At 58.2% G+C, this 115,343-nt stretch carries 101 protein-coding genes (2 of these 101 cut by a window edge); 55 read left to right on the top strand and 46 right to left on the bottom strand.

Features of this window, described 5'->3' with window-relative positions; genetic code table 11:
• The 4 genes from ACQK2Q_RS10485 to ACQK2Q_RS10500 all read right to left on the bottom strand — a co-directional run.
• Positions 1–723, bottom strand: partial view of a DUF1800 domain-containing protein gene (locus tag ACQK2Q_RS10485; protein WP_425409690.1) — the 5' end (the start) only. It extends 1,002 nt beyond the left edge of the window; only the first 723 of its 1,725 coding nucleotides appear in the window; its start codon is at positions 721–723; its stop codon lies beyond the left edge, outside the window.
• A 261-nt stretch (positions 724–984) separates the two neighbouring features.
• The gene (locus tag ACQK2Q_RS10490) at positions 985–2,334 is read right to left on the bottom strand and encodes an HlyD family type I secretion periplasmic adaptor subunit (protein WP_425409691.1); all 1,350 of its coding nucleotides are present in this window, start codon (positions 2,332–2,334) and stop codon (positions 985–987) included.
• Positions 2,335–2,370: 36 nt separating this feature from the next.
• Complete coding sequence (locus tag ACQK2Q_RS10495; protein ID WP_425409692.1) at positions 2,371–4,362, bottom strand: peptidase domain-containing ABC transporter; 1,992 nt, start codon at positions 4,360–4,362, stop codon at positions 2,371–2,373.
• 200 nt (positions 4,363–4,562) lie between these two features.
• Positions 4,563–6,200 (bottom strand): ABC transporter transmembrane domain-containing protein, encoded by a 1,638-nt coding sequence (locus tag ACQK2Q_RS10500; RefSeq protein WP_425409693.1) that lies wholly within the window; start codon positions 6,198–6,200, stop codon positions 4,563–4,565.
• A 247-nt stretch (positions 6,201–6,447) separates the two neighbouring features.
• On the opposite strand from ACQK2Q_RS10500, the gene ACQK2Q_RS10505 reads away from it, so the two are divergent.
• Entirely contained in the window at positions 6,448–14,529 is an 8,082-nt protein-coding gene (locus ACQK2Q_RS10505) for a cadherin domain-containing protein (RefSeq protein WP_425409694.1), read from the top strand.
• 17 nt (positions 14,530–14,546) lie between these two features.
• Here the strand turns inward: ACQK2Q_RS10505 and ACQK2Q_RS10510 are convergent, their stop codons facing one another.
• A complete protein-coding gene (locus tag ACQK2Q_RS10510; RefSeq protein WP_425409695.1) occupies positions 14,547–16,019 on the bottom strand; it encodes a TolC family protein in 1,473 nt (490 codons plus the stop codon).
• A gap of 161 nt (positions 16,020–16,180) precedes the next feature.
• On the opposite strand from ACQK2Q_RS10510, the gene ACQK2Q_RS10515 reads away from it, so the two are divergent.
• Together ACQK2Q_RS10515 and ACQK2Q_RS10520 are read left to right on the top strand one after the other, a co-directional pair.
• On the top strand, positions 16,181–17,668 hold the full coding sequence (locus ACQK2Q_RS10515) for an amidohydrolase family protein (RefSeq protein ID WP_425409696.1): 1,488 nt from the start codon (positions 16,181–16,183) through the stop codon (positions 17,666–17,668).
• Positions 17,669–17,761: 93 nt separating this feature from the next.
• Positions 17,762–18,601, top strand: coding sequence for an ATPase (locus tag ACQK2Q_RS10520; protein WP_425409697.1), 840 nt, complete (start codon positions 17,762–17,764; stop codon positions 18,599–18,601).
• Here ACQK2Q_RS10520 and ACQK2Q_RS10525 read toward each other — a convergent pair.
• The 3 genes from ACQK2Q_RS10525 to ACQK2Q_RS10535 form a co-directional block, all read right to left on the bottom strand.
• Entirely contained in the window at positions 18,580–19,500 is a 921-nt protein-coding gene (locus tag ACQK2Q_RS10525) for a sulfotransferase domain-containing protein (protein WP_425409698.1), read from the bottom strand. The two genes, ACQK2Q_RS10520 and ACQK2Q_RS10525, sit on opposite strands and share 22 nt — an antisense overlap.
• Positions 19,501–20,051: 551 nt before the next feature.
• Complete coding sequence (locus tag ACQK2Q_RS10530) at positions 20,052–20,669, bottom strand: hypothetical protein (protein ID WP_425409699.1); 618 nt, start codon at positions 20,667–20,669, stop codon at positions 20,052–20,054.
• Between the two features lie 10 nt (positions 20,670–20,679).
• The gene (locus ACQK2Q_RS10535; RefSeq protein ID WP_425409700.1) at positions 20,680–22,221 is read right to left on the bottom strand and encodes a UbiD family decarboxylase; all 1,542 of its coding nucleotides are present in this window, start codon (positions 22,219–22,221) and stop codon (positions 20,680–20,682) included.
• A gap of 287 nt (positions 22,222–22,508) precedes the next feature.
• Between ACQK2Q_RS10535 and ACQK2Q_RS10540 the strand changes: the two genes are divergently transcribed.
• The 4 genes from ACQK2Q_RS10540 to ACQK2Q_RS10555 all read left to right on the top strand — a co-directional run bounded on the left by ACQK2Q_RS10540 (position 22,509) and on the right by ACQK2Q_RS10555 (position 25,208).
• On the top strand, positions 22,509–22,778 hold the full coding sequence (locus tag ACQK2Q_RS10540; protein ID WP_425409701.1) for a PGPGW domain-containing protein: 270 nt from the start codon (positions 22,509–22,511) through the stop codon (positions 22,776–22,778).
• A gap of 71 nt (positions 22,779–22,849) precedes the next feature.
• Positions 22,850–23,857, top strand: a complete 1,008-nt coding sequence (locus tag ACQK2Q_RS10545) for an amidohydrolase family protein (protein WP_425409702.1) — start codon at positions 22,850–22,852, stop codon at positions 23,855–23,857.
• 168 nt (positions 23,858–24,025) lie between these two features.
• On the top strand, positions 24,026–24,535 hold the full coding sequence (locus tag ACQK2Q_RS10550) for a c-type cytochrome (RefSeq protein WP_425409703.1): 510 nt from the start codon (positions 24,026–24,028) through the stop codon (positions 24,533–24,535).
• Positions 24,528–25,208, top strand: a complete 681-nt coding sequence (locus tag ACQK2Q_RS10555; protein ID WP_425409704.1) for a cytochrome b/b6 domain-containing protein — start codon at positions 24,528–24,530, stop codon at positions 25,206–25,208. Before ACQK2Q_RS10550 ends, ACQK2Q_RS10555 begins: the two co-directional genes overlap by 8 nt.
• On the opposite strand, the gene ACQK2Q_RS10560 is transcribed toward ACQK2Q_RS10555, so the two are convergent.
• The gene (locus ACQK2Q_RS10560) at positions 25,205–25,984 is read right to left on the bottom strand and encodes an enoyl-CoA hydratase (RefSeq protein WP_425409705.1); all 780 of its coding nucleotides are present in this window, start codon (positions 25,982–25,984) and stop codon (positions 25,205–25,207) included. The genes ACQK2Q_RS10555 and ACQK2Q_RS10560 overlap by 4 nt on opposite strands.
• An 87-nt stretch (positions 25,985–26,071) precedes the next feature.
• Between ACQK2Q_RS10560 and ACQK2Q_RS10565 the strand changes: the two genes are divergently transcribed.
• Entirely contained in the window at positions 26,072–26,785 is a 714-nt protein-coding gene (locus tag ACQK2Q_RS10565) for a type 1 glutamine amidotransferase (RefSeq protein ID WP_425411147.1), read from the top strand.
• A 3-nt stretch (positions 26,786–26,788) separates the two neighbouring features.
• Entirely contained in the window at positions 26,789–27,433 is a 645-nt protein-coding gene (locus ACQK2Q_RS10570) for a glutathione S-transferase family protein (RefSeq protein WP_425409706.1), read from the top strand.
• A 10-nt stretch (positions 27,434–27,443) separates the two neighbouring features.
• On the opposite strand, the gene ACQK2Q_RS10575 is transcribed toward ACQK2Q_RS10570, so the two are convergent.
• The gene (locus ACQK2Q_RS10575) at positions 27,444–28,241 is read right to left on the bottom strand and encodes a PEP-CTERM sorting domain-containing protein (RefSeq protein WP_425409707.1); all 798 of its coding nucleotides are present in this window, start codon (positions 28,239–28,241) and stop codon (positions 27,444–27,446) included.
• Between the two features lie 229 nt (positions 28,242–28,470).
• Between ACQK2Q_RS10575 and ACQK2Q_RS10580 the strand changes: the two genes are divergently transcribed.
• From ACQK2Q_RS10580 to ACQK2Q_RS10590, 3 genes are read left to right on the top strand one after another with little or no spacing between them, the layout of a single operon-like run.
• Positions 28,471–29,814: a TldD/PmbA family protein gene (locus tag ACQK2Q_RS10580; RefSeq protein ID WP_425409708.1), complete on the top strand. Its 1,344-nt coding sequence runs from the start codon at positions 28,471–28,473 to the stop codon at positions 29,812–29,814.
• Positions 29,815–29,837: 23 nt separating this feature from the next.
• Complete coding sequence (locus ACQK2Q_RS10585; protein WP_425409709.1) at positions 29,838–30,071, top strand: DUF4170 domain-containing protein; 234 nt, start codon at positions 29,838–29,840, stop codon at positions 30,069–30,071.
• 7 nt (positions 30,072–30,078) lie between these two features.
• The gene (locus tag ACQK2Q_RS10590) at positions 30,079–30,777 is read left to right on the top strand and encodes a fused DSP-PTPase phosphatase/NAD kinase-like protein (RefSeq protein ID WP_425409710.1); all 699 of its coding nucleotides are present in this window, start codon (positions 30,079–30,081) and stop codon (positions 30,775–30,777) included.
• Between the two features lie 83 nt (positions 30,778–30,860).
• On the opposite strand, the gene ACQK2Q_RS10595 is transcribed toward ACQK2Q_RS10590, so the two are convergent.
• The gene (locus ACQK2Q_RS10595; protein WP_425409711.1) at positions 30,861–32,648 is read right to left on the bottom strand and encodes an ABC transporter ATP-binding protein; all 1,788 of its coding nucleotides are present in this window, start codon (positions 32,646–32,648) and stop codon (positions 30,861–30,863) included.
• A gap of 196 nt (positions 32,649–32,844) precedes the next feature.
• On the opposite strand from ACQK2Q_RS10595, the gene ACQK2Q_RS10600 reads away from it, so the two are divergent.
• From ACQK2Q_RS10600 to ACQK2Q_RS10615, 4 genes are read left to right on the top strand one after another with little or no spacing between them, the layout of a single operon-like run.
• Positions 32,845–33,522 carry a lysophospholipid acyltransferase family protein gene (locus ACQK2Q_RS10600; RefSeq protein WP_425409712.1) on the top strand — a complete coding sequence of 226 codons (678 nt, stop codon included), beginning with the start codon at positions 32,845–32,847 and terminating at the stop codon, positions 33,520–33,522.
• Positions 33,523–33,528: 6 nt separating this feature from the next.
• A complete protein-coding gene (locus ACQK2Q_RS10605; RefSeq protein WP_425409713.1) occupies positions 33,529–34,848 on the top strand; it encodes a 3-deoxy-D-manno-octulosonic acid transferase in 1,320 nt (439 codons plus the stop codon).
• Positions 34,848–35,843 (top strand): tetraacyldisaccharide 4'-kinase, encoded by a 996-nt coding sequence (gene lpxK, locus ACQK2Q_RS10610; RefSeq protein ID WP_425409714.1) that lies wholly within the window; start codon positions 34,848–34,850, stop codon positions 35,841–35,843. Before ACQK2Q_RS10605 ends, lpxK begins: the two co-directional genes overlap by 1 nt.
• Complete coding sequence (locus tag ACQK2Q_RS10615; protein WP_425409715.1) at positions 35,836–36,783, top strand: lysophospholipid acyltransferase family protein; 948 nt, start codon at positions 35,836–35,838, stop codon at positions 36,781–36,783. The genes lpxK and ACQK2Q_RS10615 overlap by 8 nt, the downstream gene beginning before the upstream one ends.
• A 4-nt stretch (positions 36,784–36,787) precedes the next feature.
• Here the strand turns inward: ACQK2Q_RS10615 and ACQK2Q_RS10620 are convergent, their stop codons facing one another.
• From ACQK2Q_RS10620 to xseA, 6 genes are all read right to left on the bottom strand, one after another.
• A complete protein-coding gene (locus ACQK2Q_RS10620) occupies positions 36,788–37,105 on the bottom strand; it encodes a Kazal-type serine protease inhibitor family protein (protein WP_425409716.1) in 318 nt (105 codons plus the stop codon).
• A complete protein-coding gene (gene bfr / locus ACQK2Q_RS10625) occupies positions 37,105–37,584 on the bottom strand; it encodes a bacterioferritin (RefSeq protein ID WP_425409717.1) in 480 nt (159 codons plus the stop codon). The genes ACQK2Q_RS10620 and bfr overlap by 1 nt, the downstream gene beginning before the upstream one ends.
• A gap of 158 nt (positions 37,585–37,742) precedes the next feature.
• Positions 37,743–37,931: a (2Fe-2S)-binding protein gene (locus ACQK2Q_RS10630; RefSeq protein ID WP_425409718.1), complete on the bottom strand. Its 189-nt coding sequence runs from the start codon at positions 37,929–37,931 to the stop codon at positions 37,743–37,745.
• Positions 37,932–38,028: 97 nt separating this feature from the next.
• The gene (locus ACQK2Q_RS10635; protein WP_425409719.1) at positions 38,029–39,036 is read right to left on the bottom strand and encodes a M23 family metallopeptidase; all 1,008 of its coding nucleotides are present in this window, start codon (positions 39,034–39,036) and stop codon (positions 38,029–38,031) included.
• 6 nt (positions 39,037–39,042) lie between these two features.
• Positions 39,043–39,303, bottom strand: coding sequence for a DUF2093 domain-containing protein (locus ACQK2Q_RS10640; protein ID WP_425409720.1), 261 nt, complete (start codon positions 39,301–39,303; stop codon positions 39,043–39,045).
• Positions 39,304–39,340: 37 nt separating this feature from the next.
• On the bottom strand, positions 39,341–40,795 hold the full coding sequence (gene xseA, locus ACQK2Q_RS10645) for an exodeoxyribonuclease VII large subunit (RefSeq protein WP_425409721.1): 1,455 nt from the start codon (positions 40,793–40,795) through the stop codon (positions 39,341–39,343).
• A 214-nt stretch (positions 40,796–41,009) separates the two neighbouring features.
• Between xseA and ACQK2Q_RS10650 the strand changes: the two genes are divergently transcribed.
• Positions 41,010–42,803, top strand: coding sequence for a tetratricopeptide repeat protein (locus ACQK2Q_RS10650; RefSeq protein WP_425409722.1), 1,794 nt, complete (start codon positions 41,010–41,012; stop codon positions 42,801–42,803).
• A 125-nt stretch (positions 42,804–42,928) separates the two neighbouring features.
• On the opposite strand, the gene ACQK2Q_RS10655 is transcribed toward ACQK2Q_RS10650, so the two are convergent.
• A complete protein-coding gene (locus ACQK2Q_RS10655) occupies positions 42,929–43,138 on the bottom strand; it encodes a hypothetical protein (RefSeq protein ID WP_425409723.1) in 210 nt (69 codons plus the stop codon).
• A gap of 83 nt (positions 43,139–43,221) precedes the next feature.
• Complete coding sequence (locus tag ACQK2Q_RS10660) at positions 43,222–44,646, bottom strand: hypothetical protein (protein WP_425409724.1); 1,425 nt, start codon at positions 44,644–44,646, stop codon at positions 43,222–43,224.
• 68 nt (positions 44,647–44,714) lie between these two features.
• Here ACQK2Q_RS10660 and purD point away from each other — a divergent pair, with 68 nt between their 5' ends.
• Genes purD through ACQK2Q_RS10680 form a run of 4 tightly spaced genes read left to right on the top strand, consistent with a single transcriptional unit; the run spans position 44,715 to position 48,233 of the window.
• Positions 44,715–45,989: a phosphoribosylamine--glycine ligase gene (gene purD, locus ACQK2Q_RS10665; protein WP_425409725.1), complete on the top strand. Its 1,275-nt coding sequence runs from the start codon at positions 44,715–44,717 to the stop codon at positions 45,987–45,989.
• Entirely contained in the window at positions 45,986–46,876 is an 891-nt protein-coding gene (locus tag ACQK2Q_RS10670) for an alpha/beta fold hydrolase (protein WP_425409726.1), read from the top strand. Before purD ends, ACQK2Q_RS10670 begins: the two co-directional genes overlap by 4 nt.
• A complete protein-coding gene (locus ACQK2Q_RS10675; RefSeq protein ID WP_425409727.1) occupies positions 46,873–47,151 on the top strand; it encodes a TMEM165/GDT1 family protein in 279 nt (92 codons plus the stop codon). Before ACQK2Q_RS10670 ends, ACQK2Q_RS10675 begins: the two co-directional genes overlap by 4 nt.
• A gap of 14 nt (positions 47,152–47,165) precedes the next feature.
• Positions 47,166–48,233, top strand: a complete 1,068-nt coding sequence (locus ACQK2Q_RS10680) for a phosphotransferase family protein (protein WP_425409728.1) — start codon at positions 47,166–47,168, stop codon at positions 48,231–48,233.
• 153 nt (positions 48,234–48,386) lie between these two features.
• Here the strand turns inward: ACQK2Q_RS10680 and ACQK2Q_RS10685 are convergent, their stop codons facing one another.
• Positions 48,387–49,688, bottom strand: coding sequence for a lipopolysaccharide biosynthesis protein (locus ACQK2Q_RS10685; protein WP_425409729.1), 1,302 nt, complete (start codon positions 49,686–49,688; stop codon positions 48,387–48,389).
• Positions 49,689–49,865: 177 nt separating this feature from the next.
• Here ACQK2Q_RS10685 and ACQK2Q_RS10690 point away from each other — a divergent pair, with 177 nt between their 5' ends.
• Positions 49,866–50,933 carry a phosphoribosylglycinamide synthetase gene (locus ACQK2Q_RS10690; RefSeq protein ID WP_425409730.1) on the top strand — a complete coding sequence of 356 codons (1,068 nt, stop codon included), beginning with the start codon at positions 49,866–49,868 and terminating at the stop codon, positions 50,931–50,933.
• The gene (locus ACQK2Q_RS10695; protein WP_425409731.1) at positions 50,923–51,744 is read left to right on the top strand and encodes a nucleotidyltransferase family protein; all 822 of its coding nucleotides are present in this window, start codon (positions 50,923–50,925) and stop codon (positions 51,742–51,744) included. The genes ACQK2Q_RS10690 and ACQK2Q_RS10695 overlap by 11 nt, the downstream gene beginning before the upstream one ends.
• A 119-nt stretch (positions 51,745–51,863) precedes the next feature.
• Here ACQK2Q_RS10695 and ACQK2Q_RS10700 read toward each other — a convergent pair whose 3' ends face one another.
• Positions 51,864–52,568: a hypothetical protein gene (locus tag ACQK2Q_RS10700; protein WP_425409732.1), complete on the bottom strand. Its 705-nt coding sequence runs from the start codon at positions 52,566–52,568 to the stop codon at positions 51,864–51,866.
• Between the two features lie 360 nt (positions 52,569–52,928).
• Between ACQK2Q_RS10700 and ACQK2Q_RS10705 the strand changes: the two genes are divergently transcribed.
• Positions 52,929–54,626: an amidohydrolase gene (locus tag ACQK2Q_RS10705; protein ID WP_425409733.1), complete on the top strand. Its 1,698-nt coding sequence runs from the start codon at positions 52,929–52,931 to the stop codon at positions 54,624–54,626.
• 258 nt (positions 54,627–54,884) lie between these two features.
• Here the strand turns inward: ACQK2Q_RS10705 and ACQK2Q_RS10710 are convergent, their stop codons facing one another.
• Positions 54,885–55,304, bottom strand: a complete 420-nt coding sequence (locus ACQK2Q_RS10710) for a VOC family protein (RefSeq protein WP_425409734.1) — start codon at positions 55,302–55,304, stop codon at positions 54,885–54,887.
• Positions 55,305–55,440: 136 nt separating this feature from the next.
• On the opposite strand from ACQK2Q_RS10710, the gene ACQK2Q_RS10715 reads away from it, so the two are divergent.
• Positions 55,441–55,896, top strand: coding sequence for a TIGR01244 family sulfur transferase (locus tag ACQK2Q_RS10715; protein WP_425409735.1), 456 nt, complete (start codon positions 55,441–55,443; stop codon positions 55,894–55,896).
• A 3-nt stretch (positions 55,897–55,899) separates the two neighbouring features.
• The gene (locus tag ACQK2Q_RS10720; protein ID WP_425409736.1) at positions 55,900–56,289 is read left to right on the top strand and encodes a hypothetical protein; all 390 of its coding nucleotides are present in this window, start codon (positions 55,900–55,902) and stop codon (positions 56,287–56,289) included.
• A gap of 142 nt (positions 56,290–56,431) precedes the next feature.
• Here ACQK2Q_RS10720 and ACQK2Q_RS10725 read toward each other — a convergent pair whose 3' ends face one another.
• Positions 56,432–56,785, bottom strand: coding sequence for a hypothetical protein (locus tag ACQK2Q_RS10725; RefSeq protein ID WP_425409737.1), 354 nt, complete (start codon positions 56,783–56,785; stop codon positions 56,432–56,434).
• Between the two features lie 134 nt (positions 56,786–56,919).
• Between ACQK2Q_RS10725 and ACQK2Q_RS10730 the strand changes: the two genes are divergently transcribed.
• The gene (locus ACQK2Q_RS10730; protein WP_425409738.1) at positions 56,920–57,855 is read left to right on the top strand and encodes a hypothetical protein; all 936 of its coding nucleotides are present in this window, start codon (positions 56,920–56,922) and stop codon (positions 57,853–57,855) included.
• Between the two features lie 15 nt (positions 57,856–57,870).
• Positions 57,871–58,779 (top strand): MBL fold metallo-hydrolase, encoded by a 909-nt coding sequence (locus tag ACQK2Q_RS10735; protein WP_425409739.1) that lies wholly within the window; start codon positions 57,871–57,873, stop codon positions 58,777–58,779.
• Positions 58,780–58,792: 13 nt separating this feature from the next.
• On the opposite strand, the gene ACQK2Q_RS10740 is transcribed toward ACQK2Q_RS10735, so the two are convergent.
• Both ACQK2Q_RS10740 and ACQK2Q_RS10745 read right to left on the bottom strand, forming a co-directional pair.
• Positions 58,793–59,131 (bottom strand): hypothetical protein, encoded by a 339-nt coding sequence (locus ACQK2Q_RS10740; RefSeq protein ID WP_425409740.1) that lies wholly within the window; start codon positions 59,129–59,131, stop codon positions 58,793–58,795.
• 159 nt (positions 59,132–59,290) lie between these two features.
• On the bottom strand, positions 59,291–59,809 hold the full coding sequence (locus ACQK2Q_RS10745) for a TerB family tellurite resistance protein (RefSeq protein WP_425409741.1): 519 nt from the start codon (positions 59,807–59,809) through the stop codon (positions 59,291–59,293).
• A gap of 77 nt (positions 59,810–59,886) precedes the next feature.
• On the opposite strand from ACQK2Q_RS10745, the gene ACQK2Q_RS10750 reads away from it, so the two are divergent.
• Positions 59,887–60,396, top strand: coding sequence for a GNAT family N-acetyltransferase (locus ACQK2Q_RS10750; protein WP_425409742.1), 510 nt, complete (start codon positions 59,887–59,889; stop codon positions 60,394–60,396).
• A gap of 1 nt (position 60,397) precedes the next feature.
• On the opposite strand, the gene pdxH is transcribed toward ACQK2Q_RS10750, so the two are convergent.
• Positions 60,398–61,054 carry a pyridoxamine 5'-phosphate oxidase gene (gene pdxH / locus ACQK2Q_RS10755; RefSeq protein WP_425409743.1) on the bottom strand — a complete coding sequence of 219 codons (657 nt, stop codon included), beginning with the start codon at positions 61,052–61,054 and terminating at the stop codon, positions 60,398–60,400.
• Between the two features lie 126 nt (positions 61,055–61,180).
• Between pdxH and aroC the strand changes: the two genes are divergently transcribed.
• The gene (aroC, locus tag ACQK2Q_RS10760; protein ID WP_425409744.1) at positions 61,181–62,305 is read left to right on the top strand and encodes a chorismate synthase; all 1,125 of its coding nucleotides are present in this window, start codon (positions 61,181–61,183) and stop codon (positions 62,303–62,305) included.
• 119 nt (positions 62,306–62,424) lie between these two features.
• On the opposite strand, the gene ACQK2Q_RS10765 is transcribed toward aroC, so the two are convergent.
• Entirely contained in the window at positions 62,425–63,669 is a 1,245-nt protein-coding gene (locus ACQK2Q_RS10765) for an acetamidase/formamidase family protein (RefSeq protein WP_425409745.1), read from the bottom strand.
• Positions 63,670–63,882: 213 nt separating this feature from the next.
• Between ACQK2Q_RS10765 and ACQK2Q_RS10770 the strand changes: the two genes are divergently transcribed.
• The gene (locus ACQK2Q_RS10770) at positions 63,883–64,860 is read left to right on the top strand and encodes an alpha/beta fold hydrolase (protein WP_425409746.1); all 978 of its coding nucleotides are present in this window, start codon (positions 63,883–63,885) and stop codon (positions 64,858–64,860) included.
• Here ACQK2Q_RS10770 and ACQK2Q_RS10775 read toward each other — a convergent pair.
• The 3 genes from ACQK2Q_RS10775 to ACQK2Q_RS10785 are packed head-to-tail and all read right to left on the bottom strand — an operon-like array spanning position 64,835 to position 68,029.
• The gene (locus ACQK2Q_RS10775) at positions 64,835–65,908 is read right to left on the bottom strand and encodes a class I SAM-dependent methyltransferase (protein WP_425409747.1); all 1,074 of its coding nucleotides are present in this window, start codon (positions 65,906–65,908) and stop codon (positions 64,835–64,837) included. The genes ACQK2Q_RS10770 and ACQK2Q_RS10775 overlap by 26 nt on opposite strands.
• Before the next feature lie 23 nt (positions 65,909–65,931).
• The gene (locus tag ACQK2Q_RS10780) at positions 65,932–67,191 is read right to left on the bottom strand and encodes a class I SAM-dependent RNA methyltransferase (protein WP_425409748.1); all 1,260 of its coding nucleotides are present in this window, start codon (positions 67,189–67,191) and stop codon (positions 65,932–65,934) included.
• A gap of 34 nt (positions 67,192–67,225) precedes the next feature.
• The gene (locus ACQK2Q_RS10785; protein ID WP_425409749.1) at positions 67,226–68,029 is read right to left on the bottom strand and encodes a TlyA family RNA methyltransferase; all 804 of its coding nucleotides are present in this window, start codon (positions 68,027–68,029) and stop codon (positions 67,226–67,228) included.
• Between the two features lie 97 nt (positions 68,030–68,126).
• On the opposite strand from ACQK2Q_RS10785, the gene ACQK2Q_RS10790 reads away from it, so the two are divergent.
• Positions 68,127–68,699: a type 1 glutamine amidotransferase domain-containing protein gene (locus ACQK2Q_RS10790; RefSeq protein WP_425409750.1), complete on the top strand. Its 573-nt coding sequence runs from the start codon at positions 68,127–68,129 to the stop codon at positions 68,697–68,699.
• 79 nt (positions 68,700–68,778) lie between these two features.
• Here ACQK2Q_RS10790 and ACQK2Q_RS10795 read toward each other — a convergent pair whose 3' ends face one another.
• Positions 68,779–69,249, bottom strand: a complete 471-nt coding sequence (locus ACQK2Q_RS10795; protein ID WP_425409751.1) for a methyltransferase family protein — start codon at positions 69,247–69,249, stop codon at positions 68,779–68,781.
• A gap of 12 nt (positions 69,250–69,261) precedes the next feature.
• A complete protein-coding gene (gene dxs / locus ACQK2Q_RS10800; protein ID WP_425409752.1) occupies positions 69,262–71,175 on the bottom strand; it encodes a 1-deoxy-D-xylulose-5-phosphate synthase in 1,914 nt (637 codons plus the stop codon).
• 239 nt (positions 71,176–71,414) lie between these two features.
• Here dxs and ACQK2Q_RS10805 point away from each other — a divergent pair, with 239 nt between their 5' ends.
• Positions 71,415–72,614, top strand: a complete 1,200-nt coding sequence (locus ACQK2Q_RS10805) for a TonB family protein (protein ID WP_425409753.1) — start codon at positions 71,415–71,417, stop codon at positions 72,612–72,614.
• A gap of 21 nt (positions 72,615–72,635) precedes the next feature.
• Here ACQK2Q_RS10805 and ACQK2Q_RS10810 read toward each other — a convergent pair whose 3' ends face one another.
• Positions 72,636–72,881, bottom strand: a complete 246-nt coding sequence (locus tag ACQK2Q_RS10810) for an exodeoxyribonuclease VII small subunit (protein WP_425409754.1) — start codon at positions 72,879–72,881, stop codon at positions 72,636–72,638.
• A gap of 90 nt (positions 72,882–72,971) precedes the next feature.
• Between ACQK2Q_RS10810 and ACQK2Q_RS10815 the strand changes: the two genes are divergently transcribed.
• Positions 72,972–74,150 (top strand): NAD(P)/FAD-dependent oxidoreductase, encoded by a 1,179-nt coding sequence (locus ACQK2Q_RS10815; RefSeq protein WP_425409755.1) that lies wholly within the window; start codon positions 72,972–72,974, stop codon positions 74,148–74,150.
• Between the two features lie 66 nt (positions 74,151–74,216).
• Here ACQK2Q_RS10815 and ACQK2Q_RS10820 read toward each other — a convergent pair whose 3' ends face one another.
• From ACQK2Q_RS10820 to ACQK2Q_RS10840, 5 genes are read right to left on the bottom strand one after another with little or no spacing between them, the layout of a single operon-like run.
• Entirely contained in the window at positions 74,217–74,831 is a 615-nt protein-coding gene (locus tag ACQK2Q_RS10820) for a histidine phosphatase family protein (RefSeq protein WP_425409756.1), read from the bottom strand.
• Between the two features lie 40 nt (positions 74,832–74,871).
• Positions 74,872–75,801 carry a histone deacetylase family protein gene (locus tag ACQK2Q_RS10825; protein ID WP_425409757.1) on the bottom strand — a complete coding sequence of 310 codons (930 nt, stop codon included), beginning with the start codon at positions 75,799–75,801 and terminating at the stop codon, positions 74,872–74,874.
• Between the two features lie 43 nt (positions 75,802–75,844).
• Positions 75,845–76,138, bottom strand: a complete 294-nt coding sequence (locus tag ACQK2Q_RS10830) for an acylphosphatase (RefSeq protein ID WP_425409758.1) — start codon at positions 76,136–76,138, stop codon at positions 75,845–75,847.
• Positions 76,135–76,845 carry an extensin family protein gene (locus ACQK2Q_RS10835; RefSeq protein ID WP_425409759.1) on the bottom strand — a complete coding sequence of 237 codons (711 nt, stop codon included), beginning with the start codon at positions 76,843–76,845 and terminating at the stop codon, positions 76,135–76,137. The genes ACQK2Q_RS10830 and ACQK2Q_RS10835 overlap by 4 nt, the downstream gene beginning before the upstream one ends.
• Positions 76,846–76,877: 32 nt before the next feature.
• Positions 76,878–77,762, bottom strand: coding sequence for an SDR family oxidoreductase (locus tag ACQK2Q_RS10840; RefSeq protein ID WP_425409760.1), 885 nt, complete (start codon positions 77,760–77,762; stop codon positions 76,878–76,880).
• Between the two features lie 14 nt (positions 77,763–77,776).
• On the opposite strand from ACQK2Q_RS10840, the gene ACQK2Q_RS10845 reads away from it, so the two are divergent.
• Positions 77,777–78,166, top strand: a complete 390-nt coding sequence (locus ACQK2Q_RS10845; RefSeq protein WP_425409761.1) for a hypothetical protein — start codon at positions 77,777–77,779, stop codon at positions 78,164–78,166.
• A gap of 34 nt (positions 78,167–78,200) precedes the next feature.
• On the opposite strand, the gene ACQK2Q_RS10850 is transcribed toward ACQK2Q_RS10845, so the two are convergent.
• A complete protein-coding gene (locus ACQK2Q_RS10850; protein WP_425409762.1) occupies positions 78,201–79,139 on the bottom strand; it encodes a metallophosphoesterase in 939 nt (312 codons plus the stop codon).
• 63 nt (positions 79,140–79,202) lie between these two features.
• Positions 79,203–80,396: a dipeptidase gene (locus ACQK2Q_RS10855; RefSeq protein WP_425409763.1), complete on the bottom strand. Its 1,194-nt coding sequence runs from the start codon at positions 80,394–80,396 to the stop codon at positions 79,203–79,205.
• Positions 80,397–80,648: 252 nt separating this feature from the next.
• On the opposite strand from ACQK2Q_RS10855, the gene ACQK2Q_RS10860 reads away from it, so the two are divergent.
• From ACQK2Q_RS10860 to ACQK2Q_RS10870, 3 genes are read left to right on the top strand one after another with little or no spacing between them, the layout of a single operon-like run.
• Positions 80,649–82,019: an efflux RND transporter periplasmic adaptor subunit gene (locus ACQK2Q_RS10860; RefSeq protein WP_425409764.1), complete on the top strand. Its 1,371-nt coding sequence runs from the start codon at positions 80,649–80,651 to the stop codon at positions 82,017–82,019.
• Positions 82,019–83,947: a MacB family efflux pump subunit gene (locus tag ACQK2Q_RS10865; protein ID WP_425409765.1), complete on the top strand. Its 1,929-nt coding sequence runs from the start codon at positions 82,019–82,021 to the stop codon at positions 83,945–83,947. Before ACQK2Q_RS10860 ends, ACQK2Q_RS10865 begins: the two co-directional genes overlap by 1 nt.
• 5 nt (positions 83,948–83,952) lie before the next feature.
• Entirely contained in the window at positions 83,953–85,320 is a 1,368-nt protein-coding gene (locus ACQK2Q_RS10870; protein ID WP_425409766.1) for an efflux transporter outer membrane subunit, read from the top strand.
• A 3-nt stretch (positions 85,321–85,323) separates the two neighbouring features.
• Here the strand turns inward: ACQK2Q_RS10870 and ACQK2Q_RS10875 are convergent, their stop codons facing one another.
• Both ACQK2Q_RS10875 and ACQK2Q_RS10880 read right to left on the bottom strand, forming a co-directional pair.
• A complete protein-coding gene (locus tag ACQK2Q_RS10875; protein WP_425409767.1) occupies positions 85,324–86,523 on the bottom strand; it encodes an MFS transporter in 1,200 nt (399 codons plus the stop codon).
• 73 nt (positions 86,524–86,596) lie between these two features.
• Positions 86,597–87,061 carry an Lrp/AsnC family transcriptional regulator gene (locus ACQK2Q_RS10880; RefSeq protein ID WP_425409768.1) on the bottom strand — a complete coding sequence of 155 codons (465 nt, stop codon included), beginning with the start codon at positions 87,059–87,061 and terminating at the stop codon, positions 86,597–86,599.
• Between the two features lie 159 nt (positions 87,062–87,220).
• Between ACQK2Q_RS10880 and ACQK2Q_RS10885 the strand changes: the two genes are divergently transcribed.
• The 3 genes from ACQK2Q_RS10885 to ACQK2Q_RS10895 are packed head-to-tail and all read left to right on the top strand — an operon-like array spanning position 87,221 to position 91,780.
• On the top strand, positions 87,221–89,326 hold the full coding sequence (locus tag ACQK2Q_RS10885) for an alpha-ketoacid dehydrogenase subunit alpha/beta (RefSeq protein ID WP_425409769.1): 2,106 nt from the start codon (positions 87,221–87,223) through the stop codon (positions 89,324–89,326).
• A 15-nt stretch (positions 89,327–89,341) separates the two neighbouring features.
• Entirely contained in the window at positions 89,342–90,577 is a 1,236-nt protein-coding gene (locus ACQK2Q_RS10890; protein ID WP_425409770.1) for a dihydrolipoamide acetyltransferase family protein, read from the top strand.
• Positions 90,578–91,780: an aromatic amino acid transaminase gene (locus ACQK2Q_RS10895; protein ID WP_425409771.1), complete on the top strand. Its 1,203-nt coding sequence runs from the start codon at positions 90,578–90,580 to the stop codon at positions 91,778–91,780.
• Here ACQK2Q_RS10895 and ACQK2Q_RS10900 read toward each other — a convergent pair.
• On the bottom strand, positions 91,777–93,834 hold the full coding sequence (locus tag ACQK2Q_RS10900; RefSeq protein WP_425409772.1) for a 3-hydroxyacyl-CoA dehydrogenase NAD-binding domain-containing protein: 2,058 nt from the start codon (positions 93,832–93,834) through the stop codon (positions 91,777–91,779). The genes ACQK2Q_RS10895 and ACQK2Q_RS10900 overlap by 4 nt on opposite strands.
• Before the next feature lie 221 nt (positions 93,835–94,055).
• On the opposite strand from ACQK2Q_RS10900, the gene deoA reads away from it, so the two are divergent.
• The 9 genes from deoA to ACQK2Q_RS10945 all read left to right on the top strand — a co-directional run bounded on the left by deoA (position 94,056) and on the right by ACQK2Q_RS10945 (position 104,141).
• Positions 94,056–95,372, top strand: a complete 1,317-nt coding sequence (gene deoA / locus ACQK2Q_RS10905) for a thymidine phosphorylase (protein ID WP_425409773.1) — start codon at positions 94,056–94,058, stop codon at positions 95,370–95,372.
• 15 nt (positions 95,373–95,387) lie between these two features.
• A complete protein-coding gene (gene cdd, locus ACQK2Q_RS10910; RefSeq protein ID WP_425409774.1) occupies positions 95,388–95,789 on the top strand; it encodes a cytidine deaminase in 402 nt (133 codons plus the stop codon).
• Positions 95,790–95,975: 186 nt separating this feature from the next.
• Positions 95,976–97,196 carry a phosphopentomutase gene (locus tag ACQK2Q_RS10915; protein ID WP_425409775.1) on the top strand — a complete coding sequence of 407 codons (1,221 nt, stop codon included), beginning with the start codon at positions 95,976–95,978 and terminating at the stop codon, positions 97,194–97,196.
• Positions 97,197–97,233: 37 nt separating this feature from the next.
• Positions 97,234–98,232 carry a deoxyribose-phosphate aldolase gene (deoC, locus tag ACQK2Q_RS10920; RefSeq protein WP_425411148.1) on the top strand — a complete coding sequence of 333 codons (999 nt, stop codon included), beginning with the start codon at positions 97,234–97,236 and terminating at the stop codon, positions 98,230–98,232.
• Positions 98,233–98,235: 3 nt separating this feature from the next.
• The gene (locus ACQK2Q_RS10925) at positions 98,236–100,626 is read left to right on the top strand and encodes an aldehyde dehydrogenase family protein (protein WP_425409776.1); all 2,391 of its coding nucleotides are present in this window, start codon (positions 98,236–98,238) and stop codon (positions 100,624–100,626) included.
• 13 nt (positions 100,627–100,639) lie between these two features.
• Complete coding sequence (locus tag ACQK2Q_RS10930) at positions 100,640–100,999, top strand: hypothetical protein (RefSeq protein WP_425409777.1); 360 nt, start codon at positions 100,640–100,642, stop codon at positions 100,997–100,999.
• Positions 101,000–101,006: 7 nt separating this feature from the next.
• Positions 101,007–102,317 (top strand): guanine deaminase, encoded by a 1,311-nt coding sequence (gene guaD / locus ACQK2Q_RS10935; RefSeq protein WP_425411149.1) that lies wholly within the window; start codon positions 101,007–101,009, stop codon positions 102,315–102,317.
• Positions 102,314–103,312: an adenosine deaminase gene (add, locus tag ACQK2Q_RS10940; protein WP_425409778.1), complete on the top strand. Its 999-nt coding sequence runs from the start codon at positions 102,314–102,316 to the stop codon at positions 103,310–103,312. The genes guaD and add overlap by 4 nt, the downstream gene beginning before the upstream one ends.
• Positions 103,313–103,322: 10 nt before the next feature.
• On the top strand, positions 103,323–104,141 hold the full coding sequence (locus ACQK2Q_RS10945) for a purine-nucleoside phosphorylase (protein ID WP_425409779.1): 819 nt from the start codon (positions 103,323–103,325) through the stop codon (positions 104,139–104,141).
• Between the two features lie 294 nt (positions 104,142–104,435).
• Here ACQK2Q_RS10945 and ACQK2Q_RS10950 read toward each other — a convergent pair whose 3' ends face one another.
• On the bottom strand, positions 104,436–105,011 hold the full coding sequence (locus ACQK2Q_RS10950; protein ID WP_425409780.1) for a YqaA family protein: 576 nt from the start codon (positions 105,009–105,011) through the stop codon (positions 104,436–104,438).
• A gap of 103 nt (positions 105,012–105,114) precedes the next feature.
• The gene (locus tag ACQK2Q_RS10955; RefSeq protein WP_425409781.1) at positions 105,115–107,856 is read right to left on the bottom strand and encodes an ATP-binding protein; all 2,742 of its coding nucleotides are present in this window, start codon (positions 107,854–107,856) and stop codon (positions 105,115–105,117) included.
• A gap of 154 nt (positions 107,857–108,010) precedes the next feature.
• Here ACQK2Q_RS10955 and ACQK2Q_RS10960 point away from each other — a divergent pair, with 154 nt between their 5' ends.
• From ACQK2Q_RS10960 to ACQK2Q_RS10980, 5 genes are all read left to right on the top strand, one after another.
• On the top strand, positions 108,011–108,394 hold the full coding sequence (locus ACQK2Q_RS10960; protein ID WP_425409782.1) for a response regulator: 384 nt from the start codon (positions 108,011–108,013) through the stop codon (positions 108,392–108,394).
• A gap of 5 nt (positions 108,395–108,399) precedes the next feature.
• Positions 108,400–109,983 carry a sensor histidine kinase gene (locus tag ACQK2Q_RS10965; RefSeq protein ID WP_425409783.1) on the top strand — a complete coding sequence of 528 codons (1,584 nt, stop codon included), beginning with the start codon at positions 108,400–108,402 and terminating at the stop codon, positions 109,981–109,983.
• A gap of 126 nt (positions 109,984–110,109) precedes the next feature.
• Positions 110,110–111,012: a response regulator gene (locus tag ACQK2Q_RS10970; protein WP_425409784.1), complete on the top strand. Its 903-nt coding sequence runs from the start codon at positions 110,110–110,112 to the stop codon at positions 111,010–111,012.
• Between the two features lie 120 nt (positions 111,013–111,132).
• Complete coding sequence (locus tag ACQK2Q_RS10975) at positions 111,133–114,144, top strand: PAS domain-containing protein (protein WP_425409785.1); 3,012 nt, start codon at positions 111,133–111,135, stop codon at positions 114,142–114,144.
• A gap of 163 nt (positions 114,145–114,307) precedes the next feature.
• Complete coding sequence (locus ACQK2Q_RS10980; RefSeq protein ID WP_425409786.1) at positions 114,308–115,093, top strand: cobalamin-binding protein; 786 nt, start codon at positions 114,308–114,310, stop codon at positions 115,091–115,093.
• Positions 115,094–115,128: 35 nt separating this feature from the next.
• On the opposite strand, the gene ACQK2Q_RS10985 is transcribed toward ACQK2Q_RS10980, so the two are convergent.
• On the bottom strand, positions 115,129–115,343 hold the 3' end of the coding sequence (locus ACQK2Q_RS10985) for a hypothetical protein (RefSeq protein WP_425409787.1). 448 nt of this gene lie beyond the right edge of the window; the window shows 215 of its 663 coding nt (coding positions 449–663); its start codon lies off the right edge, out of view; it ends in the stop codon at positions 115,129–115,131.

Here is a 115,343-nt window from a genome sequence, read left to right on the forward strand (position 1 = left end):
TTCGATTGGCTCGCCTCCGCTGAGCCGCAACTCACCATTCCCGTTAAGTTCCAGCGTTCCAATCGTGAACAGTTGCATCACCTCACGCGCATAATTTTCATCCGGCACAACTTCCCGCGCAGTGTCCGCTTTCTGGTTTTGCAGATAGGTCAGCCAGATAGCCATAGCAGGGCTGTAGGTAATATTTTCGAGCGTTTGCCGGAAATTTCCGAACGCGCCGGCAGACATCATATCCATGTAATTGGCCATGGCCACAGGACGCTCCGCCAGCGCGCCGTCGCTATAGGAGGCGACAAGAATTTGAGAAAGCGCAAAACCGACGCGCTGGCGGAGCTGGTCGTCGCCAGAGATGGCGCGCGTCCAGAAAGTTTCGCTGAGTTCATTGCGGCCCGCTTCAGCCCCTGAAGCTTCTACAAGCAGCACGCTTTGCAGCAATGACTCTTGCGGCTTTGTGAACTCTTCGGTGAACCATTGCGCATAGCCAATATTCCGCAAACGCTCGATTTCTCGTGTTGTCGCGCCAAAAGTCGCCTGATTGAGAAAGCGCGACGCGTCCGCCGCTGTGATGGAAGATGACGCCGATTGCGGCGGAGGCGTATTCGCAGGTGGCTGAGAGGCGGGATCGCCGCTATCACCGGAGCCGGAGCACGCCGCAATGCTAAAAAATAGAATAATTGCAATTGAAGCGCCAAAACAGCGCTTTCCCGTATCGCTAGTCGCCATGCACCCAACTCCCGAACCGCACAGCCTTTTTAAGGGCGCGCGATAAAGGCGCGTGAAAATCAACGACGCAATTTATTTAAACCTATTCTTATCGGGCGGCAGCCGCCTGATTGCACAGGTATTTTGAAAATGGATTTTTCGTCACGTTCATTTGATTGTACGATCATCGGTTTTCATTTGATGCCCGTACAACTCAAATCTAATTTGAATCCAGTTACGCTAAACCTACCAAAAGCAGCGTTGCAGCTATTCGGCGCATTATCAGCGTTCCGTGAACGCTTGATCGAGCGAACGAGACACAGGCTTTAATATATACTGCATCATGGTTCTTGTTTGCGTGACGATTTCAGCCTGAACTTGCATGCCCGGTGTCAATTGACGCTTCGCATTGCCGGTTCCGATTTCCTGCTGCGGCAGTGATACATAAGCAATATAATAAGAATCGCCGGTACGTTCGTCGGTAAACGTATCTGCAGAAACGTGCGCGACACGGCCCTCAATTTTTCCATAGCGGTTTGGATCGAAAGTCGTCACGCTCACATCCGTTTCCAGTCCGACGGCAATGTGGCCGATGTCTTTTGGATTTACGCGCACTTCCGCCATGAGTTCCGCGCCCGTCGGTGTGATTTCAGCAACTACGCCCCCGGGTCGTACAACATCGCCACGACCGTTAACGAGTACATCGTTTACGACGCCGGCAATCGGGGCTCGTACGGTGAGGCGCTGCGACCGGTCTTTGAGCGATGCGATAGGTTCCGCCAGTTCAGCCAATTCGGCGATGACCGCTGAGCGTTCTTCGGCAATCCTGTTTTTATATTCCGCCTCCCCGCCTTCACGATCCGCGCGCGCGGCGGAAAGCGAACGTTTCGCCTGTTCGAGCCGTGACTTGGCGCCTGCCGCTGTTGCGCGCGCCGAGGCGACTGCCGCTTTTGCCTGCAGATAAGACTGCTTCGAGGTAAAACCCTGATCTATCAATTCTTCCTGTATCGCTAATTGCTCCTGCGAAAGCTTCAAAAGATCCTGCTCGGCGTCAAGTTCCGCCTCTGCTTTCTCGACTTCGGATTTTGCCGATGCCTCGCGCTCGCTAAACGTGGCCATCACCGCGCGGTGTTGCTCTACGGCAGCGGCGTAAACGGTGATTTGTTCAGCTACAATTTTCGGCCAGTCGTCAATATATGCTTTGAAATCCGGGTCGCGGCCTTGCGCCTGCGCGTCCAGCCTTTCCGAACGCAGTTGCAGATTAGCGCGACGCGCTTCGTAGCGATCAAATTCACCGCCTGCATTCTCTGCACGCAAACGCACGAGCGGCTGGCCTTCCTCCACTTCTTCTCCCGGACTAACGAGAACTTCGTCAATGATCCCGCCTTCCAGATGCGCCGCTTCACGTGTCGATCCAAAGGGGGCGATCTCGCCCGCAGCAAGAGAAAGCTCGCGTACATTCGCGATATTCGCCCAGACCAGCAGAAGGACGATCAACCCGCTCAGGATAGCCATGGCGGCGCGCGCCAAAAACGGCGGCGCGCCTTCCTCCAACTCTATAGGTAGCGCCAGACCATGCCTTTCACCGACATTCTCATGCTGCTTTTTGGGCTTATTCTGTGTTTTCGTCATGTCTGTGCTCGCAGTATCAACGGTCATTAGCTTTACCTACGCGGCCATAATTTTCGGAACGATCTGGTCAGGCGGTCCCATATCCCGGACAACGCCGCGGTCCAGCCAGATTACTTTATCGGCGAGACGCATATGGCTCGGCCGTTGTGTTGTCATAATAATCGCGCTGGTCCGCCGTCTTTCTTCCAGTAGCGATAACAATGCGCGCTCGCCAGTATAATCAAGCGTCGCCGCAGGCTCATCAAGCAGATAAACCGGCGCATTCTTGATAAAAGCTCGCGCCAGAATGATCCGGCTGACCAGTGGATCGGGCCAGGTGGCGCGCGCCATAACAGAGCACCGTGTATCCAGCCCCTCGTCTAACGCGCCGCCAAAATATCTATCAATGCCAAGCTTTCGCACGACCGCATCAATTTCCTCATCGCTTGCGTCAGCACGGGCAAGGCGGATATTCTGTGCAACCGTCCCGTGAAACAGGTCGGGGGATTGCAATGCAACGCCAAGCGCGTTGCGCCATTCGCCTTTATCAAGCTGACGCAAATCCAGGCCGTCTACGAAAATAGATCCCGCCTGTTGCTGATATAAACCCATCAAAACACGCAGGGCTGTCGATGTGCCAGAACCACTTTGACCGTACAGACACAAAATCTCTCCAGGTTTAACATCGAACGAGACGCCGCGAAGCGACGGCTCTCGCGCACCTGGATATCTGAATGAAATTTTGTCGAAAACAACGTGGCCTTTAAAACTACGCGGAATGGACGGCCCAGCATTCGGTTCGCGCTCAAGCGGCATGCGCACGAGCCGGTCGACCTGCTGAATGCTTTGCACTGTCTGACCAAGCGTCAGAGCACTCATAAATAAATTGCGTATCGGGCCGAGCACTCGCCAGGATAACGCCATAACGGCGATAAGCGCGCCGGCGCTCAATTCTCCAGCGATAACCTGCCCTGCGCCTATCGTTAAAATCGCAACGCCCGCGACAGCGACCATGGACTGAGAAATCGTCTGGATGAGAAAGTTTAACTGCCGCGCTTTCATATTTGCCACTGCCGCCTGCGCGGAAAGACGCCGCTGGCGGCGGAGCCAGATATGTTCAGCGGCAAGGTCGTGGATAGCGCGCTGGGCAGACACGGCTTCTACCGTAAGATTATTCAGTTGCGCGCGGACATCGCCCGCTTGACGAACCAGCTTGCTGGTTTTTGGCAACGCCCAGGCGGCAAGTACGCCATAAACGGCGACAAGCGCAATCGGCACCCAAACCAGCGGCCCGCCGATAAGGGCGATGACGGCGATAAACATTATGAGAAACGGAAGATCGAAAAAAGCGTTCGCAAGCGGACCTGTAAAGGCCTCATGCAGGGAAGTCATTTGCCGTAATCGGGTAAGCTGCGATCCAATCGGCGCGTCCTCAGTATATGATAAAGACAAATGCAACAAATGACGAAACGCAGTTTCATTCAATTGTTCGTCCAGGCGAGCGCCGAGATAGGATTGAAGCCGTACACGCACCTGCCGCAGTGCGAAATCGGCGGCGAGAACAAAACTGATGCCAATCGCCAGGCCGATAAGAACGTCGAATGATTTAGCGCCTACGGCCTTGTCGTAAACGGTCATGACGAAAAGCGGCGGCGCCAGCGCAAAAAGATTGACTAAAAAGCTAATAAGAAAAATCTGACGGATCACCGGTTTGAAGGCCGTAAGCGCCGCAGACGACCACGTTGGCGCAGCCGCGCCGGACTGTGGCTCCTTGACCTCAATGGCCTCAGGAAAAATCGCCAGGCCATCCAGCTGATCAGCAGGGATGATCCGGCTGTCTTGCGCCGTAGAATCGAAAACAGTAACCAGGCCGTCATTGTCCAACTTTTCCGCAAGTAGAACGCTCCCGTCGGCGCGGCAGATAAAGCAGGGCAGATATTCTGCACGCAAGTTTTTCTTTGTGACAGTTTCCGCCGTAGTTTTATATCCAAGCCGAAAAAGAACCGATCGAAACGCTGCGACCGATTCTACATCGTCTGCATGCGGCATCGATTCAAAAATCCGTCTCCTTCCTTGAACCCAGCCGGTAAGTTTCAAGAAGCGGTTGATCACCTCAACGCAGTCATCATTTGAGGTTTTCTGAGCAGCACGTGCACCACGAAATGTTGAATGCAAACGATTTTGCAATGTGTGGACCGGATTCTGAACGGCATCAGCTTGCGCCGCTTGAGAAAATGCTTTTGGAAATGTCATGACGCCGCCCGCGCTGTAGAATTTTCATTATCGAGCAAGACGAGTTTTCCAGGCGTCACCTCATAGCATTTATCGGCGAGACGGATCAGCGAAGGCCGGTGCGTCGCAAGAATAATAGTCATTTTTCCGCGCAGACGTTGAAGCGCCTCAGCAAATCGTTGCTCTCCAGCCAAATCCAGCAGCGTATTGGCTTCATCCAGAATTAAAACAGACGGCCTCGTCGCCAACGCGCGTACAATACTGATGCGTTGCGCGGTCGGCGCGGGAACATCCCGGCCCGCTGCGCTTTTCAGCATTGTGTCATAGCCAAGCGGCATACGAACAATTTCTTCATCAAGACCGATAATGCGCGATGCAGTCAGCGCTGTTTTCGCCGGCAGCGACCCGAAAAGCGTAAGGTTATCGAGAATAGTCCCGCGAAAAATTGTAGGCGTCTGCCCCACATAGCGGACCAGATTCCTGGAGTGTTCAGCACCGGTTAAATCGCCGATAATCACCTGACCTGCAGTGACCGGCGTATCGCCCATCAAAACGCGCAGAAGTGAAGAACGGCCTGAGCCGTCAGCTCCTTTAATCGCAATCATGGCGCCAGCGGGGATTACCAAATTCAAGTTTTCAAAAAGCGGTTTGGCGTCTCCATACTGTACGGTCAGGTTTTTTAATGTGACCTTTGTAGGGATGGCTTTGTGTTGGTACTCATTTGGAAATTCCGTTTTTTCGCTATTATCTTCAAAAATCGCTGTAACGCGTTCTCTTCGATATTTAGCAAGCTGTATATCATTCCAGCTTGCGAGCGAGCGCATAAGGGGCTGCAGCAGTTGTGAAGACAAGAGCATGCAACAAGCAAGCGCGCCCAGCGTTAGCCGCCCGTTAAGCACCAAAACTGCGCCGACGCCGACAATCGCAACAATCGAAAGCGACGCATACATTGCAGAATACGTTTGAGCGGTTCCAGTCAGGTTGATGATGCGTTTTGTAATCATGCTGCCTGCGGATTGAAGGCGTTCAAAACGGCGCATCATCAGCGGCTCCATGCCACAGGATTTTACGGTCTGCATTGAGCGCAAAACTTCAATGATAAAATCACTTTTGCGCGATTCATGTGTTTCCCGCTCAGCGATGGTGGCGTTTAGTGCTCGCGTACGGCGCATGGCCAGGTAACCAAAAAGCGCAAATAGCGACAAAACGACGAAAAATATCATGCCGCCGACGAGAATTATCACGGACGCGAAAATGGGTATGAACAAGATATCGACGGCGACAATTCGTGATTGTCCGCCCAGATGTCCCCCCAGTCCAGATACAGCGTTCAAGCGTTCCAGATGCTCGCTGGCCGTTATCCGGGAGAAACTGGATGGGCGGCTTTTCAGCATTGTCGACAAGGCGCGCACTGTAACTGTGTGCGTAAATGATGCTGCAGACCAATTGACGACTGCAGAGCGAAAATACTTCAGCAATCCGTCAATGATTACGACACTGATCAGTACAATTATCAACGCCGAAAGAGTATCGAATGAAGCGTTAGGAAGCACGCGATCATAAATTTGCAGGATCGTTAACGGTAACGCGAGGGCCAGTATGTTTACGACGGCGGACGCGCCGTAAGTTACGAGGCTTAGAGGCGGTTCCGCCAATGCGCCGGCATTGGAATCCTCGTGTTTTATAAGCTTAGCGAAGTTACTAAACGCGCCCTGAAACATGAAAACCGTTTCCACACACAACAAATTTTATCTTCTGTTTATGGTTAAATCCTTTCCAAAAACTATAGAAAGCGCAGAAGGGCAAACGTCATTTACGAGAGATTAACTTTGTTGATAAGTTTCTGATTAATTCCTTACGCCTATGCTTTCGCCAGTTTGGCGTAGGTAAAGAGTACACATCATGGCGAAGTCGCAGAGCAAGCAGTCCGCTGACAAGAATCTTTCTAATCCTGCATTAGATGAAGCGGAAAAGAGCACAACGGAAGACCTTGCCCTGGAGGCTGAGCGCGAAGCGCTGAAAAATGCTCGTAATGGTGAAACGCCTCACCCCATGGAAGGCGATGGTACGGGCGCGCACGGCAATCTTCATTTTGGCGACCAGCAACAGGCTGAATGGAAATCTAACGGCGCTGACAACGATGGTGACAACGCCAACTTGCAGTCTCAAACTGTCTCTGGCGACGGACAGCCCGATCACCAGCAGGGACGCCCTGGAACAGGGAAAGTTGGCGCGGAACTTAACGAACCCTTAACTGCCCGGCAAGGAAACGCGGATACACGTGGCGCGGAATACGATGGCCGCGCGGAATACGGTATAGATTTTCAAACCGGCGCCGGCGACCAGAATTTTGCGGCCGGATATGGCGCTGGCGCGGCGCCTTCGATTTCCGCCAAAGCCAGCCTTACGCCTGAAGAATATCAGCCAGCATCTCCCCCGTCCGAAACCTCGACTAATGAGTCTGATCGCGCACCGGTGAATGAGTCCCCCGTTGAGATCACCCTAACCGCGAATTCTGTCGACGAAAACGATGCAGGCGCTTCCATTGCGACGCTTTCGGCGATAGATCCGGACGCCAATGAGACAGCAACCTTTACAATTGCAGAAGATAAGTCCGGTCTTTTCGAAATCATCGGCAATCAACTGAAACTAAAAGACGGCGCCGCACTCGATTACGAAGCGAAAGATTCGTACGAACTTCAAATTCAGGTGGAAGACAGCGCCGGGAATTTATATTCGCAAACTGTAACCATTGATGTCGCCGACTTAAACGAAGGCCCGTCAGACATTCAGCTTTCAAACGCGAATATCGACGAAAACAGCGCCGGCGCTGTCATCGGTACATTGTCGGCTTATGATCCGGATGCAGGCGACGCCGTGACCATTACTGTGTCCGACGAGCGTTTAGAAGTCGTCGGCGGCGAGCTTAAAGTCAAAGACGGCGTTTCTTTCGATCATGAGATACTTGAAACGCTGGATGTCACCGTGACGGCTACCGATCGCGGCGGTCTTTCCGAAACTCAGTCCTTCTCAATCGACATAAATGATATAAATGAAGGGCCGTCAGATATTCAGCTGTCCTCTACGATTATCGATGAAAACAGCGCTGGCGCTGTCGTCGGTACATTGTCGGCTTATGATCCGGATGCAGGCGACGCCGTGACCTTTAGTGTGTCCGACGAGCGCTTTGAAGTCGTCGGCGGCGAGCTTAAAGTCAAAGACGGCGTTTCTTTCGATCATGAGATGCTTGAAACGCTGGACGTCACCGTGACCGCTACCGATCGCGGCGGTCTTTCCGAAACTCAGTCCTTCTCGATCGACATTAGCGATGTGAATGAAGGCCCGTCAGACATTCAGCTTTCAAACGCGAATATCGACGAAAACAGCGCTGGCGCTGTCGTCGGTACATTGTCGGCTTATGACCCCGATGCGGACGACGCCGTGACCTTTACTGTGTCCGACGAGCGCTTTGAAGTCGTCGGCGGCGAGCTTAAAGTCAAAGACGGCGTTTCTTTCGATCATGAGATGCTTGAAACGCTGGACGTCACTGTGACGGCTACTGATCGCGGCGGTCTTTCTGAAACCCAGTCCTTCTCGATCGACATCAACGATGTGAATGAAGCGCCTGATGATATTGCGCTCAGTCATTCTAGTATTGATGAGAATGAAGCCGGCGTCCTAGTGGCGACGCTTTCCGCCAGCGATGTTGATGCGAGCGATACTGTGTCTTTTTCTATCGCGGATGATCCGTCCGGACTGTTTGAGGTTGTCGGCGATCAGTTGAAACTGAAAAACGGTGCGGCGCTCGATCATGAAGGGCAGGATTCTTATAAAATTACGCTGAACGTCAGCGACAGCGGCGGCGCCACTTACTCCGAGACGGTTACGCTTTATGTCGCAGATATAAACGAGGAGCCGTCCAACCTGCAGCTTTCGAACACCAGTGTAGATGAGAATGCTTCTGGCGAAACTGTCGGCGTTCTTTCCGCATTTGATCCGGATGAAGGCGATACGCTGAATTTTACAGTGTCCGACGACCGGTTTGAAGTCGTCGGGAATGAATTAAAACTGAAAGACGGCGTTGAACTCGACTTTAATGAAGCGGACACCGTCAATGTCACGGTGACCGCGACAGACAGTTCAGGCGTCGCCACATCGCAAGCATTCGAGATCAGTGTAAACGATGTGAACGAAGGGCCTTCGCTTGGCCTCGCCTCCGGATCCGGACTGCAGGCGTCCTATTACAATATTGGCCATTCGCTCAGCAATCTGGATCAAGTCGACTTCGACGCCGCGCCTGACGCGCAAGGCGTTGTCGAGAGCCTCGATTACATGCAAGGTCAGGAAGCGTTTTGGGACGGCGCGCCAGGCGATTATTTCGCCGCAAAATATGAAGGTCAGCTCGTTGTCGAAAACAGCGGGACCTACACGTTCAACATGGCGAGCGACGACGGCTCCATGCTGTTCATCGACGGCGAGCCGGTGCTCGACAATGACGGGTTGCACGGCACACGCACGCGCTCCGTCAGCGTCGATCTCGACGAAGGCGCTCACGATATTGAAGTGCGCTATTTCGAAAATGGCGGATCTCAGACCCTGCAACTCGCTTGGAGCGGACCCGACACTGGCGGCGACATGCACGTCATCGGCGGCGAAGCGTTCCAGCATGGCGACACGCCTGATAGTCTTTCTGTTCCAGAAGATCATGCCGGTGCAGTCGTAGCAGCGCTCACTGTCACTGATCCGGACGCGGGAGATACACACAGCTTTTCCGTAAGCGATGACCGGTTTGAAGTCGCCGAGGATGACGGCGCCTATGTTCTGAAACTGAAGGAAGGCGTGTCGCTTGATCATGAAGCTGAAAGCGCCGTTGACGTGGCCGTAACGGTAACCGACGCAGCCGGATCAGACGACACGGTTCACTTTTCAATTGCTGTGGAGGACACGAACAACGCACCAGAAATAGACGTTGTGGGCGGCGAAGGCTTGCAGGCGTCCTATTACAATATTGGCCATTCGCTCAGCAATCTGGATCAAGTCGACTTCGACGCCGCGCCTGACGCGCAAGGCGTTGTCGAGAGCCTCGATTACATGCAAGGTCAGGAAGCGTTTTGGGACGGCGCGCCAGGCGATTATTTCGCCGCAAAATATGAAGGTCAGCTCGTTGTCGAAAACAGCGGGACCTACACGTTCAACATGGCGAGCGACGACGGCTCCATGCTGTTCATCGACGGCGAGCCGGTGCTCGACAATGACGGGTTGCACGGCACACGCACGCGCTCCGTCAGCGTCGATCTCGACGAAGGCGCTCACGATATTGAAGTGCGCTATTTCGAAAATGGCGGATCTCAGACCCTGCAACTCGCTTGGAGCGGACCCGACACTGGCGGCGACATGCACGTCATCGGCGGCGATTCATATCGGATGCCCGGTTATACCGAACAGGATCAATTGGGCTTGAGCGAAAATACAGTGGGAGACGTAGCGGCTGTTCTGTCCATAACCGATGCGGATGGAGACACGGTTACTTATGAAGTCAGTGACGACCGTTTTGAATTGGTGGAAACAGAAATTGGCGTCGCGTTGAAACTGAAAGACGGTGCAGCCGTCGATCACGAAACAGAATCGGAAATCAACGTTACGGTCACAGCAACCGACGAACACGGAGAGAGCTCTTCAACAGAGCTTTCAATACCTGTAGCAGACGTCAATGAGGCCCCGACTGACATTGTTCTCACGCCTGAACAATCACAGGAAAGCATCGCTGCAACCATCGAAAATGCAAACGTCACGACCGGCGAAGGAGGCGGCGCCGGCGCAGCAAGCATAGACCTCAGCGGTGTTAACGCGGACTCTGCAGAAATTACAATTGATTTCACGCGTATCGACAATTCATTGGAACTGGTCGTCAACGGTCAATCGCTGACAGAAGGCGTCATCCAGCTTGAACACGCCCATTATGATCCGGAAACGGAATCTTTCCTACAGTTCGAAGATGGCGCCGCCATCCATCAGCCCTGGGTGCCAAACGATGACGGCAGTCCGCGGATCCAAATCGTCATAACGGAGAACGGCGTTGAAGCGTTCGCCACGCGCACGCCAGGCTCAGGCGTAATGGAGCCACTGGAGCTTGTGAACGGCGAATGGGATTTGCCTGATTTCATAGATGGTGAAAACACGGTTGAGGTCATCAACCCAGATAGCGGCGGTCCGGATGGACTCCACGCAGTCATCTCGGCAAGCTATTCAGACGATGCATATATCGCGAATGAAAACGCCGACGGCGCCATAGTCGCCACATTATCTGCGACCGATCCGGACGCAGGTGATACGGCGACATTTGCGATTGCTGACGATGCCTCGGGGCTGTTCGAAGTCGCTGGCAATCAATTGAAAGTGAAAGACGGATCTGCTCTCGATCACGAGGCGCAGAGTTCCTATGATGTAACGCTTGAAGTCACCGACAGCGGCGGGAATATCTATACCGAAACCGTGACGATTAATGTTGCGGACGTCAACGAAGCGCCCGTCGATTTTGTCTTCGAGCCCGTTTCCGGCGGCGCCCTCTCGCTCAACCAGAACGGCGGTCAAGACGATGTAGCGATTGCGGCGAATATGGAAGGCTTCCCGACCGACGCGCTGACAGTCGAAATCTCTTTCACGTCCTCACAGACCGATGTCGGCTCCGGCGTTCCGCTGTTTTCTTATGCAGCTGACGGCGGATCAAACAATGAGGCGCTTCTCTGGCTCGAAGGATCGAGCGGCGAGGTTCATGTCTTCCTCGCCGGCCAGAAAATTAATACCGGTATCCCAAATGCATCTCTTCTGGATGGCGAACAGCATCAGGTTTCATTCACCTGGGATCAGGCTTCCAACGAGTTGAAAGTCTATGTCGACGGCGAAGAGGAATTTGCATCAAGCGTCAATGTTCGCGATCTCAAAGCCGACGGCACAGTTGCCTTCGGTCAGGAACAGGATAGCGAAGGCGGCGGTTACGACGCCAATCAGGTCTTTGAAGGCGAAATATCAGAAGCGCGGATTTTCGATTACGCGCGCTCCGGTGAAGAAATCGCAGATAACGCCGGCAAACCTTTAAGCGGGCCGGAAGCGCAAACGGGCCTTGTCTCCAACTGGATCATGAACAGCGCCGATGGAGGCGTCATTGCCGACATCGCTGGCGGTAATGATCTTCAATTGCAGAATGGCGCTTCGATCAAGGATGGCGCCGGCGCAGGTACGACTGGCGTGCTTGAAAATCAGGATGGCGCAGTTGTCGGAACTCTTTCAGCTACGGATCCCGACACGGGCGAAGCTGTCACCGATTTCATGATCGCCGAAGACGTCTCAGGTCTCTTCGAAGTTGTCGGCAATGAGTTGAAAGTCAAGGACGGCGTTTCACTCGACTACGAAGCGCAGGAATCATACGAGGTGACTGTTCAGGCGACGGATGCGGACGGCGCATCAGTGCAGCAGACCATCACAATAGACGTTGCCAATGTGAATGAAGCGCCGATCAATGTCAGCTTTCAGCCGGAAATCGCGAACGGCGTTCTGGCGTTGAATACAGACGGCGGGAACAACGATGCGGCGATTGCTTCGAATATGGACGGATTCCCTACCGACGCACTGACCGTTGAAATTTCTTTCGCTTCATCACAAACCGAGGTCGGGAACGGAACGCCGTTATTTTCTTACGCCGCCAGCGACGGTTCTGATAATGAAGCCCTGGTCTGGCTCGAAGGATCAAGCGGCAATGTTCATATCTACCTCGCAGGCCAGAAAATCAATACAGGTATTCCGAATGCGTCTCTCCTGGACGGCGAACAGCATCAAGTCTCATTTTCCTGGGATCAGTCTACGAATGAACTGAAAGTCTATGTGGACGGTGATCAGGAATTCGCTGCCAGCGTGAACATTCGCGATCTGAAGTCCGACGGCGCTATGGTGCTCGGTCAGGAACAGGACAGCGAAGGCGGCGGCTTCAATACCGGACAGATATTCGAAGGCGAAATTGTCGAAGTGCGTATTTTCGATTATGCGCGAAGCGATGAGGAAATCGCAGACAACGCCGGAAAAGTATTGAAAGACCCCGAAACGGAACCGGGCCTGGTCAATAATTGGGTTATGAGCCAGGAGAATGGCGGCGTTATCGAAGATCTTGTCGGCGTCAACCATCTTCAACTGCAAGGCGACGCAGCTATTGTGGACAGTTTCCATGGCGCAACCCCGACTGTTGCGGAAAATGAAGCTGGAGCTGACGTCGGGTCCATCTCAGCGACAGACCCGAACACGGGCGCTGCGGTTACAGATTTCACACTTGCAGACGATCCTTCCGGCTTCTTCGAAGTGGTCGGCAATGAACTGAAAGTCAAAGACGGCGTTTCTCTCGATTATGAAGCGCAACAGTCCTACGATGTGACGGTGGAGGCTATCGGCGCTGGCGGGGAAACAACGCAATACACATTGACCGTAAACGTGGCGGATATTGACGAACTGAACGTTATTGAGGGCACGGCGTCAGCGGACCGGATAATCGGTACGAATCAGGACGATTCGATGAACGCCGGCGCCGGTAACGATGTCATGCGCGGCTATGACGGCAATGACGTTATGTATGCTGGCGACGGCAATGATAACATCGACGGCAATGCGGGCGCCGATGAACTCTATGGCGGCGCGGGCGACGACGTCATCTATGCCGACGCCGACGACACCGTGATCGACGGCGGCGGCGGTTCCGACCGCGTCATCGTACGCGGCGACGGCGGCGTTTCCATCGATATGGCGGCGTCTTCAGTCGAGCGCGTCGACGGCGGCGCAGGCGACGATCATCTGGACGCTTCCGGCATGACAGATCGCGCCAACCAGATCGGCGGCGCCGGCGACGACACGCTGACCGGCGGGTCCGGCAACGATGTTCAGCGCGGCGGCGACGGTGAAGACATCATCAATGGCGGCGGCGGCAATGATAACATCGACGGCAATGCGGGCGCCGATGAACTCTATGGCGGCGCGGGCGACGACGTCATCTATGCGGACGCCGACGACACCGTGATCGACGGCGGCGACGGTTCCGACCGCGTCATCGTGCGCGGTGACGGCGGCGTTTCCATCGATATGGCGGCGTCTTCAGTCGAGCGCGTCGACGGCGGCGCAGGCGACGATCATCTGGACGCTTCCGGCATGACCGATCGCGCCACCCAGATCGGCGGCGGCGGCGACGACACGCTGACCGGCGGATCCGGCAACGATGTCCAGCGCGGCGGCGACGGTGAAGACATCATCAATGGCGGCGGCGGCAATGATAACATCGACGGCAATGCGGGCGCCGATGAACTCTATGGCGGCGCGGGCGACGACGTCATCTATGCGGACGCCGACGACACCGTGATCGACGGCGGCGACGGTTCCGACCGCGTCATCGTGCGCGGTGACGGCGGCGTTTCCATCGATATGGCGGCGTCTTCAGTCGAGCGCGTCGACGGCGGCGCGGGCGACGATCATCTGGACGCTTCCGGCATGACCGATCGCGCCACCCAGATCGGCGGCGGCGGCGACGACACGCTGACCGGCGGATCCGGCAACGATGTCCAGCGCGGCGGCGACGGTGAAGACATCATCACTGGCGGCGACGGCAACGATAATATTCGCGGCGACGCTGGCGACGATACAATCTCCGGCGGCGCCGGCGATGACTATATGGTCGGCGGCGACGGAAGCGACGTGTTTGTCTACGAAATGGGAGACGGATCGGATCGCGTCTACGGCGGCGCTGGCGGTGGATGGACTGATTCCATTCAGTTGAGCGAAGGCGATAGTCCGCTGGGAGAGTTTGGCGTCGACTGGACAATTGAACTAACCGAAGGTTCGATCATTTCATCCGATGAGGATGGCCTGACCTTCTCCGACGATGCAGACGGGGTTATCACATTCAACGACGGATTAACCCTGAGCTTCAACGATATTGAAGAAGTCGTGATATAAAACATTGGCTTCGGCGTTTAGTCAGAAGAAAGACCAAACGCTTCGAGAATAAAGCCTGTTGCCGCGGCCAGTTCGTATTGCGCAATGCGGACGTCGAATTCCGACTGCGACAGGTTAATCTGCGCCTGCACAAGGTCGCGCTGTCCGTCGAGTACGTCGATAACCGAACGTTGACCTGCTTCGTATTCCACCTGAAGGCCTTTTACGGATTGACCGGCGGCGTCAATTCCCTGGCGCGCGGCGATCCGTTTCGTTTCCGCTTCCGCCAATTGTCGCCAATTGCGCATCACGGTTTCGTCGACCCCAAGCCGCGTCGTCACCATCTGCGCCTGCTCTGCGCTGACATTGGCGCCGGCGGATTTCAATCCGGCGATGTTTCTACCCTGACGAAAAATCGGCATGCGCATACGCGCCACCAACTGATATTCCTCATCCCTGTTCTGTCCCGCGATCGCCTGTTCTTCGCCGACGCGCCTGAAATAACTGCCCTCCAGCGTCAGGCGCGGCGCGAAATCGCCGATGGCGGCGTTCTTCGCGTGTTTGGCTGCGCGCCAGGAAGCTTCGGCGGCGTTCAAAGCGGGGTTGAATTCTCGCGCCAGCGTAAGCGCTTCATCGAGTGAAGAAATTTCTCCGGTTCGGTCGGTTTCATCAGACGAAAATTCCGCCGGCGCCTGGCGGCCGGTGATGCGCACATAGGCGGCTTCGCGCTCAGCCAGGGAAGCGCGCGCGGCGCCGAGATCAACCTGCGCCTGCGCCAGCCGCATGCGGGCCTGCTCAACGCCGGTCCGGCTTTGCGCGCCGGCTTGCTGGCGTTTATCGGCAACTTCCAGTTGACGTTGAACCAGCGTCAGATTTTCAATCCGGTGCGCGACGACCCGCCGGCCCAGAATCACCCCGGCATGCGCGCGCGCCGCATCAAGCGCGGTTTGCTGTCTGGCCGCCAGCAGCGAAAGTTCCTGCTGGCTGAGTTTTGCGCGCGCCTCGCGGAAGCGGTTTATCGCCGCCAGCCCCTGAAAGATCGGCTGCACCGCAGTCACGCCGAGCGTTGTTCCATCCCGGTCCTGCAAGGTCTGCAGCGTCTCGCTGCGCCATTTGTCATCGGCGTAAGATGCGCTCGCTTCGATCTCGGGAAGGAACTGGCCGAACGCCTGAAACCTGTCAGCCCGCGCCGAATCCCGTCGCGATTCTGCAATGTCGATCTGCGGACTATGGCCGAGCGCCGCGCGCACTGCAGCAACAACCGTCTCGCCAACGTCCCGCCGCTTTGCGGCTGAAGGTGCTTCGTCTATTGCGGTTCTATCGTCTTCAGCATCGGACGCGGATTGAGCAATCGCCATGACGCTGACCATATCGAGCGCGTCGTCGTCCAGCTGAAATCCGCCGTAAATGCTGCCGCGAAGCGTATCGGCGTCATCGTCAACGGCCAAGGCGCCCGGCGCGTACGCCGCCGCTGCAAGCATTCCCAGAAGTTTCGAAGTCCTTAACGCCATCAACTGAATACACCACGAATTTTTCGCAATATGGCGCGGTCATGGTTAATATGGCGTGTGCGCGCCCGCTCCCGGGCCGATAAAACGAGCAAACGGCGCGACGAACCGAACGCTCGAAACCGGGGAATATGCTAGCCTCAGGTCTTCAACCGGAGGGCGTCATGAAATATGAAGATCGGCTTACCGCAGAAGACCGCGACCCGGACGGCGCGCGGCTTCCCATTCGCATTGATACGACCTCGAACGGCGAGTTTTCGCCTGTTGCGCTGGAACCTCATAATATCGAAGGCAATATTATCGCCCATAGCCGCGCCACCGAAAACGCGCGGCGCAAGGGCGAGTCGCGCCGCAGTTTCATGATGTCGGCCTGCGGCGCCGCCACCACCTTGCTCGCCGTGAACGAAGCGAACGCCCGGGCGGCGAAAACCGCCGCCCATTTCAATCTTTCGCCTGACGCCGCGCTGGACGCCGACGCCGCCATGGAAGCGCTCGGCGGCGAGGAATTCATCTTCGATGTGCAGGGCCATTATGTGAACCCGACAGGCGCCTGGCTTGGCAAGCTGCCGGAAAGCGCCCGCCCCTATTCGGGCATGCCCAACGCCTGCGTCGCGGCCGCCGATTCTGAAGGCCGGGAATATCTGAATTGTCTTGGCCCGGAAGAATTTATCAAGGATGTATTCCTGGATTCCGACACTGACATGATGGTTCTGTCGTTCGTTCCGTCAAAACGCGATGCGGAGCCCGTGACCATCGAAGAAGCCGACGCGACACGCAGAATTGTCGACGCCATGGAGGGCGATCACCGCCTGATGCTGCACGGGCGCGTCAACCCGAACCAGCCCGGAGATCTGGAAGACATGGCGCGTCTCGCCGCCGACTTCCCGATTTCCGCGTGGAAGACCTATACCCAATGGGGACCGGACGGAAACGGGTTTTTCATGACCGATGACGCGGGCGAAGCGATGATTGAAAACGCCAGAAAGCTCGGCGTAAACAACATCGCCATCCATAAGGGTCTGTCCTTCGGTCCGAAATCCTACGAGCATTCAACCTGCGCCGATATCGGCGAGGCCGCGAAGCGCCACCCGGATATTAATTTCATACTTTATCATTCGGGACTCGATCTCGCCGTAACGGAAGAAGAATTCACGCCGGGCGCGCCGAAAGAAGCCGGCATAGATGTTCTCTGCCAGTCGCTGATCGACGCAGGCGTCGGGCCGAACAAAAACGTCTACGCCGAACTCGGCTCCACCTGGCGCATTCTCATGCGCGACATGGATCAGGCGGCGCACGCCATGGGCAAGCTCGTGAAATATTGCGGCGAGGATAATGTTCTGTGGGGGACGGATTCCATCTGGTATGGCAGCCCGCAGGATCAGATCCAGGCGTTTCGCGCATTTGAAATCTCAGCCGAACATCAGGAACGATATGGTTACGCGCCGATGACGCGCGCCCTGAAAGCGAAAATCTTCGGCCTGAACGCCATGGTTCCATACAAAATCTCCCTGGACGAGGCGAAAAAACGCGCATCCAGCGACGCCCTTTCCGCACGCAAACACGCCTATCTTGAGCGGCCCAATCCCAGCTTCACGACGTACGGTCCGAAAACACGGCGTGAATTTTTAAACTTCAAGTCGCTGGGCGGCTGATCACCGCCGCTTAACCCCGCCCTGGTAATTTGGCGCCCGCATTGAAACAGTTTAATGCGGGTGTCCGATCATGTCAGGCGCGGGAATGCAGCGATGAAAAATTACAAACGGGGCGATCCGATTGCGCTGCTCGGCATGTCCGGCGTCGGCAAAACGCGCATCTCAGCCATGATGCGCCGCGATGCGGGCTGGTTTCACTATTCCGTCGATTACCGCATCGGCACCCGCTACATGGACGAAGCGATCGAGGACAATTTCAAGCGCCACGCGATGAAGGCGCCGCTGCTGCGCGAGCTGTTGCTGACGGACTCGATTTACATCTCCTCCAATATCACCTTCGACAATCTGGCGCCGCTTTCCACCTATCTCGGCAAGCCGGGCGACCCGGCGAAAGGCGGTATTCCCTTTGACGAATATATCCGCCGTCAGCGCGAGCACCGCGAAGCGGAAATTCGCGCGATGCGCGACACGCCGCTCTTCGTCGAAAAGGCGCGCGAGATTTACGGCTATGAGCATTTCATCTGCGACACCAGCGGCTCGGTTTGCGAGGTCGCCGACCCGGGCGACAAAAACGATCCCGTACTGAGCGTTTTGAGCGACACCTGCCTCATCGTCTATATCGAAGGCGACAAGACCCACGCCGAGGCGCTGAAAGCCCGTTTCGACAGGGCGCCAAAGCCCATGTATTACAACGAGGATTTCCTGCGCGGCGTCTGGGCGGACTACCTCGCCGAAACCGGCCTCACCGAAGACAAGGTCGATCCCGACGCCTTTATCCGCTGGGGTTTCGCCCGCCTCATCGACTGGCGGGCGCCGCGCTACAAGGCCATCGCCGACAAGTGGGGCGTAACGATCCCCGCCCGCACGATTGAAAAAGCGCAGACGCCCGACGACTTTCTTGCGCTTGCCGGTCAGGCCGCCGCAAAATCCTGAGACGCCTTGCCGTATTGCAGCCAGTGCGCGCAGTCTTCGCCCAACTCTTCGAGCGCACGCGCCTCGTAACGCGCGCTGTCCCCGGCGGGCAGCATATCGCGCCAGCGCCCGTTCGATCCCTTGTTGATGAACGTTTTCGCCCCGCCTTTCCACGGTTCGCCGCCCAGCGGCACGATCTTCTCCGCATGGTTTTTCATATAGTCAAAACTGCAATGCTCCAGAATCGCCGGCCATGTCTCCTCGCCGACGTCAATTTCCAGAAATTCTGCGATACGCGCGATTTCGCCCGGCATGTCCGCTTTCAGGTCGTTGAAATGAACGAACATGACGTTGGGCAGATCGCGCGCCTGCCACCAGGTGCGGATGTTTTCCCAGAACGACCAGACCGGAAAGCCCTCGCCGTCCAGCCAGTCACGAAAATACGCACACGGATCGCTTACCGGGCGCGTCAATGGCGGACCGTCATAGTGGCCGGCGCCGTTCAGCGCCGCGATCACTTCATCGGTCATATTCATGTGGTGGTTGTGCATTGACCACATGACGTCGCGCCCGTCCCGGCCGATATAGATATGCTTTGCGCGCGGATCGAACACGAATGCATCGAGTGGCAGGTGCGTCTTGATGAAACGCCGGTGCGTCTGCGCCTCGACGGCGGGCAGCTTCACCTCCGGCGGCGGCAGCCGCAGATCGAGCCATGGCGACAATTCGGCGACATCGCGCCCCTCCTCGCCCTGAAAGATCAGCTGCGAGACGATCTGCTGCATCCAGGTCGTGCCGGATTTCGCATAAGTCGCGATAATAATATCGTCGTCGCGATACCGGAAATCGTTCCAGATCGCTGAATTCATATGGTTGTTGTAAATTTCGCGCGTTTTTTTCGGCGCCGCAGTCTTTGTCATCTCACCCCTCCCCTTTGTCCCGAAGCAAGGCTTTTACGGTCTCCCGGCCCCGCCGCCAAGAGGGGCGCTGAGAGGAACACAATGCGGCTTCGCGGCGCGCGAATGTTGTACAACCCCGGAATGCGCGCGTCGTCTGTTTGGCGCTGCGCAAGGCGTTGCGGCGATTGTTGCACAACATTCGGAAAATTGTTGTACAACATGTCTTCAGGCGCGCCGGGACCCGTCTGCGGAAGAAATATGCGCGCGGGGCGCGCAAAATCCGGGGGATATATCTTTAGCGACCTCATCACGGCGGCGATTATAGGGCCGTAAAAAACATGGTGGATATCTATCCACCATGTTTTTTTCCGTGGTATCATGAACGGCGCCCGCCTGTTCCGGCATATTTAACGCCGTTCTCCTCGCCGTTTACGGGGGAGGTGTCGCGAAGCGACGGAGGGGGCGCTCCTGAGAATCTTTACACCCCCTTCCCCGGCTTAGCCGGGACTTCCCCCGCACGCGGGGGAAGAGAGGAGGCCGAGCCAACATTTATGACGAGCCTAGGAACTCTGCTAAAGATCTTCAGGCCAAGGATAACTTGCGCGTCCTGCGGGAAAAATCAGATCTTCTCCACAAACTACAAACAAATCACGTGGCCACTTCCCATACCATCCACGAGAAGCGCACCATGCCGCCACAAGGGCATCTCCCATATCATCGGCATTCTTCAGTCTACTCTTGCTAGTAGCGCTACCTCGTAAACCGAATACTCGTTCTTTCAATTCAGCGCATTGTTCATCAACCTGATCGATAATATGTAATATGAGTTTAGGATGAGTTTCATATAATGGGGTTTGTGTTTCTTGAACTGCAAGCGCAAACATTACGCCGTTTATAGTCATGGAGCTATAGAGCGAATTTTGAGAAATTATGGATGCCGACTTGGTTGAATATTTTGCTCTTAGCACATTATCACAAATTCTTCCGCCATTGAGTGACCAAGCGAGAAGCGTGTCGACTCCAACCGCCGCAACTGAATTAATTTGTGAAAACTTTCGAACTACTTCTCCAGTATTCCTTTCCAAGTATAATTCAGGCTCACTGGAAAATGTACCATCGGAAGCTATATCCGCAATAGCAACACCATGATTTCCTTGACCACCCGGATCATACCCAAAAAAAATTGCCATAGCTCTGAACCTACCCCCAAATTCCTTTCCCGCTTCCGGGCAGACCCAGCCGCGCCCACATTTCGTCGACGCGTTTCACCACGTCGTCATCCATACGGATTTCTTTCCCCCATTCGCGTCTGGTTTCGGGCGGGAGCTTGTCCGTGGCGTCGAGACCGATCTTGGAACCGAGACCGGACTCCGGAGACGCGAAGTCCAGATAATCGATGGGCGTCGATTCAACGACGGTGATGTCGCGCGCCGGGTCCATCTTCGTCGAGACCGCCCACATCACGTCCTTCCAGTCGCGCGCATTGATGTCGTCGTCAACCACGATGATCCATTTCGTATACATGAACTGGCGCAGATAACTCCACGCTCCCATCATCACCCGCTTGGCGTGACCGGGATAGGCCTTCTTCATACTGATCACCGCGATGCGGTAGGAGCACCCCTCCGGCGGCAGCCAGAAATCGGTGATTTCCGGGAACTGCTGCTGTAAGAGCGGAATGAACACCTCGTTCAGCGCTTCGCCCAGAACGCTTGGCTCATCCGGCGGGCGGCCCGTGAAGGTCGAAAGATAAATCGGGTCCCTGCGGTGTGTGATCGCGGTGATGGTGAAGACGGGAAACCGCTCCACCGAATTGTAATAGCCCGTATGGTCTCCATACGGACCTTCATCGGCGTATTCGTCCAGCGAAACATATCCTTCCAGCACGATCTCCGCTTCCGCCGGGACTTTCAGGGGTTGCGTTTTACAATCCACAAGCTCGACCTTTTTGCCGCGCAACAGCCCCGCGAAGTGATATTCCGAAAGCGTCTCCGGCACGGGCGTCACTGCGGCGATGATCACGCCCGGATCGGCGCCGATGACCGCCGCCGCCGGCAGCGGCTCTGTTTTTTCGCGACCCCAGCGCTGATGGTGCTGCGCGCCGCCGCGATGTTTCAGCCAGCGCATGACGGTCTTGTCCTTGCCCAGCTTCTGCATCCGGTAGATGCCGAGATTGAAATCATCCTCGCGTTTGCCTGACGGTCCCTTGGTCACCACCAGCGGCCAGGTGATCAGGGGCGCCGGCTCGCCCGGCCAGCAGGTCTGGACCGGCAAATCATCGAGATTGATCTCGTCGCCGGTTTTGACGACGTCCTGACAGGGCGCGCCGCCCCCGATGCCTTTGGCGCGCGACCCCGGTTTCATGGCCATCACGGTCTTGGCGAGCGGCAGCATGCCGAGGGCGTCTTTCAGCCCGCCCGGCGGTTCGGGCTGGCGCAGAAAGGCGAGGAGCTCGCCCACTTCGCGCAATTCGCCGGCGCTTGCGCGTTCCTTGCCCTCCAGGGTGACGCCCATGGCGACGCGCCTGACCGTACCGAAAAGGTTGACCAGCACCGGCATAGGGGAAATGGAGCCGTCGTCCATCACCGGCTGCTCGAACAGCACCGCCGGGCCGCCCTCGGCCAAAAGCCGCGTCTGGATCTCGGTCATTTCGAGCTTCACCGAAACGGGCTCGGCGACGCGCATGAGCTCGCCCGCCGCTTCCAGCTTTTCCATAAACTCGCGCAGGGATTGATAGGACATGACTTTCCTTACGGTGAATCAGACGCGCCGGCGATGCGGCCAGAAGATGCAGCCAATAGATGCTGCCAGAAGATATAACCGGGGCGGCGCCGCCGCCGGGCGGCCGGTCCGAATGCTGAAGCAAAAATGAACGCAAGTTTAACTGATTTTTCGCCAGTCCTCTTTACGGTGGGCCGGTGCGCGCCTACCTTACACAACATTGAGTTGTATGGCGGTCAGGACGCATTACCTGTCGCCATGAGCAAGTTGATTGTCGTGGCGTTTTCGCCGGGGAGCTTTTGTTCGGCATGTTGCCGTTAGTGCATCAGATTACAGGAACTACACTGGTCCTTGCGGGCCTTATCGTCCTGCCATTGCCGATTCCCCTGGGCCTGATCATGCTGACCATCGGGTTTGCGCTGCTTGCGCCTTATATTCCGGCGGTGCAGCGGCTGATCCGTTATATGCGTGAAAAATGGCCCAACCTTGATTCGTCCCTGCGCCGTTATCGCGACCGGTTTCCGCCGGTCATCAAGCAAACCATCGATAAGACCCATCCCTTTACCCCGGCCGAGTAAACCGGCGGGAAGACATTCTTTTTCCGGCTGTGCTAGGTTCGCTGCAGATTCGCAGAACGGGGGGATCCTTCATGAAAAACGTCATCGCCGGCGCCGGCGCTGTCCTTGCCGCGCTTGTTTCATTTTCAGCCGCGCTAGCGCTTGAAAGCGACGAACCTGGCCCGCCCTATGAAGGGCCCGTCATCGACGTTCACGTTCACGCCTATCCCGCAAACGGCAACGGCCCGCCGCCTTTAGCGGTCTGCGTCGGCGTGGCGGCCGACCTCGAATATGACCCGGCCGTTCCCTGGCCGCAATTTTTCACGGCGCTGTCGAAAAATCCGGACTGCGACGATCCGATCTGGGGACCGGAAACCGACGAGGAAGTCCGTGATCAGACAATCGCCGCCATGCGCAAACACAATGTGCGCGGCGTCCTCAGCGGCGCCCCGTCGGAAGTGGCGGCCTGGCGCGCCGCCGCGCCGTCGCTGTTCATAGCGGGACGAAGTCTGAATATCGTTCGCGACGATGTCGCTCCGCAGGATATCGAGAATGAATTCCGCAATGGCGGCTTCGAAGTGCTCGCAGAAGTCTCCAATCAATATGCCGGCGTCCTCGCCGACGACCCGGCATTCGACCCCTATTGGGCGGTCGCGGCGGAGCACGACATTCCCGTTGGCCTGCATCTCGGCGTCGGCCCTCCGGGAAGTCCGATGCTCTACCCGGACTTTCGCGCCCAGACCCCGTTACGGATTGAATCGATCCTCAACCGGCATCCGGGACTGCGCGTTTATCTCATGCATGCGGGGTTTCCGTTCATGGATGAGATGAAAGCCATGCTCTATCTTTATCCGCAGCTTTACGTGGATACGGGTGTTTTACAGATCGCGGCGCCGCGCGAAGAATATTACGCCTATCTGGAAGAGCTTGTCCGCGCCGGCTTTGCCGACCGCATCATGTTCGGTTCGGACCAGATGAACTGGCCGGGTCTGATAGAAGAAGGGATAGACGCCATCAACGAAGCGCCATTCCTGACCTATGAGCAGAAGAAAGACATTCTCCACGACAACGCGGCAAGGTTCCTCCGGCTGGAGGAGTAACGCAAGGAAAGGCCGCAAAACGCCGCCCGGGCGCTATCAATTTTTGGCGACGGGCGATTGAACGCCCGCCGGAAACTTTCTACCATCTCCCGGGTTACTATGAGTTGTGTTTTATCTTTTTCATTTGCGCCGGCGTCTGTTTCGCCGGCGAACAGGCAGGAGCTATTAATGATCGCGCAGTTCAAGGTTTTCACCGCTTCAGCAGCTTTACTCGCCCTCGCCGCATGCGGGGGAGAATCGGGATCATCCGGATCCGGAGATCAGGAAAGCGTGGTGCTGCCCGGCGGCCAGACCGTCGGCGAAGTCGCTGAAGCGCGCCACGAGGCCATGGAAAATATCGGCGAGTCTTTCAAAATTATTCGCGATCAGTTGAAAGCCGAAACGCCGGACCTTGCAGAGATCCGCGCCGCCGCCGCGTTCATCGAAGAGAAATCCGGCGAAGTCGGCGACTGGTTCCCGCCTGAAACATCGCCTGAACTTGGCGTCGACACCGATGCGCTCGCCGCCATCTGGGAACAACCCGATGAGTTTGCAGCCGCCGTCGCGCGGTTCGAAACAGCCGCGTCCGGATTGAACGCCGCCGCCCAGAGCGGCGATACGGCGAGCATAGGCGCAGCGGTTCAGGAAATCGGCGGCGCCTGCAAAAACTGCCACGACAGCTTCCGGGAAGATGACTGATAAGGCGACCGCCGCGCCGGCGATCAGCGCTGAAAAAGACGCGCTTGTCTGGGACTGGAGCATCCGCGCCTATCACTGGACCGCGGTTGCTTTAGTCGGGCTCCTCTGGTGGTCGGGCGAGAACGGCGTCATGGACTGGCACCGCCGCTTTGGCCTGACCATGATGGGATTGATGGTGTTCCGGATTTACTGGGGCGTCGCGGGCGCGCGCACGGCGCGCTTTTCCGATTTCGTCAAAGGCCCCGGCGCGGTTCTCGCCTATATTCGCGGGCTGAAACGTCCATATACGCCGCATACAGGACACAACCCGCTTGGCGCGCTGAGCGTTCTCGCAATGCTCGCCGCGCTGACGGCGCAAGTCAGTCTTGGCCTTTTCGCCATCGATGTGGACGGATACGAATCAGGTCCGCTCGCGCATCTTGTATCCTTCGATCAGGGACGAACCGCTGCGGAACTGCACGACGCCAATTTCAATATTCTGATCGCGCTGATCGCGCTGCACGTCGCCGCTGTAGCATTCTATCACATCGCGTTGCGGGCCAATCTCATCGGTCCGATGCTGACCGGCCGCAGAAAAGGCGCGGATGCAACCCGAAATGGGTCATTTCCTTTGGCGCGCGCCGCCATCGGCGTTGTCATCGCTGCCGGCGCCGTCGCGCTGACGCAGCTCTAACCCAGCTTCGAAAAATCCGGTTTCCGCTTTTGCAGAAACGCCGCCCCCGCCTCGCGAAATTCGGCGGACTGCAATTGCGCCGCGAAATGCGCGCCTTCCTCTTTCATCCGTGTCAGGATTTCCTCGCGCGAGCCTTTCATCAGACGTTTTGTGAGGCGCATGGCTTCAGGCGCTTTGCCCGCGAGCGCCTGCGCTGCGCCAAGCGCTGTGGCTTCCAGCTCCTCGGCGCCGACCACATCATTGACAAAACCGAAATCCCGGGCGCGCTCTGCGTCTATCTTTCGGCCCAGCAACAACATTTCCGCGGCGCGCGTATTGCCGGCCATGCGCGGCAGAATGAGGCTCGACGCCGCTTCCGGCACAACGGCGAGATCGGTAAACGGCGTATGGAATGTCGCGTTGCGCGCCGCAAACACAAGATCGCAATGCAACAGCATTGTGACGCCAACGCCCACCGCCGGGCCTTGCACCGCCGCGACAAGCGGTTTTTCAGACGTGGCGATGGCTTCAAGAAAGCGCTCCACGGGCCGCCCGCCATGGACGTCGTTTTCCATCGCCGCGCCGGACATGAAATCGGCGACATCGTTGCCGGACGTAAAATAATCTCCCCGCCCTTCGAGCAGCACCGCGCGCACGCTGGCGTCTTCACCAGCCTCTTTCAACCCATCGGCGAGCGCGGCGTACATGGCCGTTGTAATGGCGTTTTTCTTGTCCGGACGGTTGAACCCAAGCCGCAGAACCGCGCCGTCGCGGGCGATCGTGATCTCGTTACTCATCGTCTTCTCGCTTTTTCGCAATTTTGACGACTTGACGCGAACCGCCGCTGAGGATCAAGAACGCACAGCAGCTTTCTTGTGAGTTTCATGCGTATCCGCATTCTCGAAACCGGCGAACCGCCCGCGCCTCTCAAGGGGGAATACGGCGCCTATCCCGCCATGTTCGAACGCTTGCTGGCGCCGTTTTCCAGCCGGTTTTCCTTTTCCGCTTCGCCCGTTTTCAAAGGCGCCGCGATGCCGGCGCTCAGCGATTTTGACGGTCTTCTGATCACCGGCTCGCCTGCGGGCGTCTATGACGGCGATGCGTGGATCAGTGAGGCTGAAGATCTTGTGCGGCGCACGGCGAAGGCCGGCAAGCCGCAAATCGGCGTCTGCTTCGGGCATCAATTGATGGCGCAGGCGTTCGGCGGCGCCGTGGAAAAGTCCGGCAAGGGCTGGGGCATCGGCGTGCATGACTATGCGCTCACCGGCGAAGCGCCGTGGATGGCGCCGCCGGCGCGGCGCGTATCGTGCGCCGTTTCCCATCAGGATCAGGTGATCGCGCTTCCGCCGGACGCGCGCACCCTCGGCGGCTCGGAATTTTGCCCCAACGGCGTCATCGACTATGCGCAAGGCCCCGCCATCTCGTTTCAGCCGCACCCTGAATTCAGCCATGATTACGGCGCTGCGCTGTTGCGGCTTCGCGCCGGCCGCATGCCCGGGGACCGGGTTGACGAAGGTCTTTCCAGCTACAAGGGCAAAAGCGAGCGCCAATTGATCGGCCAGTGGATGGCGAATTTCTTTTTGCAATATGCGAGGTAGATTGTGGACGGTTTGACGTTAACCATCGGCGACAAGAATCTTTCTTCCTGGTCTTTGCGGCCCTGGTTTTTAATGAAGCAGGCGGGCGTTCCGTTTGCGGAAGAAAATATCCGTCTCGATGGACCGGATACGCGCAAGATTCTGAGTGAGAAATCGCCGTCGGGACTTGTGCCTTTTCTGACGCACGGAAAAGTGCAGATCTGGGATTCGCTCGCCATCATGGAATATGTCGCGGAGCTTTTTCCCGGTAAAAGCCTCTGGCCTGAAGACGCCGCCGCGCGCGCCGTGGCGCGTTCGGTCGCGGCGGAAATGCATTCCGGCTTTTCGGCGCTGCGCACCGTTTGGCCCATGGTGTTCACGCGCGAGGGGTTGCGCCATGTCACCTCCGGCGGGGTTCAGCGCGACATCGACCGCATCAACGATTTGTGGACAAGCTGCCGGATCGAATACGCCAGCGGCGGAGATTTTCTTTTCGGCGAATTCTCAATCGCCGACGCCATGTATGCGCCGGTGGTCTCTCGCTTTGTCACTTATGGTCCGGTGAATCTGTCGCCGGAAGCTGCAAAATATCGCGAAATGATGTTCGCGCTCCCCGCCATGAAAGAATGGGGCGAGGGAGCGCGTACAGAATTGTCGACAGCGAAATAAACCGTCGCGATTAATGAACTGAACGCAAAGCTTTTTTGCGCGCTCTCCAGCGCAGTCCCGCAAGCCCCAATGCAAACAAGCCGAAAGCGGCTGGCACTGGAACTTCAGCAATTTCGGAAACGACATCGACGCTCGAATTGCTGGCGAATGTCAGCGTGTAAATGCCCGCCGGGAGATTTTCAAAAACATATGTCGCCATGGTCGTACAGGTATCGGAAAAGCTATCGCCGTTCGAGACCGAGAACGCGGCGTTCGGGTCGCATGACGGGTTGCTGAATTGCACCGTCGGGAGAAACGCCACTGTATTGAGCAACGCCAGGGAAAGAGACGTCGCGCCAGAAGCCAGTTCACCTGTAAAATCTGTGGCGAGGTCAAAACTGCGGGTTAGCTGCGTGACGATTGTTAAGGTGAGGCCGTCAATTTCGTTCGTGAATTCGAAACTACCGGTAACTTCTCCGATCGCGTTTCCAAACTCACCCGGATCGGATACCGACCCTGCGCTTTCAGACGAAAAGAAGATGTCGTCGTCGACAGTGAAAATCGAATCAGATGTCATGGCGCCATCGGTCGCCGCAGGCGCGTCCGCTACGCCTGGCAACGAGTTATTATCGCTCGTAACGACGCCTGTGGGTCCAAGCGATGCAGAAGCGGTTGAGAACAGCTCGCCGCTCACGCCGGAAACATCATCGCTGAATGTGACTTCAACCGGACCGGAACTCAGACTTGACGAGGCGATGACCGTTGCGCCCGCCGTTGTTGGAAATAGCAAAAGACCTGAGGAAATGAGCGTATTGAGTATTTTTGACATCGAGTGACATCCTTCCTGGCTGGTATTTGTCCTGGCGCATGACAACCGCTGGTGATGTCGTAAATTTCAGGCGCCCCAGCGAAACCAAGACGTAATTCTAACCAAACAGTCATCTTTTCGAAGGGTTCCGCATTTTGTAGAAAAAATAGCGCAGCCAATCTGAGCGCAACATCACGTCCTTTCCTGGGTTCCGCTTGCCTCCCCGGCCCCGAGCCTCTATTCCGCCCCCATGCAAAGTCATCAAGTCGAATCCATCCTCTCGGCCCTCCTGGCGGACGCCCGGGCCGCCGGCGCCGAGGCCGCGGATGCGGTGTTTTTCCATTCCGTTTCCAGCGGCGTATCCTGGCGCATGGGAAAGCTGGAAGACGTGGAGCGTTCCGAGGCCGCCGATCTCGGCCTGCGCATTCTTGTGGGCAAGCGCCAGGCGTCTGTTTCCACCACCGATCATTCGCGACAGGGCCTGAAGGAACTGGCGACGCGCTGCGCCGCCATGGCCAAGGCCGCGCCTGAGGACCCCTATTGCGGCCTGGCGCCGGAAGACCGGCTCGCCAGCGGCCCGTTCAAGGACCTCGACCTTGGCGATTACGCCGAGCCTTCCACCGACGCGCTGAAACAGCGCGCCGCCGCCTGCGAGGACGCCGCTCTCGCCGTAAAAGGCGTCGTCAACTCTTCCGGGGCCGGGGCGGGTTACGGCGAAGGCCAGAAATGGGTGATGACGAGCCACGGCTTTTTCGGCCAGTCCGGCGGGTCCAATCATTCGGTGTCAGTCAGCGTGCTGGCGCAGGATGAAAACGGCATGGAGCGCGATTACGATTATGATTCGAAAACGCACCTCGCCAATCTGAAAGACGCCGCCGCCATCGGCATGAATGCGGGCGAGCGGACGGTGAAGCGTCTCTCGCCAAAAAAACTGAAAAGCCGGACCGCGCCTGTCATTTTCGACAATCGTCTGTCGCGCTCGCTCCTCGGGCACCTTTCCGGCGCCGTTAACGGCGCGGCCATCGCGCGCGGCGTCAGTTTTCTGAAGAACAAGATGGGCGAGAAAATTTTCGCCGACGCCATCAACATTGTCGACGATCCCCACATCATGCAAGGCGCAGGCTCGCGGCCATTTGACGGTGAAGGCGTCGCCAATACGCGTATCGATCTCATCAAAAACGGCGTTCTGACGTCCTGGTTTTTAAACAGCGCGCAGGCGCGGCAGCTGGGGCTGGAGACGAACGCGCGCGCCTCGCGCGGGACAGGCGGCGCGCCAGGTTCCGGGGCCACCAATCTGACGCTGGAAGCCGGCGACAAGAGCTTCAGCGATCTTATGAAAGACGCGAAGGAAGGACTTCTCGTCACCGATATGTTCGGCCCGCAGGTAAACCCCAATACGGGCGATTATTCCGTCGGGTGTTCGGGTTTCTGGTTTGAGGACGGCGCCGTCGCCGACCCGGTCAGCGAGATCACCATCGCCGGCAACATTCTCGACATGTTCGCCGGGCTCATACCCGCGAACGATATGGATATCCGCGGCGCTACAAACGCGCCGAGCGTGCTCATCGACAAGATGACCATCGCAGGCAATTAACGTCAGATAACGGAGTATTCTTCATGGCCGACCAGCAATTGCTGCATCTCGTATTCGGCGGCGAGCTTGATAACCCGGCGGAGGTCCGCTTCCGCGATCTGGACAAGCTCGATATTGTCGGCGTTTTTCCCAATTACGCCGAAGCGGAAAAAGCTTGGCGCGCCAAGGCGCAGGAGACGGTCGACAACGCGCATATGCGCTATTTCATCGTACACATGCACAAGCTTCTGGACCCGGACGGGGACGGCAAGTTTTAACGGCGTTGTGAAAACGCTTCCCACCCGCGAAGATTTTGCAACGCCAAAAGGGCGCCGCCGCGCGTGGGCCGCGCTGATGCTCGGCGATCACGGGGTCTTGCGGAAATTCTACGACAATACGCACAACGTTGCGCCGGACAAAATGTGGCGCACCTATCAGCCCTCCCCCGCCCTATTGGCGGCCTGGAAAGACAAAGGCGTCAAGACAGTCATCAATTTGCGCGGCGACCGGCCGAGCGGCGCGCTGTTTCTGGAAGAAGACGCCTGCGAAAAGCTGGGGCTCCGGCTTGTGAATTTTCGCGTCTATTCGCGCGAGGCGCCCTCGCCGGATATACTGCAAGGCGCGCGCGCTCTTTTCGAGGAAATCGAATATCCCGCCATCATGCATTGCAAATCCGGCGCGGACCGCGCCGGGCTGATGGCGACGCTCTATCTTTTTTTTCACGAAGGCAAACCGCTCGACGAAGCGCTCGATCAGCTCTCATTCAAATACGGACACGTGAAGTCAGCCAAGACCGGCGTGATCGATCTCGCCTTCGAGCGCTATATGGCATACGCCCGCGACAACAACATACCGCTGGACGACGCCGGCGCCTTTCTGGCGTGGGCGTCTTCGTCCGCATACGACCCGGCGGCGCTGAAACGCGAATACAAACCGAAACCGGCGGCGAGCATTTTCGCCGATATTATTCTCAGGCGTGAGTAGCAGGAAACGCAAGAATTCATCCCGAGGCGCCTTTTTCGAAGTCGATAGATTTTTGAAAAGCCTCGAAGGATGTCGCAAATGTTCTACGCCAGCTGCAGCGCCGCCTGCTTCGCGTAGGCGCCCTCTTTGGCGATCAGTTCGTCATGGGTTCCGGTTTCAACCACCCGGCCCTTGTCCATGACAACAATCAAATCCGCATTTTTTACGGTGGAAAGCCGGTGCGCGACAACAAGCGTCGTGCGGCCCTCCGCGAGACGCGCAAGCGCTTCCTGAATCTTCGCTTCGGATTCCGCGTCCAGCGCCGACGTCGCTTCGTCCAGCAATAAAATTGGCGCGTCTTTCAAAAACGCGCGCGCGAGCGCAATGCGCTGGCGCTGGCCGCCCGACAAATTGGCGCCGCCCTCGCCCAGCACTGTGTCATAGCCATTCGGCAGCGTGCTGATGAATTCATTCGCCGCCGCGTTTTCCGCCGCGCGGATAACATCGGCGCGCGAGGCTTGCGGACGGCCGAAGGCGATATTTTCAAGCGCCGACATGTTGAACAGCACCGCCTCCTGGCTGACCACCGCCATACGCGCCCGCAAGGATCGCAGCGTGACATTTTTAATGTCTTCCCCGTCGATCAGAATACGCCCGCCGGTGCAGTCATAAAGGCGCGGCAACAATGTTATCAGCGATGACTTGCCGGCGCCCGATGCGCCCACCAGCGCGACCATGGCGCCTGAGGGGATATCGAGGCTGACCCCGTCCACCGCCTTTTCGCCGCCATAGGAAAACGACACATTGTCGAACCGGATGGCGCCCGGCCCCGGCGGCAGATCGAACGCGTCCGGCGCGCTCCTGATGGCTGGCTGCATATCGATGAGGCCGGCCATGCGCTCGAAAGCGCCGAACCCTTCCTGCGCGACTGCGTTCAATGTGCCGAGCCCGCGCGCCGGTTGCGAGAGCAGCAAAAGCGCCGTCATGAAACCGGTGAACTCGGAAAACGCAATGGCGCCTGAAGAAATTCGCAAGGCGACAACGCCGATGATGATGGCGATTGCAATCGATCCGGCGATAAAAATAAACGGCTCATTCAATGCGCGCGTATAGGCGAGCTTTTTCAGCAATCGCAAGCGATCGTCGAAGGCGCCGCCGGCGCGGGCGCGCTCCAGCGGCTCCAGCTGATAGGACCGCACCATGCGCGCCCCGGCGACAGTCTCATTGATCAGCGCGGTGACATCGCCGGCTTGCGCCTGCGCTTCGCGCGACGCGGCGCGCATGATTTTGCCGATATAAGAGACAGCAAGCCCGACGCCGCCGTAAACCGCGATCACGATCAGGAAAAGGACGGCGTCGAACCAGATCATCGCGGCGCACAGGCCGACAAATGTCAGCGCATCACGCACGCCGTTGGCGAGACGGTTAAGCATTTCGCGCATCACCATGACGTCATTGGTGAAGCGCGAAATGAACTGTCCTGATACTTCTGCGCGGATTTGCGCATAATCAATCGCCGTCAGCCGGTCGAACATATCGTTCTGGATATCGCGCAAGACGCTGAGCGCCGCCCCGGCGTTGAGGCGGCTGATGGCGTAAAGCGCGCCGGCGTAGACGAGACCCAGTGCGATGATCGCCGCCGGGCCGATGACGCTGACGCGCGCCAGCGGCGCGGCGTTGTCGCCGCCTGAAAGCGCGGCGAAGATCCATTCAACGCCGAAAGCGATCGCCGCATTGGCGCCGGAATAGACCGCCATTGCCCCCAGCGCCAAGGCAAGCCGGGGCCAGTAGCGTTTCAGATAGTCACGCCACAGCCGCGCCGCCAATTGGCTGGTTTCGGCAGCCCGCGCAGGGTGCTGAACCGTCTCGTCTGCAGATGTCTCGGCGCTCACGAATATTCCTTTTTCGCGCGGGGGGCGTCATTCTCGCTAACGCCGGCGCACAGCGCAACCTATTGACCCGCGGCGAAAATTGCGGAACGCCCTTAAGAGCCGCCCCGGCAGGAAGCGGGCGGCGCGTCTATGAAGTAAATTCAACGTCCGGGTCGTTCTTCAAATGCTGAAGCGAATCGCCAAAAGCGCCGTAGTCATGCGTATCGCCGCTTTCCTGATCGGCGCTTATATCCGCCTCGTCTATGGGACATCGCGCTGGCGCATGAACGGCGTTGACCATTTCGAGACCGCGGCGGCGGAAGGCAAAGGCGTCATTCTGGCATTCTGGCATGGCCGGCTGTTAATGGCGCCGGCCATCCGCCGGGAGACGGACCGGCGGGTGTTCATGCTGATTTCCGCGCATCGCGACGGCGAGATCATCGCCAGGGGCGTCAGGAGTTTTGGCGTCGAGTTTATTCGCGGTTCGGCCTCCAACAAACAAAAGCCCGGCAAGGAAAAACAGGGCGCCTCGGCCATCGCCCGTATGGCGGCGGCGCTGAATGACGGCGATGTGGTGGGCTTTACCCCGGACGGTCCTACTGGCCCCGCTGAAAAGGTTAAGCCGGGAATTATCCGCCTCGCCCAGCTTTCCGGCGCGCCGATCATCCCCGCCGCCTATGCCGTTTCAAGCGGCAAGCATTTAAAGACTTGGGACAGGTTTTTGTTAGCGGCGCCTTTCTCGAAAGGCTATTACGAGGCGGGCGAAGCCATCCGGGTCTCCGCCGGGGCCGATGAAAAAGAGCGCGAAATGCGCCGCGCAGAACTTGAAGCCGCCCTTCGCGCGGTGACGGCGCGCGCCGATGCGCTCGCAAAAGGCGGTCGCAATGACCTATAAGGAAGCATGACGACACCGTTGCGCGAACCGCTGGGGCTCAAAATCTATCGCACGGTCAGCCGCGCGGCTGAGCCTGTGGCCGCCTTCGCGCTCGACCGGCGCTTGAAAGCCGGCAAGGAAGACCCAGCGCGGATCGGCGAGCGCAAGGGACGCCCCGTCCGCCCCCGTCCCCCCGGCAAACTGATCTGGATTCACGGCGCCTCCGTCGGGGAATCGCTGTCCGTCATTCCGCTGGTTGCGCGTCTTCGCGCCGGGCGCGCCGACACCCGTTTTCTGGTGACCACCGGCACCGTCACATCAGCCCAACTGATGGAGGACCGCCTGCCTGACGGCGCGTTCCATCAGTTCATTCCCCTCGATCATCCGGATTATGTCTCGGGGTTTTTACAACACTGGCGGCCCGACGCGGCGATTTTCGTCGAATCTGAATTCTGGCCCAATCTTATTCTGGCGGCGCGAAAGCACGCGCCCTTCATGGCGCTGGTGAACGGGCGCATATCGCCCGGCTCGTTTGAAGACTGGAAGCGCCAGCCCAACGCCATCAGATTTCTGTTGTCGTCTTTCGATCTCATCCTGGCGCAAGACCGTCAGAATGCGGAACGCCTTTCCGAACTTGCCGGCCGCACCGTGCAATCGCTGGGCAATCTGAAATACGCCGCGCCCGCCCTGCCCGGCGATGCTGACGCCGCCGCGAAACTGGCGGGCGATATCGGACCGCGCCGCGTCTGGCTCGCCGCCAGCACCCATCCCGGCGAGGAAGAACAGATATTCGCCGCTGCGGCGCTATTAAAAACAGATTATCCGGATCTGTTGACGATCGTCACCCCGCGCCATCCCAAACGCGGCGGTGATGTGCGCGCGCTTGCCGAAACCGCCGGTTTCACCACCGCCAACCGGGCGCGCCAGGAGCCTGTTACGCCGGATACAGATGTTTATATCGCCGATACGCTGGGCGAGCTTGGGCTGTTTTACAGGGTCTGCGACATCAGTTTTATCGGCGGCAGCCTGACCGACAAGGGCGGCCACAACCCGCTGGAGCCGGCGCGCCTCGCCTCGGCTGTGCTGCACGGGCCGCATATATTCAATTTTGTGGAAACCTACGCCGCCATGCGCGCGAGCGGGGGCGCCGCGCTTGCGCGCAATGAGCGCGAAATCGCCAGCGCCGTGCGCCGGCTTTTCGCCGATTATAAAACGCGCAACGCAATGACGCTCGCGGCGAAAAATTACGCTGAACAAAAAGCCGAAAGCGTTCTCGCTGACATTTGCGATGCGCTGAACCCGTTATTTGAACCGCGCGAAGCCGGCGCCGCCAAGGCCGGCGCGTAATGCGCGAGCCGTGGTTCTGGCGCAGCCAGTCGCTGACGGCGCGCATGATCACCGGCGCGCTGACGCCCCTGGCGGCGCTTTATCAGGCGGGGCATCAATTCCGGCGGCGCCTGGCGTCTCCCGCACGCGTGGATGCGCCTGTTCTATGTATTGGCAATGCAACCCTTGGCGGCGTCGGCAAAACGCCGTTCGCCATCATGCTGGAAGCTGTTTTGCGCGCAGACGGCGTGCGCGCGTTTTTCCTGACGCGCGGCTATGGCGGCGCGCTGAAAGGCCCGGTCGCCGTCGATGCAAACATGCACAGCGCCGATGATGTCGGCGATGAAGCGCTGTTGCTGGCGCGGCGCGCCCCGACCATTGTCTCACCTGATCGCGCCGCCGGGGCGGCGCTGGCCGTGGCGCAAGGCGCGCAGGCGATTATCATGGATGACGGGTTTCAGAACCCTTCGCTTGCGAAAGACATTTCCATTCTGCTCATCGCCGCTGATACGGAAAAAGTTCGCGAAAAGACTTTTCCCGCCGGCCCTTATCGCGAGCGACTGGACGACGCCAAAAAACGCGCCGACATTATTGTGCGCATCATTCCGGCAAAACCCGCCATTGAAAAAAGCGCCGGCGGTTTCGCCGCCTGGCTGGAGCCTGTGGGCGAAATTCACCCGCAACGCGTCGTGGCCTTTGCCGGGCTCGGCCGGCCGGAACGCTTTTTTGACATGCTGGCGGCGCGCGGTTTCGATGTGGCGGCGCGATTTGCGTTTCCGGATCATCACCGCTTTGATGCGCGGGAGCTGAAAACGCTCGCCGCTTCAGCGGCCCGCTGCAAGGCGGCGCTCATCACCACCGAGAAAGATTTTGTGCGCCTGCCAGACGCTTATCAGGACGATATTGAGGTTTTTCCGGTAGAGATGCGCATAAACAACCCGGATGCATTCAGGCGGGAAATCACCGCGCGCATTGCGGCGCTCCCGAAATCTGTCAAAATCGGCGACCATGGCTGAGACACACCTGAACAGCGATGCGCTGGCGCCGCCCCTGCCGGAACGGCGCGCCGACCGGCCGGTGAAACCGGTTCATTATTTTGAACTGGCGGCCATGCGCGTTCTGGTTTTCGTCTTTCGGCTGGCGGGCGTCGACGCGGCTTCGTTCATCGCCGGCAAATTCATGCGGATCGCCGGTCCGCTGATCCGCCCCGTGTCGCGGCGCGCGGAAAATAATCTCGCCATGATTTTCCCCGACTGGCCGCGCCGGAAAATTCGCGCCGTCACCCGCGACCTGTGGGAAAACCTTGGCCGGACTGCGGGCGAATTTGCGCATCTGGACGCGTTTGCAACGCCGCCGCCCAATAACCGCGTCGAGATTGACGGCATGGAGACGCTGCGCGCCTTCGCCGCCGGTGACAAACCGGCGGTGTTCGTCAGCGGGCATTTCGCCAACTGGGAAGTGATCCCGACGACGCTTGAACATGCCGGACTGGACAACGCTTTTGTGTATCGCGCCGCAAATAATCCCTTGACGGATGATTTCATCATTCACCACCGTGCGAAAGTCATGTCGCGTCGCCAGATCCCGAAAGACAAACGCGGAACGCGCGCTTTGCTGGCGACGCTCGCAGAAGGACGCGCCCTGTTGATGCTGGTGGATCAGAAACTGAATACGGGGGCGTCAATCCCGTTTCTCGGCAAACCCGCCATGACCGGCACGGCCGCCGCGCGGCTCGCCGTTAAAAACCGGGCGCCGATAATCTATATCGGGTTTGAACGCCTGCGCGGCGCGCATTTTCGCATGCATGTGCATGAACCGGTTGTCTTGACGCTGTCGGATGATCCGGCGCGCGACATTGAAAATCTGACGGCGCTAATCAACGAGAAACTCGGCGATGATATCCGCGCCCGGCCGTCGCAATGGCTGTGGTTTCACCGGCGCTGGCCGAAAGAATAAATTATTATTCGCAAACCCCTGCGCGCGCGACGCTGACGCCGGCCGCAGCCGCTGAGCAGGCGTTTGAATAGGTCACGCCGTCGCAACCGCAAACGGGGCGGTAATCCATGGTGCAGATTTCCGGCTTTGGCCGGCAGACGCCCGCAGCGTCGGCGATGTCAGCGCATTCGCCCGCCGCCATGGCGCAATAATCGCTGCCATTTTCACATTGAAAACCGGCGATACCGCCGCACAGGCCGCCCGTTTCGCCGGTCTCCGGCTGGCCGGCGCCCGTAGAGGCGCACGCCGCGAGAAAGAAAAACAGCGCGGCGGCGCGCAGCATTATTCGTCGCCTTTCTTGATCTGCGTTTGCAGATAGTTTTTCTCGCCAACCTTGCCGATCAGGCTGAGTTCTGTTTCGAGATGGTCGATATGGTCTTCCTCGGATTCCAGTATGCGCACCAGGATTTCCCGGCTTACATAATCCTTGACGCTTTCGAAATAGGCGATCGCCTCAACATAGATCGGATGCGCGCGTTCCTCCGCACGCAGATCGCATTCGAGAATTTCCTTGACGTTCTCGCCGATGTAGACCTTGTCGAGATCCTGAACATTCGGCAGGCCTTCAAGAAATAAAATCCGCCCGATCAATTCATCAGCGTGCTTCATTTCGTCGATGGACTCGTCATACTCGACCTTCGCGAGTCGCTCAAAGCCCCAGTCCTTCAACATGCGCGCATGCAGGAAATACTGATTGACCGTCGTCAGTTCGAGCTTCAACGCCTTGTTGAGATATTCGATGACTTTCTGGTCGCCCTTCACGGATGCATTCTCCTGCTGTTTGTTTATATGCAAACAAGATAAAGCATCGTTTGTTTCGTCCAAGACTTATCTTTGCAAGCGCTTATCACTCGCGCAGTTTTTTGCGCGAGATTGCGAACGAGAATAATTTTTAAGAAAAAAGGCGCCGGAGGCGTTTGTTATTCTGCAGCGACCGTTTGCGCGCCGCCTTCAACCTCGCGCGCATCTTCAATCATCTGCGCTACATCGGGAAGGCATTTACCACATTGCGGACGCCGCCCGCAGCGTTTGAAAACATCGGCAACCGTGCGCGCGTCGCCGCTTGCAGCCGCAAGCTCCCGATCCTTCAGCGCGTTACAGATACACACATACATAATTCGCCGGCCATCTTCCCTGTTCGCCGGCAAAACAGCGCCGACCCGCAAAAGATGGTGCAATTAATAATGATTGTCAATTACAAAAGGATTAATCGGCCGGATTGGCGGAGGGCGCCTCTTTCGGCATGATTCCTGTCAGAAGCTGGGGGTCCACCAGTTCGCCCGCCCATTTCATGCTCCAGTGGAGATGCGGGCCCGTTACCCGGCCGGTCGCCCCGACCGCGCCGATAATATCGCCCTTCTCCACCCGCTGGCCGGGCGCTACATCGATCCGCGACATGTGCAAAAACGCGCTTTCAAGCCAGTGACCGTGATCGAGCAGCACAAGACCGCCCTCGAAATACATATCCGCCTCGGCGAGGCGTACGACGCCGGGCGCAGGGGCGCGAATTGGCGTGCCGGTCGGCGCCGCCACATCGACGCCGGAATGCGGACGTTTGGGCTCGCCGTTCAAAATCCGCTGGGAGCCGAACACCCCGCTGATCCGGCCCGTCACCGGCCACTCAAATCCCAAAGACCAGTCAGCCAGCGACTGGGTCTGTTCGCGCGCCGCTTTTTTCTTCGCCGAGTCGATGGCGATTTTGGCAAGCTGCTCTTCGGTGAAACCTGACACTTTCGACTGGTCCAGCCCGTCAATGCGCTGGGTCGGAAATTCACGATCCTCGATTTCAAACGACCGCCGCTCCGTCGTTCCGTCAGGAAGCTCCACTGTCAATAACGAAGTCAGCGCCGCGTCGCGCCCGAAACCGATAAGAAATCGTCCGTCGTCATCGACCATAACATCCTCGCCGTCGAGACGGATTTTGGCGCCGCGCTCGGTCTGGCCGAAGGCGAGCCCGCCCTGCGCGAAATCGCCCTCCAGCGTGAACCGTTCAGGCGCGCCGGCGAAAACTTTCTGGCGCTCGGCGACATCCTGCATGGCCTCGGCGAAATCAGCCTGGCGCATCAGGATTTTCTGATCGGGAACGCTGTTTTCAACCTTGGCGCCCGGTGCGGACAAACCGGTTTGCCCCGCCGCGCCGGCGCCGTCTTCCTGCGCAAACGCCGCAGAAGCGGCGAACATTATTCCGGCGGTCAGCAATACAGATCGTTTCATGACGAATTACTCCCCTCTCAACCCTTTCAGCGCGGCGGCGGCGTCGGCGTAAGGCTCCTGCCGGTCAACGCTCCAATAGCGCAGCGCCTTCAAGGAAATGCGCGCGCCCGTGACGGCGCAGACGACATAGGCGCCCGGTTTCACCACATGAAAATCGCCGTCGTCATATTCGATAACGGCCTCGTCTTCCGAGCTGATGGAGTCGAACGGATTCATGAGATCTTTCGCAAGCTTGCCTGCCGCATCATGATATGAGCGCAGCATCATAAAAATACAGCGCCATTAATACCGCGTATAACGGCGCTTAGTCAAAAAGCCTTTGCTGGCGCGGCGGCGTTTTTTTCGCCTTTGATTTTTCAGGCGCTTTTGCCGGCGCTGACTTCCCCGGCCTGACGGCGGCGTGCGTGAAGGCGAACCCGCGCGCCCCGTCGGCGAATTGTATCTCGCCGCCGGCGGCGGTTTTCGTATCGCCCGCCCGGCGCAGGAGGCCGCCGGCCTCGTCGCGCACCAGCGCAAATCCGCGCTCCAGCACATTCTGATAGGAGACGGCCGCCAGCACCCGCGAGGATGACGCGAGCCGGGATTTGCGCTCTTCCACCAGCCGCTCGGTGCGGTCGCTGATCCGCGACCATGCGGCCGCAATGCGATTGTCGCGGGTGGCGAACCCGGCCGCGAGCAGGTTCGGCGTCAGGCGTCCGCTTGCGCGCGCCACCGCCGTAAGGGCGTTGTCGAGCCGTGCGCGAAGCCCTGCGCGCAAGCCGTCGCTCGCGCGGTCAAGCCGCTGCGCTGCTACGCCCAGCACATCTTCGGGGCGCCCCAGCCCGCGCGCCGCCGACTGCAACGCAGCTTTGCGCGTATCGACGAGCCTGACGGCGGAGCCGGTGAACCGGCGCTCCTTGTTCAACAGTTCGGCGAGCAATTCTGACCGCACCGGCACGGCCATTTCCGCCGCCGCTGTCGGCGTCGGCGCGCGCCTGTCCGCCACGTAGTCTATCAGCGTCGTATCGGTTTCATGACCCACCGCAGAAATCAGGGGGATCCGGCTCGCCGCCGCGGCGCGCGCAACAACTTCTTCGTTGAAACACCATAAATCCTCAAGCGAACCGCCGCCGCGCGCGACGATCAATACATCCGGATGCGGAATATCGCCGTCAGCGGGCAAGGCGTTAAAACCGTCTATGGCCGCCGCAATTTTTTCCTCCGCGCCGCGCCCCTGCACCACGGTCGGCCAGACAATCACATGGCGCGGAAAGCGTTCGCGCAGCCGGTGCAGGATATCGCGGATGACCGCGCCGGAAGGCGACGTCACGACGCCGATCACCTCCGGCAGAAAAGGCAGCGCGCGTTTGCGTTCCGGCGCGAAGAGCCCCTCGGCGGCGAGCTTTTTCTTGCGCTCCTCGAACAATGCCATCAGCGCGCCGACGCCCGCAGGCTCAAGCGAATCAATAATCAGCTGATACCGGGACTGGCCGGGAAAGGTGCTCATCCGGCCGGTCGCCACCACTTCCATCCCCTGTTCGGGGTTAATCGAAAGCCGCGCGGCCATGCCTTTCCACATAACGCCGGAGATGACCGATTTTTCATCTTTCAGATCGAGATACATATGGCCCGAAGCGGCGCGCGTGACCCGGCCCAGTTCGCCTCGCACTTTTACAAGGCCGAACGTGTCCTCAATGGTGCGTTTGACCGCCCCGGACAGCTCCGTCACCGTATATTCGTGGACATTCCCGACGCCGGCGCCGGACTTTTGCTCAGCCATGGCTCTTGTTTAAGCATAATTGGGAGTATTGTATAAGAGCGTTCTCCCGCGTCCCGTATTTCAACGCGCAATTCAACGACTGCTAAAACGCGCGCGACTACGGAACAGGGGTATCAGTTCCTTGAGTATGAAACGCGGTCTGCTGGCCGCAAGAGGGCGCGATGGACGCGGCCCTCTTTTAAGCCTCCGGGAATGCAAAGGGGAAGAGAGAGAAATGCTGAAAACCAAATTGATGCTGGGCGCCGCCGCAGCAACGGCCGCCATTGGCGGCGCGACGCTGACAACGGCGCCGTATTCCACCACTGACGCCGCTGCGCCGTTCATCCACCCGCTGGCGATGGCGCGCGCCCTGTGCGGCGAAAGCGGCGACGGTCTCGCCAAGCGCCGCGCGTTTTTCGTTTCCGCCGCCAACGCCTATGCGCAGTCGGCCGGCGACGCGCAGAGCATGGACAACACGCTTCGCTCGGGTCTCGGCGATATCGCCTTCGCCATCACGACGTCAAGCGAGGAGGCGCAAGCCTGGTTCAATCAGGGCCTTGCCCACGCTAACAATTTCAATCACGGCGAAGCGATCAACGCGTTCAGGAACGCGCAAGAATACGATCCGGAATGCGCCATGTGCTATTGGGGCGAGGCGTTCGCCTATGGTCCCAATATCAACGCGCCCATGGGCGAAGACGCCGTGACGCCCGCCTGGGAGGCGGTGACGAAGGCGCTCTCCTTACGCGATAACGCCAGCGAAAAAGAACAGGCGCTGATTACCGCGCTTGGCTATCGTTACTCGGAAGTCCAGCCGGACGACCGGTCGAAACTGGATAACGCCTTCGCCGACGCCATGGATGAGGTCGCCAGCGATTACCCGCAAGACGACATGATCGCGGCGCTCGCAGCCGAAGCGAACATGGATACGCAACCCTGGGACTACTGGACGGACGGCGGCCGCACGCCGAAGGGCCGCACGGCGCGGACCCTGTCGCTGATCGAGGCGGTGCTCGCGCGCAATCCTGATTACCCGGCGGCGATCCACCTTTACATTCACATGACCGAGGCCTCGCGCGATCCCTATCGCGCCCTTGAACATGCAGACCGGCTCGGCGCGCTGACCCCCGCTCTCGGCCATCTCGTGCATATGCCGTCGCACACTTACTACGTGACCGGACGGTTTAAAGAATCGCTGGCGCAGAATATCGATGCGGTCGCCGCCGACGAGGCGTATCTCGACAGCGCGGACGCCTCGGTTATGTATGAGTACGGATATTTCACCCATAACATCCATTTCGCGCTGACATCGGCGCAGATGGCGGGCGACGGCCCCACGGCGATGTCGATGGCGGAAAAACTGGACCAGAAACTGCCTGTCGAGATGGCGACGGCGGCGCCGTTCGTGCAGCCGATCAAGGCCGCGCCGTATTACGCCATGGTGCAGTTCGGCGCGCCGGAAGACATTCTGGCGCTGGAAGAACCCGGCGACGGCATGCCGTTCCTGACAGGCGCGTGGCGTTATGCGCGCGGCGAAGCGTTCGTCAAAACGGGCGACGCCGCCGCCGCCATGGAAGAGGCGCAAGCGATCAGCGAGATCATCGCCGAGGCCGATCTGTCGGCCCTGACAGACGGCGGCGTGCCCGCCATCGAGGTTTTGAACATTGCGCGCCTCACCGTGATCGCGCGCGCCAGCGCGGCCGAAGGCGATCTCGCCAGCGCCATCGAAGCCATGGAAGAGGCCGCCGCGATCCAGGAAACCATTCCCTATATGGAGCCGCCATGGTGGTATTATCCGTCAGCGCAGACGCTGGGCGCTTATCTCCTGCAGGACGGACAGGCCGAGCGCGCCGAACAGCTTTTCCTCGAAACGCTGACGCAACACCCGAACAACGCATGGGTGCTGTACGGCCTTTCAGAAAGCTACAAGGCCCAGGGAGACAAGAACGCCGCCAAATATGCGGGCGCGCTCTTCAAGGAGGCGTGGATCGGCGGGAAGAAAACGCGGCCCTCGCTGGCGCAGCTTTGAGAACGCCGGGATTCCTGGCGGATTGAAACGTCCTTAAGTTTCATCCTGAAGGATGCGCCGCACGTTCAACATTCGCCGCCCGTTCGTCTTTACGTGTCGTTGCCGCCGGTCCGCGCTTGCGCGTTTTATTGCGCGTCTTCCTGCGCCGACGCCCGCGCCAGTTTGAAAATGCCGAACCCTGCGGCGGACCCGAGAAGCAAAGAAACGACCAGAACCGCAAACGACCCGCCCAGATGCAGCATAGAGGCGAGCGACCACAATATGGCTTCCGAAACCGCGAAAGTCTCCGATGCAATCAGCACGACCAATGCGGCCAGCCCCAGTTTTTCAATCATCAACGCCTCCATTTATGAAGGCCGATATAGGCGCCGTAACGCCCATCGCCAATCACGTATTGTTTCCGTGGGGATGACGATCGTTAATCGTCATCGTCCACGAGCTCCTCTTCAATGCGGCGCCGTTCTTCTTCCGAAAGATTGTTTTCATCCTGCAGCGTCCAGGACGGCTCGAAGGAGCGCGGCCCGACCCCGGGCCGGTTGCCTTCAACGCCGCGCATAAGGTTGTCGTCGCCGGCGTCGGGCAGATTGTTCACGCCCTCCTGGCTGCGGCGCGGATCGGTGAGCCCCTCGACCAGTTCGCGCTCGCGATCTCTGATGACGCGCTCAAGAACCGGGCCGGCTGTCGGTCCCTGCACGCCGCGCTCGCGCGATCCGCGTAAAAGTTCCGTGGCGCGGCTCCAGTCCTCGCCGCTGGCGCCGGGGCGCCAGCCGGAACGGATTTCGCGCCGTCCCGCGCATTCTTTCGCCTTGTCGTCATCGTCGAATTCTTCCGGGCAGAAAATCGCGACGACGCCGGAATCACCGGGCGTCGCGCCGGTTTCTCCCTGCGGCAGCGCAACCTGCGGCAGGATGAAACGGCGCTCTGAAAACACCGGTTCCTCGTCGAACATATCGTCGCCGGTTAATTCCTCTTCGGGTTCGGCTTCCTCCGCCGGCGCCTCGGCCAAAGGCAGGTCGGTCTCCTCGCCTTCTTCGTCATCTTCGACGCCCTCGTCTTCGCCGGATGCGTCTTCCTCGCCGATGATTTCGTCGAGCCCGGCTTCGCGGGCGGGCTGGGGTTCGACCTCGATCAGGGGTTCGGGATCTTCTTCGGCCGGCGTCTGTTCCTCGGCGGCGGGTTCGGGCTCTTCCAGCGCAAGATCGTCTTCCGCCGCAGGCGCGGGATCGGGAATAAGCGGCTCCGGCGAATCCGCATCCGGCGCCGACAGGGGATCTTCTTCCAGATCGAGCTGAATTTCCGGTTCCGGCTCTTCCTCGACAATTTCCGGTTCCGGCTCAGGCTCCGGTTCAGGTTCTTCCTGCGCGGCGTCTTCCTCCGGCGCGGGTTCGGGCTCGGGTTCCGGTTCGGGCTCCGGCTCCTCGACGATTTCCGGCTCGGGTTCAGGCTCAAGTTCAGGTTCTTCTTCCACCGGCTCTTCTTCCGGCACAGGATCCAGTTCCGGGTCGCGCAACGGAATGTCGAGGGGCAATGTTTCCACCAGCGTCACCTGAATCGTGTCGCTGGGCGCGTTGGGAATCCAGATCCTGACCCGCGCGAATGTCGACATCAGGGTCAGCACAACGAGGTTGATCGATAGGGCCAGCACCAGCGCCGCGCGCCCGCGCCTTGCATCGTCTTCCGACAGGTAATCGAGAAACCGGGCGCTGCGCCGTGCGAACGGCGCAAACACTTTCGCCACGGGCCGGAAGGCGGACGCCATGATTGCGCCGAGGCGCGCCTTGAAGCCGGTCTCTTTCAACCTCCGTCTTTCCGGCGCCGCCGGTGTCGCGTTTTCTTCCGTCATGCGAGCGGGCATTGATTGGCGGGCGCGAGACGCTTACACGCGTGACAGGTACAAAGGAGATCGCCCAAGTGAAAGTCCTGTTGGTTGGCGGCGGCGGCAGGGAAGACGCGCTCGGCTGGAAAATCGCGCAAAGCCCTCAATTGTCAAAGCTCTATCTGGCGCCTGGCGGCCCCCGTCTCAATCACATTGGCGAAAGATTGTCCATTTCAGACGGCGACATTGAGGCGATGGCCGATTTCGCCGCCGAAAAGAAGCTTGATCTTGTCGTCGTGGGCCCGGAAGCGCCGCTGGCGGCGGGCCTAGGCGATGCGCTGCGCAAACGCGGCGTTCCCTGTTTCGGACCCGGGCGGGAGGCGGCGAAACTCGAATCGTCAAAAGCCTTCATGAAAGAAATCTGCGCCGCCGCCGGGGCGCCGACGGCCGGCTACGGCCAGTTCTCCGATGCAGGCGCGGCAAAAGCGTTCCTGCGCGAACAGACAGCCCCTTACGTTATCAAGGCCGACGGTCTCGCCGCCGGCAAGGGCGTCGTCATCGCCGAAACCCTCGATGACGCGGACGCCGCCATTGACGACATGCTGGGCGGCAGGTTCGGCGAGGCCGGCGCGCAACTCATCATCGAGGAATTCATGACCGGCGAAGAGGCGAGTTTTTTCGCCATCACAGACGGCGAGATTATCACGCCCATGATTGCAGCACAGGATCACAAGCGCGCCTTTGACGGCGACAAGGGGCCCAACACCGGCGGCATGGGCGCCTACTCCCCGGCGCCGGTTTTTACGCAGACCGTATATGAGCGCACGATGAAAGAAATCATCGAACCTGTGGTTGCGGAAATGAAAAAACGCGGAACGCCGTATGTGGGCGTGTTATACGCCGGGCTGATGATCGAAAACGAGCGTCCTCGCCTTGTGGAGTTCAACGCGCGTTTCGGCGATCCCGAATGCCAGCTTTTGATGCGCCGTATGCGGAGCGATCTCCTGCCGCTGTTGCACAAGGCCGCGACAGGCGCCCTTGAAGGCGAAACCATAGACTGGAGCGATGACCCCGCGGCCCTCGTCGTTCTGGCGGCGAAGGGCTATCCCGGAAGCTATGACAAGGGCTCCGCGATCAACGGGATCGACGCAGCGGAACAAAAACCCGGCGTCATCGTTTTCCATGCAGGGACAAAGGAAAAAGACGGCGCGCTTCTCGCCAATGGCGGCAGGGTGCTGAACGTAACGGCGACAGGCAAGGACATCCGAGAGGCGGTTCGACGCGCCTATGACGGCGTCGCCGCCATTGACTGGCCCGAAGGCTTCTACCGCAAGGATATCGGCTGGCGCGCGCTGGGTGACGCAAAGTGAAGCCGCTCAAATCATGGCGGGCGTCCGCGCAATATATGAACATCAATGGCGCACAGATCGCCTGGTGGACGAGTAAAAATCCCAACGAAGACAAACCCTGGCTGCTGCTGATTCACGGTTTTCCCACATCGTCATGGGACTGGACGGGCGTCTGGCCGGAGCTTGAAAAACATTTCAATCTCGCCGCACTCGACATGCTGGGCTTCGGGCTTTCCGATAAACCGGCGCACATAAAATACTCCATTTTCAATCAGGCGGATTTGCAGGAAGCGCTGCTGGAATTTTTCGGCGTCAGCGAAGCGCATTTGTTTGTCCACGATTATGGGAACACGGTGGCGCAGGAATTGCTGGCGCGGGCGAATGAAGGCGCCTTGAGCTTCGCCATTCGCTCCATCGTCTTTTTGAACGGCGGCCTGTTTCCCGAGCAGCACCGCGCCCGGCCGGTGCAGAAACTGGCGCTAACGCCGCTTGGCGCGCTGATTGGCGCAGCGCTTTCGCGCGATAAATTACGCAAAGCCTTCGATCAGATTTACGGGCCCGGGACGAAAGCGGCCGATGCGGAGATCGACGCGCACTGGTCGCTGTTCGAGGCGGGCGGCGGCAAGCGCGTCTTTCACAAGCTGATGCGCTACATCCCCGAGCGAAAGGAAAACCGCACCCGCTGGGTCGGCGCGCTGCAGAACACGCACCTGCCCCTGCGCCTCATCAATGGCGGCGCGGACCCTGTCTCCGGCAAGCATCTTTACGATTATTATAAAGAGCAGATCCCGAACGCCGACACGGTTCTCCTGGAGGAGATCGGTCACTATCCGCACACGGAGGCGCCGGCGCGCGTGGCGGACGCATTTGTACAGTTTCACCGCAATACCGGAACCATAAAATCATGACCGCTTTTTTCACCATCTTCTTCACCGTCTTTCTCGCCGAGCTGGGCGACAAGACGCAACTCGCCACGGTGCTTTTCGCCAGTGAGGAAGGCCGCCCGAAAATGCTTGTTTTCGTCGCGGCCGCCCTGGCGCTCGCCGCTTCGACCGCCATGGCGGTGATCGCCGGCGCCGCTGCGGACCGCTGGCTGGCCGCACTGCCCTTAAAACTTATCGCGGGCGCAGGATTTGTTATCATCGGCGGATGGATGATCGCCGAACATATTCGCGGCGCTTGAAAAAGGAACACGACATGGCCGAGAGCGCGAAAGAAGACTTCACCGGCGTGGATGAAACGCCGGAACATCTGAAATTCGACGAGGCTGCGCTCACCGCCTATATGAAAGACCGGGTCGAGGGGTTCGCCGGGCCAATCGCGGTGAAGAAATTCAAGGGCGGCCAGTCCAACCCGACCTACCTTATCACGACGCCGGCAAAAAAATACGTCCTGCGCCGCAAGCCGCCTGGAAAGCTGCTTCCCTCCGCCCACGCCGTCGACCGCGAATACAAGGTTATGACAGCGCTTGGCGGCCAGAACTTTCCCGTGCCGAAAACCTATGCGCTGTGCGAGGACGACAGCGTCATCGGCACCGCCTTCTTCATCATGGATTTTGTCGAGGGACGGATTTTCTGGGACGCCGGCCTGCCGGAAGTCGACAAGCAAGAGCGCACGCCGCTTTACCACGCGCTGATCGATACGCTGAGCCATCTGCATACGGTCGATTACGAGGCGGCGGGCCTTGGCGACTATGGCAAGCCGGGGAATTATTTCGAGCGTCAGATCGGGCGCTGGTCGAAACAATACGAAGCGGCGGAAACTGCGACCATTCAGGAGATGAACAACCTCATCAAATGGCTCCCGACAGCAATACCCGCTGACGACGCAACATCCATCGTGCATGGCGATTTCCGCTTCGACAACGCCATCATGCATCCAACGGAACCGAAGACGCTCGCCATTCTCGACTGGGAATTGTCAACGCTCGGTCATCCGCTGGCGGACTTTACGTATTTTCTCATGGTCTGGCACATGCCGCGTTCGGTGCGCGGCGGATTGATGGGGCTCGACCTCGCGGCGGAAGGCATCCCCACCATGCAGGAAGCCGCAGAACGTTATGAACAGCGCACGGGCCGCGACGCCGTGGGGCATCTGGATTTCTGTCTCGCCTATAACATGTTCCGCCTCGCCTCGATCATTCAGGGCGTCTATGCGCGCTCGCTGCAGGGCAACGCCTCTTCGCCGGAAGCAGAAAAAATGGGCGAGAACGTCCAGCCGCTCGCCGCGCTGGCGTGGAGTTTTGCGAAAAAAGCCGGGGCTTGAGCATCCTCCCTCGCTTGCGGGGGAGGTGTCGCCCCGGATTTTATCCGGGGTGACGGTGGGGGCGGTGGGGGCGGTGGTCCACACGAACCCCCATCCCCTCGCCCTGACGGGCTCGCCACTTCCCCCGTAAACGGGGGAAGAAAGTGTCCTCAGCTACCCCCGCACCAGCGCCGCCAACAACACCGCAATCAACACGCTCCACCCCGCCATGATCGCAACCGGCGCGGCGGCGACGCCCATCACCGTCAGCATGGCGGCGAGAAACGCCAGATGCGCCAGCGCCCCGGCCGCCTGGCCCGTCAGCGCCCAGCCCGCCCGGCCGCGCGCGAGAACAGCGGATTCGAAACCCAGCGCCGCGATGCGGAAAAGCTGCGCCGCCGCCATCATGGCGATAAGCGGGGCCGCGGCGAGAAATTCTTCGCCGCCGACGGCGAGCGCCAGCGGCCGGCGCAGCAGGAAATAAACCAGCACAATGGGGATCGCGATCGCTATTGCAACGCCGACTGAGCGGAAGGCGACCTTTATCATCTCGCCATGGCCTTTTTCCGCCTCGACCCTCGACAGCTCCGGATAGGTCGCCTGATTGAACATGTTCACCGGCTGCGCCAGCAGGTTCGCCAGATTGAATGCAAGCTTTAAAAATCCGGCCGCCGCCTGCCCTAAAACGGCGCCGACAATCAGTACGGGGATGTTGTTGTGCATCAGGTCGATGGAGCTTGAAAGGTTCGTCTTGATCATGAATGGCAGCCACGCCTTGTCGGCGGCGCGCTCCGCCTTGCCGAAAATGCGCGGCGTCTGTTTTCGCTTTTGCAATTCTCGCCATCCGAGCCACCAGAGGCTGCCCCCGTGCACAAAGACGCTTGCGATCCAGACAATCAGGAAAGCCGCCAGCCCCGCCCCGCTGATCCATAAAACGATCGCGCCTGTAAAACGCACCAGCGGCATCAGCGTCAATTGCAGACCGAGAAGATTGAACCGGTCGTAAAGGCGCAAGACGCCCGTGGGCGTCGCCGCAATCAGGAAAGGCGTTGCAAGACAATAAGCAGTAATCAGCCCACGGATTTCCTCCGGCCAGCCAAAGGCGCGGGCGGCGAAGGGCGCGGCCATGAGCGCCGCCGCGACGGAGACGGCCGCGCTGATGAGATCGAGCCTGATCGTGTAGCGCAACAAATCTTTCAGCCGCGCCGTATCGCCGGCGCGCGCCATGGGGGCCCCGAACCGGATCACCGCCTGCCAGGACTGGAACCGCGCAAGCCCGGCGACCACGAGGGCGTAGGTGTGCGCGAGCACCAGCGCCCCCAGCCCCTCCGGTCCCAGCCCGCGCGCCGCGATCGCAAGATAGGCGAGCGATAAAACGCCGCCCGCCGCCTTGCCGGACAGCAGCGCGCGCGCATTGCGCAGGATCCGCGCCACTGGCCCGCCCGGCCTTTTCCCGCTGATTTCCTCGCCCGTCATGCCGCCCGCCGGATTCCGCCGTTTCGCCTGTAATAAGGCGCAACAGCATGTGCAATAAGCGTTAATTGACGCTATTTTCAATCAGACTTATATGCGGGGGCCTCCGGGGAAAAGTGCGCCTTCCTTCCCGGGGCGTTCTTCTGGCTGGGTGGCGGGGCGCAATTTTCGGAATAAATAATGCAACACGGGCCGTTGTTACGCCTCAATGACGCCGAGAAGAAGCGTCTGAAAATCGTCTATCTCGCCAAATGGGCCGAAGGCGACGGCACGCCCGACAAGGTCGACGGCACCCATGCGACCTATCACGCCGAGATGCGCGAGACCCTGCGCGCGCTTGGCTATAATGTGGAAGCGGCGAGCAAGTTCGAGCGGCTTTACGCCAATCATGATTACGACTTTCTGTTCACCATGCTGAACCGCGGCGGGTTCGTGAACAGCGAAATCATGGGCCCGCTACTGTCGACCTATAACAGGATTCCCTATTTCGGCGCCTCGCCAATCCTGCGCGGTCTCGGCGACGACAAGCATCTGATGAAATGCGCGGTCAGAAATCGCGGCGTCAAAACGCCGGACTGGATGATCCTGCGCCGGGGCGGCGTGTCCATCGACGAGCCGGGATTCGAATGGAAAAACCTTGTGGTCAAACCGAACGCCAGTTCCGCTTCGTGGGGCATCGGGGCGTTCAACAGTTGGGCGGACGCCAAACGCCACGCACAGGATCTCCTCGCGCAGGGCCACGACGTCATCATCGAAAATCTGGTTGAAGGTTACGAAATCGCGGTCCCGATTATCGGTTCAAACGGCCCCTGGGTATTGCCGCCATTGCGTTTTTACGTGGACGATCCGCTGGCGATCCGTTCCTACGCGCAAAAGCGCCATCTGGATTCAAAAGACACGGTGCGTCTTGAAAAGCTTCCGGAAGGGCCATTGCGCGAGCGAGTTATCGAAACCAGCCTGCAGCTTTTGCCGGAAGTCTGGCCTTGCGATATCGGCCGCGTCGAATTGAAATATGACGAGAAGACAGACACGCTGAATTTCATCGAGATTAATCTGAGTTGCAATTTGTGGTCGAAAAAGGCGACGGCGATTTCCGCCGCCACGATCGGCGTTACGCATCCGCAGCTTCTTGAAACGCTGCTTTGTCACAGCCTGCGCCGTCAGGGCGTCGTTGCGCCGGAAGCCGTCATCGAATATCCGATTACTACAGATGACGGCGAATCAGCAGGCGGCGGCGATGAATGGTGACGGCGGAAAACAATATCATTTTCTGATTATGGCGGCGCAGCGCACAGGCGTTGTCAATCCGCTCGCGCAAGCAGCCGGCGTCAGTCACAAATGTCTTGTTGAAATCGACGGCAAGACGCTGATCGAACACACGCTCAGCGCCGTTGTGGACAGCGGACTGGCGAGGCGCATCACCATTTCCATTGAGGATGAACAGCCCTTGCGAGAGGTCGGGTATGTGCGCGGCCTGATGGATTCCGGCCTGGTGCGCGTTTGCGCGTCTGACGACAATATTTTCGCCAGCGTCGCGGCCGCGCTTGAGGGCGATGACAGCGCCTATCCGGCTATTATCACCACCGCGGACAATGTCCTGTTCACGCCCGAAATGCTGTCTTTCTTTTGCGCCGGCGCTGAACAATATGACGCCTGCGCGGGCATGGCCTCGAAGGAAACGCTGTTTTCAAAATATCCGGGCGGCCAGCGGCGGTTTCACAAGTTTCGCGACGGTGAATTCACCAATTGCAATATATTCGCGATCATGAATCCAAAAGCGCTGCAGGCGGCGGAGATTTTCCGCAGCGGCGGGCAGTTTTTGAAAGCCTCGCGGCGCAAGCTGATTGCGGCTTTCGGCGTGTTCAACGCGCTCGCTTACAAAGCCGCATGGTTCAAGCGCGACGACGCCTTCGCCCGCATCGGTAAACGCTTCGGCCTCAATGTGGGCGTGGTGGAGCTACCGTTTCCCGAAGCGCCGATCGATGTCGATAATGAACGCACGCTCGGATTTGCGACTGACATTCTGGCCGCCAGGAAAGCCGAAGCCGCGCCGGCCTGATTTGGCGAATGCAACCCGAACGTCAAGCGCCTTGTTCAGCCGTCAGAGATGAAATCGCCAGACATGAAAAAGCCGGCCCGAAGGCCGGCTTAATTCATTTTCGCTTTCGCAAAGACTGACTAGGCAGTCTTTTTGCGGCGGCGTGATGCAAAGCCGAGACCTGCAAGGCCCGAAAGCAGGAGCGGAATCGCGCCCGGGATCGGAACTTCGTTGATAATCTCGAACTGAGCGATCGTGAAACCAGCGCCTTGCGTAACCGCACGGAACTCAAAGGTCGTTCCGGTGAATACGTCAGTCAGAAGGTCAACCGCCGTGATCGTGGCGAAGAACATACCGTCAATCCACAGATCGAAGTCGCCGCATGGGCCTTCAGCCTGAGGACCGGAGCAGTCATTGTCGTCGCCGGCGTTGAATTCGATGTTGGTCAGATTGACCATGGAGTCGAAAACGAATTCGATCGATTCCAACGTATCAAACTGCGTCTGGTCTTGCGTTGCGTCCATTTCGGAAAGCGCGGCCAGACCGGAATTCGCCGGTGAAATATCCTGCAGCAACTGTGTCGTGTTGCGCGCGGTATATGTGGCGTCGGTATAGGTGTACGCCGTTGCGTTGAAGTTTACGCCGTCTTTGGAATAGTCAAAGCCTAATGCGTCGTTGTCGGTGCAGAGGTCTGCGCCGACGGTGCCGCAATCCATGGCGACGTTGCCGGTCGGCGTGTCCAGAAACGCGCCGCCGCTTTTGAAGATAAAAGTCGTCGCGTTGGCCGGAGCAGTGAGAAACCCTGCTGCTGCTACTGCCGCTGCGATGAGACGAAGGGTAGTCATAGGTCGTCCCCCACTCATGTTACTCTCAAAGTCCGGAAACGCCGGACATCGTATTGCTAACAGGTTGTTACCAACGCTCATCAATTTCCTTGTATTCAGGTTAAAGTCAAGCGATTCAGGGTTACGAAACAGAAAAAATCGCTGCATTGCAAAAAAAACGATAGCGATTAAAAAAAACACCCGTTTTGCGGGAATTTTGTTAACTATAATCGCAATTTAGCCACATTTTCCGGAACCCGCCGGGGTCTTGTGTGTTACATAATGTTTGGCTTTTGGCGCGGCGCGGCGCTAGACCGTTTTAACCGCTGTTCGAAACGTTAAACGAGCGCATTTTACACTGCCAAACCGGAACGAAAAATCATGAAAAACTTGAATTCGACGCTGATCGCCGCGGCGGCGTACATGCTTTGCGCCTGTGCGCCCGAAACGCCGGACACAAAAGCGGGGGCCCCGGAAAACAGCGCTGACGTCACGGTCTTCACCGGCGGTCCCATCTATACCGGCGTTGACGGCGCGCCCCGCGCCGAGGCCGTGGCTGTTTCCGGCGGCGAAATCCTGGCGGTGGGAACGCGCGCGCTGGTGATCGAGGGCGCCGGAGAAAACCCTGAAATCATTGAACTGAACGGCGCGGCGATGTTTCCGGGTTTTACCGACGCCCATGCGCACATGATCGGCATCGGCATGCGCGAGTTGACGCTTAATCTTGATGCGGTCGGCTCCATTGAAGAACTCGTCTCCATCATCGCCGAAAACGTTGAGACGGCCGGCGACGGCGAGACCGTTTATGGCCGCGGCTGGATCGAAACCGGCTGGCCGGAAGGGCGCATGCCCACGCGCGACGATCTCGATCCCGTCAGCGGCGACACGCCCGTGATTATCGTGCGCGCGGACGGCCACGCGCTGGTTGCGAACTCCGCCGCGCTGGAAGCGGCCGGCATAGACGATGCGACGCCTGACCCGGACGGCGGCAAGATTGAGCGGGACGAGGCGGGGCGCGCCACCGGTATTCTGATCGACGCCGCCATGGCGCCGGCGCGCAATCTCATCGCCGCGCCGAGCGACGCACGCAAACGCGACGCGTTTGAAATGGCCTCGGACGTTTACGCCGCCCATGGCTGGACCGGCCTGCACAACATGTCCGTAGACCCGGCCAATCTTGAACTGATGGAAACGCTCGCAGACTCAGGCGATGTCGGTATCCGCGTTTACAACGCCATCGACCAGTCGGGCCTCGATGCGCTGGCGGCCGGGGGACCGCGCCAGAGCCTTAACGGCCGCGTCATCACCCGCGCCATGAAACTTTATGTGGACGGCGCGCTCGGCTCGCGCGGCGCGGCCTTGTCCGAACCCTATAGCGACCGGCCGGATACCCGCGGTCTGTTACTGATGAATGAAGACGAAGCCGCAGCACTGTTCGACAAGGCGGCGGCGGCGGGCGTGCAAGTGGCGACGCACGCCATCGGCGACCGCGGCAACACGCTCGTCCTCGACTGGTACGCGGACGCTTTTTCCCGCAATCAGGACACGGACGACCTGCGGTGGCGAATTGAACACGCGCAGATCCTGCATGTGGAAGACATTCCACGCTTCGCCGAGCTCGACGTTATCGCGTCCATGCAGCCGAGCCATGCGATCGGCGATCTTTTCTTCGCGCCTGACCGGCTTGGCGACGACCGGCTCGACGGCGCCTACGCCTGGCGCTCGCTGATTGACGCGGGCGCGATTATCGCCGCCGGTTCGGACGCGCCGGTTGAACGCGGCGAGCCCCTGATCGAATTTTACGCCGCCGTCGCCCGTCGCGGTCTTGACGGCACGCAAACGGACGAATGGCGTCCGGGCGAAGCCGTGACCCGCGAAGAAGCGCTGAAGATGTTTACGCTCTGGCCGGCCTATGCGTCATTTCAGGAAGGCCTGCTGGGTACGATTGAACCCGGCAAACGCGCCGATTTCACGGTCTTTTCGAAAGATATTATGAGCGTCCCGGAGAGCGAGATTTTGTCAGCGGAGCCAGTCATGACGGTCGTTGACGGCGAGATCGTATTTAGGACTGAAGACTAAGCGCGCCGCCATACCGGGCCGTTTCGCCTTGTAAGCCGGCGGCTATTGCCGGAACGAGGGCCCGCCCCCATATACAGTACATGACGTTCTGGCAGTTTCTGATCTTTTTCGGGCTGTCAGTCTTTGTTCTCTGGAATATCTGGATCGCCATCCGCTCTCTGGGCGATATCGGCGACGACGATTAAGAGAATTGAGCTGGCGGCGCCGGCCTTGCGCTCCGTTCCCCTTAAAGGCGCGGCCTGATACGCTTTCATCAAATCACGCCGCGAATAGCTGATCCATATTCTGGAAGCATTTGAATTCCAGCGCATTGCCGGCCGGGTCGAGAAGGAAAAACGTCCCCTGCTCTCCTGGTTCGCCCTTGAACCGGATGCCGGGTTCGATGATGAACGCAACACCGGCGTCAGACAAACGCCGGGCGAGTTTTTCCCATTCGGCGGGCTCAAGCACGACGCCGAAATGTTTGACCGGCACGTTCTCGCCATCGACCGTATTTGTAGCTGTCCGCCCGCATTCCTCCGGCGCCAGATGGGTCACAAGCTGGTGACCGAAAAAGTTGAAATCGATCCACTGGTCCGACCGGCGCCCGCGTTCGCATTGGAGGAGGTCGCCGTAAAACGCCTCCGCCTTCTCAAGATCGTCCACGGGCAGCGCGAGATGAAAAACCGGCGTAGTCATGATGTAGCGTCCTTTGCAGCCTGAGGCGCTGTGCATGGAAATCCGGCGCCGCCGCGACTATATTTAATGCCAAGGCGTTTGACTATGTCACGCCGGACCAGGCAACACGCGCCTTTAGCGCATAACAGGGATATTCATGACGGCGGAATACAGGCAACTCGCGGACGATTTTTTCGTTGCGCCGCAAATTTCACCGGGCGCGGTGCGCGACGCGGCCGGCGACGGTTTCAAACTGATCGTCAATAACAGGCCCGATGGCGAAGCGCCCGGTCAGCCCAGGGGCGAGGAGATTGAAGCGGCGGCCCGTGAGGCTGGACTTGGCTACGCCTTTATCCCCGTCGGCCCAGCCGGCATAACCCGCGGCCATATTGACGCCTTAAAATCGGCCTTGAATGAGGCCGGCCAGGGCAAAACCCTGGCTTTTTGCCGGTCAGGCGCGCGTTCGGCGTTTGTCTACGCCTATACGGCGGCGGCGAGCGGCAGGCCGGTCCATGAGATTGTCGCCGGCGCCGCGCAGGCGGGATTTGACGTCAGCGCCCATGCGGGCGTGCTCGAACAGTTGAATAATGAAGCAACGAAAGACGATGAGTAAGTGATGAGTTCGATTGCATTTTTTCTGTCGCTCGGCGCCGCCGGTTTTGCCGCGCAGACAGATCCCGCCGCGCCGCCGGAATTGAAAACGGCGCCGGCCTGTGTTTGTCCCGCGCCGTCCGAGGCGCCGGACGTTACGTTTTCAGGTTATGTGGTCGATGCGAAAATCACGCTCGGCGCGGACCGCCGCTCGGTCAAGGACCGTATGGCGACGATTTTCGACGTCAAGTCATCGAGCGACGGCGATATCGAAGGGCGAACAAGCCTGTGGCACACGACGAGCGCCGAGACCTGCGGCGTTTCATTCGACTACGGAAAGAAATATTCCGTCGCGGCGCGCTGGTCCGACGGCGAGCTTGAAACCGACAAATGCCTGATGCGCGAAATGGAATAGAGCGCGTTGTCGCATTGGTGAAACGCAGCTTTCGATCTTTCCCGACACACAAATGTCTTCATGCTGAGAAGGCTTTAAGGCCGTCGCAAACGATGAAGACTTGTTTGACGTATAAAATCTCGAACTGACTTGGTCTTGCGGCTCAGTAATGAATGGTGATCCGCGCGCTTGTGGCCGCCGCCGGAATAACGACCGTTTCCGTCAGCGTGACCCCGCAGCGCAGGAACGCGACATCGCGACCGTCTTCGTCAGTCGCGCGCCGGTCCTGCCCCTCCCCGCAATCGAGAAAACTGCCCCGTTCCTTTTCCACCACGTAAAGAAAATTCGGTGGCGCCGCCACATAGGCGCGATCCGTAATCCCGCCGGCGCCGTCGCCGATTGAAACGCCGCCGGCGGACTGGGCCTGAGCGGCGCCCAGCATCGTTAATCCCGCAATTGTGATTGCAGGCGCAATTTTAGCGGCGGCGTTAAGAAACTGTTTAGAATAGGCACACATGGCCGGTTCATCGCAAAAGCCGCGCCGCACGCCGCAAATGGCGCAGTTTCGCGCTCGCGAAGTCTTTATTTCCTTGTCATCGCGAAAAAAGCCATGTTGAAGGGCGTGGGGCGGAGACTGTCGGCGGAGCGGGCATGTCCATTTTTGGCGACTTTAAAATTAACGGTAATCAGCTTGTGGCGACCGAGACCGGCGCCGCCATTCCCCTCACGCGGGAATTTGCGCGCGACGCCTTTCGGATCGCGAGTTTCGTCTGGCTCATCAACGGGCTGCGCGCGACACGCATTGTCCGACGCCGCGAACCGCGCGCGAAAATTTCCTTCTTTCCAAAAAAGCCGCGGTCCTATTATGCGATCTGGCCGGTCTGTCAGCTTGCCGACGTCAAGATTGTCGATGATCCGGATGAGGCCGACCTGCATTTTTATTTTGAGGACCGCGAATTCCTGACCGCGCCGCGCCGTTCGCCAACGTCAAAACCGGCTTTCAATGTCGGCTGCTTCGATATCCGCAAAAGCGTGGTCTCGCGCATTTTCGAAGAAACTTTCGGCTATCCACTTTGCGTCGATCCGACAAAACATGACGGCCCGTTTGTCGAAAAGTCAGAATTCAACGGCAAGCATGACGGCCGCCTCATCAGCGGCCCCATCGCCGCGCCGCGTCCCGGCTATGTCTATCAGCGCAATATCGAGAACACGTTTGACGGCGTTGAGCATATCGATATTCGAACGCCGATCGTCGGCGGCGAGACGACGCCGCTTGTCTTTTTGAAACGGCGCACCCGTGATCTTCGGTTCACAAATGAAAATCACCGCGTTGATCTCGCAGCGATTGACGCCATGCTTTCCGGCGAGGAACAACGGCGAATTTGCGAATTCGCGAAAGCCATTCGGCTTGATTTCGGCGGATTGGATATTTTGCGGGACCGCGCTGACGGCCGCATTTATATTGTCGACGCCAACAAAACCGATATGGGGCCGCCGGCCGCCATGACGGCGCAGGACAAATTGACCGCCATGCGCAGCCTTGCGAGCGCCTTCGCCGGGATGGTAGACGCAAGCCTTCAGCCTTGAGCGCAGGAGCCTTTCTTGGCGTCTATTCCTTTCGTTAAAGACATTGATTTTACCTATGGCGCCGATGATCAGGTTGCGCCCGGCGTGCGCCGGGTGATTGCGAACAATCCGGGACCGTTCACATTCACCGGCAGCGGAACCTATATTATCGGCGAAGGCGATGTCGCGGTTATCGATCCGGGCCCTGACAATGATGCACACCTGGCGGCGCTGTTGCGCGTGCTTGAGGGCGAGCGCGTCACCCATATCCTCATCACGCACACCCATTCTGATCATTGCGGACTGGCGCGTAAATTCGCTGACGCTGTCAAAGCGCCCATTTTCGGTTTTTCCGGCCATCCGGTGCGCGAAAAGAAACTTGACGCGCCGGCGCTGGACGAGGGCGCGGATTATTCATTCGCGCCGGATGAATTCATCGGCGACGGCTCCGTCATGGAGGGGCCGGGATGGCGGCTGGAAGCGGCGCACACGCCAGGCCATCTGTCCAACCATTTGTGCTTCGGCCTGCCGCAGGAAAAAGCGCTGTTTACCGGCGATCACATGATGGGCTGGGCGACGACGGTCGTCGCGCCGCCCGATGGCGACATGGGCCACTATATGGAAAGCCTCGACAAGCTGCTCGCGCGCGATGACGAGATTTATTTCCCGACCCACGGGGCGCCGATCAAGAATCCGAAACGCTTTGTGCGCGCCGTGAAAACCCATCGCCTGATGCGCGACGCGCAAATTATCGATCAGCTGAAAAAAGGGCGGACGACGATCCGGGAAATCACCCCCGCCATGTACGCTGATGTCGACCCGCGGCTGCACAAGGCGGCGGCGCTCAACGTTTATGCGCATCTGATCCGGCTGACGCGGAACGGCGCAGTTCAATGCGACGGCGAGCCCGGACTGAAGTCCGTTTATTCAATCGCCGCCGCTTGAGCCGGTTTGATGTTTATGAATTTTCTTTCTGGTATTTTTTATCGAACTTCTGCCAGTTTTCCACCATCTTGGTTTCAGTTTCGACAGTTTTGTTAAAGCTCTCAAGCGCGGCCTGGCGAACCTCCACTTCAAGTTCTTCATTGGCGACAACCGTGTCGAGGCATTCGCGATATACGCCGAGCGCGGCCTGATAGTCCTTGATGGCGGTCAATGTCGCTGCGCGATCCTCGGCCGTCGCCTCTTTGGGATTGGGCATTTCGGGCGTTTGCGCATTCAGTTCGCATTCTTCCGCCATGGCGGCGCCCATCAGTGCGGCGGACGCGGCGGCCAGTGACAAGATTGATGTCTTCATGATGTTCCCTTCCCCGCCAGCATCGCCGACGGCGTGTTCCTGTTTGCTTCAAGACAAATCATAAACGGCTGCAATGCGGTTCCGCAAACCGGCGCTGGCGTAATGATATTACAATTTTGAAATGCACGCCGCACCGTACGCGCATGATGACGCTTGCGCTCAGGCGTCCAGAAGCACTCTGCGCGCTTCCAGAATTAGCCGGCGCTGCACATCGCTGGGCGGGCCTTCTATTTCTGCGGTGCGTTCCAGAACTTCGACCAGTTCGCGCTTTTCTGCGGGCGTGCAGATTTCGGTTACCGGCCGCAGGATTTTACGAACGCTGTTGCCCGCATCATTGATTTCACCAACCGCCATGCGCCCGAACGCATAAAGCCCCTCGGCGGTTTCCTCGTCGGCTTCGAAGACCTCGCGCATTTCCGCGACAATCGATTGATACTGCCTGTCGGTCACATGGCCGTCATAGGCGGCGATCTGATAGAGCAGCACCGCCGCCGCTTCGCGCGGATCGGAGAGGTTTTCGATAAGCCGCTTGTCGACGCGCCGGTTCCATTGCCCGCGCCGGATAACGCCGCCGACATCGCGAACCGTCTCGCGCCCCTGATTGGCCGCATTCATAAAATGCGTAAACGCCCAGAACGCTGCGGCCAATGCGCCGAGTATCGCGATGATGATGTGCATGCGCCCTCTTGCTTGTCGCCATGCTGACATGAATCATTACACTGTAAAATCTATACTATCATTTTACGAAAACCTCTATGCGGCTCAGACGCGCCACAGTTGAAGATATTCCGCTGTTGCGGGATTGGGAGCAACAGCCTCATGTCGTTGCGGCGACCGGCGCCGTCGACGGGGATGATTTCTGGGACTGGGACGGGGAACTCCCGAAAGACGCAACCTGGCGCGAACTTTTGATCGCGCAGGTCGAGGATCGTCCAGTCGGCTTTATCCAGATCATAGATCCCTTGCTGGAGGAAACCCGTTACTGGGGAGACTGCGCGCCGAATTTACGCGCCATCGATATATGGACCGGACGAAAGGAAGATCTAGGACGCGGCTTTGGCGGCGAAATGATGCGCCTCGCTACTCGGCGCTGCTTTGACGACCCCGACGTTGCGGCGATCCTGATCGATCCGCTTGAGCGCAATATTCGCGCGCACCGTTTCTATAAACGGTTGGGCTTTGAGTTTATGGAGACGCGACGCTTTGGCGAGGACAACTGTTTCGTCTTTCAGTTGACGCGAAAGCGCTGGTCGCAATTCCAATAACCTACGGATATAGCGCGCGCTTCACCCAGCCGCCGTCTTTTCGCGTATATTGCAGGCGGTCATGCAGCCGGAACGGCCGGTTGACCCAGAATTCGATTTCCGACGGTTTCAGCCTGTAGCCGAACCAGTTGTCCGGGCGCGGAACATCGCGTCCCTCATATTCCTTTTCGAGCGCGGCGATATCCGCTTCAAATCTGTCGCGGTCGGCAAGTTCGCGCGATTGCGCGGAGACATGCGCGCCGAGCTGGGCGCCCCGCGCGCGCGATGCGAAATAGTCGTTCGCTTCATCCTCGCTCACCGGCGAGACGTCCCCTCGAAAGCGCACCTGCCGGCGGATCGACTTCCAGTGAAAACATGCGGCCGCTTTCGGATTGGCGCCGAGCTGGCGGCCCTTGGCGCTTTCCATGTTGGTGTAGAAGGTCAGCCCGCAGGCGTCGAAATCCTTCAGGAGCACCATGCGCACATCCGGCAGGCCGTTCCCGTCCACGGTGGCGAGCGCCATGGCGTTCGGATCGTTCCGCTCCATGGTTCCGGCGAGCGCGAACCAGTCGGCGAACAGCGCGAACGGATCGCTGATCGTGAAAACGTCGCCCTGATCGGCGTCCACAGCATAGGCTTGTGCGCTCGGGCTGGGGGGAATGAGGTTTTTCGCGTCCATCTGCGTCTCCGTTGCGGGTCCAGCCATACCGGCCATGGGCCGGGGCCGGGCCGTTAACCTTTCCTGCGGCGTTTTAGGGCCATCATCGGGCTCGCCGTTGAACCGATGCTGATATAGAAAACGCCCATGTCTTTAAACACCTTTGGCCGCGCTTTTCGATTCACCACCTGGGGCGAGAGCCACGGGCCCGCCCTTGGCGTCGTCATTGACGGCTGCCCGCCGGGCGTTCTCCTGAAAGCTGAGGATATTCAGTCGGCGCTGGACAGGCGAAAGCCGGGCGGCTCGAAATTCGTCACCCAGCGAAAAGAACCGGACGCGGTGAAAATCCTCTCCGGCATCTTCGAGGACGATCGCACGGAGGGCCCGCGCACCACCGGCGCGCCCATCAGCCTGATGATCGAGAATGTCGATCAGCGCTCCAAGGATTACGCCGATATCCGCGATAAATACCGCCCCGGCCACGCCGATTTCACCTATGACGCCAAATACGGGTTCCGGGATTATCGCGGCGGCGGGCGCTCATCGGCGCGCGAGACGGCCGCGCGCGTCGCCGCCGGCGCCGTGGCGGAAAAGGCGCTCGGCGTCCTCCTGCCCGATCCGGTGTGGATTCGCGCCTGTCTCGTACAGATGGGCCCGCACAAGATTGACCGCGCGAATTTCGACTGGGCCCAGATCGACAAAAATCCCTTCTGGTGCCCGGACGCCGAGGCCGCCGCGCTGTGGGAGGAAAAGCTGGACGCCGCGCGCAAGGCCGGCTCGTCCATGGGCGCAGTGATCGAGGTGGTCGCGGCGGGCGTTCCCGCCGGGCTTGGCGCGCCGGTCTATGGCAAGCTCGACGCCGACCTCGCCAGCGCCATGATGTCGATCAACGCCGCCAAGGCCGTGGAAATCGGCGCCGGGATGGAGGCCGCCGCCCTCTCCGGCGAGGAGAACGCCGATGAAATCCGTATACGGAACGGCGCGCCGCACTTTTTATCCAACAAGGCCGGCGGCGTCCTCGGCGGGATTTCAACGGGTCAGGAGCTAGTTGTCCGCTTCGCGGTCAAACCCACCTCCTCGATCCTTACGCCGCGCCGGACGATAACGCGCGGCGGCGAGGAAACCGAGATCCAGACGAAGGGCCGCCATGACCCGTGCGTCGGCATCAGGGGCGTTCCCGTCGGCGCGGCAATGATGGCGCTGGTGCTGGCCGATCACGCCATGCTGCACCGGGGCAATGTGGGTGACGGTCATTTGAAACAACGAAATTAACAGTGTGGATGGGTAATCTGATCCAATTTCCGGTTAATCCTCAAAACGGAAGTTGGCCATCCAAGCGCGAATGTCCGGTTTTCAACATGGGCGACTGTAAGATTTATCTGCAGTAAGCGCTAATCGCGCCCGACAAAGATATCTAGCGGCAGTATCGCTGTCACGCCGACATTCGGTACGTCAACCAACTGCCCAATTCGCATATCCACCGCAATGCTCGCGATAATGTAAGCCTGAGTCTGGTCATAACCATACTCCGACATGATATAGTCGATCATTGCGGCCAGAGCGTTTCGCGCCGCAAGATTAATATCGCTGGAAAGGTTGCTTAGATCCGCGATTTTCGGGGACTCGAGATAGGCAAGGTTTGCGGGTATGTCGCCTTTTTCCTTTAGCGGAAACCCCGTCACTGCGTAAAAGCGGTCTGACGGTATCCTGAGCACCGACGCAGGCCCCTCGTAGTGTGGACCGCGAGACAGGTTCGGCGGATTTTCAGCCAGGCGGGCTGTGACTGTCATTTTGCCGCCCATCTCGATCGCCGTGCCAGCCACCTCGCCATCGCCCTGCGCGTAATGAAAGTCGCCAACCGCCAGACCGCAACCATCGACAAGACACGGCAAATACACGGTCGTGCCGATTGTGATGTAGCGGATGTCCATGTTGCCGCCATGTTCGCGTGGTGGAACTGTCCGAAGGCACTCCGCAGGTTTTGCTCCGTCTACCCCACAAAGTTCAGCCGGCTTCGCCTCGTCAGGATCCGGGGGTAACACCGCGCCGCCTGACGCCAGCAGCTGTTTCTCTCTCTCAAGGACGTCAGAAAGCAGTTTTGCTCCGGGTAAAGTTGTCACGACCCCAGGAAAACTTGCGTTCGGAATACGCACGCCAGGCAATGCATCGCTCTCAGCATAATCGTCATTTAAACGCCAGACGATAAAACGCCCGTCAGTTCCAAATTGGTCAGCAGCAAAACCGAATGCCCCAGCTTCGGTCCAGCCGACTTCGGCGGGTTTGATCTCCTCGATAGTGACGGCCAACACGTCGCCTGCCTTGGCGCCGTTGATATAGACCGGCCCGGTTAACGCATGGACAATGCCGACGCCTTCTCGGGGATTGCTTTGCGCGCTTGAGAACTCGTCAGGGTCAAGAGTGAGGTCGAAAGCGTCACGTCCGAAGAACACGATGCGCTCGCCGGGATCAGCCTTGACGACCATTGGGATGTCTGGATGGAGGCGGTTTACACACGCCGGGTCCTCGGCGCAGTTCACGCTGAGGTCGCCTAAGATGGTTTCAGCAGCAGAGTCTTCCAACATCACCATCGTCAAAAGGAACCCGCAAGTAATCCATGTTAAAAGGCCGAATTTCATACGTGCGCCCCCAGGATGACGAAAAGAACCAATGTCAGCTTTATGTCAGGTCATGACATGCAGACTTACCTTAGCATATGTCTGGAAATTCCAAAAAGCGGACGTTAATTGAGTGCCAGCGAATGTCCGCTTTCGCCCGCGCATGCATCCATTTCAGACCCCGCTGCCCCACCCGCTTTCCCTTCGCCTTCGCCGCGCCTATAACCCGCCCTCATGAAAAAGCGTTACGCCTTGCCGCTCTTGTTTGTTGTCGCGCTCGCGGGGGCGTTCGTCTTTTTGCAGACGCTGGACACGGACCCCGCGGCGATGGAGGCGAAGTATACAAATGAGCACTCGCGCTTCGCCGAGGGGCCGGGCGGGCTGCGCGTCCACTATCGCGATGAGGGAAACCGGAACGGCGTTCCCATCGTCCTCCTGCACGGCAATTCCGCCTCGCTGCATACATGGGCGCCGCTGGTCGAGCGGCTGGGGGGCGAATACCGGCTGATCACGCTGACCCTGCCGGGCCATGGGCTGACCGGCCCGAACGGAGCGCACGATTATTCCGCTGACGGCATGCTGGCGGCGCTCAATCTCGTGGCGGCGGAGACGGGGCTTCAGCGTTTCGTCCTCGGGGGCAACTCCATGGGCGGCTGGTTGAGCTGGCGTTATGCGCTCGACCATCCGGACCGGGTGGAGGCGCTTCTCCTCCTCGATGCGGCGGGCATGCCGCTGCGCGAGGGCGAAGAAGAGCCGCCGCTTAATCTCGGCTTCCGGCTGCTCGCCCATCCGGCGGGGCGTTTCCTGATGCAGCGCTTTACGCCGCGCGCGGCGGTGGAGGAATCGATGCGCCAGTCCGTATCGGTCCAGTCGATCGTCACCGAGGAGGCGGTGGACCGCTACTGGGAGCTGTTGCGTTATCCCGGCAACCGCAAGGCCGCGGGCCAGCGCTTTTTAACCGTGCGCGAGCCGCAATACGCCGAACGCATCGGCGAGATCGCGGCGCCGACGCTGATCCTGTGGGGCGCGCAAGACCGGCTGATTTACGCCAGCGCCGCGCAGACATTTGAAGAGCGCATGCAGAATACGCGGGTCATCGTCTATGAAGGCGTCGGCCATCTGCCCATGGAGGAAGCGCCCGACCGGACCGCCGCGGATATCGACGCGTTTCTGGACGATGTCCTGGTCAGCCAGGCTTCCGGAACGTTGTGATCTTCGTCAGGAACGCCAGTCTTTCATCCTGTTTTTCAAGTCCCGCCTCGCCGAACAGCGCGCCCAGATCCGTGCGGCAATAGCTATCGTAATAGGGCTCGTGAAAGCCGCGCGGAAAATTTTCGAGCAAGATATCGAAACCCGGTTCGTCACCATACTGAATGGTGTCGGCCTGAATGAGCGTACCGCCCGGTTTCAACAGCCGCGCGATCTCGGCGGCGACCTCGCCGCGCACCTTCGGCGGCAGTTCGTGAAACAGATAAACCGCCGTGACAATATCGAATGATCCGTCTTCAAGACTGGTATTTTCCGCCGGCGCCTGAAGGTAGGTCACGTCTTTCCATCGCCCCAGCGCGTTGCGCGCCTTGCCCAGATAGGCGGGCGACAAATCAAGCGCGGTGACGCCGAGCGCAGGCCAGTTGTCCTTCACATCGCCAAGAAAACGCCCGGTGCCGGAACCAAGATCGAGAAGCCGCGCGCTGGCGGCGTCTTTACCCTCGAGGGCTTTTCGCACAAACGGCAGGGATTGCCGGCGCATGGCGCCCGCCGCGCCTGTGAACAGCGTCTCCACCTGCATGTCATACCTGTCGGCGGAGCTTTCCGACAGCCAGCCGTCGGTCTGGTAATGAAAGTTCTGAAGATAATAACGCGGAAATTTTTCTTTCTGCGCCTGTGAATAGACTTCAGAATGCCCGCGCGCGGCCTTGCGGCGCGCAACCTTCTCCGAATCGCGTAAATAATCGCGGCTTTGCTTCCAGAGTTTTGCAAAAGACGGCGGCTGGCGCATATCGACGGGAAGCTTATAGACGCCCGCCTCGATATTCTTCCAGTCGCGGCGGAACAGCTCCTTGAACGCTTCCTTCAGGCGCTTGCGGTCGAGCGGGCCGAATTCTTCCGCATACGGCGCTTGTCCCGGATCGGTCAGCGGCCCCATGAGCCGGCGCCCGTAAGCATAATGCCCGGTATACCATAAGACCCGCGCGGCCTGCGAGGCGCCATAGGCGACGCGCTTTGCGCTATTCGACATTGCAGAAATTAACGCCGCCATGGTGCCTGCCTGATCATCCGCGCCTAGTCTTTCGTGAAAATCCCGATGAGTTCCACATGGGGAGAATAGACGAATTGATCAACGGGCGTCACCTGCGACAGGGCGTAGCCGCCGTCCCGCAAGATCGCAGCGTCGCGCGCGAAAGTCGAAGGATTGCAGGAGACCCCGATAACACGCGGCACTGCGCTCGCAGCCAGTTGTTCCGCTTGCGCTTTCGCGCCCGCGCGCGGCGGATCGAAGACCACTGCGCCATACGGTTTCAGCTCTTCGGCCATGAGCGGGCGTTCAAATAGATTGCGGGCGCGCCCCGTTACTGCGCGCCCCGTCACTGCACGCCGGGCCTGGGCCGCCTTCGCCGCAGCGTTCAGCGCTGCAATGGCGTCTGCGTCAGAATCGAACGCATCGATCTGCGCCTTTTCGGCCAGCGGAAACGCAAACGCGCCGCAACCGGAAAAAAGGTCCGCAATACGGGCCGCCTCGCCGATGCCGGCTTTCACGATTTGCACCAGCGCCGTCTCCCCTTCCCGGCTCGCCTGTAAAAAACCCGCCGGCGGAACAGCAACCGGAATATTACCAAACACAACCCGGGGCGACGCAAAAGCAACAATGGTCTCGTCGTCCACGCCTAGCCGGATCACCCCTGCGTCACGCGCCGCTTCGGTCAGCGCCGAGAGCCGCGCGCCGCTCATCTCCGGCGTTGCGTCGCCGCCCAGAAAAACCACATCAAGACCATTGTCGCAGAGCGTCACGGAAACATCGAATTTTCGCCAGTCAGGGGGCGCGGCGCCAGCGAGGCCGCGCAAACCGGCGAGCGCCTTTTCCAGCCGGTCTTCGAGAACAAGGCATGATGCGACATCAACAATTCGCGTTGAACGGCGTTCATTGAAACCGAAAATCATGCCCTGCTGCGCGTCTTGTTGCGTGCGTTGCACGGCGAACCGGGCGCGTCTGCGCGACGCGGGCGCGCATGCGACAAGCGGCGCGACGAGGGTTTCATCGAACCCTTCCCGGCCAAGCGCGCTGACCACAATGTCGCGCTTCCACGTTTCATAGGCTTTCGTTTCGATGTGCTGCAGCGCGCAGCCGCCACATGCGCCGAACAATGGACAGGGCGCGGCGCGCCGGCCCGGCCCCGGAGACAATAGCGCGGTCATTTCTCCGCGATTGCCGCGATAAGCAATCTTTACCTCATCGCCTGGCGCCGTATACGGAACATAGACACTGGTCCCGTCATGCCCGGCGACGCCGTCGCCATACGCGCCGATTGAATCAATGCGCAGCACCGCAGTTCGAGCAGGTTTTGTCGCGCGGCGGGGTCTATGATGTTTTCGTTGCGCCAATCAGAAATTCCATGTTGCCGTCGCCGCCCTTTATCGGGCTTTCAATCAGGCCGGCGACCCGCCAGCCCGCAAGGTCTTCAACCCAATCGCGCAGATTGTCTGCGGTTTGTCTGGCGAGATCTTCACGCACCAGGCCGCCCTTGCCGACCCCGGCGGGGCCTACTTCAAATTGCGGTTTGATCAGCGCAATAAAGCCCGCATGCGGCGCCGCAAACGTAAGCGCATGGGGCAGCGCTTTTTTCAGGCTGATGAAACTGACGTCGCAGACGATAAAATCCACCTGTTCAGGAACAAGCGCCGGCGACAAATCATAGGCGTGGGTCTTCTCAAGATTGACGACACGGCTGTCCTTCCTGATTTTCTCGTGAAGCTGTCCATGCCCCACATCCACCGCGTAAACTTTCGCTGCGCCGTTCTGTAATAAGACATCTGTAAAGCCGCCGGTCGACGCGCCAAGGTCTAGACACGTTAACCCGGCGACATTGATGCTCATTTCCGCCAGCGCCGCCTCAAGCTTGAGGCCGCCGCGCGAAACGAAAGCATGAAGATCCCCCTCAACGGTAATGTTCGCGTCGTCTGAAATTTTCACGGACGCTTTGAGCGCGACCGCGCCGTTAACGCGCACACGTCCCGCATCGATTAACGCCTGCGCGCGCGCTCTGCTGGCGGCAAGGCGCCGGAGTACGAGAGTTTGATCGAGCCGCATAAGATTCACCGCAACGCCAGTTAAGCGATTGTAATATGATTGCAGCGCCGGCGCGAAAATATTTTTTGATTTCATGCTTTTGTGGAACGTCCCGGCGGTTCGGCGTGTTTGCTGCGATACTGGCGTCAGTAACGCCGATATAAAAAGCCGATACGGAAAAAGGAGGCATGACATGGCAAAACTTGGAAATAAAAAAATCGCAATCCTCGCCGCAGACGGTTTTGAAGAATCAGAATTATTCTCGCCCCTCGATGCGCTGAAAGACGCAGGCGCGTCAGTCGATATCATTTCGCTTAAAGAGGGCGAGGTGCAAGGCTTCCGCCACATGGAACGCGGCAAGTCGGTGAAAGTGGATAAAGAAATTTCACACGCCGATGTCAATGAATATGACGGCCTCGTTATACCCGGCGGCCTTTATAATCCGGATGCGCTGCGCCGGGACGAAAAAGTCATAGCATTTGTTCGCGGCGCATTTGCGCGCAATTTACCAGTGGCTTCGATCTGTCACGGCCCGCAGGTGCTGATCAGCGCCGATGTCGTTAAGGGCCGCAAAATGACAGGTTTTGAAGCGATACAGATCGATCTTAAAAACGCCGGCGCCGATGTGAGCGATGAAGAGGTCGTTGTCGACAAAGGCCTTGTGACCAGCCGCAACCCGGACGATTTGCCGGCGTTCAACAAAAAGCTCGTTGAGGAATTTTGCGAAGGCAAACATGACGGGCAGAAAAAATCAGTCGCCGCGTAGTCCCTCTCAATTAACGCCCCTTCTACGCGGATGACGGAAAGTCCCGCCCGTATCGGGCGGGACTTTTTTTCCGTCACGCTCAAAGCCAGCGGCGCACTTTCGATTTGTACGCCCGGTACGTCTCTGAGAACTGGCGTTCCATTTTTTCTTCTTCGTAAGGAATGCTGATAAAGTTCGTAAACAGAAAAAACGCCGGTATGGCGAACAGCGCCGCCCAGGTTCCCGCCATCAGCGCCAATCCTGCGACCGCGATCAATATGCCGAGATACATCGGGTTGCGGCTGTATCGAAACGGCCCGCCCGTCACCAGCGCAGAATTTTTTTCGGAAACAGGGACAACCTCTGTTTTCGCTCGCGCAAATGCGATGCGGCCAGACGCTGAAATCGAAAATCCGATGGCGAACACAACGGCGCCAAGCCAGACATTTTGCAAAGGCGTATTCAGATCAAGAAGCCGGCCCGAGATCACCGCCGTCAATAAAAAGAGCAGCGCCCAGACCGGCGGCGGGATAATGACGAGGAAAGATGGCCGCGGCGCTGGCTCAACCATCGCCCTCCTCCCTTAGCCATGCAGATTAACGACATTCGCGCCCATGCCCAGCGCTTCGCGCGCGCGTTCAACGATATGCGCGGCGTTGAGTTTCGCCGTGTCGTACATTTTCGCCGGCGAATCCTGATCCTGGAAAACATCCGGCAAATGCATGGTGCGGATTTTGACGCCGGTATCGAGCAGACCGGTTTCCGCGAGGAAATGCAGGACGAAAGCGCCGAATCCGCCGCGCGAACCTTCCTCGACGGTGATAACCGCTTCGTGCTCGCGGACCAGGCGCATGATCAGGTCGTGATCCAGCGGTTTGGCGAAACGCGCATCGGCGACGGTCGTGGAAATGCCTTGCGTCTCCAGCGTGTCGGCGGCCGACAACGCCTCCACAAGCCGTCCGCCCAGCGCCAGAATCGCCACTTTCGTGCCCTCGCGCATGATCCGGCCCTTGCCAATTTCCAGAAGCTTGCCGTTTTCCGGCAGATCGACGCCGACGCCTTCGCCGCGCGGATAACGGAACGCGATCGGGCCTTCATCATACTCGGCTGCGGTCGCCGTCATATGCACCAGATCGGCTTCATCGCCCGCCGCCATCAAAACCATATTCGGCAGACAGCCAAGATAGGCAAGATCGAAGGCGCCGGCGTGCGTCTGGCCGTCAGCGCCCACAAGCCCTGCGCGGTCCATGGGGAACCGCACCGGCAGATTCTGAATGGCGACGTCGTGCACAACGGAATCATACGCCCGTTGAAGAAATGTCGAATAAATCGCCGCGAAGGGGCGCATGCCGTCAGCCGCGAGGCCCGCTGCAAAGGTCACCGCGTGCTGTTCGGCGATACCGACATCGTAACACCGGTCAGGATAAACGTCTGCGAACATATCGAGCGAGGTGCCCGACGGCATCGCCGCTGTGATGCCGATGATCTTGTCGTCTTCTTCAGCCAGCTTGATAAGCGATTTGGCGAAGACTTTCTGATAGGCCGGCGCGTTGGGCGTGCCTTTTTTCTGTTTGCCGGAAACCACGTCGAACTTGGCGACGCCGTGATATTTGTCCGCCGATTCCTCCGCAGGCGGATAACCGGCGCCCTTGCGCGTGACGACATGAACGAGAACCGGGCCGTCTTCCATGTCGCGAACATTCTCAAGGACGGGAACGAGCTGGTCCAGATTGTGCCCGTCAATCGGCCCCACATAGTAAAAGCCGAGTTCTTCAAACAGCGTGCCGCCGGTGAACATGCCGCGGCCGTATTCTTCGGCTTTGGCGAGCTGCTTGTAAACGGCGTTCGGCAAGCGTTTGGCGAGCTGTTTTCCGAACGAACGGAAGCCTTGATAAACGCCGGATGAAGACGCGCGCGCCAGATAGGCGCTCATGGCGCCCACAGGCGGCGCAATCGACATATCGTTGTCGTTGAGGATGACGACCAGTTTCGAGCCCAGATGCCCGGCGTTGTTCAGACCCTCATAGGCCATGCCGCCCGACATGGAGCCGTCGCCGATGACGGCGATGGACGTTGTTTCTTTTTTCAGATGACGCGAGGCTTCGGCGAAGCCGGTGGCTGCGGAAATCGACGTCGCCGCATGGGCGGCGCCAAAGGGATCGTATTCGCTCTCGGACCGTTTCGTAAAACCGGAAAGCCCGCCGCCCTGGCGCAGCGTGCGGATACGGTCGCGCCGGCCGGTGAGAATTTTATGCGGATAGCACTGATGGCCTACGTCAAAGACCAGCCGGTCGTCCGGGGTGTTGAAAACGTAATGAATGGCGGTCGTCAGCTCCACAACGCCAAGACCCGAGCCGAGATGCCCGCCGGTGACCGAGACGGCGTCGATCATCTCCGCGCGCAATTCGTCGGCGAGCTGGCGCAACTGGCTTTTCTCCAGCTTGCGAAGATCGGCTGGGAATTTCACTGTATCGAGCAGCGGCGTCTCTGCGGCCATGGGACAACCTCTTTATTTTGTTGACGTTTCGCGCCCGCCCAGGGGCGAAAGGCCCGTTCTAGCGTCTTGGGGAGATTTCTCCACCCCTTCCCGGCCAAAATCGTGAGCAGATGGCGGCGATTTAAAGCCGATTGTTGCTTAATGGACGCGCGCCCCGGGAAAAGACCTCAACGCCGCTGATTTGGCCGCCGTGACGTCTGTTGATATAGTGCGCGAAGGGCGAAATGGGGGGCAATAAATTGAAATCACATTTGATGTTTTTGCGCGCGGCCGGCTGTGTCGCGCTGGGCATGGTGATTCTCCTTGCCGGCGCGGCGAGCGCCCAGACCTATCTCGACGAATACAAGGCCTATAATGCGGCGCTTGAAAGCGGCGACGCTGACGCCGCTGCAGCGCACGGCTACGCCGCCTGGCAGGCCGCAGAACAAGAACTGGGCGACGACGCGCTCACCGCGGTTCTCGCCTATAATTACGGCCAGTATGTTCTTTATTCGAACACTGAGGGCGCGCTAGAGGCGCTGCGCCGCGCGGACGAGTTGCAACAGGCGGGAATCGCCGACTTGCCGGCGGACGAACTGATGTTGTTTCTGGCTTTTTCTGAATTTTCTCTCGACTCGAAAACCAATAGAAAACGCGATGACCTGCGTTCTGCATTGAATGTATTAGCGCAACAAGGCGTTCCGGCTTCCCAAGATATTGCGACAATGTGGTTGATACTGGCGAATGCTGATTTTGAGGATAGCAAATACGAGGATGCGAGAGTTAGCGCTGAAAAAGCGGAGAAATATATTTTTGCAGCCGACACAAACAATTATGTGAGCAGAGCCAGAGCAATATTGGTTCAGGGCGTATCAAAATTGTTTTATGATGAATTGAAAGCTCAGAGCATATTGGATGCAAATAAGGATTTCGTTCGCGCGAGCAGACTTTTCCCAGTTCAAAACGACGTAGATACTTTTGACAGCACTCTGGCTCTTATTCTCACCTGGAACAGCGCTGCGCAGGTCATGCTTCGCACAATTTCAAATTACCAGGATGATCGTCCAGATACATGGACCGGTTCGCGTATTAGGCTGCGCGATTTGCCAGATGATGAAATTGCAGATCCGACGAAATTTTTATCTTTTGATATGAACGCAGTTTTTCCTAGTAGCCGTTCCGCCGAAAGTTGCAATATGGAAATGGAACGAATACCGCCGAAATATCCGAGAACCGCTTTGAATAAATGGTATGTTGGCTCCGTTATGGTGGGGTATGACATTGATGAGAACGGCGTCCCTATAAAAGCAAAGATACTCGCCGAGGTGCCAAGCCAATATTTCGGTGAAGTCGTTCTCGAAGCCCTTTCAAAGTGGCGCTCGTCTACTCCGGTTATAGACAGTCAAGAATGCCGGAAGGATTTGATAACCATGTTCAGTTTTGAACTGATGCCAGAATAAAATACGTCGCAAGGTATTGACCTACTCAAAACTCGCTTTTTGCGTTTTCGGCTTGCCGTCGCCGGTTACGACGATTTTTTCGATTTTTTCCTGGGCGGATTTCAGCGTCTTCTCGCAGTGGGCCTTCAGCGCCGCGCCGCGCTCGTAAAGCGCGATGGAGTCTTCCAGCGCCGCCTGCCCGCTTTCCAGTTTCTGGACAATTTCTTCCAGCTCGGCGAGCGCCTTTTCGAAGCTGAGCGTTGCGATGTCGTCGGGTTTTTTAGCCATGAGAACCGTTTAGCGGCGCGCGGCGCTCCAAGGCAAGCCGCTTTTTGACGAGGCCATTGATCTTGCCGCCCGATCTCATATGACCGGCGGATGGAAAATTATGACGTCGTCATTGTCGGCGCCGGAGCCGCGGGGCTGATGTGCGCCATTGAGGCGGGGCGGCGCGGCCGGCGCGTTCTCCTGATCGAGCATGGCGCGAAGCCTGCGGAAAAAATTCGCATTTCCGGAGGCGGGCGGTGCAATTTCACCAATATCCACGCCGCGCCGGCGAATTTCATCTCGCAAAATCCGCGATTTTGCGTCTCGGCGCTGAAGCGCTTCACGGCGGCTGATTTCATCGCCCGCGTCGATGCGCACGGCGTCGCCTGGCATGAAAAAACGCTGGGCCAGCTTTTTTGCGACGATTCGTCGAAAGAGATCATTGCCATGCTGCTAAGCGATGCGGCGGATGCGAATGTGAAATTGCAACTTTCCACAAGCGCCGGGCGTATCGAAAAAACAACCGGCGGCTTTTTGCTTAACACCAGCGGCGGCGATGTCTCTTCGCGCAGGCTCGTGATCGCCACGGGCGGCAAGTCCATCCCGAAAATGGGCGCGAGCGATTTCGCCTATCGCGTGGCGCGGCAATTCGGTCTTTCCATGGTCGAGCCGCGCCCGGCGCTCGTCCCCCTCGCTTTTTCGCCGGACCTGCTGGCGGAAACAAAAGCGCTTTCCGGCGTCAGCACGCAGGCCGAAGTCTCCTGCAACGGAACGTCGTTTCGCGAGGCTTTGTTGTTCACCCATCGCGGGCTGTCGGGCCCGAGCATTTTGCAAATTTCCTCTTACTGGCGCGAAGGCGACGCGATTGAGGTTGACCTTGCGCCGGGTACGGATGTTTTCAGCGTGTTGCGCGATGCGCGCCGCGCCAGCGGAAAGCTGGCGCCGCAAACGCTGCTGGCGCAATATCTGCCGAAGCGGCTCGCCGACAAGGTTGCGGCGCAAACGGGCGCCGGCGCGCGCGTCGCCGATGCGCCGGATGCAAAACTGAAAACCATCGCCGGCACGGTCAACCGCTGGCGGGTGAAGCCCGTAGGGACAGAAGGCTACCGCACGGCGGAGGTCACGCTGGGCGGCGTAGACACGAACGCCCTTTCGTCAAAGACCATGGAAGTCAAATCCGTACCCGGTCTTTATTTCATTGGCGAGGCCGTCGACGTCACCGGCTGGCTTGGCGGGTATAACTTCCAGTGGGCCTGGTCGTCCGGTTGGGCGGCTGGGCAGGCGGTTTGATGTGCAAAAAGATAATGGATTCCGGGTCAGGCCCGGAATAACATTTTAATTTGCGCAAAGACTACATCACTCCGCCGCGGCGGTCACGCCGACTTCGCGCTTCTCGCCAGCGGGCTCGTAAATCCGCCACGACCAGTAATGATTGCCGCCGTTGCGTTCGGTGCGGCCCCACCCATTGCGGCGCAGGCGCCGGTCGATCATCCAGTTGAGATAGCCGTGCGCGCATAACAGAACATCGCCGTCGCGGGCGTGCGCCTCCAGCCGGCCGGCGATCTTTTCAACGCGGTCCCAGGTCTGGCTCTGATTTTCCACGCCCTCCGGCGCGTATCCCAAGATCCACATGATGCGGGAGATCACGCCCCACTGCCCCGGGCGCAGTTTTAAAAAATCCGGAACCGGCGGCGGCGGCAGCGGCGCCTCCACGAACATCGGGTCCGCCGGCACATCGCGCCCGCCCAACGTCGCCTTGCGCGCCGTCTCGATGGCGCGCGGCAGGGTTGAGGACAGAACCGTTTCGGCGCTCTTCGCCATGGCGATCAGTTTTTCCGGCGGGCGCTCATCCGGCGCCAGACCGCTCTGGTCGTATCGCGCCCACCAGGCGCCGTATTCCTTCGCGGTGATCGTGACTTCGCGCGAAAGATCTGGACGCCCGTGGCGCGCGGTGATGATACGGCCTGCCATATGAGTTCTACTTTGCCCCGCCAGCCTTATGGCTTGGTTTTCAGCCTTCCATCAAGGCTTTAACATGCGCCGCGGCGGATCGCCCAAGAGCCGGCAAATCATAGCCCCCCTCCAGCACGGAGACGATGCGCCCGCCAGCCTTGTCGCGGGCGACGGCCCTGATTTCAGCCGTGACCCAGGCGAAATCCGCTTCCGTTAGCCGGAGCCCGCCCAGAGGATCGGCGCCATGGGCGTCGAAACCGGCGGAAATCACGATAAAATCCGGGGAAAAATCGGAGAGCATGGGCAGAAGCGTTTCCCCCCAGGCGCGGCGGAAAGCCTCGCCCCCCTCGCCGGTCGCCAGCGGCGCGTTCGCTATATTGTCAAAAGCGCCGCGGTCGGATTTGCGGCCCGTTCCCGGATATTGCGGCCATTCGTGCGACGACGCATAAAAGCCGTGTTCGTCATGCCAGAATGCGGCTTCCGTGCCATTGCCGTGATGCACGTCGAAATCAACCACGGCGACCCGTTTTGCGCCGTGGACGGCGCGCGCGTGCATGGCGGCGACGGCGGCGGCGTTGAAAAGGCAAAAGCCCATGGCCCGTTCAGGCTCCGCGTGATGACCGGGCGGGCGCGATGCGACAAACGCATTGGTGGCTCCGCCCGCATAGATCGCGTCTACCGCCGCGCAGGCGCCGCCCGCCGCGCGCAAGGTCGCCTCGAGCGAAGACGGCCCCATAAAAGTGTCGGCGTCAAACTGCGCAAAACCTTCGGACGGGGCGTTGTCTTCGACCAGCGAACGGAAAGCGGCGGGGTGGACGCGCTCAATCTGCTCGGCGCTTGCGCGGGACGGAACGCGCCGGTCGAGATCGTCGAAGCCGCCGGCGCTGAGCGCTTGTTCCACGGCGGCGTAGCGGCCGGCATGCTCCACATGACCGGGCGGCACCTCGTGAGCGCCGAAAGACGCGTGAGAATAGAGAATGGTTTTCATGTCATCGCTTTTATCAAACGGAATTCCAGGATGCGCCAACGCATCAACTTTTGATTTCAAAGCCCGGCCGGGGCGGCGCGTCAGATTCTGACACGCCGATATCATCGACACGCGCTGTGGCCGGTCCGCACCGGGCGGCGGCGATCATATTCTCCACCGCTTCGTTGGGCCCGCAAAAAACCGCTTCAACATCGCCGTTTGAACAGTTTCGCACCCATCCTGACAGACCGCGCTGGCGCGCTTCCCGGCGGGTCCAGTCGCGAAACCCGACCCCTTGCACGCGGCCGGAAATTATCGCGGTAACGCTTTTCCATGTAGAGTTCGCGTCATTGGTCACCGGCAGACCATAAAGCCGCCCTTGTCGAAATGAAAGTGATTACGGTGCAGCGCGTTATAGTCGGGCCCGAGCACCGAGCCAAAGAAACCGCACGCCCCGGCGTGCGCCTGTTCCAGAAATGCGCCTTCCGGCGTGTCCTTATCCCAGTGGTCGAGAACGGAAATCGTCACGCCGTTTTCCAGATCGAATCCGGCGACATCGACGGCGTTGGCGAGGGCATGCTGCGAGCGGCGCCCCGTGCTGGCGTTGTTGACATTCCGGCAGGCGTAAGTTCCGTAATGGCGCACACGGACGACCCTGGAGTCAAAAAGCGCTTCCGCGGCCGGTTGCAGCGTATGACGCTCCCATTGCGCGACGCCCGCCAGCATCTGGCAGGTCAGGGTGACGCCGCCGCCCCATGATATCGCCGATTGCTCAAGACGCGCGACATTTTCAAAAACGCATCCCTCGCCGCGCTCTTCATCGGGCAGCCGCTGAAACTGAATACCCGCGCGTTCCAGCGCCGCAAAGCATGCCGGCGCGTCTGCGGCGCGCAGCTTCCACGCTGTCACGAAGGTCGGTTTCGCCGTGAGGTCCAACGGGGCGGTAATATCATAATGATCGGGGGCATAGAGCGTATAAGCGCGCCATGCGCCGTAAAGCATCGCGGCGAGCGCCGCCGCCGCGAGGGTTAATTTCAGGACGCCCGGCATACAACCCGAACGCATCTTATCGCTTTTGGTTCTGTCCCGGTCCCGAATTACCCGCCGAGCATGCCGCTCATCAAGGTCTCAGCGACGCCGGGCGGCGGCGTTGACGCATCCGGCACGAAGAAATCGGGCGCCAGCTTTTTCGAGGGATCGACGCGGTACTTTTCAAAATCCGTGACGCCGTTTTCATAAAGGAACGTATCGTCAATGATAAAATTGCCGGAAAATTCTTTCGCCGGCTTGGTGAAAATAAGATGCGCCGAATCCGACAGGATGTCGACGGTGCGCGAGGCCTGCATCATCGCCTCGCCGCCGAGGGCGAACTTTACCGCCGCCGTTGCAATCGCCGTGCGCGGCCAGAGCGCGTTAAACGCAATCCCGTCTTTTTGAAACTCAGCCGCCATGCCGAGCACGCACATGGACATGCCGTATTTCGCCATGGTGTAGGCGGTGTGGCCTGCGAACCATTTCGGCGACATGTCGAGCGGAGGAGACAGCATCAGCACATGCGGATTGTCCGATTTTTTCAGATGCGGAATGCAGGTTTTCGACGTCAGGAACGTACCGCGCGCATTGATCTGGTGCATCAGATCCCAGCGCTTCATCTCCGTATCCATCGTACCGGTCAGTGAAATCGCCGACGCATTGTTGATGCAGATATCAATCCCGCCAAACTTGCCGACTGTCTCATCGACGGCGGCCTGGACCTGATCTTCGAACCGGATGTCGCACACCAGCGGCAACGCCTTGCCGCCGGCATTCTCGATTTCCTCGGCGGCGGTGTAAATCGTGCCCGGCAGATGCTTGTGCGGTTCCGCGGACTTGGCGGCGATCGCGACATTGGCGCCGTCCCTGGCGGCGCGCAGCGCAATGGCAAGACCGATGCCGCGCGATGCGCCCGTAACGAAAAGCGTTTTGTTTTTGAGATCAGCCATGGTCAGAGCCTCCTTTGACAAGGCTGACATTAGGCCTGTTTCGCTTCAGCACAAGAGCGGCGCGCAGCGTGCGAAATTTAATCAGCCGCTTCGCACCGGCACCCGAAAACCTGCCGGGACTCATCATAGGAGCGCACGCGTTTCACGCCCTCCATCACTCGGCCGTCTTCGCCGCATTTGGCGCAGACGCCTACCGCAACGTGATCTTTCATGACAACGCATCCAAATCCGTGAGAATCGATATGAGTTTTGATGTTAAGAAGATTTGGCGGCAATTGATGGTCTTTCGGCATTCTCCGTTTCCTTTTCATCATTGGCGCGCCCGCTCGCTGCAAGCACAATGCAACGACAAACGCCGCTTTGCAACGAAAGTTGCCGAGCTGGGGAAATATTTTTCTGTATAAGGAGTAGTTAAAATTTTATCGACTAATTTAGGATTTATTTTGCCGTGCAGGCGCTGTATTGAACATCAAGAATGTCTATGCGCGGCGGCATTCGAAAACGCATTGGCACAACCACCATCCCCGTTCCTGATGTTGTAAACGTCAGAACGCCGTTTGATTCCCGCAAGCCATAGGCTGCATCGCCGCAAACGCCCGTCAAAAGACACGTCAGCACCGGCGCCTGAATCTGTCCGCCATGGGTGTGACCGCCGATAAGAAGATCGGCAGTTTCATCTGTGCTCAAATCATTTACGGTCGCCGGATTGTGCGTTAAAACCAGACGGGGGCTATCGCTTTGAGCCGCGAGCAACGAAAAATCCTGCCGGCCGCCTCGGTGATCGGACAGGCCGACAAGTTCGATCGCAAACCGGGAATTCGACAATTTCAGTTTTTGATTATCGATCAGCCTAACGCCAAGGCGCGGCAGCGCTTCGTTTAGCGCTTCGCTCAAATCAGGCCCCGGCAGACCGATATCGTGGTTGCCCAAAACGGCGAACAAAGGCGCCGACACATCGTCGAAAGCGCTGAAATTATCGGTGAAATTTTCCGGCGCGAGATAATAGGTGAAATCCCCGGCGATCAGAACGAAATCCGGCTTTGCCGCGTTCACGCGGCGCACAATGCGGGCAGCCGGCGTCACATTTTTGAAAAGCCCGTTATGCGTATCTGAAAACACGGCGATGCGCATGGCGCCGCCGGTCTTGAAACATTTTTTCAGCGTTAGCGCATGTTCCGAAACGACAAGCAGCCGCGGCTCGACAAAGCGGCCATAGGCGAGAAGCGAAATAATGACAAAAAACCCGGCGAGCAACAGGCGCGCCGGCCCTTGTCGCCGCAACATCGCCCACACTGTCATCGGCGCCGCGATGAAATAAAGAAAACTGGCGTAGAATATCGCCAGCTTGATCCATTCGAGTGGCCCGAGACCGGTCATGCCAGATCAACTATTTTCCGAATGCGGCAACCGGCCGTCAAAATTGAGAAGAAACCGCGGTTTTCACCATTTGCGTTTCTTCCGGGCGCTTTCCACTTCCTCCCACACGCGCAGTGCGTTGGCGCCCAGAATTTTTTCGATCCCCGTTTCATCGTAGCCGCGCGCCAGAAGGCCATCGATAAGCGTCGGAAAGCTCGAGGCGTCTTTCAGATCAATGGGCAAGGAGTCTCCAACGCCGTCATAATCCGTGCCGAGCCCTACATGATCAATTCCGGCCAGTTCCACCGCCCGGTCGATATGATCGAGAACATCTTCCAGCCCGGCGAAAGGATAAGGATGCGCTTCCCGCCACGCTGCATTAAAGGCCGCGCTTTCTTCATCATTCATAGGGCGGCCCATTTCAGCTTCTTGTTCTTCCCGGGCGGCGTTTCTGGGGTCGTTATAACGGTTTGCTTCCTCTGTCAGAAACGCCGAGCCGTAATTGATCATGACGACGCCGCCATTCTCGCCGATCTTGCGGACCAGATTATCGGAGAGATTGCGCTCGAAACCCGGCGTATAATGGCGCAGCGACGAATGGGAGGCGATCACCGGCGCGCGCGTCTGAGAGAGCACGTCTTCGATAGATTCGTCCGTCAGATGGCTGACGTCGATCATCATGCCGATGTCGTTCATGGCGTCCACGACTTCATAGCCGAATGGCGAAAGCCCGCCCCAGCGCCTGTCCTCATCATATGATGAATCCGAGATGTGATTGGCTTTCGAGTGCGCCAGCGTGATGTAGCGCACGCCACGGTCATAGAAGTGTTTGAGGTTCTTCAAATCGCCTTCCAGCGGCGAGCCGTTTTCCATGCCGAGCGGCATTGCGATCTTGCCTTCCTCATGCAAACGGCGAACGTCTTCCGGCGTGTAGGCGATGGCGAATTTATCGGGATGGCGCGCTTCGACTGCTTCCATCAAACCGATGAGGATATCCGCGCGGGCTTTCGCGCCGCCGGTGTCTTCGTACTTCGCCGCAACATAGATCGACATAAACGGCGCATCGAGGCCGCCCGCCCTGGCGCGCGGATAGTCAAAATCGACCGCCTTGTTTCCGGTCGCCATATCGGCGCCGTCTTCAGCGATTGAGGTTGGCGCATCCACATGCCCGTCAACGATAATCAATGACTTTGAAAGTTCTACCGCCCTGTCGGATGGCGCGGCCGCAACAAGAGACGGCGCAAACGCCGCGGCGGCGGCGAGAAATATTCTTTTCATTTCAGATACCTCGAATAACGCCCGCGCAGTTGTGTCAGACCGCGATGATTCTCTCAAGCGCAGGGATGAACAGCGCGCGCAGACTCACCGCGCGGTGATGTTTTTGTCATCGGGCCGCCGCATTGGCGCCTTACCGGCGCCTTAATCGCATCCCGTTGAATTAATTACACTTCTGACGCGACGGATAATGCTGGCTCATGCGTTTATCGGTTGTCGAAAGCGTTCTGCGCGAAGCGTGAACAAGGGGCCGTTATGGCAAAGCTGCGAATACCGAAAAAACCATTCAGGCTGGCCTTGTTCGCCGGCGCTGCTATAGCGGCCGCGATCGCAGGCTCCATGTTATTGTCTCGCGAAAAAGCGCCGGAATATCAAACGGCCGCCGTCACGCGCGGCGATTTGCAGGTGACCATTTCCGCCGCCGGGAAAGTCCAGCCAAAAAATTTCGTCGACGTCGGCGCGCAGGTCTCCGGCCAGCTTGAACAGTTTCACATCGCCGTCGGTGAAAAAGCGGAGAAAGGCGATCTTCTCGCCGAGATCGATGAAACACGCGCCGCCGCCCAGGTCGAAGCCGACCGCGCCCAGCTAAAGGAGCTGAACGCGTCTTACGCTCAGCAACAGGCGACGCTTGAACTGACGCGCGCCAACGCCGAACGGGCGAAAATGCTGCATGAGGCGGATGCAATTTCCCGCGCCGAATACGAGGCGACGAGCGCCGATCTGAAAATCGCCGAAGCGCGGCTCGCGCAGCTTGATGCGCAAAAAGAACGCCAGCAATCGACGCTACAGGCGAATATCGCAACGCTTGAATTTGCGAAAATTTACGCGCCCCTTTCAGGCACAATTGTCTCGCAAGCCGCTGTCGTGGGGCAAACGCTGAATGCGAACCAGACGACGCCGACCATTCTTCGCATCGCCGATCTTTCCGTCATGACCATAGAAGCGGATGTGTCGGAAGCGGACGTCCTGCGTATTCAAAAAGGACAGCCGGCCTATTTCACAACGTTGGGCGGAGGCGAAAAGCAATGGCGCACCAGCGTGCGGCAGGTCCTGCCGCAGCCGGAAGTGCTGAATGACGTCGTGCTTTACAAAGTGTTGCTCGACGTTGAGAACCCCGATGAACAGCTGAAACCTGAAATGACCGCGCAGGTGTTTTTTATCACCGGCGAAGCAGAAAACGCTGTTCTGGCGCCGGTCGCAGCGCTGCGCGAACGCCCGGCGCGAGAGGACCGGGGCGGCGAAAGGCGGCGGGAACGCGACGGCGGCCGCAACCTGATGGCCGCAAACGCTTCGGAACCGGAAACCAGCGAGGACGATCAGGCGCGCGTGCGCGCCGGCGCCGAACGCCGCGCCCGGCGCGCCCGTCCCGGTATGGAAGGCATGCGCGCTGCAAGTGACGCTAATCCGGATGCGGAGCGAAAATTCGTACTCGTGATGCGCAATGGCGAACCGCAACCCCAGCCCGTGCTTGTCGGCGTATCGACGCGCGCGCAGGCGGAGATTTTATGGGGCCTGTCAGAGGGCGATGTCGTGGTGACGAACGAAAAGGTTTCGGCCCCCCGCATTCAGCAAAACAACGACCGCAGCCGGCGCCCGCGCGGCATGGGTCGCAGGGGGCCACGGTAATGACCGCGCTTCTGGAGCTTGAAAATGTCGAGCGCGTTTATGGCGAAGGCGAAACCCAGGTCCGCGCACTTGACGGCGTATCCCTGAAAATCAACGCAGGCGAGTTTGTCGCTATCGTCGGCCAGTCCGGTTCCGGCAAGTCGACGCTGATGAATATTCTCGGTTGTCTCGATAAGCCAACCGCCGGCGACTACCGGATTCGCGGACAGAATATTGCAGCGCTTGACGCCGATCGTTTCGCCGCCTTACGGCGCGACACGTTCGGGTTCGTTTTTCAGCGCTATAATCTGCTGACGAGTGCAACAGCGCTTGAGAATGTGGAAATACCGGCCATTTACGCCGGCCTTAACCGCGAAGCGCGGGAAGAGCGCGCTGGCGCGCTGCTCACCAAGCTGGGCGTCGGCGACCGCATGACCCACCGGCCCAATGAACTGTCCGGCGGACAGCAACAGCGCGTCTCGATCGCACGCGCGTTGATGAACGACGCCGAAGTCATACTTGCGGACGAGCCCACCGGCGCGCTCGATTCATCATCCAGCGGCGATCTTCTCGAATTGCTGGAAGAGCTGCACCAGTCTGGCCGGACCATCATTCTCATCACGCACGACCCTTCAGTCGCCGCCCGCGCCAGGCGCATCATCGAAATCAAAGACGGTGAAATCGTTGCAGACAGCGGCGGCCAGGCATTGGCCGAAGCGAACGAACATTATCAAAAACATCAATCCGCGCCGACCCTGTTCGATCAGATGAGCGAAGCCGTGAAAATGGCTTTCCGGTCGCTGCGCGCCAACCTGTTCCGCACATCGCTCACCATGCTTGGCGTGATCATCGGCGTTTCCGCCGTTGTCGCCATGCTCGCCATCGGCGAAGGCAGCCAGAAACAGGTGGTCTCCAGCATCGAGACCATGGGCTCGAACCTGCTCTTCGTGCGGCCCGGCGCCCCCGGCACGCGCATGCGCGGCTCAGCGATAGCAACGCTCACCACCGCCGATGCGCAGGCCGTAGGCGAACTCGACAATGTTATCGCCGCCGTGCCGGTGCGCAGCGGTCGTGAAACATTGCGCGTCGGCGCGCTTGACTACCAGACCACCGTGGACGGCGTATCCTCCGACTGGCCTGCGGCGCAGCGCTGGTCGCTGGATCAGGGCGCATTCTTTTCCGGCGACGATCAGATCGCTTACCGCTCCGTAGTCGTTCTCGGCGCTACAGTGGCGACCAACCTTTTTCCCGATGGCGGCGCCGTCGGCGGCTATGTTTTTATCGGCGGCGCGCCATTTGAAGTCGCCGGCGTTCTCGCGCCCAAAGGCGCGACGGCGTGGGGGCAGGACATGGATGACGTGGTGCTGGTCCCGATTACAACCGGCATGATGCGGCTTTTCGGACAGAATTATCTGTCGTCAATTACAATCGCTGTTGAAGATACGAAAGCAATCGCGCAAACCGAGGCGGCGGCGCATGCGCTTGTCCTATCCCGTCATGGTACGGAAGATTTTCAGATCCGGAATACAGCTTCGCTTCTGGAGTCGGTTCAGGAAACCCAGAGCACGTTCGCCATGCTGCTTGGCTCTATCGCCGCGATCTCCCTGCTTGTGGGCGGCATCGGCGTGATGAATATCATGCTCGTCAATGTCAGCGAGCGCACGCGAGAGATCGGCGTCAGAATGGCGACCGGCGCGCGGCGCTCTGACATCATGGTGCAGTTCAACACCGAAGCGCTGGTGGTGGGCGGACTTGGCGGGCTGATCGGACTGGCGCTGGGACTTGCGATCTCGCTCACGCTTGAAGGTTTCGGCATGTCCATTTCCATCACGCCCGAACCGGCGATCCTCGCCTTTGGCTCCGCGCTCGCGATCGGCCTGATTTTTGGATACTTGCCCGCCCGGAAAGCCGCGCGCCTCGATCCCGTTGTCGCGCTGGCGTCGGAGTAGATGATATGAACAAAGCCGCCATTTTTCTCGCCTGCACAGCCCTGACGGCCTGCGCCACGCCGCATACCGCGGTAGAGGACCTAACGCTTATGCCCGCCGCTTACGATCACGCTGGCGATGAAACCGGCGATGCCATCGAAGCCGACTGGTGGCGCGCATTCGATGAACCCGCGCTTGACAGTCTCATTGCTGAAGCGCTCGCCGCCAATCAGAACATCACCGCCGGCCTCGCACGCTTGCGGCAGGCGCGCGCATCGGTGCGCGCAACCAACGCGACGCTCTTCCCCACGATCAGCGGCGGCGCCTCGGCCTCATCCAGTTCGCAGGACGATTTTGACGATATATCGACATCGGGCCGGCTTTCCGCCTCCTATCAGCTCGATCTTTTCGGGCAGAACAGCGCCGGCCGGGCGGCTGCGCGCGCCGGGTACGACGCGCAGGTTTTCACGCAAAAATCGCTCGAACTGACCCTGCAGTCGGATGTTGCGTTCAACTACTTCTCCATTCTCGCCCTGCGCGAGCGTTTGCAGACCGCGCGGTCCAATCTGGATATTTCCGAACGGATATTTGAGATCATCAATGTGCGCTATGACGCCGGCGATGTTTCCGGTTTTGACGTCTCCAGTCAGGAAGCCGCGCTTGCAAATGCGCGCGCGCGCATTCCGCAACTGGAACAGCAATTATTGTCGTTTGAAACCGCGCTGGCGATCCTGCTGGGGCGAACGCCGCAGGGTTACGGCGCGCCAGCGGGAAATCTTCTCGCCATGGCGCCGCCTTCCATCGATCCGGGGCTTCCCTCGAATTTATTACTGCGCCGGCCGGATCTTTTGACGGCAGAAGCATCCCTGCGCGCTGCAGACGCAAATATTGCGGCCGCCCAACGGGCCTTTTTTCCGACCATCGATTTAAGCGCCGGCCTGTCCGCTGCCCCGCTTACGGGCGGCGCCAGCGTCATTGGCTCGCTGGCGTCATCAATTGCGGGACCGATTTTCTCCGGCGGCCGGCTCGAAGCCGGGCTTGAGAGCGCTGAAGCGCGCGCAGACGAGCAAATCGCCCAATACCGTCAGGCGACGCTTTCCGCGCTGCGCGATGTTGAGGTTTCACTCAGTGGACTGATGACTTCGGCGCAACGCGAAATCCAGCTTGAGGCGGCGTACGACGCTGCGGAGCGGTCGCTGGAATTGTCGGAGGTTCGCTATCGGACGGGGGCCGACAATTTGACAAGCCTCCTCAACGCGCAATCAACGTTCTTCAATGCGTCGGACAGCCTTGTGCAGGGGCGGCTCGACCGGCTTACTGCGGCGGTGGACCTGTTTGTCGCGCTCGGCGGCGGATGGGCGCCGGAAGCCGATCGTCTGGCGGCGACGAACTGAACGCTATCCGCGTTTGCGCAAAACATGAGCGGCCATCGCCATGAGACCCGCTACGGCGAGACAATAAAATCCCATCATGCGCATCTGATCCGGGAGACTGACGCCCTGATCAATCAGCGTGCCCGTCAGCCCCGGCCCCGCAGCTGTCGCCAGCACCATGGCGGAGACGATGACCGAACGGACCGCGCCCAGATGTTTGGTCCCGTAGATTTCCGGCCAGAGCGCGCCGAAGAGCGTGGACGATACGCCGTAGCTGACGCCGAGCAGCCCCATGAACAGGAAAAGCATCGCCGCGCCTTCCGCGTCCGATGCGAAAAAACACGCGCCCGCCAGGGGAAGCAGGAAAAACGGCAAGACCATTTTTGCGCCGAAGCGATCCATTACGGCGCCATTGAGTAATGCGCACACAACCGTGGTCACCGCCATCAGCGATAGGCCTTGCGCAAAAAGCTGCGGCGGCCAGTCGCGCAAGGCGGTGAGATAATCCTGATGAAAGAAAATGGTCGTGCCGATAAACGGCGGCGCGAGAACGCCGGTAAGCAAAATCCAGAAAATCGGATCGCGCAGGACTTGCATGCGTGTCCATTGTCGCACTGGCTTGACCTGCGCCTGTTCCGATTCAAGCGGCGTGCGCGGTTTTTTATAGGCCCATATGCTGAGCGGCAGTCCGATCAGCAACAAGGCGAGCGCGCTGAAAATCCAGCCGGCCTGATAACCAAAAGCGATGGCGATGGCGGCGAAGACCAGCGGGAGCGTCGCCTCGCCGCCCTGATGACCAAGCACAACCAGCGACACCGCCCGCCCGCGATACGCATCGAACCATCGCCCCGTAGCCGTCAGCGCGATATGCGTCATCATTCCCTGGCCAAAAAGACGCAGCAGAAAAATCGCGAAAATCAAAACAGCAACTGACGGCGCATAGGCGGCGAGAAGCGTCGCGCTGGCGAGCGCCGGAATAACCAGCAGCAGCAGCCGGTGCTCTGCCACGACATCGACCAGACGCCCGACAAAGGGCAGACACGCCGCGCTGGCGATCGTCGCGGCCATGTAAAGGCGCCCGAACTCGCCGTGACTTAATGAAAACCGCGCTTGCCATTCCGCGATGGAACCGGAAATGAAAAACGTCTGACCGAAACTTGAAAAATACGTGAGAAGAAACCCGCCGGCGATCCATCGAAAATTTTTCTGCAGGAAATTCAGCAAAGACTTGGCTCCGGCCCGGCACGGTGATCACTTATGAATGGCGAAAATGCACTAAGCACGCCGTGAGACAAATTCAAATCGGCAGTTCCGAGGTATGTTTTATCTCACGCAATACAATTGAGGAGCGCACCTGTCCCACGCCGGGAAGGCGAAACAAAAAGTTTTCAAGGAAATTGTCGTAATCCTCGATATCCCTGGCGACAACGCGCAGGGTAAAATCGGAATCGCCGGTTGTCGCGCAACATTCCAGCACTTCCGGCCGCTTGGCGATTTCAACCGCCACGTCCTCAACCACCTCCGAATAGCGCCGGTCAATCGAGACATGCACAAACGCGCTGAGGGTAAAGCCGAGCGCCCGGCGGTCGAGTTTGGCCGAATATTCCCGGATGTACCCGTTTTCCTCAAGCGCCTTCATACGCCGCCAGCATGTGGCCGGCGACATGGCGGTTTCTTCGGCCAGGTCCTGCGAGGAGGCCCTGCACTGCTGTTGCAGAACTCGCAGCAGCTTCAGATCAGCCTTGTCGAGATCGTCCTTCATATTTCACCCATCTACATAATTTGATATATTTATATCAATTATTGAAATTCTACGAATTATTTCTTTCATATATGTGGAACTATCGGCAGGGATTTGAGAAACAATTTCATGGGGAAGATGCTAGGAGACCTAAACGCCAGTTCTCGAAGGAGACAGCTCATGTCAAAGAGCGCCGCCCCCGCTTTTTCCGAGGCGTCCGAAGCGCCTCGCGCTTCCAATCACCTCGATCCGTCTATCGACTGGCGCCGCATCGCCTATGTAACGCAAGTGTCCCGCGCGCTCGACGCGCTGGAGGAAACGACGCTCGTTCCGGAAAAAAAAGTCCTCTATCAGTTTTCCGCGCGCGGCCACGATATGGCGCAGGTGCTGCTCGGCGCACAATTGACCCACAAGCACGACGCCATCTGCGGCTATTATCGCTCGCGGCCGATTTTATTGTCGCTTGGGGTCGATCTTGTTGAAGCGCTCGGCTCGTCGCTGGCCCGCGCCGGCGGCTATTCCGACGGACGCGATATCGGCGTTGTCTTCAACTATCCGAATCCGGACGGTCCATCCGCCCTGCCTATGTGCGGCGGCGTCGGCGCGCAGTACACGCCTACAGCCGGCTGGGCGCAAGGCATAAAGTTCCGCACAGAAACGTTAGGCGATTCTGAATACAAGAGCGCCATCGGGGTCGTGCTGGGCGGCGAGGCGTCAGTGGCCACCAACGGCTTCTGGTCGGCGCTGACCATGGCGACGACGCTGAAACTGCCCATGCTGTTTTATATCGAAGACAATGGCTACGGTATTTCCGTGCCGTCGCATTTCCAGACGCCGGGCCGGAACATAGCCGCCAATCTCGCCAGCTTTAAAAACCTGAAAGTGCTGGATGGGGACGGAACCGATCCCGCAGAGGCGGCGGCGCTGATCAAGGAAGCCGTCGCCGCCGTCCGCGGCGCTGAAGGCCCCTGCCTTCTGCGGCTGACCGTGCCGCGCCTGCAGGGCCATTCTTTTCAGGACACGCAAACCTACAAATCGGAAGACTTTGTCGAAAACGAATGGGAGCGTGACCCGCTGCCGAAATTGAAAGACCATCTCGTCCCTTCATTGATGAACGAAGCCGAATGGAATGAGATTGAGAAGCGCGCGCAGGCCGACGTCGAAGCCGCGCGGGAAAAAGCGGAAAGCCTGCCGACCGCCGACCCTCAAACTGTGACGCGGCACGTATTTTCCGACGACGAGCCGCAGACCATGGGCGGTTTGCGGGGCGCTTTCGTTGCGCCCGAAGGCGCAGAGACGCCGGCGCCGGAAGGCAATCGGATCAACATGGTCACCGCCATCCGCAAAACGCTCGACCATGAATTATCAATCAACGACAAGATGGTGATCTTCGGCGAGGATGTGGGCCCCAAAGGCGGCGTTCACGCCGTGACGCTCGGACTGCAGAAGAAATATGGCGACGATCGCGTTTTCGATACGTCATTATCGGAAGAAGGCATTATCGGGCGCGCCGTCGGCATGGCGCTGAACGGCCTGTTGCCCGTACCGGAAATCCAGTTCCGCAAATACGCCGACCCTGCGGTCGAGCAGATCAATGATTGCGGCACCATGCGCTGGCGCACCAATAACCGCTTCGCCGCGCCCATGGTGGTGCGCATGCCGGTAGGCTTCTTCAAATGCGGCGATCCCTGGCACAGTCAGACCAATGAAGTGCAGTTCGTGCACTCGCCCGGCTGGAAAGTCGCCGTCCCGTCCAACGCCGAAGACGCCGTTGGTCTGCTGCGCACGGCGCTGCGCGGCGACGATCCGGTCATGTTCCTTGAACACCGCGCCATGCTGGACGCCGCCTCGGCGCGGCGCGCCTATCCGGGCGACGACTACAAGCTGCCCTTCGGCAAGGCGAAGGTGACGCGCGAGGGCGGCGACATCACGCTCATCGCCTGGGGCGCGATGGTCGAACGGTGTGAAAAGGCGGCGGAGACGTCATCGCGCAGCGTCGAAGTGATTGACCTGCGCACGCTCATGCCGTGGGACAAGGAAACAGTGCTCGCCTCCGTGTCGAAAACCCATCGCTGCCTCATCGTGCATGAAGATCTGCAAACCGGCGGTTTTGGCGGCGAGATCGCCGGCGTCGTCGCCGATGAAGCTTTTCTCGACCTTGACGCGCCGGTCTCGCGCCTCACCATGCCGGATGTGCCAAGTCCGCATAATCCCGCGCTGTTGAATGCTGTTGTGCCGGACGCCGGGCGCATCGCCTCCAAAATCGATGAACTCTGCGAATTTTAATTTTTGAGCGAATTTATGACCGATACTGATGTTCTGGCGCCCGTCGAGCAGGAAGGCACGCAGGCCGTTGTTCGCGCCTGGCTGAAAAAAATCGGCGAGGCCGTTGCGGAAGGCGATCCGATTGTCGAGCTTGAAACCGACAAGGTGGCGGTTGAAGTACCCGCCCCCGCAAGCGGGGTGTTAAAGGAGATTGTGATTTCCGAAGACGCCGCCGCGGAACCCGGCGCCGTTCTCGGCCGGATCGGCGAAGGCGAGGCAAAAACCGGAAACGCAGCGCCGGAATCAACAGACGCAACGCCTGAACCGGAAAAAGAAACACCAAAGCCAAATGGCGCAGCGGAAGTCGCCGCAGCGGCGGTTGCAGACAAGGAAAACCGGCTCTCGCCGTCCGTGCGCCGCCTCGTTCTCGAAAACGAACTTGATCCGTCGCAAATCGGCGGCACCGGCAAGGACGGCCGCCTCACCCGCGCCGATGTGGAGACCTATCTGAAAGATGGCGGTAAGCCGGCTAAGGCCCCTGCATTTGCGCGCGCGCCGTCCGGCGGCGCAGGCGCATCGGAAAAAATTCCGCACGACCGGATGCGCCGGCGCATTGCAGAACATATGTCGCACTCCGTCGCCACGGCGCCGCATGTCACCGCTGTTTTCGAGGCCGACTTCACCGCCATCGCCGCCCACCGCGACATGCACAAGAACGACTACGCAAAACGCGGCGTCAAACTCACCTACACCGCTTATTTCCTCGCCGCCTGCGTCGAAGCCATGCGTGTTTCGCCAAAGGTCAACAGTCAGTGGCATGACGATTACCTTGAAGTTTTTGAGGATATCAATATCGGCGTCGGGACTGCGCTCGGCGACAAGGGTCTGATCGTTCCCGTCGTGCAGCAGGTGCAGCGGCGCTCGCTGTTTGATATCGCCAGCGAATTGCAGCGCCTGACGGAAAAAGCGCGTGACGGCGCGCTTGGCCGCGAAGACATCCGTGGCGGCACTTTTTCTATCTCTAATCACGGCACGTCCGGCTCGCTGGTCGCATCCCCCATCATTATTAATCAGCCGCAATCGGCCATTCTCGGCGTCGGCAAGCTGGAAAAGCGGGTTGTGGTGAAAACCGTCGACGGCGTCGATTCCATGCAGATCCGTCCCATGGCCTATGTGTCTCTCACCATCGACCATCGCGCCCTTGACGGCGCGCAGACGAATGCATGGTTGTCTCGCTTCGTGGAGGTGCTAGAGAACTGGCCGCAGCAATAAATGAGCGATCCGATGTTTTCCGATTTGAAGCTTGTCCAGCCTGACGCCATTCTCGGTCTTTCCGCCGCTTTCCGCGCCGATACGCGCGAGGACAAGATCGATCTCGGCGTCGGGGTCTTCCGCACGCCGGATAACCGAACGCCGGTGATGCAAGCTGTCGCGGACGCGCAAAACCAGCTCGTGGAAAACGAAACCACCAAGGTGTACCTGCCGCCTGAGGGCGCGCCAGGGTTTGGCGAGGCTATTGTGGATCTCTTGTTCGGCGCCGGTCATCCGGCGGCGAAGGACGCACGCCTTGCTGCGATCCAGACGCCCGGCGGCTGCGGCGCTTTGCGCATCGGGGCCGAATTGCTGGCGCGGTCGGGCGCCAAATCTATCCATGTGGGCGAGCCCACCTGGGCGAACCACAAACCGCTGATGCAGGCCGCAGGCCTCGAGGTGATCGCGCTGCCGTTTTACAACAAAGAAAAATGCGCCATCGATTTCGATGATTTCATGGGCGGTGTTGAAAGGCTCGGAAAAGACAATGTCCTTCTGCTGCATGGCTGTTGTCATAATCCGACGGGAGCGGATTTAACCAATGCGCAGATCGACGCGATTTTCGATGCGGCGGAAAGCCAGGGCTTTGCTGTCTTTATCGACACGGCCTATCACGGCTTCGGCGAAAGTCTCGATGCTGACGCCTATATGGCGCGCGAGGCGGCCCGGCGTTTACCCTCGGCGCTGATCGCCTATTCCTGCTCGAAAAACTTCGGGCTCTATCGCGAGCGCGCCGGCGCGCTGATCGCCGTCGGCAGGGACGCCGAGCATGCCAAAATCATGGTGAGCCATATGACGTCGCTCGCGCGCGGCAATTATTCCATGCCGCCCGCTCATGGCGGCTTGATCGTGAGCAAGATTTTGCATGACGATAGCCTGCGCGCCGCATGGAAAAACGAGCTTGACCATATGCGCGGCGCCGTCATCGGCAATCGCGAACTTCTTGTGAAGACTGCGCGCGAAATGCAACTCGGCGACCGGCTCGATTTCATCACGCGCCAGCGCGGCATGTTTTCCATGCTGCCGGTGACGAAAGAGCAAACAGACGTCTTCCGTGAAAAGCACGGGGTCTACATGACCGGCAACGGCCGCATCAATATGTGCGGCGTGAACACCAGCAATGTGGAAGCGATTGTCACGGCCTATAAGGACGTAGCGGTTTAATTAAACGTCTCGCCTTTCGCCGCCTTGTCTTTGAGAAATTTTGAGATTTCAAAATCCGCGCCCAGCCTGTCAGCGTGTTTTTCAAGACCGTCGACGATCGTCTGCAGGCCAATCATATCGGCCCAGAACATCGGTCCGCCCGTGTAAGCCGGCCAGCCATAGCCGTTGAGCCAGACGATATCGATATCGGATGCGCGCTGCGCCTTGCCTTCCTCTAAAATCTTCGCGCCTTCGTTCACCATGGGATATAAAAGACGCTCGAGAATTTCCTGGTCGCTGATGTCGCGCTGTTCATTGCCCGATTTGGCGGCGAATTCAGCAATAATGTCCTCGACTTCCTTTGACGGCGATCCGCGACGGTTCTCATCGTAATCGTAAAATCCCTTGCCGGTCTTCTGGCCGCGCCGGTCGCGCTCGCACAGCACCTCGCGAATGGTGGCGCTTTTCGACGTTTCCTTATTCCACCCGAGATCGAGGCCCGCGAGATCCGCCATCTGGAACGGCCCCATGGGCAGGCCGAATTCCGTCAGGACACGGTCCACATCCCAGGGTTTCGCGCCTTCCAGCAGCAGCACCTGCGCCTGATCCTGCCGCTGGCGCAGCATGCGGTTGCCGATGAAACCGAAGCAGACGCCGGCGACAACGGCAACTTTTTTGATCTTCTTGGCGAGAGCCATCGCCGTTTTCAGGACCGGCGCGGATGTTTTTTCCCCGCGCACGATCTCGAGCAATTTCATGATGTTCGCCGGCGAAAAGAAATGCAGACCGATAACCGCCTCCGGCCGCTTGGTAACGGCGGCGATCTCGTCGACGTTGAGGTAGCTCGTATTCGTGGCGAGGATCGCGCCGTCTTTCACTATGGCGTCAAGCGTGTTGAAAACGTCTTTTTTTACATCCATGTCCTCAAACACGGCTTCGATCACCAGATCGCAATCAGCGACATCGTCATATGACAATGTCGGCGTTAATAGGCTCATGGCCTTGTCGACCTGCTTCTGCGTCATGCGTCCGCGCGCGGCCGTGCGCTCGTAATTTTTCCTGATAATGCCGACGCCGCGCTCAAGCGCGGCCTCTTCGCGTTCGACAATCGTCACCGGGATGCCCGCGGAGAGGAAATTCATGGAAATTCCGCCGCCCATGGTGCCGGCGCCGAGGACGCCGACCTTGTTAATCGGAATGACCGGCGTATCAGCTGGAATATCGTCGATTTTGGAGGCGGCGCGTTCTGCAAAAAAGACGTGGCGCAACGCTTTCGATTGATCGCCGGAAACCAGTTTTGTGAACAGCTCACGCTCTTTTTTGACCCCGTCCTCGAAAGGAAGCTCGACAGCGGCGCGCACCGCCTCGATGCAGGCGGCGGGCGCTTCGAAACCGCGCAGGCGTTTTGCGTTGTTCTTTTTGAAATCTTCAAACAGGCCGGGATTTTTTGCATCAGCCGCAATTTTATCCGTACGCTCACTTGTTTTGGGATGCGAAGCATTGCTGATAATGTCGCTGGCGAAAGCGATTGCGTCGGCATCCAACGCATTTTCATCGGCCAGCCGGTCCACAAGCCCGATATCGGCGGCTTTTTTCGCGGCGATGGGATCGCCGGTCACGATCATCTGCAAGGCGTCGCTGACGCCGACAATGCGCGGCAGCCGCTGCGTGCCCCCCGCGCCGGGCAGAATGCCCAGCTTGACTTCCGGCAAGCCCAGCTTCGCTGACGGAACAGCAATGCGGTAGTGACAGCCGAGCGCCACTTCCAGCCCGCCGCCGAGCGCTGTGCCGTGAATCGCGGCGACGACCGGTTTCGCGCTCGCCTCGATCGTGTTGACGACCTCCGGCAGCCACGGGTCCAGCGGCGGCTTTCCGAACTCGGTAATATCGGCGCCGGCGAAAAATGTGCGGCCTTCGCAGCGGATCACCACCGCTTTGACGTCATCATCCTGCGCCGCTTCTTCAATTGCGCCTGTCAGCCCCGCACGTACAGCCTGCCCGAGGGCGTTCACCGGCGGATTATCCGAGGTTACAATTAAAAGGTCGCCTTCTTTGCGGGTGGTGATGACAGCCATTTTGGTTTCCCTTTGTTTCCGTCGCGATGCGCGCCCGCGGTTTATCGCTTTGCCGGCGGCGATATTCAACACCGCCGCACAGGAAAACAGGCGCTCGTTGCGGCGGGGATACCCGCTGCGTCCCGATGCTGGCGGCGAATTTATTAGACTTTTGCGCACGCATCTGCTTAGTACCCTTCCCCCCTCGCCAGGTGGGACGGTCTGGAGAAACTTTACAGACAATGCGGATTGCCGAGATCATACGAAAAAAACGCGATGGCGGCGAGCTTGCCGGCTCCGAGATCAAAGCATTTGTATCCGCACTCGCCGATCACTCCCTGCCGTCTGAACAGGCTGCTGCGCTGGCGATGACGATTTTCTTCCGTTCAATGACGGAAAAGGAAACCGCAGCATTGACGCTGGCCATGGCGCGGTCTGGCGATGTTATCGACTGGCGTCACGAAAATCTCTCCGGGCCCGTTGCCGATAAACACTCCACCGGGGGGGTTGGCGACAAGGTGAGCTTTGCGCTTGCGCCCATCGCCGCCGCCTGCGGCTGCTATGTGCCGATGATTTCCGGCCGGGGTCTCGGCCATTCCGGGGGCACGCTCGACAAGATCGAAAGCATTCCCGGCTATAACGTCAAACCGGACACCGCCGCATTCAAACGCGTGGTGAAAGATGTGGGGTGCGCGATTATCGGGCAGACAGCAAAACTCGCCCCTGCCGACCAGCGGCTTTACGCCATTCGCGATATCACTGCGACGGTGGAATCCATTCCGCTGATTACGGCGTCGATCCTGTCCAAGAAAATCGCCGCCGGCAATCAGGCGCTGGCGATGGACATCAAGACAGGTTCCGGCGCGTTCATGCCTTCGCTGGAAGCCGCAAGAGCGCTCGGCGAGAGCATTGTAGCAACCGGAAACAAGGCGAACTTGAAAACCCGCGCGCTGATAACCGATATGGCCGAACCGCTGGGGCGGACCGCTGGCAACGCCGTCGAAATTGATGAAATTGTCGCCTATCTGAAGAATGAACACCGCGAAGCCCGACTTGACCGGGTCATCAAAGCTCTATGCGCCGATTTGTTGATGATGACGCAAATTGCGAGCGATAAATCAGACGCCGAAGGCAAAGTTGAAACGGCGATCACATCCGGACGGGCTGCGGAGATTTTCGCGCAAATGGTTTCGGCGCTGGGCGGTCCTTCGGACTTTATGGAAAAGCATCGTGCCTATCTGCCGGAAGCGAAATATTCGGCGCCCGTTCCCGCGCCCTCCACCGGTTACCTGGCGAAAATCGATACAAGAAAGATCGGCATGGCGATTGTCAATCTTGGCGGCGGGCGCGCCACAGTCGACGAAGAGCTCGACCATTCCGTAGGGTTCACCCATATCGCCGCAACGGGCGAGGCGGTCGGCGATGACCGGCCGCTCGCGATCGTCCATGCAGGCGATGACAACGCGCTGGCGCAGGCCATAAAATCCTATAAAGACGCTTGTGAAATTTCACAGACGCCGCCGGAAAAACGCCCTGTGATTTATGAAACCATTGCATAACCGTAAGCACAATCTATGACCTGTACGGACGAAGAACTATTTGAACATGCGTTGAAAATTCGCGAGCGCGCCTATGCGCCTTATTCGAAATTCAAAGTCGGCGCGGCGATCCTCGACAAGAACGGCGCCATCCATTGCGGCTGCAATGTGGAAAACGCGGCCTATCCGCTAGGGAACTGCGCCGAAACTTCCGCCATAGCGGCGATGGTGAGCGCCGGCGGCGGGGAAATCGCAAAAATCGCCGTTCTCGGCGGCGCGGATGCGATTACAGAGTGTGCGCCCTGCGGCGGATGCCGGCAGGCTATCGCAGAATTCGCAGGCGAAGACACGGCGGTCCTGTTAAAGGGCGCAGACGGCGTCATTCAGTCCCTGACAGTCGCTGAGCTTCTGCCCCGCGCCTTCCGCCTGAAATCTTAAGTGTGAAACCTCGAACCGCCGTTTTAGGTTTTAATTCATGCTGAAGATTGCTAGATTAAATAGGATGTTATGACTTTGATAGCACAACCCTTTTTCCGGCGCGACGATTGTTTCAAAGCGTGCTGAACGCCTTGACGAACTGTCCGCCGCAACGAACGAAGCAGAACTGAACAACAGGCAAACGACTTGGCGCGCGCACTCATCGGCATACTGGATTCCTTCGGCGTCGGCGCCAGCGAAGACGCGCACAAATTCGGTGATGAAGGTGCGAATACATTCGTGCATATCGCTGAAGCGTGCGCCGCCGGCGATGCGGACAAGGACGGGCTCCGCGCCGGACCGTTGAAAATTCCGAACCTGATGCGGCTCGGTCTCGGCGAACTGGCGCGCGAGGCGACGGGCGCTGAGGCGCCAGTCGCAGGGCCATCCGCTTTCGACGCGGCCTACGGCTATGCGGCCGAACGCAGCTTCGGCAAGGATACGCCTAGCGGGCACTGGGAGATGATGGGCCTACCTGTAGAGTTTGAATGGGGCATGTTTCCTAAAGGCCCGCCAAGCTTCCCGGACGCGCTGCTCGACAAACTGATAGCGCAAGCGGAGCTGCCCGGCTTGCTCGGCGACAAACACGCGTCCGGCACGGTGATTATCGAGGAACTGGGCGAAGAACACATCGAGACCGGCAAACCGATTGTCTACACCTCTGCGGATTCCGTTTTCCAGATCGCCGCGCACGAAAAGCATTTTGGTCTTGAGCGTCTTTATGATGTCTGCAAAGTCGCACGTAAACTCGTTGACGAATATAATGTCGGCAGAGTGATTGCGCGGCCCTTCATCGGCGAACGCAAAGGCGATTTCGTGCGCACCGGCAACCGGAAAGACTACGCAACGCCGCCGCACGCGCCAACGCTGCTTGATCTCTATGCGGAACAAGACCGCCCGGTGATCGGGATCGGGAAGATCAGCGATATTTTCGCCGGCAGCGGCGTCACGAAATCCGTCAAGGCGCATGGCAATGAGGCGCTATTTGACGCCTGGCTGGAAGAAATCGAAAATGCGCCGGATGGCTCCATAATCTTCGCAAACTTTGTGGACTTCGATATGCTGTACGGCCACCGGCGTGACATCGCCGGCTACGCTGCAGCGCTGGAGTCGTTCGACAAGCGCCTGCCGGAGCTGGAGGCCGCGCTGAGACCCGATGACGTTGTCGTGTTAAGCGCCGATCATGGCTGCGACCCCACATGGCCCGGCTCGGACCATACGCGCGAGTTTATTCCGGTGATCGCCTTCGGCGAAAAAGTGAAAGCCGGGTCAATCGGCCGGCGCGACAGTTTCGCCGATATCGGGCAGTCGCTGGCGGCGCATTTAGGCTCCCCGCCGCTGGCGGCGGGTAAGTCTTTTCTGGGGTGATGGTGGAAAGAGTTCTGACATGAACCGTACTAATGTAATGGACCTCGAAAAGCGCCGAAAGGAAAGCGCCGGCGGAAGCAATGGCGATCATGCGCGCAACCCGGGAACTCCTCTTGACCTTGATCTGGTGGATACGGTGCGCGTCAACCGTTCCGCTGCGGAACGGCGCATTGCGACGCTCGCAGGCCGGCGCACCGTAAAGAAAGACTGGCAGGCGGCGTGGCTGTTAAAGGCCATATCCTGCATGGATTTAACAACGCTCGCCGGCGACGATACGGACGGGCGCGTGCGCCGGTTATGCGCCAAGGCGATGCAGCCCGTTCGCTCAGATCTCCTGAAAGATCTGGATGCGGAAGGATTAAACCTCACCGTTGGCGCAGTGTGCGTCTATCACGCATTCATTGAAACGGCGGCGGCGGCCCTGAAGGGTTCGCCCGTTGAAGTGGCGGCGGTTTCCACCGGTTTTCCGGCGGGGCAATCGCCTTTTGAAACGCGCCTCAAGGAAATCGAGCTTTCCGTCGCCGCAGGCGCAACGGAAATCGATATCGTCGTCAGCCGGCGGCATATTCTCAGCGCAAACTGGCGCGCGCTTTATGACGAGGTCAAAGCCTTCCGCGAAGCGTGCGGGCCGGCGCATTTAAAGGCGATCCTTGCAACCGGCGAGCTTGGCTCTATCGGCAAGGTCGGCAAGGCGTCCATGGTCGCCATGATGGCTGGCGCCGATTTCATCAAGACTTCCACCGGCATGGAGCCTGTGAACGCCACCCTGCCCGTCAGCCTCGTGATGATGCGCGCCATCCGGGATTTTCACGACGCGACGGGCGCAAAGGTCGGTTTTAAACCGGCGGGCGGCATCTCCGACGCCAAAACCGCGCTTCAATATCTGGTTTTATTAAAGGAAGAACTGGGGAATGATTGGCTGACGCCAAAACTGTTCCGGTTCGGCGCCTCACGCCTGCTTGGCGATATCGAACGCCAGCTCGAACATCATGCGACCGGGCGTTATTCGGCCGCCAACCGCCACCCGATGGGATAAGCCATGTCCAATACGGCAGAAATTTTTGAAAGTATGGAATACGGCCCCGCGCCGGAAGAGTCCGCATTTGTACGCGACTGGCTGAAGGAAAAATCAGACGGGTTTCAACACTACATCAACGGCGCGTTTACATCCGGCGGCGACGGGCAAAAGACCATCGAGAGCCGGAACCCCGCCGACGGGGAAATACTGGCGCGCTTTTCCGCGGCCGGGGAAGCGGAAGTGGACGCCGCCGTCAGCGCCGCGAAATCCGCCTTTCCGAAATGGGCGAAGCTGTCAGGCCATGAGCGCGCAAAATATCTTTATGCGCTGGCGCGTCTTGTCCAGAAAAATGCGCGATTTCTTTCCGTTCTGGAAACGCTCGATAACGGCAAACCGATTCGTGAAACGCGCGATATCGATATTCCCCTCGTTGCGCGGCATTTTTATCATCACGCCGGCTGGGCGCAGTTGCAGGAAACGGAATTCTCAGACTACGAACCGTTAGGGCCGGTCGGACAGATTATTCCGTGGAATTTTCCGCTATTGATGCTGGCGTGGAAAATCGCGCCCGCGATCGCGCTTGGGAATACCGTAGTGCTGAAGCCGGCCGAATACACAAGCCTCACAGCGCTTTATTTCGCGGAGTTGTGCAAGGAAGCGAAAATTCCGTCAGGCGTCGTTAACATCGTCACCGGCGCGGGCGAGACAGGCGAACTGATCGTGAAGCATCCGGACATCGCCAAGATCGCCTTTACCGGCTCCACGGAAGTAGGCCGCATCATTCGCCGCCAGACGGCGGGTTCGGGCAAAAAACTCTCGCTGGAGCTTGGCGGTAAATCGCCCTTCATCATCTTCGAGGATGCCGATCTTGACGGCGCGGTCGAGGGACTTGTCGACGCCATCTGGTTCAATCAGGGCGAGGTTTGCTGCGCGGGATCGCGTCTTCTGGTCGAGGAAAGCGTCGCCGACAAGGTGACGGAAAAAATCAAACGCCGCCTGTCGTCGTTTCGCATTGGCGATCCGCTCGACAAGGCCGTTGATATGGGCGCCATTGTCGACCCGGTGCAGCGGGACCGTATTCAATCGCTTGTGGCGCAGGGTGAAAAGGAAGGCGGCGACGTCTGGCGCCCGGACATTGAGATTCCGCAAGTCGGCTGCTTTTATCCGCCGACGCTGATTTCCAACGTTTCACCCTCCAACGTCGCCGTGCGCGAAGAAATTTTCGGACCCGTCCTGACGTCCATGACATTCCGTACCCTGAAAGAAGCCGTCGACCTCGCCAACAACACCCGTTACGGGCTCGCCGCGACAATCTGGTCGGAAAACATCAACCGCGCGCTGGAAGCGGCGAGCGCCGTAAAAGCCGGCGTCGTCTGGATCAACACCACTAACGGTTTCGACGCCGCCTGCGGCTTTGGCGGCTATCGCGAATCCGGTTTCGGTCGCGAGGGCGGGCGCGAAGGCGTCTTCGAGTACCTGAAACTGCAAAAAGAATGGGGCGGCGAGGAAAAACCGGCGCCGGCGCCGGAGATCAGCGGCGAACCCGATACTGGCGACCCTGATGGCGGCCTCGACCAGACGCCGAAACAGTTTATCGGCGGCAAACAGAAGCGTCCGGACTGGGGGCGCACCATGCCGGTCGCCGCTCATAACGGGTCTTATGCGGGACGGGTTTCCTACGGCAACCGCAAGGATATTCGCGACGCGGTCGAGGCCGCGTTTAAAGCGCAAGGCTGGGGCGCAACCACCGGCCACGCCCGCGCGCAGATATTATATTTCATCGCCGAAAATTTTTCCAAACGCGCCGATGAATTCGCCAAACGTCTGCAACAGATCACCGGCGTTTCAAAATCGAAAGCGCGCAAGGAAGTGCAAGCCAGCATTTCCCGCCTTTTCGCCTATGGCGCTTGGGCGGACAAATATGACGGACTGGCCCATTCGCCGCCGCAACGCAATGTGGTGCTCGCCATGAACGAGCCCGTGGGCGTGATCGGCGTTGTCTGCCCGGATGCGTCGCCTCTGCTTTCATTCGTTTCCATGTGGGCGCCGGCTGTCGCCATGGGCAACCGCGTCGTCGTTGTCCCCTCGGAGCGCTATCCGCTACTGGCGACGGACTTTTATCAAATTCTCGAAACGTCGGATGTGCCCGGCGGCGTCGTCAATATTGTCACCGGCGAGCACGCAGCGCTGGTCAAAACGCTCGCCGAACACGATCAGGTGGAAGCCATCTGGCATCACGGGTCCGCCGAGGAATGCCAATTTGTCGAGAAAGCGTCCGCCGACAATTTGAAACGGGTCTGGACGAATAATGGACGCTCACGCGACTGGAGCGATGCGCGCACCGGCGAAGGCCGCGAATTTTTGCGTCATGCTTGCGAAGTGAAAAATATCTGGCTGCCCTATGGCGATTAAAGGCGATATACGCATGTGGAATCATACAAGGAGCGTTTTGGCAGGCCTGCTGGCGTCGTTGTTAACGGGTTGCGTCAACGCGCAATCGATGGCTGAAACGACCGGCGGCAATAAAGTTGACGACCGCGAGATTGCGTCGATGATGGAAAAACATTGCATCTCTTGCCACGCTGCAGAGCCAAGCAATGAAATTTATGCCGCGCCCGCGGGCGGGCTTTCCCTTGAAACTTTGGCGAGCGTGCGGGAATTCGCCTGGGAGATCCGCCTGCAAACTGTCGACAGCGATCTCATGCCGCTTGGAAACACGACCGACATGACGCAGGCGGAACGTGAACAGCTCGGCAGCTGGCTCAATCAGCAGGAAGATCAATAGTCCCGCCATGGCGCTTGAGGCTTTCCGCGCACAAATATTGTATGTGAACGACGATCCGCTTCTGGCGGGCAATGACGACGCCGTCCGGTTTTTCGATGACGGGCTTTTGCTCGTGGAAAACGGCTATGTGGTCAATACGGGTTCCTATGTGGAGTTGGCGGACAGCCTGCCCGCTGGCGTCACGCCCCTCCATTTTAAGAACTGCCTGATTACGCCGGGCTTCATCGACACGCATATTCACTATCCGCAAACTGATATTATCGGCGCGCATGGCGCGCAATTGCTCGACTGGCTTGAACGATACACTTACCCCGCCGAAGCGGCCTTCGCCGACCCCGCCCATGCGCGCGAGACGGCGCAATTTTTCCTTCGCGAACTTCTGCGCAATGGAACGACAACTGCGCTTGTCTTCGCCTCCAGTCACGCCGATTCCGTAGATGCAATTTTTGAAGCCGCGCTTGAAAAAAGCATGCGCCTCTATGCAGGCAAGGTGCTGATGGACCAAAACGCCGATGCGGTGCTGTGCGACGGCGCGGATCTCGGCCGCGCCGACACCGTTCGCCTTATTGAAAAATGGCGCGGCAAGGGCCGCCTCGGTTACGCGGTGACGCCGCGCTTCGCACTGACGAGTTCGGCGGAACAATTACGGATGGCGGGAGAAATTCTGCGCGACTATCCGGATGTGTTATTACAAACCCATCTTTCGGAGAATTACGCTGAAATCGAAATGGCGGCGCGTCTGTTTCCAGAGGCTTCGGATTATCTGGATATATATGCGCGCAACGGGTTGCTTACCGGCCGTTCCGTATTCGCCCATGCGCTGCACATGGACGCCGGCGCCTTCAACCGCATCGCTGACGCCAACGCCGCCATTTCTTTTTGTCCCTCATCGAACCTGTTTCTGGGTAGCGGCTTATTTTCGCTCAAAAGCGCGCATGACGCGGGCGCGCAGGTATCTCTCGGTACGGATGTGGGCGCCGGCGCCAGCTTTTCCATGCTGCACATCGCGCAAAACGCTTATAAAGTTGCGCAGATGAACGACAACAACCTTGATCCGTTCACTCTGTTTTATCTGGCGACGCTGGGCGGGGCGCGCGCGCTCAACGCGGGCGACAGGATCGGCCATCTGGCGCCGGGCGCCGAGGCGGATTTCCTCGTGCTTGATTACGCGGCGACGCCCCTGATCGAAAGGCGCATGCGTGCGGCCCGCGACCTTCAAGAGCGTCTGTTTGCTTTCATGATTCTTGGCGATGACCGCGCCGTCAAACAAACCTACATCGCAGGCGCGCTCGCCCATGACCGGGATGGCGCCGCATGAGCAACGCAGCGCCTATCCCGCCTGTCGCAGAGCTTCATTGCCATGTTGAAGCCACAGTTTCACCGGCGGACGCGCGCCGCCTTGCGGCCCGGCATCGGCTCGATATCTCATCCGTCTTCGATGACGCAGGCGCCTATCGCTGGAGAACATTTACCGAATTTCTTCACGTCTACGACGCGGTAAGCGAAGTCGTGCGTACGCCCGAAGACTATTTTGAAATTACCGCTCATTATTTTGAGCGCATGGCTGCGAAAGGTATGATCTATGGAGAACTGATCGTTTCCCCGGCGCACGCTGCGCGTTTCGGCTTACCCTATGCCGTGCTGATGGATGCAGTCGCGAGCGCCATGCGCGAAGCAGAGACGGAAAACAGCGTCGCCGGCCGGATCATCGTTACCGCCGTTCGCCATTACGGCGCCGAACACGCCTTCGAAACCGCAAAAGCCGCCGCCGCTTCGCCGCACCCTTACGTGACGGGGTTCGGCATGGCCGGAGATGAAGCCTTTGGCGCCGCGGCCGATTTCAGATCCGCTTTTGAAATCGCGAGAGACGCCGGCCTCAATTGCACCGTACATGCGGGAGAAATATTGGGACCGGAAAGTGTTCGCGACGCGCTTCAGATCTTCAAGGTGCAGCGGATCGGGCACGGCGTGCGCGCGATCGAAGACCCAGCGCTGGTAGCGGAGCTGGCCGATCGCAGCGTTACGCTGGAAGTTTGCCCTACCTCGAATGTCGCCATGGGGCTTTACCCCTCCATCGCCGAACATCCCGTACGCGTGCTGTCGGAAGCGGGAGTGAACGTCACGCTGAACGCCGACGATCCTGCTTTTTTTGATACCGACCCCGTGGAGGAGTATAAACGCGCCGCGAATGCTCACGGATTTTCATATGATACGCTTTTAGGGTTTACCCGAAACGCTATAGAGGCCGCTTTTTGCGATGACGAAACAAAAACCCGCTTGCTCAACAATATAGCAACCGCCGATGACGAATAAGGAAACGCCCATGTACGACGCCGTTCAGACCGCCGCGGACTCCATCGCCGCGCAGCATGGCGGCCCTTTTCCGAAAACCGTTCTTGTGCTTGGCAGCGGACTCGGCGGGTTCGGCGAGGTCATAGAAACGCAAACAATTATTCCTTACAAGGATATTCCGGGATTTCCCACCTCGACTGTCTCCGGTCATTCAGGACAATTGCTGATCGGCAAAGCCGCGGGCGCCCCTGTCGCCTGCATGCAGGGACGATTGCATCTTTACGAAGGTCATCCGATTGAGCAGGTCGCGCTGCCGATCCGCGCCTATCGCGCACTGGGCGCGCAAACGCTTGTTCTCACCAATGCGGCCGGCAGCCTGAAACCGGATATGGGTCCGGGTTCCCTGATGATTATCGAGGATCACATCAACGCGTCGGGACAAAATCCGCTAATCGGACCGAATGACGAGAAAATCGGCCCGCGCTTTCCGGATATGAGCGACGCCTATGACAGAGCTTTGCGTGAAAAGCTCGCCAGCGCCGCCAATATCGAGAATATTGACCTCGCAAGCGGCGTCTATCTTTATACACAGGGGCCAAGCTTTGAAACGCCGGCGGAAGTGCGCATGTTTGCCAGTTGGGGCGCGGATGCGGTCGGCATGTCAACTGCGCCGGAAGCGATTGCGGCCGTCCACGCAGGACTGAAAGTCGCCGGCCTGTCGCTTATTACGAACCACGCGGCAGGCATCGCGTCCCATAAAATCACCCATGATGAAACGCTGGCGGTCGGGGCGCAGTCATTTGAAAAAATGAGCCGGCTTATGCTGCGGTTTTTGCCTGCAGTCGCCTGACCGCCGGCCTGCACAATGCACAAAATTGGATAGTTCCGGTTTTTTTATTGAAATATTGCGCCCCGCCGGGAACCAAGCTTCATGATCGGGCGTTCACCCTTAAATTGCTCATTTTCAGGCGGTGCAACCGTCCTTTTTTGAGCTCAGCGTTTGCGAGGCAGAGTTGCATCTTTGCTTGCTTCGCAAGGGAAGAGAATGCCCAGCCCGCCCCCCGGACCGCCCAGCATTCTCTTCCCTTTTCTTTGCCCGTCTGTTTTTTGCGCCGCCAGCGTAAAAAACAGACGGCGCCCTATATTATTGCGCGCCCCAAATCATCCAGGCGCCAATCGCCGCAAAAATGGCGATCCCAGCCAGAAAGATTGAGCGCTCGTGGCGTTCAATAAAGTCGCGCGCACGCGACCCAATCAGCATGACGAGCGCCGCCAGCGCCATATATCTGACGCCGCGCGACAAGGTTACGGCAGCCAAAAATACCGGCAGGGATAGTTTGATCGCGCCGGCCGCGGCGGTCCCTACCTGAAACGGAAATGGCGTGATTCCGACCAGGAACAACGACATGAATGCGTTTTCCTGCAGATCGGAACGCGCCTGCTCATACTCCTCTTGAAGATCGAGAAAACTGATCAACGGCTCCGCCACCGGTTCCAGCAACACAGCGCCGAGCGCATACATTAAAAGCGCGCCCAGCACATTGCCGGCAAGCAACCAGAGAGCGACAATAAACGCGCCTTTGCCCCGCGCCGCCATCATTGGGATGAATAAAGGCTCCATGGGGAAAACGACAAACGACCCCTCAAGGAAGCCGAGTACAGCGGCCGCCGGCCCTGTCCATTTTCTTTCTTCTGACAGTGATTTAATGAAATTGGACAAGTTTCTCGCGCGCGATGATGAAAAATCTATCTTCGCGTCTGGTTACCATCTGGCCTGTCAGGCGACAAGCATGTTCCCGTTCTCATTTTCGCAAACGCTGCAATCAGCGGTCAGTCGCCCGTCGCTTCTTCGCCGCACCATTCTCTTCCGCAAGTTCAGGCTTTGCGGTGCTTGAATTCAACGCCAGATCGACGGCGTCACGCAAATCGTCATTCGTTGCACGCGTTTTAACAAGCGAGATTGCGCCAGGAGGAAGCCTGTACGGCGGAACCTCTTCGACGGAATAGATAATCAGTTTCGGCGATGTCGCCGGATCGCTGAAATACCGGTTCGCCAGATCCAATCCGTAATTGTCCGGAAGCTGTAAATCCAGAATTACGAGATCCGGTTTGCTATGTTGAAGGTACGCCTCTGCTTCCAGGCTCGTCTCAGCAGTAACAATTTCCCCATAAGCTTCAAGTACACGCGTCGCCACAAACCGTACATCCGCATTGTCTTCTACAATGAGTATCTTTCTTGCACTATCGTCATGCGATTTGACGCCTTCTCGCCTATCCAGGCTCACAGGAGCTGGGGTCGGTAAATCAAAATAAAATTCCGTCCCGGCGCCCGGTTCCGATTTGAAGCCGATAGTACCGTCAAATCTTTCAATAATTGCCTTCGCGATATTAAGCCCCAATCCCGTACCGTCTTGCGCCCGTGTTGATGAGGAATCCGCTTGTGTGAACTTTTCAAAAATTCTTTTCTGAAATTCGAGAGGTATGCCGGGTCCTTTGTCGCTCACGGCAATACGCAAAGACTCCTCGCTGACTGTCGCATTCATGATAACGCAAGAGCCGGCCTCGGAAAACTTGATGGCGTTGGAGAGTAAATTCGCCATGACTTGCGCGAAACGCCCTTCATCCACTTTGATCATAATGTCGCAAGGAGCGAGTTCCATGATCAATTCAACGTTATGCTTGGCGGCGTACCCCTCCGCCGCCATTTTCGCGTCGGATAAAAGATCGTTTACGGAGAAATATCCAAACAGGAATTTGAAATTTCCCGATTCAATTTTTTCAATATCGAGAATATCGTTGATCAGGTTCACAAGCCGCTTACCGTTTTTCTGCGCCATATCGAGAAGGCTTGCAGCTTTATCCGGTATAGCGCCGAATGAACCTGACTGGATAAGTCCGAGCGATCCCATAATGGACGTGAGCGGCGTTCTCAATTCATGACTGACCGTGGAAATGAACTCACTCTTCAAATTATCCATTTTCCTTTGTTCAATAAGATCTCTCTTCAGCCCGTCAATTTTCTTTTGTTCGGTCAGGTCTGTCAGAATCGCGGCATATTGCTTGCGTTCCTTGAATTTCATCTCGTTGACGGACAGATACACAGGAGCCTTCGAACCGTCGCCGAGGATCGCCCTGAATTCCCGGCCGCCGTCATCGGTGACGTTTCGGTTGATTGGCGTGTAGCCCTCAACATGATCGGAAATTTTCGAGCCGATTAAATCGGTGTACGAACGCCCAAAGAATGTCGATGAGGCTGGATTCACCGTTTGTATAACGCCGTCTTCATCGAAGGTGACTATGGGGCTATTCGCCGATTCCAGTATTGCGCGGATTTTTGCTTCTTTCTCCTCCAGTTTTTCCTGCCGGTCTTTCAGAGACGCCGCCATGGAAAAAAAGGATTCGCTCAGATGCGCAATTTCGTCTGTCGTAGAGCGCGGAGGCTCGATCAGTTCGACATTACCACCCGACTCAAGCTTTTGCGCCGCATGCTTTAATTGCGCCAGCGGCTCGACAATCACCCGCGCAAACAGAAAAGCGAAAACTGCGCCAAAGAATGTGAAAACCAGCGTAATAAGAATAACGTCATTTCGAGTCTGTCGAATACCAGACCACAATACGCTTTCAGGCGAAAGCAGGCCTGCAATAAGATATCGCTCATTGTGCCCCTGCTCAAACACAATCTTTTCAAAATATGCGATATGGTTTCCGTCAGCGTAGGTTATATTTTCGGAAAATCGCCGCCGGGTTGGATCATTTACAAAACGCGCCAGCTCAGGAAAATCACTCTGAATCATATGAGGTGTCCCGAATTCAAACCCAAACGTTTTCTCTGTGTCTGGGTGGACGAGATAATCCCCGTTTTTATTTGTTAAAAACAAACGTGAACCTTCGGATGCCGTATGAGTCAATCGCGCCAGGACGGGCTTCATGTTAATGTTGATGACAATAACGCCGAACGCGGCGCCTGTCTGAGAATGAACCGGCGTCGCCACCCGCATAACAGGCTTTAGTGGACGCTCGATAACATTGAATTCCCGGTTGAGATCGATCTCAAACAGCGAAAGCGTTCCAGGATCATTTCTCAATGTGTCCGCTACGTAGTTTCGCGCGCCTTTTGATTGAAGCTTATTGTCCAGAACCCGGACAATGTTCTCGCCATTTCTGTCGACCCGTACAATCTCGCGGCCATTGTCGGCGAGGCCAATATAGCGAATTTGAAGATAATCGCTGTTGTTTCGCGCCAGGCCTTCAAATATCTGTCCAAGGCGATTTTTCCAGACCTCTTCGGATGAGCCGTCCAAGGGGTCCACACCGTCATTTTCCCGGGCCCGGATAATGCCCTGGATCGGCGGCGTTTCGGTTAGAAACATGACGTCGCTGCGCGCGTCTTCGGTAATATCTTGTAAATATTGTGCGTCTCGTTCTATTTTTGTTTCCAGTTGTTCTTTATGTCTTTCAAGTTGATCGTTTGAAAAACCGACATACTGGATGACCCCGATAGTCGAGGCCGTGCAAATCACGAGCGCGACTGACGTCAGGACGATCCGGCTGGCGAAGCTGTTCACAATAGATACCCTTGTTGAGCGCGCAGAGTATGAAGAGCTGGTTAATTTAATTTAAACCATACCTCGCCAACATTCGCAGGTGATGCAGGCAGGAGCATCCCTGCTTCTCAATCTGCTTTTCGCATTGAACCTCTAACGCCAGGGTTTGATTTTTATGACTGGGCTAAAAAAAATTGCTTGCGTTGAAGATGACGCTGATATTCGCGCCATCATTAAACTTGCTCTTGGCGATTTGGGCGGTTTCGATGTGGCGCTTTACGAAAACGGCATGGATGCGCTGGAGCATGTGGAGCAATTTCAACCACAACTGATCATACTCGATATGATGATGCCGGGAATTGACGGCATGGAAACATTGAAAAAAATACGGGAAAAGGCGCAGCTAAAATCGACGCCCGCAATCTTCATGACAGCGAAGGCGCAGCCGAGCGAGGTGCAAAATTATGTAAAGTCCGGCGCACTCGGCGTCATCGTCAAGCCCTTTGATCCGGTCACTCTGGCGGATCAGGTAAACGAATTTTGGCGCGACGCTGCATAACCCATATGACAACTGCCGGCCATGAAACCGATTGCGCGCCGAACGTCCTGATTATTGGCGATGTTCCCGTAAACGATAGTGAGCTTATAAAAACGGTCGAAGATCCTAAACAAAGCGGCGACATCATAAGGGTGCAATATTCGCAAGAATGCCTTGCCGCAATTTCGCAACATTCAGTCGCCGTGTGTGTCGTAAATCAGTGTAATGATTTAGGCGCCAATTTGGAGACCCTCGAAATCGCTCATGAACGCGGCTGGCGCGGCGGCGTTATTGTCATAAACGATACCGGAGCGCCTGAACCCGTATTGAGCGGTTTGGCGATTGCTTATAAAGACTTTTTGCGCCGCGACGAAATAACGCCCGCGCTGCTGGCCAGATCAATAGATTGTGCGCTTGCGCGCCATGAGATACAAATTATTCAGAAAGACAGGGCTGAACAGATTGAAGCCCTGACCAGCCAGATTTCACTCATCAACGCGAACGCCGGGTCTTATGTGAACATGCTGGCGCATGATCTCAGAACGCCGCTTTCAGTTATCAAGCAGTTTGCAGCCGTGATGCAGGGCGGTCTGTTGGGCGATGTCAACGAAGAGCAGCGCGACTATCTGCACACAATTGCCTGCCGCGCGGACGATCTCAATATTCTGCTGAATGATTTACTCCAAGTCACAAGACTTGAGCAGGCTGCACTCGATATGCGCCGCAAACCTGCGACGATAGGTTTACTGGCAGGCCAGCCCGCATCCCGGCTTGAAGAAGCGCTTTCACGCGAGGAAATTAACCTGACTTTCGATCATAGCGGTAACGTGCCGATAGTTTATTGCGACCATGAGAAAATTGAAAAAGCAGTTTCCGCAATTACGCTTTACAGTAGCCGCATTGCCCGCGCCGGCGGGACTGTCGGCCTTCGCATCCGTCAGGATCTTTCCCGATCAAATGCCGTCATCGATATATCAAACGATGGCCATGCAATCCCCGATGACCGCCTCTTGCATTTCAACCAAAATTTATCCTGTGCGAAACGCAATAAAAATGGCGGGGAAGCGCGCTTGGGGCTCGGACTTTATATTGCCAAGGAACTAGTGCGTTACAATCTGGGCGATATCACGGTGCGCAATGATCCTGCAGGGGGAAGCGTATTCTCAATATCCATTCCTCTGTTCGATCCCTTACAGATATTGACGCTTTACAAGGAGCGGCTGGCGCTTTTTAACCGGACGCTGGATCATATTTCACTTGTCCACATAGTTGTTTCAGCCCGCCTCGACGCAGATGGAACTTCAAAGATAGACGATAAAATACAACACGCCATACGCAGCACCGATCTCGTTTTTCAGCCGTCCGAGACGCAGTGGTTATTAGTACTGCCGACGCGGGGGCCGTCGCTGGAAGGGTTCACATCCCGAATCGACGAAATCATTCAGTCGGAAATCTCAGACAATACAGGAACGGGCGCCGTTATATCCGCCACTGTCGAAAAACTCGGGGCATGGTCCATCCAAAAAGAATATGACGCTTTTCACAACATGTTTGCTGCAGCCTGGGGTGAGCCGGCCGGAAGTTCTGCATTTCATGCAGGCAAAGCATAACGCGGCGAACAATACTTAATGGTTTCCTAACGCGCATGAGCGCGAATAACCCTAACCAGCAATTAAGAGTTGTAGGGATATTCTTTCTCGCCGCCCTTTTATGAATTGACGCTGTGAGATCAAATTGTGGACCAGAAAAAGAAAATCCTGATCGCTGACGACGATCTTATGCTTTTAAAGGCGTTAACACGCCGCTTCGAAGCCTTGAATCTTGATGTGCGCACGGTAACTGACGGCATCGACGCCGTAACCAGCGTTCATGCTGATCCGCCCGACCTGATTGTCCTTGATATCGATATGCCCGCAGCAAACGGCTTTACCGTATATGAAAAGCTGCTGACGAATGACAACTATCGGCATATTCCCGTTATCTTTTTAACAGGACTAAAAAGCGAAAAAGTTGTCGCGCGTTGCGCTCAATTCAGCGCCGGTTACGTTCTCAAGGATGCGGAGACCTGGGAAAATCTGATTAAGGCCGTGACGGAAATTCTTTCCGTGGACGCGCACTCTCCGTCTCCCGCCGTTCTTCGTCGCACTCCGGCGCAACAAGCGGCCCGAAGCCAATCAGCCGGTACAATCCTGGCGGTGGATGATGATCCGGATATTCTGCGCGTTCTGCAATTACAATGCGAGGCTGTCGGCCTTCACTTTGTTTCGGCGCGCGGCCCGAATGAAGGTTTCATCAAGGCGCTACAAATCAAACCGGATGTCATCCTTTCCGATTATCTGATGCCGGATGGAACCGGGCTGTATTTCATTCAACGGCTTCGAACATCGTCAGCAACCAGCCATATCCCTGTCATAATTCTCACCGGAGAAACGCTGGACGGAACGCGCGAAGACGCCGATCTGGTAATGCGCGTCAAACGCCAGGACGGCGTGATAGCCTATTTGAACAAGCCGCTCGAATTTGACGTTCTGCATAAAGTGCTGAGCAAATCGACCGGCCTGCCTGTAAAACCGCTGACCGCTCAAACGCGACGCGCGGCGTTACCCCGACAGGAGAAGAAGCGGCTGTTCGGTGGGTAACCAAGCGAGTGAAAGCGCCTGGATTCGAAAATCGCCAGATAGACAATGCAATGGAAATTAAAAAATCCACAGCATGGGTAATACTGGCGGAGCCGGGCGCGCTTTGATCTGGAAAATAGAATGACTCTTGGCGGCGATAACTCGACACAAAAAACGCAAGACACCGCTTTACACAATCTGCGCGGCAGCGCGCTCTATATTATATCCGCAACATTCATACTGGTTGATATTTTTCACACGTTCCTGACGCAAGGCATGGCGCCAGGTCTCACCGTCGCCAGAATCGCCGGCATTGTCGCGCTCGGGTTTTTCCTATTGTCGCCGATAATCTATCGGCTCACAGGAAAACGAAATGTTGCCGCGGTTATCTTCATCCTCACAACCCTGGTTGTCGTATTATTTACATCGTTGCAGAATGGCGGCGCGCCGGCGCCGACCATGACGTTTCTCACAATTTTGCCGCTCGCTGCGACTATTCTCATCGGCCGACTCGCCGGGCTGATCTCCATGGCGGCGGTGGCGCTCGTGCTGGGATACTTATATATTGCCGCCAATCTGGGCTGGGCGACGCCATCGCCGCACTCGCCAGAGCATCTAAGGACGCTTTTTACGTCATCAATATTTCTCTCGGCGACGGCAATTGTCCTCATTGCCATTTCTTACGAAAGACTGGTTCAGGCGACGCTTCAACAGTTACTGCAGGCGAAAGATAGAATCACCAAGCAGGCCGCCACACAGAAAGAGCAAAACAGAAGAATACAACGCCTGAAACAACAGCATGACCTAGCGCTGGAAAGCGCCGGGATTGGCGTATGGGAATATGATATCGCTGAAAAAGCACTTACCTGGTCCGAGGTTATTCATGACATTCTAGGGACTCATCATGAGGGTGGTTTGACGAGCGGCGCCTTTATCGAGGATCGCCTTCATCCCGAAGATGTTGAACCCCTGAAACAGGCCATGACGAAATGTGCGCTCGACGGCAAAGCGTTTTCCAGCGTTTTTCGCCTGCGTAAAGAGTCAGGTGACTACGCATTCATCGAAGCGCGCGGCAATGCGCTTTACGACCATTCCGGAAACGCTCTATCGCTTTCTGGGTCATTTTTTGACGTTACGGAAGAATATCAGTCTGAACGCTTGCGCGAAGCAATCTGGCGCACACTGCTTGATCAGAAAGATCCTCTAGCGGTGCGGATTGAAAATGTTCTCAAACAAACGAGGGACTATTACGGCCTGGAAGCCGGCCTGATTTCTAAAACTGGTAAGGATGAACGAAAACTGGAATATGCGACATTTTCCGGCGGCGATCAGGATCATGAAAGGCATATAGCTTGCAGCCAAGCATATCTTGCTCATATCGATAATGCTTATAGCGCGTGCGGGTTTGACGATATTGGCGATAGCCGAGGCCAGAATCACAACAACGAAATTTCAACTATTCAGTCGCTCATCGCAGCGCCGGTGTTTCTTGGCGGCAAGCGCTACGGCGTATTAAGTTTTCACAGCTTTTCAAAATGTGAGCGGACATTTACTAAACTCGACTACGCCTTGATCGAACTTATCGCTCAATGGGTTGGTTATGAAATTGACCGCGAGCAAAACACTCTATTGCTCAGTCAAAGCGAAGAACGTTTCGCCCTGGCGGCCGAAGGCTCGAATGTAGGCATCTGGGAATGGCGGGAAGAAGACGGCGATGCTGCGTACTGGTCGGATAACTACTTTCGATTGTTGGGATATGCGCCGGGAGAGATAACGCCGGGCATAGAAAAGTTCAGGAACTTGCTGCATCCTGACGATCATGACGCCACTCTCAACACCTTCGATGCGCACTTAACAAAGCGCGAGTCGTTTCGCGCTGAATGCCGGTTGCGTTGCAAGAATGGAGACTATCGTTGGTTTCTGGTGCTGGGACAATTTGTCGAACATTATGACCGGATTTCAAAACGCGTCATTGGTTCCATCATGGATATCAATGAGCGAAAAAAAGTCGACCATCTGAAAAGCGAATTTGTATCCACCGTGTCGCATGAATTGCGCACGCCCATGACGTCAATTATCGGTGCGCTGGAGCTCATTCGGTCTGATAAATTTGGAGAGGTGCCGCCAAAAGCCGCCGAATTATTAGAAATCGCTGCTTCAAACGGCCGCCGCCTTGTCCGCCTTATCAATGACATTCTCGATATTGAAAAAATTGAATCCGGCAAATTTTCTATTTCGATGCAGCCATTATATGTGGGCAACCTTGTTAAAGAAGCAATTATGCAAAATGAAAGCTTCGCACGCGATCATAACGCAGTCATCACATACAGGGACGATTCAAATGGTGCGCTTGTCCGCGGCGACCGGGACCGGCTCATTCAGGTGCTCACCAATTTAATTTCAAATGCTGCAAAATTCAGCGGAACTGACGGTAAAATTGATATCCGCGTCAAACTTGTCAGCGGCGATGTCTGTATCGCTGTACGGGATAATGGTCCCGGCATTCCTGACGCCAATCTTGACGGTATTTTTGAAAGGTTCGTGCAGCTTGATGGTTCGGACAATCGCGCAAACGAAGGAAGCGGTCTCGGACTTTCAATTGCCAACGCTATCGTGGCCGCGCATAACGGCGCTCTGAAGGTCGAAAGCCGGCCCGGCGACGGTGCGGTTTTTACAATTCTATTGAACCAGGCTGAAACTTCGTTGCATGAGAGTTCGTCCTCGAAAAAGGAAGCTTTGCCGCCAGATTCGACTGTGGCCCGTAAAAAAATTCTATGTCTCGATATGGACAAAGATTTTACATCGGTCATTCAGCATCTGTTCGACGAATTTGCTGACGTGGACGCGGCATTTTCGGCGACAGAAGGCGCGTCTCGTATCGAAGACGCTAAATACGATCTTGTTATTGCAGATCCGCTTGGCGATCTCGACAACAAAATACTGAATTTACTGACAAGCCAGCGTCCCCATATCCCGGCCATAATTTATTCAACGGATAGCGTAACGCTTTCCGGGCCGCAGCAAAATATACTGGGCGTCTATTTGAAATCCGCGATTTCAAATGATGCGCTCCGGGATATTGTCTGGGACGCTCTGTATGGCGTTCAAGACGGGCGCTCGCAGACATGTCAGCCCGTTGAAGAATCAGCGTAGAGCGCCGTGCGCGCGCTTTGGCGGGAACCGTCTTCCGCATTTTGCTTGGTTCCGAACGATTGAAACTCAAGACACCGCACAATAGTCGCATTTTTTATCCATTTTGAAATCGGCCTAATAACCCTTATGTATGACGCGTAGTTGACGCGATGTTTTTTCAGATATGTATCCGCCTGAACGAATAGTCTGCCTTACGGAAGAAACTGTGGAGACGCTCTATCTGTTGGGAAAGCAGGACAATATAGTCGGCGTCTCCGGCTTTGTAGTACGCCCGGCGGAAGCGCGCCGGAAACCCAAAGTCTCCACCTTCGTTGAAGCGAAAACGGATGAGATCCTTGCGCTGAAACCTGATCTTGTTTTCACCTTCTCGGATATACAGGCCGACATTACCGCAAACCTCATGCGCGAAGGGCTGGAAGTTCATGCGTTCAACCATCGCACGGTGGATGGTATTTTCGATATGATCCGCACGGTCGGCGCGCTGACTAATTCGGATAAAGACGCCCAGATGCTCGTAAATGACTTGCAGGCGCGCGTGAATATGGCGCGCGAACAATCGCAATCGCTGAAACGCCGCCCAAGAGTTTACTTCGAAGAATGGGACGATCCCATGATTTCGGCTATTGGCTGGGTCTCTGAATTGATTGAGATCGCCGGGGGTGACAATGTTTTTTCTGATCGCGCCTTTGGACAAGCGGCAAAAGAACGCTTTGTAACGGCGCAAGAGGTGATCGACGCCGCGCCGGACATCATTATCGGTTCATGGTGCGGCAAGGGTTTCAAGAAAGAACAGGTCGCCGCGCGCGAAGGCTTCGACCAGATCCCCGCCATCAAAAACAACCGACTCCACGAAATCAAATCCGCCATTATCCTGCAACCCGGGCCGGCCGCGCTGACTAATGGACTGGATGAGATGCAGCAGATTATAAAACGCTTCGCAGACTCCTAACCGCGTGCGCCCGGCGCTGTCACGCTGGAGCGTTGTCAACCGCCGCGGAAACTTCGCATATGGAACGCCGCCTGATCCGGCGTATACTGATACTCTTTCCCGACCGGACAAGCGCGCCGCGCGCGGCAGCCCATGGACATGCAATCCGCGCCTTCCGGGCGGCGAATATGCGCGCCGCAGGCTGGGACGTCATAGGCGCCGCCGCCGCTGAACGCACCGACAGGACATGCTGTAAGACACGGCTTTTCAA

The organism is Hyphococcus sp. (assembly GCF_965228385.1).
In the GTDB taxonomy this organism is placed as follows: Bacteria; Pseudomonadota; Alphaproteobacteria; order Caulobacterales; family Parvularculaceae; genus Hyphococcus.

Bases quoted from the DNA above. Each gene is read 5' to 3' on its own strand.
- ACQK2Q_RS10900 (WP_425409772.1), bottom strand. From the start codon at position 93,834: ATGGCTGTCATCACCACCCGCAAAGAAGGCGACCTTTTAATTGTAACC.
- ACQK2Q_RS10890 (WP_425409770.1), top strand. From the start codon at position 89,342: ATGACCGATACTGATGTTCTGGCGCCCGTCGAGCAGGAAGGCACGCAG.
- ACQK2Q_RS10675 (WP_425409727.1), top strand. From the start codon at position 46,873: ATGACCGCTTTTTTCACCATCTTCTTCACCGTCTTTCTCGCCGAGCTG.
- ACQK2Q_RS10850 (WP_425409762.1), bottom strand. From the start codon at position 79,139: ATGACCGGTCTCGGGCCACTCGAATGGATCAAGCTGGCGATATTCTAC.
- deoC (WP_425411148.1), top strand. From the start codon at position 97,234: ATGGACCTCGAAAAGCGCCGAAAGGAAAGCGCCGGCGGAAGCAATGGC.
- ACQK2Q_RS10580 (WP_425409708.1), top strand. From the start codon at position 28,471: ATGCAAAGTCATCAAGTCGAATCCATCCTCTCGGCCCTCCTGGCGGAC.
- ACQK2Q_RS10520 (WP_425409697.1), top strand. From the start codon at position 17,762: ATGAAAAATTACAAACGGGGCGATCCGATTGCGCTGCTCGGCATGTCC.
- ACQK2Q_RS10655 (WP_425409723.1), bottom strand. From the start codon at position 43,138: ATGATTGAAAAACTGGGGCTGGCCGCATTGGTCGTGCTGATTGCATCG.
- ACQK2Q_RS10710 (WP_425409734.1), bottom strand. From the start codon at position 55,304: ATGACTACGCCGGTTTTTCATCTCGCGCTGCCCGTGGACGATCTTGAG.
- ACQK2Q_RS10535 (WP_425409700.1), bottom strand. From the start codon at position 22,221: ATGTCCTATCAATCCCTGCGCGAGTTTATGGAAAAGCTGGAAGCGGCG.
- ACQK2Q_RS10585 (WP_425409709.1), top strand. From the start codon at position 29,838: ATGGCCGACCAGCAATTGCTGCATCTCGTATTCGGCGGCGAGCTTGAT.
- ACQK2Q_RS10775 (WP_425409747.1), bottom strand. From the start codon at position 65,908: ATGGCGGCGTTAATTTCTGCAATGTCGAATAGCGCAAAGCGCGTCGCC.
- ACQK2Q_RS10525 (WP_425409698.1), bottom strand. From the start codon at position 19,500: ATGACAAAGACTGCGGCGCCGAAAAAAACGCGCGAAATTTACAACAAC.
- ACQK2Q_RS10945 (WP_425409779.1), top strand. From the start codon at position 103,323: ATGTACGACGCCGTTCAGACCGCCGCGGACTCCATCGCCGCGCAGCAT.
- ACQK2Q_RS10860 (WP_425409764.1), top strand. From the start codon at position 80,649: ATGGCAAAGCTGCGAATACCGAAAAAACCATTCAGGCTGGCCTTGTTC.
- ACQK2Q_RS10640 (WP_425409720.1), bottom strand. From the start codon at position 39,303: ATGATGCTGCGCTCATATCATGATGCGGCAGGCAAGCTTGCGAAAGAT.
- ACQK2Q_RS10835 (WP_425409759.1), bottom strand. From the start codon at position 76,845: ATGCGTTCGGGTTGTATGCCGGGCGTCCTGAAATTAACCCTCGCGGCG.
- xseA (WP_425409721.1), bottom strand. From the start codon at position 40,795: ATGGCTGAGCAAAAGTCCGGCGCCGGCGTCGGGAATGTCCACGAATAT.
- ACQK2Q_RS10930 (WP_425409777.1), top strand. From the start codon at position 100,640: ATGTGGAATCATACAAGGAGCGTTTTGGCAGGCCTGCTGGCGTCGTTG.
- ACQK2Q_RS10810 (WP_425409754.1), bottom strand. From the start codon at position 72,881: ATGGCTAAAAAACCCGACGACATCGCAACGCTCAGCTTCGAAAAGGCG.
- ACQK2Q_RS10690 (WP_425409730.1), top strand. From the start codon at position 49,866: ATGCAACACGGGCCGTTGTTACGCCTCAATGACGCCGAGAAGAAGCGT.
- ACQK2Q_RS10605 (WP_425409713.1), top strand. From the start codon at position 33,529: ATGACGACACCGTTGCGCGAACCGCTGGGGCTCAAAATCTATCGCACG.
- ACQK2Q_RS10695 (WP_425409731.1), top strand. From the start codon at position 50,923: ATGAATGGTGACGGCGGAAAACAATATCATTTTCTGATTATGGCGGCG.
- ACQK2Q_RS10785 (WP_425409749.1), bottom strand. From the start codon at position 68,029: ATGAAATCAAAAAATATTTTCGCGCCGGCGCTGCAATCATATTACAAT.
- ACQK2Q_RS10685 (WP_425409729.1), bottom strand. From the start codon at position 49,688: ATGACGGGCGAGGAAATCAGCGGGAAAAGGCCGGGCGGGCCAGTGGCG.
- ACQK2Q_RS10715 (WP_425409735.1), top strand. From the start codon at position 55,441: ATGACGGCGGAATACAGGCAACTCGCGGACGATTTTTTCGTTGCGCCG.
- ACQK2Q_RS10975 (WP_425409785.1), top strand. From the start codon at position 111,133: ATGACTCTTGGCGGCGATAACTCGACACAAAAAACGCAAGACACCGCT.
- ACQK2Q_RS10750 (WP_425409742.1), top strand. From the start codon at position 59,887: ATGCGGCTCAGACGCGCCACAGTTGAAGATATTCCGCTGTTGCGGGAT.
- ACQK2Q_RS10510 (WP_425409695.1), bottom strand. From the start codon at position 16,019: ATGGCGTTAAGGACTTCGAAACTTCTGGGAATGCTTGCAGCGGCGGCG.
- ACQK2Q_RS10680 (WP_425409728.1), top strand. From the start codon at position 47,166: ATGGCCGAGAGCGCGAAAGAAGACTTCACCGGCGTGGATGAAACGCCG.
- ACQK2Q_RS10855 (WP_425409763.1), bottom strand. From the start codon at position 80,396: ATGAAAAGAATATTTCTCGCCGCCGCCGCGGCGTTTGCGCCGTCTCTT.
- ACQK2Q_RS10730 (WP_425409738.1), top strand. From the start codon at position 56,920: ATGTCCATTTTTGGCGACTTTAAAATTAACGGTAATCAGCTTGTGGCG.
- ACQK2Q_RS10960 (WP_425409782.1), top strand. From the start codon at position 108,011: ATGACTGGGCTAAAAAAAATTGCTTGCGTTGAAGATGACGCTGATATT.
- dxs (WP_425409752.1), bottom strand. From the start codon at position 71,175: ATGGCCGCAGAGACGCCGCTGCTCGATACAGTGAAATTCCCAGCCGAT.
- ACQK2Q_RS10495 (WP_425409692.1), bottom strand. From the start codon at position 4,362: ATGCCGCATGCAGACGATGTAGAATCGGTCGCAGCGTTTCGATCGGTT.
- ACQK2Q_RS10650 (WP_425409722.1), top strand. From the start codon at position 41,010: ATGCTGAAAACCAAATTGATGCTGGGCGCCGCCGCAGCAACGGCCGCC.
- add (WP_425409778.1), top strand. From the start codon at position 102,314: ATGAGCAACGCAGCGCCTATCCCGCCTGTCGCAGAGCTTCATTGCCAT.
- pdxH (WP_425409743.1), bottom strand. From the start codon at position 61,054: ATGGACGCGAAAAACCTCATTCCCCCCAGCCCGAGCGCACAAGCCTAT.
- guaD (WP_425411149.1), top strand. From the start codon at position 101,007: ATGGCGCTTGAGGCTTTCCGCGCACAAATATTGTATGTGAACGACGAT.
- ACQK2Q_RS10795 (WP_425409751.1), bottom strand. From the start codon at position 69,249: ATGGTTGAGCCAGCGCCGCGGCCATCTTTCCTCGTCATTATCCCGCCG.
- ACQK2Q_RS10615 (WP_425409715.1), top strand. From the start codon at position 35,836: ATGGCTGAGACACACCTGAACAGCGATGCGCTGGCGCCGCCCCTGCCG.
- ACQK2Q_RS10600 (WP_425409712.1), top strand. From the start codon at position 32,845: ATGCGTATCGCCGCTTTCCTGATCGGCGCTTATATCCGCCTCGTCTAT.
- ACQK2Q_RS10530 (WP_425409699.1), bottom strand. From the start codon at position 20,669: ATGGCAATTTTTTTTGGGTATGATCCGGGTGGTCAAGGAAATCATGGT.
- ACQK2Q_RS10620 (WP_425409716.1), bottom strand. From the start codon at position 37,105: ATGCTGCGCGCCGCCGCGCTGTTTTTCTTTCTCGCGGCGTGCGCCTCT.
- ACQK2Q_RS10720 (WP_425409736.1), top strand. From the start codon at position 55,900: ATGAGTTCGATTGCATTTTTTCTGTCGCTCGGCGCCGCCGGTTTTGCC.
- ACQK2Q_RS10550 (WP_425409703.1), top strand. From the start codon at position 24,026: ATGATCGCGCAGTTCAAGGTTTTCACCGCTTCAGCAGCTTTACTCGCC.
- ACQK2Q_RS10895 (WP_425409771.1), top strand. From the start codon at position 90,578: ATGAGCGATCCGATGTTTTCCGATTTGAAGCTTGTCCAGCCTGACGCC.
- ACQK2Q_RS10980 (WP_425409786.1), top strand. From the start codon at position 114,308: ATGTATCCGCCTGAACGAATAGTCTGCCTTACGGAAGAAACTGTGGAG.
- ACQK2Q_RS10825 (WP_425409757.1), bottom strand. From the start codon at position 75,801: ATGAAAACCATTCTCTATTCTCACGCGTCTTTCGGCGCTCACGAGGTG.
- ACQK2Q_RS10540 (WP_425409701.1), top strand. From the start codon at position 22,509: ATGTTGCCGTTAGTGCATCAGATTACAGGAACTACACTGGTCCTTGCG.
- ACQK2Q_RS10840 (WP_425409760.1), bottom strand. From the start codon at position 77,762: ATGGCTGATCTCAAAAACAAAACGCTTTTCGTTACGGGCGCATCGCGC.
- cdd (WP_425409774.1), top strand. From the start codon at position 95,388: ATGACCTGTACGGACGAAGAACTATTTGAACATGCGTTGAAAATTCGC.
- ACQK2Q_RS10490 (WP_425409691.1), bottom strand. From the start codon at position 2,334: ATGACGAAAACACAGAATAAGCCCAAAAAGCAGCATGAGAATGTCGGT.
- ACQK2Q_RS10545 (WP_425409702.1), top strand. From the start codon at position 22,850: ATGAAAAACGTCATCGCCGGCGCCGGCGCTGTCCTTGCCGCGCTTGTT.
- ACQK2Q_RS10660 (WP_425409724.1), bottom strand. From the start codon at position 44,646: ATGACGGAAGAAAACGCGACACCGGCGGCGCCGGAAAGACGGAGGTTG.
- ACQK2Q_RS10815 (WP_425409755.1), top strand. From the start codon at position 72,972: ATGGAAAATTATGACGTCGTCATTGTCGGCGCCGGAGCCGCGGGGCTG.
- aroC (WP_425409744.1), top strand. From the start codon at position 61,181: ATGTCTTTAAACACCTTTGGCCGCGCTTTTCGATTCACCACCTGGGGC.
- ACQK2Q_RS10885 (WP_425409769.1), top strand. From the start codon at position 87,221: ATGTCAAAGAGCGCCGCCCCCGCTTTTTCCGAGGCGTCCGAAGCGCCT.
- ACQK2Q_RS10965 (WP_425409783.1), top strand. From the start codon at position 108,400: ATGACAACTGCCGGCCATGAAACCGATTGCGCGCCGAACGTCCTGATT.
- ACQK2Q_RS10765 (WP_425409745.1), bottom strand. From the start codon at position 63,669: ATGAAATTCGGCCTTTTAACATGGATTACTTGCGGGTTCCTTTTGACG.
- ACQK2Q_RS10820 (WP_425409756.1), bottom strand. From the start codon at position 74,831: ATGGCAGGCCGTATCATCACCGCGCGCCACGGGCGTCCAGATCTTTCG.
- ACQK2Q_RS10925 (WP_425409776.1), top strand. From the start codon at position 98,236: ATGTCCAATACGGCAGAAATTTTTGAAAGTATGGAATACGGCCCCGCG.
- ACQK2Q_RS10790 (WP_425409750.1), top strand. From the start codon at position 68,127: ATGGCAAAACTTGGAAATAAAAAAATCGCAATCCTCGCCGCAGACGGT.
- ACQK2Q_RS10865 (WP_425409765.1), top strand. From the start codon at position 82,019: ATGACCGCGCTTCTGGAGCTTGAAAATGTCGAGCGCGTTTATGGCGAA.
- ACQK2Q_RS10555 (WP_425409704.1), top strand. From the start codon at position 24,528: ATGACTGATAAGGCGACCGCCGCGCCGGCGATCAGCGCTGAAAAAGAC.
- ACQK2Q_RS10560 (WP_425409705.1), bottom strand. From the start codon at position 25,984: ATGAGTAACGAGATCACGATCGCCCGCGACGGCGCGGTTCTGCGGCTT.
- ACQK2Q_RS10870 (WP_425409766.1), top strand. From the start codon at position 83,953: ATGAACAAAGCCGCCATTTTTCTCGCCTGCACAGCCCTGACGGCCTGC.
- lpxK (WP_425409714.1), top strand. From the start codon at position 34,848: ATGCGCGAGCCGTGGTTCTGGCGCAGCCAGTCGCTGACGGCGCGCATG.
- ACQK2Q_RS10705 (WP_425409733.1), top strand. From the start codon at position 52,929: ATGAAAAACTTGAATTCGACGCTGATCGCCGCGGCGGCGTACATGCTT.
- ACQK2Q_RS10700 (WP_425409732.1), bottom strand. From the start codon at position 52,568: ATGACTACCCTTCGTCTCATCGCAGCGGCAGTAGCAGCAGCAGGGTTT.
- ACQK2Q_RS10740 (WP_425409740.1), bottom strand. From the start codon at position 59,131: ATGAAGACATCAATCTTGTCACTGGCCGCCGCGTCCGCCGCACTGATG.
- ACQK2Q_RS10515 (WP_425409696.1), top strand. From the start codon at position 16,181: ATGAAATATGAAGATCGGCTTACCGCAGAAGACCGCGACCCGGACGGC.
- ACQK2Q_RS10575 (WP_425409707.1), bottom strand. From the start codon at position 28,241: ATGTCAAAAATACTCAATACGCTCATTTCCTCAGGTCTTTTGCTATTT.
- deoA (WP_425409773.1), top strand. From the start codon at position 94,056: ATGCGGATTGCCGAGATCATACGAAAAAAACGCGATGGCGGCGAGCTT.
- ACQK2Q_RS10725 (WP_425409737.1), bottom strand. From the start codon at position 56,785: ATGTGTGCCTATTCTAAACAGTTTCTTAACGCCGCCGCTAAAATTGCG.
- ACQK2Q_RS10770 (WP_425409746.1), top strand. From the start codon at position 63,883: ATGAAAAAGCGTTACGCCTTGCCGCTCTTGTTTGTTGTCGCGCTCGCG.
- ACQK2Q_RS10880 (WP_425409768.1), bottom strand. From the start codon at position 87,061: ATGAAGGACGATCTCGACAAGGCTGATCTGAAGCTGCTGCGAGTTCTG.
- ACQK2Q_RS10505 (WP_425409694.1), top strand. From the start codon at position 6,448: ATGGCGAAGTCGCAGAGCAAGCAGTCCGCTGACAAGAATCTTTCTAAT.
- ACQK2Q_RS10635 (WP_425409719.1), bottom strand. From the start codon at position 39,036: ATGAAACGATCTGTATTGCTGACCGCCGGAATAATGTTCGCCGCTTCT.
- ACQK2Q_RS10565 (WP_425411147.1), top strand. From the start codon at position 26,072: ATGCGTATCCGCATTCTCGAAACCGGCGAACCGCCCGCGCCTCTCAAG.
- ACQK2Q_RS10745 (WP_425409741.1), bottom strand. From the start codon at position 59,809: ATGCACATCATCATCGCGATACTCGGCGCATTGGCCGCAGCGTTCTGG.